Origin of the sequence: Rhodococcus sp. LW-XY12 (assembly GCF_019317345.1) — a bacterium.
Taxonomy (GTDB): domain Bacteria; phylum Actinomycetota; class Actinomycetes; order Mycobacteriales; family Mycobacteriaceae; genus Rhodococcus; species Rhodococcus pyridinivorans.
Map to the genome: position 1 here is coordinate 460,140 of NZ_CP079225.1, position 115,343 is coordinate 575,482.

Annotated in this window: 110 protein-coding genes and 2 pseudogenes (2 of these 112 cut by a window edge); 65 read left to right on the forward strand and 47 right to left on the reverse strand. The window is 67.8% G+C overall.

Features of this window, described 5'->3' with window-relative positions:
• The 7 genes from lysS to KXC42_RS02210 form a co-directional block, all read left to right on the forward strand.
• Positions 1–35, forward strand: partial view of a lysine--tRNA ligase gene (gene lysS, locus KXC42_RS02180; RefSeq protein WP_230826494.1) — the end only. 1,432 nt of this gene lie to the left of the window's left edge; only the last 35 of its 1,467 coding nucleotides appear in the window; its start codon lies beyond the left edge, outside the window; it ends in the stop codon at positions 33–35.
• Between the two features lie 95 nt (positions 36–130).
• A complete protein-coding gene (locus KXC42_RS02185; protein WP_006550504.1) occupies positions 131–490 on the forward strand; it encodes an Lsr2 family protein in 360 nt (119 codons plus the stop codon).
• Between the two features lie 149 nt (positions 491–639).
• On the forward strand, positions 640–2,070 hold the full coding sequence (locus KXC42_RS02190) for a phospholipase D-like domain-containing protein (RefSeq protein WP_219129869.1): 1,431 nt from the start codon (positions 640–642) through the stop codon (positions 2,068–2,070).
• Positions 2,071–2,340: 270 nt separating this feature from the next.
• Positions 2,341–4,884 carry an ATP-dependent Clp protease ATP-binding subunit gene (locus tag KXC42_RS02195; RefSeq protein ID WP_219129870.1) on the forward strand — a complete coding sequence of 848 codons (2,544 nt, stop codon included), beginning with the start codon at positions 2,341–2,343 and terminating at the stop codon, positions 4,882–4,884.
• 180 nt (positions 4,885–5,064) lie between these two features.
• Positions 5,065–5,709, forward strand: a complete 645-nt coding sequence (locus tag KXC42_RS02200; protein ID WP_219129871.1) for an MBL fold metallo-hydrolase — start codon at positions 5,065–5,067, stop codon at positions 5,707–5,709.
• 200 nt (positions 5,710–5,909) lie between these two features.
• Positions 5,910–7,568, forward strand: a complete 1,659-nt coding sequence (istA, locus tag KXC42_RS02205; protein ID WP_257605819.1) for an IS21 family transposase — start codon at positions 5,910–5,912, stop codon at positions 7,566–7,568.
• Positions 7,565–8,323, forward strand: a complete 759-nt coding sequence (locus KXC42_RS02210; RefSeq protein ID WP_007633699.1) for an ATP-binding protein — start codon at positions 7,565–7,567, stop codon at positions 8,321–8,323. The genes istA and KXC42_RS02210 overlap by 4 nt, the downstream gene beginning before the upstream one ends.
• Positions 8,324–8,433: 110 nt before the next feature.
• Here the strand turns inward: KXC42_RS02210 and KXC42_RS02215 are convergent, their stop codons facing one another.
• The gene (locus KXC42_RS02215) at positions 8,434–9,060 is read right to left on the reverse strand and encodes a TetR/AcrR family transcriptional regulator (RefSeq protein WP_024102849.1); all 627 of its coding nucleotides are present in this window, start codon (positions 9,058–9,060) and stop codon (positions 8,434–8,436) included.
• Positions 9,061–9,250: 190 nt separating this feature from the next.
• Here KXC42_RS02215 and KXC42_RS02220 point away from each other — a divergent pair, with 190 nt between their 5' ends.
• From KXC42_RS02220 to KXC42_RS02230, 3 genes are all read left to right on the forward strand, one after another.
• Positions 9,251–9,595: a hypothetical protein gene (locus tag KXC42_RS02220; protein ID WP_219129872.1), complete on the forward strand. Its 345-nt coding sequence runs from the start codon at positions 9,251–9,253 to the stop codon at positions 9,593–9,595.
• Positions 9,596–9,727: 132 nt separating this feature from the next.
• Positions 9,728–10,168, forward strand: coding sequence for an OsmC family protein (locus tag KXC42_RS02225; protein WP_006550498.1), 441 nt, complete (start codon positions 9,728–9,730; stop codon positions 10,166–10,168).
• Positions 10,169–10,227: 59 nt separating this feature from the next.
• Positions 10,228–10,914 carry a DsbA family protein gene (locus KXC42_RS02230; protein WP_024102852.1) on the forward strand — a complete coding sequence of 229 codons (687 nt, stop codon included), beginning with the start codon at positions 10,228–10,230 and terminating at the stop codon, positions 10,912–10,914.
• Here the strand turns inward: KXC42_RS02230 and KXC42_RS02235 are convergent.
• Together KXC42_RS02235 and KXC42_RS02240 are read right to left on the reverse strand one after the other, a co-directional pair.
• The gene (locus tag KXC42_RS02235; protein WP_219129873.1) at positions 10,904–11,434 is read right to left on the reverse strand and encodes a DUF1990 family protein; all 531 of its coding nucleotides are present in this window, start codon (positions 11,432–11,434) and stop codon (positions 10,904–10,906) included. The two genes, KXC42_RS02230 and KXC42_RS02235, sit on opposite strands and share 11 nt — an antisense overlap.
• A 1-nt stretch (position 11,435) precedes the next feature.
• On the reverse strand, positions 11,436–11,741 hold the full coding sequence (locus KXC42_RS02240) for an antibiotic biosynthesis monooxygenase (protein WP_006550495.1): 306 nt from the start codon (positions 11,739–11,741) through the stop codon (positions 11,436–11,438).
• A gap of 33 nt (positions 11,742–11,774) precedes the next feature.
• Between KXC42_RS02240 and KXC42_RS02245 the strand changes: the two genes are divergently transcribed.
• Entirely contained in the window at positions 11,775–12,533 is a 759-nt protein-coding gene (locus KXC42_RS02245) for an alpha/beta fold hydrolase (RefSeq protein ID WP_006550494.1), read from the forward strand.
• A gap of 45 nt (positions 12,534–12,578) precedes the next feature.
• Here the strand turns inward: KXC42_RS02245 and KXC42_RS02250 are convergent, their stop codons facing one another.
• Entirely contained in the window at positions 12,579–13,463 is an 885-nt protein-coding gene (locus tag KXC42_RS02250; RefSeq protein ID WP_019290185.1) for an A/G-specific adenine glycosylase, read from the reverse strand.
• 93 nt (positions 13,464–13,556) lie between these two features.
• Between KXC42_RS02250 and KXC42_RS02255 the strand changes: the two genes are divergently transcribed.
• Together KXC42_RS02255 and KXC42_RS02260 are read left to right on the forward strand one after the other, a co-directional pair.
• Complete coding sequence (locus KXC42_RS02255) at positions 13,557–14,186, forward strand: carbonic anhydrase (RefSeq protein ID WP_019290184.1); 630 nt, start codon at positions 13,557–13,559, stop codon at positions 14,184–14,186.
• 101 nt (positions 14,187–14,287) lie between these two features.
• On the forward strand, positions 14,288–15,034 hold the full coding sequence (locus KXC42_RS02260) for a hypothetical protein (RefSeq protein WP_006550491.1): 747 nt from the start codon (positions 14,288–14,290) through the stop codon (positions 15,032–15,034).
• Between the two features lie 23 nt (positions 15,035–15,057).
• On the opposite strand, the gene disA is transcribed toward KXC42_RS02260, so the two are convergent.
• Positions 15,058–16,140, reverse strand: a complete 1,083-nt coding sequence (disA, locus tag KXC42_RS02265) for a DNA integrity scanning diadenylate cyclase DisA (protein WP_006550490.1) — start codon at positions 16,138–16,140, stop codon at positions 15,058–15,060.
• Positions 16,141–16,233: 93 nt separating this feature from the next.
• Here disA and KXC42_RS02270 point away from each other — a divergent pair, with 93 nt between their 5' ends.
• Entirely contained in the window at positions 16,234–16,797 is a 564-nt protein-coding gene (locus KXC42_RS02270; protein WP_006550489.1) for a PaaI family thioesterase, read from the forward strand.
• A gap of 26 nt (positions 16,798–16,823) precedes the next feature.
• On the opposite strand, the gene dinB is transcribed toward KXC42_RS02270, so the two are convergent.
• The 3 genes from dinB to KXC42_RS02285 form a co-directional block, all read right to left on the reverse strand.
• Entirely contained in the window at positions 16,824–18,080 is a 1,257-nt protein-coding gene (gene dinB / locus KXC42_RS02275; protein ID WP_019290182.1) for a DNA polymerase IV, read from the reverse strand.
• 57 nt (positions 18,081–18,137) lie between these two features.
• Entirely contained in the window at positions 18,138–19,529 is a 1,392-nt protein-coding gene (gene radA / locus KXC42_RS02280) for a DNA repair protein RadA (RefSeq protein WP_006550487.1), read from the reverse strand.
• 91 nt (positions 19,530–19,620) lie between these two features.
• Positions 19,621–20,253, reverse strand: coding sequence for a hypothetical protein (locus KXC42_RS02285; RefSeq protein ID WP_024102857.1), 633 nt, complete (start codon positions 20,251–20,253; stop codon positions 19,621–19,623).
• Between the two features lie 276 nt (positions 20,254–20,529).
• On the opposite strand from KXC42_RS02285, the gene carD reads away from it, so the two are divergent.
• From carD to KXC42_RS02315, 6 genes are read left to right on the forward strand one after another with little or no spacing between them, the layout of a single operon-like run.
• Positions 20,530–21,018, forward strand: a complete 489-nt coding sequence (gene carD / locus KXC42_RS02290) for an RNA polymerase-binding transcription factor CarD (RefSeq protein WP_006550486.1) — start codon at positions 20,530–20,532, stop codon at positions 21,016–21,018.
• A gap of 25 nt (positions 21,019–21,043) precedes the next feature.
• On the forward strand, positions 21,044–21,751 hold the full coding sequence (ispD, locus tag KXC42_RS02295) for a 2-C-methyl-D-erythritol 4-phosphate cytidylyltransferase (protein WP_006550485.1): 708 nt from the start codon (positions 21,044–21,046) through the stop codon (positions 21,749–21,751).
• A 5-nt stretch (positions 21,752–21,756) separates the two neighbouring features.
• On the forward strand, positions 21,757–22,233 hold the full coding sequence (gene ispF / locus KXC42_RS02300) for a 2-C-methyl-D-erythritol 2,4-cyclodiphosphate synthase (RefSeq protein WP_024102859.1): 477 nt from the start codon (positions 21,757–21,759) through the stop codon (positions 22,231–22,233).
• A gap of 11 nt (positions 22,234–22,244) precedes the next feature.
• Positions 22,245–23,639, forward strand: coding sequence for a cysteine--tRNA ligase (gene cysS, locus KXC42_RS02305; RefSeq protein WP_006550483.1), 1,395 nt, complete (start codon positions 22,245–22,247; stop codon positions 23,637–23,639).
• Positions 23,639–24,607 carry a 23S rRNA (guanosine(2251)-2'-O)-methyltransferase RlmB gene (gene rlmB / locus KXC42_RS02310; protein WP_006550482.1) on the forward strand — a complete coding sequence of 323 codons (969 nt, stop codon included), beginning with the start codon at positions 23,639–23,641 and terminating at the stop codon, positions 24,605–24,607. Before cysS ends, rlmB begins: the two co-directional genes overlap by 1 nt.
• A 44-nt stretch (positions 24,608–24,651) precedes the next feature.
• Positions 24,652–25,695 (forward strand): alpha/beta hydrolase, encoded by a 1,044-nt coding sequence (locus tag KXC42_RS02315; protein WP_006550481.1) that lies wholly within the window; start codon positions 24,652–24,654, stop codon positions 25,693–25,695.
• Between the two features lie 17 nt (positions 25,696–25,712).
• Here KXC42_RS02315 and KXC42_RS02320 read toward each other — a convergent pair whose 3' ends face one another.
• The gene (locus KXC42_RS02320) at positions 25,713–26,585 is read right to left on the reverse strand and encodes a biotin-dependent carboxyltransferase family protein (protein WP_039583836.1); all 873 of its coding nucleotides are present in this window, start codon (positions 26,583–26,585) and stop codon (positions 25,713–25,715) included.
• A gap of 86 nt (positions 26,586–26,671) precedes the next feature.
• Here KXC42_RS02320 and mgtE point away from each other — a divergent pair, with 86 nt between their 5' ends.
• Positions 26,672–28,024, forward strand: a complete 1,353-nt coding sequence (gene mgtE, locus KXC42_RS02325; RefSeq protein WP_219129874.1) for a magnesium transporter — start codon at positions 26,672–26,674, stop codon at positions 28,022–28,024.
• Positions 28,025–28,054: 30 nt separating this feature from the next.
• On the opposite strand, the gene KXC42_RS02330 is transcribed toward mgtE, so the two are convergent.
• The 6 genes and pseudogenes from KXC42_RS02330 to KXC42_RS02360 form a co-directional block, all read right to left on the reverse strand.
• The gene (locus KXC42_RS02330; protein ID WP_006550478.1) at positions 28,055–28,663 is read right to left on the reverse strand and encodes an allophanate hydrolase subunit 1; all 609 of its coding nucleotides are present in this window, start codon (positions 28,661–28,663) and stop codon (positions 28,055–28,057) included.
• Between the two features lie 25 nt (positions 28,664–28,688).
• Complete coding sequence (locus KXC42_RS02335; RefSeq protein WP_019290174.1) at positions 28,689–29,447, reverse strand: LamB/YcsF family protein; 759 nt, start codon at positions 29,445–29,447, stop codon at positions 28,689–28,691.
• Between the two features lie 70 nt (positions 29,448–29,517).
• Positions 29,518–30,281 (reverse strand): annotated as a pseudogene (locus KXC42_RS27040) (hypothetical protein); the annotation flags it as partial.
• Between the two features lie 124 nt (positions 30,282–30,405).
• Positions 30,406–31,290: a metal ABC transporter permease gene (locus tag KXC42_RS02350; protein ID WP_006550474.1), complete on the reverse strand. Its 885-nt coding sequence runs from the start codon at positions 31,288–31,290 to the stop codon at positions 30,406–30,408.
• Positions 31,287–32,150: a metal ABC transporter ATP-binding protein gene (locus KXC42_RS02355; protein ID WP_006550472.1), complete on the reverse strand. Its 864-nt coding sequence runs from the start codon at positions 32,148–32,150 to the stop codon at positions 31,287–31,289. The genes KXC42_RS02350 and KXC42_RS02355 overlap by 4 nt, the downstream gene beginning before the upstream one ends.
• A 26-nt stretch (positions 32,151–32,176) precedes the next feature.
• A complete protein-coding gene (locus KXC42_RS02360; protein WP_219129876.1) occupies positions 32,177–33,238 on the reverse strand; it encodes a metal ABC transporter solute-binding protein, Zn/Mn family in 1,062 nt (353 codons plus the stop codon).
• Between the two features lie 169 nt (positions 33,239–33,407).
• On the opposite strand from KXC42_RS02360, the gene KXC42_RS02365 reads away from it, so the two are divergent.
• Positions 33,408–34,514: a LacI family DNA-binding transcriptional regulator gene (locus tag KXC42_RS02365; protein ID WP_071936215.1), complete on the forward strand. Its 1,107-nt coding sequence runs from the start codon at positions 33,408–33,410 to the stop codon at positions 34,512–34,514.
• Positions 34,515–34,535: 21 nt separating this feature from the next.
• Here KXC42_RS02365 and otsB read toward each other — a convergent pair whose 3' ends face one another.
• Positions 34,536–37,112, reverse strand: a complete 2,577-nt coding sequence (gene otsB, locus KXC42_RS02370; protein WP_219129877.1) for a trehalose-phosphatase — start codon at positions 37,110–37,112, stop codon at positions 34,536–34,538.
• A gap of 184 nt (positions 37,113–37,296) precedes the next feature.
• On the reverse strand, positions 37,297–37,956 hold the full coding sequence (gene kstR, locus KXC42_RS02375) for a cholesterol catabolism transcriptional regulator KstR (RefSeq protein WP_006550468.1): 660 nt from the start codon (positions 37,954–37,956) through the stop codon (positions 37,297–37,299).
• A gap of 89 nt (positions 37,957–38,045) precedes the next feature.
• On the opposite strand from kstR, the gene KXC42_RS02380 reads away from it, so the two are divergent.
• The 10 genes from KXC42_RS02380 to KXC42_RS02425 all read left to right on the forward strand — a co-directional run bounded on the left by KXC42_RS02380 (position 38,046) and on the right by KXC42_RS02425 (position 49,366).
• Positions 38,046–40,193 (forward strand): acyl-CoA dehydrogenase, encoded by a 2,148-nt coding sequence (locus tag KXC42_RS02380; protein WP_219129878.1) that lies wholly within the window; start codon positions 38,046–38,048, stop codon positions 40,191–40,193.
• 67 nt (positions 40,194–40,260) lie between these two features.
• The gene (locus KXC42_RS02385) at positions 40,261–41,304 is read left to right on the forward strand and encodes an acyl-CoA dehydrogenase family protein (RefSeq protein WP_112319932.1); all 1,044 of its coding nucleotides are present in this window, start codon (positions 40,261–40,263) and stop codon (positions 41,302–41,304) included.
• A complete protein-coding gene (locus KXC42_RS02390; protein WP_006550465.1) occupies positions 41,289–42,440 on the forward strand; it encodes an acyl-CoA dehydrogenase family protein in 1,152 nt (383 codons plus the stop codon). Before KXC42_RS02385 ends, KXC42_RS02390 begins: the two co-directional genes overlap by 16 nt.
• Before the next feature lie 29 nt (positions 42,441–42,469).
• Positions 42,470–43,489 carry a bifunctional MaoC family dehydratase N-terminal/OB-fold nucleic acid binding domain-containing protein gene (locus KXC42_RS02395; RefSeq protein WP_033096916.1) on the forward strand — a complete coding sequence of 340 codons (1,020 nt, stop codon included), beginning with the start codon at positions 42,470–42,472 and terminating at the stop codon, positions 43,487–43,489.
• Entirely contained in the window at positions 43,486–43,890 is a 405-nt protein-coding gene (locus tag KXC42_RS02400) for a MaoC family dehydratase (RefSeq protein ID WP_033096915.1), read from the forward strand. The genes KXC42_RS02395 and KXC42_RS02400 overlap by 4 nt, the downstream gene beginning before the upstream one ends.
• On the forward strand, positions 43,887–45,056 hold the full coding sequence (locus tag KXC42_RS02405; protein ID WP_019290166.1) for a lipid-transfer protein: 1,170 nt from the start codon (positions 43,887–43,889) through the stop codon (positions 45,054–45,056). Before KXC42_RS02400 ends, KXC42_RS02405 begins: the two co-directional genes overlap by 4 nt.
• A gap of 79 nt (positions 45,057–45,135) precedes the next feature.
• Complete coding sequence (locus tag KXC42_RS02410; RefSeq protein ID WP_006550461.1) at positions 45,136–46,542, forward strand: DUF2252 domain-containing protein; 1,407 nt, start codon at positions 45,136–45,138, stop codon at positions 46,540–46,542.
• Positions 46,543–46,657: 115 nt separating this feature from the next.
• Positions 46,658–47,494, forward strand: coding sequence for a mycofactocin-coupled SDR family oxidoreductase (locus tag KXC42_RS02415; protein WP_219129879.1), 837 nt, complete (start codon positions 46,658–46,660; stop codon positions 47,492–47,494).
• Positions 47,495–47,588: 94 nt separating this feature from the next.
• A complete protein-coding gene (locus KXC42_RS02420) occupies positions 47,589–48,566 on the forward strand; it encodes a daunorubicin resistance protein DrrA family ABC transporter ATP-binding protein (RefSeq protein ID WP_033096913.1) in 978 nt (325 codons plus the stop codon).
• An 11-nt stretch (positions 48,567–48,577) separates the two neighbouring features.
• Positions 48,578–49,366, forward strand: coding sequence for an ABC transporter permease (locus tag KXC42_RS02425; protein ID WP_170318477.1), 789 nt, complete (start codon positions 48,578–48,580; stop codon positions 49,364–49,366).
• Between the two features lie 27 nt (positions 49,367–49,393).
• On the opposite strand, the gene KXC42_RS02430 is transcribed toward KXC42_RS02425, so the two are convergent.
• The 7 genes from KXC42_RS02430 to KXC42_RS02460 all read right to left on the reverse strand — a co-directional run bounded on the left by KXC42_RS02430 (position 49,394) and on the right by KXC42_RS02460 (position 57,264).
• Positions 49,394–50,008, reverse strand: a complete 615-nt coding sequence (locus KXC42_RS02430; protein WP_219129880.1) for a flavodoxin family protein — start codon at positions 50,006–50,008, stop codon at positions 49,394–49,396.
• Between the two features lie 50 nt (positions 50,009–50,058).
• Positions 50,059–51,117: a S9 family peptidase gene (locus KXC42_RS02435; RefSeq protein ID WP_228044839.1), complete on the reverse strand. Its 1,059-nt coding sequence runs from the start codon at positions 51,115–51,117 to the stop codon at positions 50,059–50,061.
• Between the two features lie 61 nt (positions 51,118–51,178).
• Positions 51,179–52,924, reverse strand: coding sequence for a cholesterol oxidase substrate-binding domain-containing protein (locus KXC42_RS02440; RefSeq protein ID WP_024102878.1), 1,746 nt, complete (start codon positions 52,922–52,924; stop codon positions 51,179–51,181).
• A gap of 34 nt (positions 52,925–52,958) precedes the next feature.
• Positions 52,959–53,819, reverse strand: coding sequence for a MaoC/PaaZ C-terminal domain-containing protein (locus KXC42_RS02445; protein ID WP_219129881.1), 861 nt, complete (start codon positions 53,817–53,819; stop codon positions 52,959–52,961).
• Positions 53,820–53,859: 40 nt separating this feature from the next.
• Positions 53,860–55,572, reverse strand: a complete 1,713-nt coding sequence (gene kstD / locus KXC42_RS02450) for a 3-oxosteroid 1-dehydrogenase (RefSeq protein WP_006550453.1) — start codon at positions 55,570–55,572, stop codon at positions 53,860–53,862.
• Between the two features lie 178 nt (positions 55,573–55,750).
• Entirely contained in the window at positions 55,751–56,113 is a 363-nt protein-coding gene (locus KXC42_RS02455; protein ID WP_033096911.1) for a hypothetical protein, read from the reverse strand.
• A gap of 2 nt (positions 56,114–56,115) precedes the next feature.
• Entirely contained in the window at positions 56,116–57,264 is a 1,149-nt protein-coding gene (locus KXC42_RS02460; RefSeq protein ID WP_006550451.1) for a Rieske 2Fe-2S domain-containing protein, read from the reverse strand.
• A gap of 191 nt (positions 57,265–57,455) precedes the next feature.
• Here KXC42_RS02460 and hsaA point away from each other — a divergent pair, with 191 nt between their 5' ends.
• Genes hsaA through hsaB form a run of 4 tightly spaced genes read left to right on the forward strand, consistent with a single transcriptional unit; the run spans position 57,456 to position 61,002 of the window.
• Positions 57,456–58,631, forward strand: coding sequence for a 3-hydroxy-9,10-secoandrosta-1,3,5(10)-triene-9,17-dione monooxygenase oxygenase subunit (gene hsaA, locus KXC42_RS02465; RefSeq protein ID WP_006550450.1), 1,176 nt, complete (start codon positions 57,456–57,458; stop codon positions 58,629–58,631).
• 8 nt (positions 58,632–58,639) lie between these two features.
• Positions 58,640–59,515: a 4,5:9,10-diseco-3-hydroxy-5,9,17-trioxoandrosta-1(10),2-diene-4-oate hydrolase gene (gene hsaD / locus KXC42_RS02470; RefSeq protein ID WP_006550449.1), complete on the forward strand. Its 876-nt coding sequence runs from the start codon at positions 58,640–58,642 to the stop codon at positions 59,513–59,515.
• Complete coding sequence (gene hsaC, locus KXC42_RS02475) at positions 59,516–60,415, forward strand: iron-dependent extradiol dioxygenase HsaC (protein WP_019290158.1); 900 nt, start codon at positions 59,516–59,518, stop codon at positions 60,413–60,415.
• Positions 60,415–61,002 carry a 3-hydroxy-9,10-secoandrosta-1,3,5(10)-triene-9,17-dione monooxygenase reductase subunit gene (hsaB, locus tag KXC42_RS02480; RefSeq protein WP_019290157.1) on the forward strand — a complete coding sequence of 196 codons (588 nt, stop codon included), beginning with the start codon at positions 60,415–60,417 and terminating at the stop codon, positions 61,000–61,002. The genes hsaC and hsaB overlap by 1 nt, the downstream gene beginning before the upstream one ends.
• Before the next feature lie 90 nt (positions 61,003–61,092).
• On the opposite strand, the gene KXC42_RS02485 is transcribed toward hsaB, so the two are convergent.
• Complete coding sequence (locus KXC42_RS02485) at positions 61,093–62,058, reverse strand: PRC-barrel domain-containing protein (protein ID WP_219129882.1); 966 nt, start codon at positions 62,056–62,058, stop codon at positions 61,093–61,095.
• A 181-nt stretch (positions 62,059–62,239) separates the two neighbouring features.
• On the opposite strand from KXC42_RS02485, the gene KXC42_RS02490 reads away from it, so the two are divergent.
• Entirely contained in the window at positions 62,240–63,481 is a 1,242-nt protein-coding gene (locus KXC42_RS02490) for an aspartate aminotransferase family protein (RefSeq protein WP_064851569.1), read from the forward strand.
• Positions 63,482–63,503: 22 nt separating this feature from the next.
• Entirely contained in the window at positions 63,504–63,998 is a 495-nt protein-coding gene (locus KXC42_RS02495; RefSeq protein ID WP_019290153.1) for a DUF3830 family protein, read from the forward strand.
• Positions 63,999–64,063: 65 nt separating this feature from the next.
• Here the strand turns inward: KXC42_RS02495 and KXC42_RS02500 are convergent, their stop codons facing one another.
• Together KXC42_RS02500 and KXC42_RS02505 are read right to left on the reverse strand one after the other, a co-directional pair.
• Entirely contained in the window at positions 64,064–65,434 is a 1,371-nt protein-coding gene (locus KXC42_RS02500; RefSeq protein ID WP_071936229.1) for an amidase, read from the reverse strand.
• A 32-nt stretch (positions 65,435–65,466) separates the two neighbouring features.
• Positions 65,467–66,381 carry a D-2-hydroxyacid dehydrogenase gene (locus tag KXC42_RS02505; RefSeq protein ID WP_373922180.1) on the reverse strand — a complete coding sequence of 305 codons (915 nt, stop codon included), beginning with the start codon at positions 66,379–66,381 and terminating at the stop codon, positions 65,467–65,469.
• Positions 66,382–66,521: 140 nt separating this feature from the next.
• Between KXC42_RS02505 and KXC42_RS02510 the strand changes: the two genes are divergently transcribed.
• From KXC42_RS02510 to KXC42_RS02520, 3 genes are read left to right on the forward strand one after another with little or no spacing between them, the layout of a single operon-like run.
• Positions 66,522–67,262, forward strand: a complete 741-nt coding sequence (locus tag KXC42_RS02510) for a hypothetical protein (protein ID WP_064256769.1) — start codon at positions 66,522–66,524, stop codon at positions 67,260–67,262.
• A complete protein-coding gene (locus tag KXC42_RS02515; RefSeq protein ID WP_219129884.1) occupies positions 67,263–68,003 on the forward strand; it encodes a maleate cis-trans isomerase in 741 nt (246 codons plus the stop codon). It begins immediately after the preceding gene.
• The gene (locus KXC42_RS02520) at positions 67,990–68,685 is read left to right on the forward strand and encodes a GntR family transcriptional regulator (RefSeq protein ID WP_219129885.1); all 696 of its coding nucleotides are present in this window, start codon (positions 67,990–67,992) and stop codon (positions 68,683–68,685) included. Before KXC42_RS02515 ends, KXC42_RS02520 begins: the two co-directional genes overlap by 14 nt.
• A 6-nt stretch (positions 68,686–68,691) precedes the next feature.
• On the opposite strand, the gene KXC42_RS02525 is transcribed toward KXC42_RS02520, so the two are convergent.
• On the reverse strand, positions 68,692–69,297 hold the full coding sequence (locus KXC42_RS02525; protein ID WP_219129886.1) for a TetR/AcrR family transcriptional regulator: 606 nt from the start codon (positions 69,295–69,297) through the stop codon (positions 68,692–68,694).
• 83 nt (positions 69,298–69,380) lie between these two features.
• Between KXC42_RS02525 and KXC42_RS02530 the strand changes: the two genes are divergently transcribed.
• The gene (locus tag KXC42_RS02530) at positions 69,381–70,004 is read left to right on the forward strand and encodes a hypothetical protein (protein ID WP_219129887.1); all 624 of its coding nucleotides are present in this window, start codon (positions 69,381–69,383) and stop codon (positions 70,002–70,004) included.
• Between the two features lie 13 nt (positions 70,005–70,017).
• On the opposite strand, the gene KXC42_RS02535 is transcribed toward KXC42_RS02530, so the two are convergent.
• From KXC42_RS02535 to KXC42_RS02565, 7 genes are all read right to left on the reverse strand, one after another.
• Positions 70,018–70,755 (reverse strand): acetoacetate decarboxylase family protein, encoded by a 738-nt coding sequence (locus KXC42_RS02535; RefSeq protein ID WP_219129888.1) that lies wholly within the window; start codon positions 70,753–70,755, stop codon positions 70,018–70,020.
• Between the two features lie 70 nt (positions 70,756–70,825).
• Positions 70,826–71,701: an aldo/keto reductase gene (locus KXC42_RS02540; protein WP_019290148.1), complete on the reverse strand. Its 876-nt coding sequence runs from the start codon at positions 71,699–71,701 to the stop codon at positions 70,826–70,828.
• Between the two features lie 357 nt (positions 71,702–72,058).
• A complete protein-coding gene (locus tag KXC42_RS02545) occupies positions 72,059–73,108 on the reverse strand; it encodes an acyl-CoA dehydrogenase family protein (protein WP_219129889.1) in 1,050 nt (349 codons plus the stop codon).
• Positions 73,105–74,076 (reverse strand): acyl-CoA dehydrogenase family protein, encoded by a 972-nt coding sequence (locus KXC42_RS02550; protein ID WP_064061674.1) that lies wholly within the window; start codon positions 74,074–74,076, stop codon positions 73,105–73,107. The genes KXC42_RS02545 and KXC42_RS02550 overlap by 4 nt, the downstream gene beginning before the upstream one ends.
• A complete protein-coding gene (locus tag KXC42_RS02555; RefSeq protein WP_219129890.1) occupies positions 74,073–75,233 on the reverse strand; it encodes an acyl-CoA dehydrogenase family protein in 1,161 nt (386 codons plus the stop codon). The genes KXC42_RS02550 and KXC42_RS02555 overlap by 4 nt, the downstream gene beginning before the upstream one ends.
• Positions 75,233–76,102 carry an enoyl-CoA hydratase gene (locus KXC42_RS02560; protein WP_019290144.1) on the reverse strand — a complete coding sequence of 290 codons (870 nt, stop codon included), beginning with the start codon at positions 76,100–76,102 and terminating at the stop codon, positions 75,233–75,235. The genes KXC42_RS02555 and KXC42_RS02560 overlap by 1 nt, the downstream gene beginning before the upstream one ends.
• On the reverse strand, positions 76,099–77,646 hold the full coding sequence (locus KXC42_RS02565) for a FadD3 family acyl-CoA ligase (protein WP_219129891.1): 1,548 nt from the start codon (positions 77,644–77,646) through the stop codon (positions 76,099–76,101). Before KXC42_RS02565 ends, KXC42_RS02560 begins: the two co-directional genes overlap by 4 nt.
• Positions 77,647–77,690: 44 nt before the next feature.
• Here KXC42_RS02565 and KXC42_RS02570 point away from each other — a divergent pair, with 44 nt between their 5' ends.
• The 7 genes from KXC42_RS02570 (at position 77,691) to KXC42_RS02600 (ending at position 84,525) form a co-directional block, all read left to right on the forward strand.
• Entirely contained in the window at positions 77,691–78,899 is a 1,209-nt protein-coding gene (locus KXC42_RS02570; protein ID WP_219129892.1) for an acyl-CoA dehydrogenase family protein, read from the forward strand.
• On the forward strand, positions 78,896–79,711 hold the full coding sequence (locus KXC42_RS02575) for an SDR family oxidoreductase (RefSeq protein ID WP_006550429.1): 816 nt from the start codon (positions 78,896–78,898) through the stop codon (positions 79,709–79,711). Before KXC42_RS02570 ends, KXC42_RS02575 begins: the two co-directional genes overlap by 4 nt.
• Positions 79,712–79,745: 34 nt before the next feature.
• Positions 79,746–80,357 (forward strand): TetR/AcrR family transcriptional regulator, encoded by a 612-nt coding sequence (locus tag KXC42_RS02580; protein ID WP_006550428.1) that lies wholly within the window; start codon positions 79,746–79,748, stop codon positions 80,355–80,357.
• Between the two features lie 9 nt (positions 80,358–80,366).
• Positions 80,367–81,515, forward strand: a complete 1,149-nt coding sequence (locus KXC42_RS02585; RefSeq protein ID WP_033096893.1) for an acetyl-CoA C-acetyltransferase — start codon at positions 80,367–80,369, stop codon at positions 81,513–81,515.
• A gap of 181 nt (positions 81,516–81,696) precedes the next feature.
• Positions 81,697–81,909 carry a DUF2277 domain-containing protein gene (locus tag KXC42_RS02590; protein ID WP_257606148.1) on the forward strand — a complete coding sequence of 71 codons (213 nt, stop codon included), beginning with the start codon at positions 81,697–81,699 and terminating at the stop codon, positions 81,907–81,909.
• Positions 81,910–82,027: 118 nt separating this feature from the next.
• Positions 82,028–84,346 carry a carbon starvation CstA family protein gene (locus KXC42_RS02595; protein WP_039583867.1) on the forward strand — a complete coding sequence of 773 codons (2,319 nt, stop codon included), beginning with the start codon at positions 82,028–82,030 and terminating at the stop codon, positions 84,344–84,346.
• Positions 84,343–84,525, forward strand: a complete 183-nt coding sequence (locus KXC42_RS02600; protein WP_219129893.1) for a YbdD/YjiX family protein — start codon at positions 84,343–84,345, stop codon at positions 84,523–84,525. The genes KXC42_RS02595 and KXC42_RS02600 overlap by 4 nt, the downstream gene beginning before the upstream one ends.
• A gap of 94 nt (positions 84,526–84,619) precedes the next feature.
• Here the strand turns inward: KXC42_RS02600 and KXC42_RS02605 are convergent, their stop codons facing one another.
• Both KXC42_RS02605 and KXC42_RS02610 read right to left on the reverse strand, forming a co-directional pair.
• Positions 84,620–85,246: a response regulator transcription factor gene (locus KXC42_RS02605; RefSeq protein WP_039583869.1), complete on the reverse strand. Its 627-nt coding sequence runs from the start codon at positions 85,244–85,246 to the stop codon at positions 84,620–84,622.
• Positions 85,243–86,457: a sensor histidine kinase gene (locus KXC42_RS02610; RefSeq protein ID WP_200359349.1), complete on the reverse strand. Its 1,215-nt coding sequence runs from the start codon at positions 86,455–86,457 to the stop codon at positions 85,243–85,245. Before KXC42_RS02610 ends, KXC42_RS02605 begins: the two co-directional genes overlap by 4 nt.
• Positions 86,458–86,583: 126 nt before the next feature.
• On the opposite strand from KXC42_RS02610, the gene KXC42_RS02615 reads away from it, so the two are divergent.
• Positions 86,584–87,651, forward strand: coding sequence for an ABC transporter permease (locus KXC42_RS02615; protein WP_200360153.1), 1,068 nt, complete (start codon positions 86,584–86,586; stop codon positions 87,649–87,651).
• Between the two features lie 29 nt (positions 87,652–87,680).
• The gene (locus KXC42_RS02620) at positions 87,681–88,379 is read left to right on the forward strand and encodes an ABC transporter ATP-binding protein (RefSeq protein WP_019290135.1); all 699 of its coding nucleotides are present in this window, start codon (positions 87,681–87,683) and stop codon (positions 88,377–88,379) included.
• A 240-nt stretch (positions 88,380–88,619) separates the two neighbouring features.
• Here the strand turns inward: KXC42_RS02620 and KXC42_RS02625 are convergent, their stop codons facing one another.
• Genes KXC42_RS02625 through echA20 form a run of 4 tightly spaced genes read right to left on the reverse strand, consistent with a single transcriptional unit; the run spans position 88,620 to position 92,121 of the window.
• Positions 88,620–89,699: a nitronate monooxygenase family protein gene (locus KXC42_RS02625; RefSeq protein WP_006550419.1), complete on the reverse strand. Its 1,080-nt coding sequence runs from the start codon at positions 89,697–89,699 to the stop codon at positions 88,620–88,622.
• Positions 89,696–90,454, reverse strand: a complete 759-nt coding sequence (ipdB, locus tag KXC42_RS02630; RefSeq protein ID WP_024102905.1) for a cholesterol ring-cleaving hydrolase subunit IpdB — start codon at positions 90,452–90,454, stop codon at positions 89,696–89,698. The genes KXC42_RS02625 and ipdB overlap by 4 nt, the downstream gene beginning before the upstream one ends.
• Complete coding sequence (locus KXC42_RS02635) at positions 90,451–91,329, reverse strand: CoA transferase subunit A (RefSeq protein ID WP_024102906.1); 879 nt, start codon at positions 91,327–91,329, stop codon at positions 90,451–90,453. Before KXC42_RS02635 ends, ipdB begins: the two co-directional genes overlap by 4 nt.
• 30 nt (positions 91,330–91,359) lie before the next feature.
• Positions 91,360–92,121, reverse strand: a complete 762-nt coding sequence (echA20, locus tag KXC42_RS02640) for a (7aS)-7a-methyl-1,5-dioxo-2,3,5,6,7,7a-hexahydro-1H-indene-carboxyl-CoA hydrolase (RefSeq protein WP_024102907.1) — start codon at positions 92,119–92,121, stop codon at positions 91,360–91,362.
• 124 nt (positions 92,122–92,245) lie between these two features.
• Between echA20 and KXC42_RS02645 the strand changes: the two genes are divergently transcribed.
• Complete coding sequence (locus KXC42_RS02645; protein ID WP_219129894.1) at positions 92,246–93,463, forward strand: acetyl-CoA C-acetyltransferase; 1,218 nt, start codon at positions 92,246–92,248, stop codon at positions 93,461–93,463.
• Positions 93,464–93,465: 2 nt separating this feature from the next.
• Here the strand turns inward: KXC42_RS02645 and KXC42_RS02650 are convergent, their stop codons facing one another.
• Positions 93,466–94,173 carry a hypothetical protein gene (locus KXC42_RS02650; RefSeq protein ID WP_024102908.1) on the reverse strand — a complete coding sequence of 236 codons (708 nt, stop codon included), beginning with the start codon at positions 94,171–94,173 and terminating at the stop codon, positions 93,466–93,468.
• A gap of 52 nt (positions 94,174–94,225) precedes the next feature.
• Between KXC42_RS02650 and KXC42_RS02655 the strand changes: the two genes are divergently transcribed.
• Positions 94,226–94,819: a TetR/AcrR family transcriptional regulator gene (locus KXC42_RS02655; RefSeq protein WP_219129895.1), complete on the forward strand. Its 594-nt coding sequence runs from the start codon at positions 94,226–94,228 to the stop codon at positions 94,817–94,819.
• Between the two features lie 16 nt (positions 94,820–94,835).
• Here the strand turns inward: KXC42_RS02655 and KXC42_RS02660 are convergent, their stop codons facing one another.
• A complete protein-coding gene (locus tag KXC42_RS02660; RefSeq protein WP_219129896.1) occupies positions 94,836–96,515 on the reverse strand; it encodes a class I adenylate-forming enzyme family protein in 1,680 nt (559 codons plus the stop codon).
• 236 nt (positions 96,516–96,751) lie between these two features.
• Between KXC42_RS02660 and KXC42_RS02665 the strand changes: the two genes are divergently transcribed.
• The 4 genes from KXC42_RS02665 to KXC42_RS02680 all read left to right on the forward strand — a co-directional run bounded on the left by KXC42_RS02665 (position 96,752) and on the right by KXC42_RS02680 (position 101,734).
• Positions 96,752–97,561 (forward strand): MaoC/PaaZ C-terminal domain-containing protein, encoded by an 810-nt coding sequence (locus KXC42_RS02665; protein ID WP_024102911.1) that lies wholly within the window; start codon positions 96,752–96,754, stop codon positions 97,559–97,561.
• A gap of 26 nt (positions 97,562–97,587) precedes the next feature.
• Complete coding sequence (locus KXC42_RS02670) at positions 97,588–99,267, forward strand: AMP-binding protein (RefSeq protein WP_257606012.1); 1,680 nt, start codon at positions 97,588–97,590, stop codon at positions 99,265–99,267.
• Positions 99,268–99,434: 167 nt separating this feature from the next.
• Positions 99,435–100,613 (forward strand): Rieske 2Fe-2S domain-containing protein, encoded by a 1,179-nt coding sequence (locus KXC42_RS02675; protein ID WP_219129897.1) that lies wholly within the window; start codon positions 99,435–99,437, stop codon positions 100,611–100,613.
• Between the two features lie 317 nt (positions 100,614–100,930).
• Positions 100,931–101,734 (forward strand): SDR family oxidoreductase, encoded by an 804-nt coding sequence (locus tag KXC42_RS02680; RefSeq protein ID WP_006551944.1) that lies wholly within the window; start codon positions 100,931–100,933, stop codon positions 101,732–101,734.
• Positions 101,735–101,804: 70 nt separating this feature from the next.
• Here KXC42_RS02680 and KXC42_RS02685 read toward each other — a convergent pair whose 3' ends face one another.
• The 3 genes from KXC42_RS02685 to KXC42_RS02695 all read right to left on the reverse strand — a co-directional run bounded on the left by KXC42_RS02685 (position 101,805) and on the right by KXC42_RS02695 (position 105,692).
• Positions 101,805–102,857 (reverse strand): ferredoxin--NADP reductase, encoded by a 1,053-nt coding sequence (locus KXC42_RS02685; protein ID WP_200359359.1) that lies wholly within the window; start codon positions 102,855–102,857, stop codon positions 101,805–101,807.
• Between the two features lie 116 nt (positions 102,858–102,973).
• A complete protein-coding gene (locus KXC42_RS02690) occupies positions 102,974–104,320 on the reverse strand; it encodes an MFS transporter (RefSeq protein WP_219130426.1) in 1,347 nt (448 codons plus the stop codon).
• Between the two features lie 226 nt (positions 104,321–104,546).
• Positions 104,547–105,692 (reverse strand): 12-oxophytodienoate reductase, encoded by a 1,146-nt coding sequence (locus KXC42_RS02695; protein ID WP_019290124.1) that lies wholly within the window; start codon positions 105,690–105,692, stop codon positions 104,547–104,549.
• A gap of 274 nt (positions 105,693–105,966) precedes the next feature.
• Here KXC42_RS02695 and KXC42_RS02700 point away from each other — a divergent pair, with 274 nt between their 5' ends.
• From KXC42_RS02700 to KXC42_RS02735, 8 genes and pseudogenes are all read left to right on the forward strand, one after another.
• Positions 105,967–106,860 carry an IclR family transcriptional regulator gene (locus KXC42_RS02700; protein WP_019290123.1) on the forward strand — a complete coding sequence of 298 codons (894 nt, stop codon included), beginning with the start codon at positions 105,967–105,969 and terminating at the stop codon, positions 106,858–106,860.
• A 105-nt stretch (positions 106,861–106,965) separates the two neighbouring features.
• Positions 106,966–107,832 carry an alpha/beta fold hydrolase gene (locus tag KXC42_RS02705; RefSeq protein WP_019290122.1) on the forward strand — a complete coding sequence of 289 codons (867 nt, stop codon included), beginning with the start codon at positions 106,966–106,968 and terminating at the stop codon, positions 107,830–107,832.
• A 192-nt stretch (positions 107,833–108,024) separates the two neighbouring features.
• Positions 108,025–109,203: an acyl-CoA dehydrogenase family protein gene (locus KXC42_RS02710; protein WP_006551939.1), complete on the forward strand. Its 1,179-nt coding sequence runs from the start codon at positions 108,025–108,027 to the stop codon at positions 109,201–109,203.
• 34 nt (positions 109,204–109,237) lie between these two features.
• Positions 109,238–110,161: a VOC family protein gene (locus tag KXC42_RS02715; protein ID WP_019290121.1), complete on the forward strand. Its 924-nt coding sequence runs from the start codon at positions 109,238–109,240 to the stop codon at positions 110,159–110,161.
• 218 nt (positions 110,162–110,379) lie between these two features.
• Positions 110,380–110,793 carry an MmgE/PrpD family protein gene (locus KXC42_RS02720; protein ID WP_082331794.1) on the forward strand — a complete coding sequence of 138 codons (414 nt, stop codon included), beginning with the start codon at positions 110,380–110,382 and terminating at the stop codon, positions 110,791–110,793.
• 396 nt (positions 110,794–111,189) lie between these two features.
• A complete protein-coding gene (locus KXC42_RS27690; protein WP_367889063.1) occupies positions 111,190–111,441 on the forward strand; it encodes an FAD-binding protein in 252 nt (83 codons plus the stop codon).
• Between the two features lie 681 nt (positions 111,442–112,122).
• The gene (locus KXC42_RS02730) at positions 112,123–114,018 is read left to right on the forward strand and encodes a sensor histidine kinase (RefSeq protein ID WP_257606015.1); all 1,896 of its coding nucleotides are present in this window, start codon (positions 112,123–112,125) and stop codon (positions 114,016–114,018) included.
• 236 nt (positions 114,019–114,254) lie between these two features.
• Positions 114,255–114,941: pseudogene (locus KXC42_RS02735) on the forward strand (MFS transporter); the annotation flags it as partial.
• Between the two features lie 53 nt (positions 114,942–114,994).
• On the opposite strand, the gene KXC42_RS02740 reads toward KXC42_RS02735, so the two are convergent.
• Positions 114,995–115,343, reverse strand: partial view of a flavin reductase family protein gene (locus KXC42_RS02740; protein WP_006551933.1) — the 3' portion only. The gene runs 170 nt beyond the window's last position; the window shows 349 of its 519 coding nt (coding positions 171–519); its start codon lies off the right edge, out of view — the gene reads right to left on this strand; the stop codon is at positions 114,995–114,997.

The window sequence follows — 115,343 nt, forward strand, 5'->3', positions numbered from 1 at the left end:
TCCTGTTCCCGATTGTTCGACCGAACACCCGTTAATCGGATTTCGCCGCTCCATATTGCGATGCGTTAATCGGCGGGTAGTGTGGTGCCCGTCCCGCGGGGGGAAGCGCATTTGAGAGGATTTACACCACATGGCGAAAAAAGTCACTGTCACCCTGATCGACGATGTGGATCAGGAGTCGGCGGCGGACGAATCGGTGGAGTTCGGTCTCGACGGAGTGACGTACGAGATCGACCTTTCCGAGGACAATGCGGCACGGCTGCGCGAGCAGTTGGAATTCTGGATCGAACACGCTCGTAAGGTCGGCGGCCGCAAGCGGAGCAAGACCGCTGCCGGAACTGCGCCGGCTGCGCGCAAGAGCGGATCCGGAAGTGCCGGTCGCGAACAGACGGCCGCTATCCGTGAATGGGCACGGAACAACGATCTGCCGGTGTCGGCCCGTGGCCGAATCTCTGCGGAGATCGTCGAGGCGTACAACAAAGCGCACTGACGAATCCTCGTCCGTGGGGCGTCGTCCATCAGTGGACGGCGCCCCACAGTCGTCGGTGGACGGGTTGGGTTGTGGCACAGTGGCGCCTGTCACACACGTCGATCGTGCGGACGACCCGGCACGATGCGGTCGGGGAGTAGCATCCGCTCATGGCCGAGACCGTGCTCGAACCAGGTTCCACCTGCTGGCGAATTGCGCGAGCGGAGAGGTTGACCTGCATAGTCGACGCCGCCGACTATTTCCGTCACGCCAAGGCGGCGATGCTCCGGGCGGAAAAACGCATCATGCTGATCGGGTGGGATTTCGACACCCGGATCAAGTTCGAACCCGAGGGTGCAACTCTCGAGGGACCGAACAAACTCGGTGAATTCCTCGAATGGCTTCCCGAACGTCGACCCGGTCTCGATATTTATCTGCTCAAGTGGAACATCGGTGCGTTCAGTGCCCTCGCACGCGGAATGACGCCGGTGTTCGTGCTCGATTGGCTCACCGACCCGAGCCTGCACTTCGAAATCGACGGGGCGCATCCCGTGGGCGCTGCGCACCATCAGAAAATTCTCGTCGTCGACGACAGCATCGCTTTCTGTGGCGGTATCGATATGACCGTCGACCGCTGGGACACCCCGGATCATCCGGACCGGAGCAAATACCGGCGGGAGCCGAGCGGTAAACGCTACGGACCGTGGCACGACGTGACGACCGCCGTCGACGGCGACGCCGCGCGGGCCCTCGGTGACCAGGCCCGCGCCCGGTGGAAGGCGGCCACGGGGGAGGAGCTCGATCCCGTGCCGGAGCCGGAGCCGATCTGGCCCGACGATCTCGAGCCGACCCTCCGCGGTGTGGACGTGGGCATCGCGCGCACGCTACCCGCCTACGACGGGAAGGACGGCGTCCACGAGATCGAGGCGCTGTACCTGTCGGTGATCGAGAAGGCGCGGCACACTCTCTACCTCGAGAGCCAGTACCTCGCTTCGCGCAGGATCGCGGAGGCTCTCGCCGAGCGACTGCAGGAACCGGACGGCCCCGAGATCGTGGTGGTGATCCCACGCAACGCCGACGGCTGGCTCGAACGCAAGGCCATGGACGGTGCCCGGCGGGCCCTGCTGCACATGCTGTGGGAGGCCGACGTGCACGGCCGTTTCGCCGCCTACTATCCCGTCACCGCCGGCGGGGAGCCGATCTACGTGCACGCGAAGGTCGTCGTCATGGACGAGACGTTGCTGCGGATCGGGTCGTCGAACCTGAACAACCGTTCGATGGGCTTCGACACCGAATGCGACCTGGCCATCGAGTCCGCCGAACCCGGGGACGCGGTCGGCCGCGCCGCCGTCGAGCTGCGCAACACCCTGGTGGCGGAACATCTCGACGTCGACCCCGAGGTGATCGCGGAGGCCACGAAGGACGGTGGTTCGCTCATCTCCGTCATCGAACGGTTGCGCGGTCCGGGACGTTCGCTGCGGCCGTTCGAACCGGGTACGGTGTCGGACGAGGACAGTGTCCTCGCAGAAAGTGCTCTGGCCGATCCCGAACGCGCCTCGCGGAGCTTCGGACGCAGGATCGAGCGATTCTTCGCCCGTTGATCCCCCACAGCCTCTGTTCGCTTGTGGCGTACAGCTTGCGGAAACGTATCCGCCACGTGCAGCGTTGACTTCTGAAACCGGGTTTTCTCGCCGCCTTCCGAAGGGTAGAGGGAAAGCGAGTCGATACCACGACCACTAGAGTGTGGAGTGGGAGCTTGGAACCTCTGAAAGGTTCCGACGAACGACTCGAGTGCCGGAGCTTAAGAGCGGCAGCAGGGTGCGGGACGATCGGCGTACCGGACCGGCGGCCGGAGAGTGTGAGGGAGTGCGATGTTCGAAAGGTTCACCGATCGCGCGCGGCGCGTCGTTGTCCTGGCTCAAGAAGAGGCCAGGATGCTCAACCACAACTACATCGGCACGGAGCACATCCTCCTCGGCCTCATCCACGAGGGTGAGGGTGTGGCGGCGAAGTCGCTCGAGTCGTTGGGTATCTCCCTCGAAGGTGTGCGCAGCCAGGTCGAAGAGATCATCGGCCAGGGTCAGCAGGCGCCCTCGGGGCACATTCCCTTCACTCCTCGTGCCAAGAAGGTCCTCGAGCTGAGCCTTCGCGAAGCGCTCCAGCTCGGACACAACTACATCGGTACCGAACACATCCTGCTCGGTCTCATCCGCGAGGGTGAGGGCGTGGCGGCGCAGGTGCTCGTCAAGCTCGGCGCCGACCTCAACCGGGTGCGTCAGCAGGTCATCCAGCTGCTGTCCGGTTACCAGGGCAAGGAGCCCGCAGAATCCGGCACGAGCCGTGGCGAGACCGGCACTCCGTCCACGTCGCTCGTCCTGGATCAGTTCGGCCGCAACCTCACGCAGGCAGCTCTCGAGGGCAAGCTCGATCCGGTCATCGGCCGGGCGAAGGAAATCGAGCGCGTCATGCAGGTGCTGTCGCGTCGTACGAAGAACAACCCGGTGCTCATCGGCGAGCCGGGTGTCGGTAAGACCGCCGTCGTCGAGGGTCTCGCGCAGGCCATCGTCAACGGTGAAGTCCCCGAGACCCTCAAGGACAAGCAGCTCTACACGCTCGACCTGGGTTCGCTCGTCGCCGGCAGCCGTTACCGCGGCGATTTCGAGGAACGCCTGAAGAAGGTCCTCAAGGAGATCAACAGCCGCGGCGACATCATCCTGTTCATCGACGAGCTGCACACGCTCGTCGGTGCCGGTGCTGCCGAGGGCGCGATCGACGCCGCATCGATCCTCAAGCCCAAGCTCGCCCGCGGTGAGCTGCAGACCATCGGTGCGACGACCCTCGACGAGTACCGCAAGTACATCGAGAAGGACGCCGCTCTCGAGCGCCGCTTCCAGCCGGTGCAGGTCGGGGAGCCGACGGTGGAGCACACCATCGAGATCCTGAAGGGTCTGCGCGACCGCTACGAGGCGCATCACCGTGTCTCGATCACCGACAAGGCGCTCGTCGCGTCGGCGACTCTCGCCGACCGCTACATCAACGACCGCTTCCTGCCGGACAAGGCGATCGACCTCATCGACGAGGCCGGTGCCCGCATGCGCATCCGTCGCATGACCGCGCCGCCGGACCTGCGCGAGTTCGACGACAAGATCGCCGATGCCCGTCGCGAGAAGGAATCGGCGATCGACGCGCAGGACTTCGAGAAGGCCGCGAGCCTGCGCGACAAGGAGAAGCAGCTCGTCGCGCAGCGTGCCGAGCGCGAGAAGCAGTGGCGTGCGGGCGATCTCGACGTCATCGCCGAGGTCGACGAGGAGCAGATCGCCGAGGTCCTCGCCAACTGGACCGGTATCCCGGTGTTCAAGCTCACCGAGGAGGAGACCACGCGTCTGCTCCGCATGGAGGACGAGCTGCACAAGCGGATCATCGGCCAGGAGGACGCCGTCAAGGCCGTCGCCAAGGCGATCCGTCGTACGCGTGCCGGCCTGAAGGACCCGAAGCGTCCGTCCGGTTCGTTCATCTTCGCCGGTCCGTCCGGTGTGGGTAAGACGGAGCTGTCCAAGGCCCTCGCGAACTTCCTGTTCGGCGAGGACGACGCGCTCATCCAGATCGACATGGGCGAGTTCCACGACCGCTTCACCGCGTCGCGCCTGTTCGGTGCACCTCCCGGCTACGTCGGATACGAAGAGGGCGGCCAGCTCACCGAGAAGGTGCGCCGCAAGCCGTTCTCCGTGGTTCTGTTCGACGAGATCGAGAAGGCCCACCAGGAGATCTACAACACCCTCCTGCAGGTCCTCGAGGACGGTCGCCTCACCGACGGTCAGGGACGCACGGTCGACTTCAAGAACACCGTGCTGATCTTCACGTCGAACCTCGGCACCGCCGACATCTCGAAGGCCGTCGGGCTCGGCTTCTCCGCCGGAACGGGCGAGCAGTCGAACTACGAGCGGATGAAGAACAAGGTCCACGACGAGCTGAAGAAGCACTTCCGGCCCGAGTTCCTCAACCGTATCGACGACATCATCGTCTTCCACCAGCTCACGCAGGAGCAGATCATCCAGATGGTCGACCTCATGGTCGGACGTGTGGAGACGCAGCTGAAGAACAAGGACATGGGTATCGAGCTCACCGAGAAGGCGAAGTCGCTGCTCGCCAAGCGCGGCTTCGACCCGGTGCTCGGCGCACGTCCGCTGCGTCGCACGATCCAGCGCGAGATCGAGGATCAGCTCTCCGAGAAGATCCTGTTCGGCGAGATCGGCGCAGGCCAGATCGTCCTCGTCGACGTCGAGGGCTGGGACGGCGAGGGTGCGGGCGAGAACGCGAAGTTCACGTTCACGCCGAGCGAGAAGCCGGCCGAGGTCCCGGACACCCCGGCGGTCGCGCTGGCGAAGTCCAGCGAGGGTGAGTCCGAAGCCGGATAACCGCTCGACGCGTGTGAATACAGGCACGTGTTGCAGCCTGTGAATGCAGGCACCTGCTGTACCGAGAGGGGCGGCACCCGAGAGGGTGTCGCCCCTCTCGTCGTCCGACGCACTTGACCTTCAGTCGGCTCGAGGTTGCACGGTGGGGTGGTGAACGGACGACGACCAGGAGGTATCGCGATGCGGCAAGTACTGCCCGATCTGTGGGAGACGCAGGAGGACAATCCGTTCCCGGGGCTGAGGACGCATGCCTATCTGTGGACCGGGACGAACAACGTGCTCTTCTACTCGGTCGCGGGTGAGGCCGATTTCGACGAACTGGACCGCCTCGGGGGGATCACCGACCAGTACCTGTCCCACCAGGACGAGGCCGGTCCGATGCTCGGCAGGATCGCCGAGCGCTTCGGGCCGAGACTCCACGTGGCAGCGGCGGAGGCCGACGTGGTCGGCCGGCACGCCCGCATCGACGTCCCGCTGACGGAACGTCATGTGGACGACAACGGGGTGGAGATCGTTCCGACACCCGGGCACACGGTGGGCAGCACCTGCTATCTGGTGCCCGGCGCGGACGGGACCCGCTACCTGTTCACCGGCGACACGCTGTATCGCGGTGCTTCGGGGACGTGGCGGGCCGGCTACATCGAGGGGATGAGCGACGCCCGTGTGCTCGCCGACAGTCTGCGCCTGCTGGCGAAGACGGAACCCGATGTGGTGGTCTCGAGTGCGTTCGCGGGGGAGGCGGGCGTGCATCGGATCGACGCCCGGGAGTGGCCCGCCCACGTCGACCAGGCTCTGAGCGGGTTGTCTGCCGCGGTGCAGGGCTGAGCAGAGATCTTCTTTCCGGCCGATCTGCCCTTCCGCGGGTCGCGGCCGACCTTGCTGTTAGGGACGTGCTTCGGATAGCAGGGTTCTGATGATCGGGTAGCGCGAGTATGAGCATCGGATAGCGGTGCCGGTCCTCGTGTGCTCGTGTCGGTTCTACGCGTGGCAACCAGGCTGCGCGTGGATCCGAACAGGAGGCACGGGTGACTGATTACCGATTGGTGATGTCGCTACTGCTGCAGGACAGGTCCTACCGGGACATCGAGGCGATCGCGGGTTGCTCGCATCGCACGGTCGCGAAGGCGAAGAAGGTCTGCCACGAGCACGGGTTGACCGCCACGAGCCAGGTCGAGGCGCTCAGCGTCGAGGAGATCGACGTCTTGTTCGCCGATGGGCGCAAGACGCCGTCGAAGGAGTTCGTCGCCTTCGACGTGGCGGCTGCCGTGAAGAAGCGCACGGGCAAGAAGAAGCTGCCGCTGCGGGTGCTGTGGGCCAACTACCTCGACACTGACGGCACGCCGGGGCAGCGGCACTACAGCTACCAGCGGTTCTGCCAGATCATCGGCGAGTACGTCGAGGTCAACGAGCTGACGATGCGGATCACGCACGTGCCCGGGCACACGATGCAGGTCGACTGGGCGGGCACGAAGATGGCCATCTTCGATCCCGTCACCGGCACCAAGACCACAGTGTCGGTGTTCGTGGCATCGCTGCCGTACTCGGGGATGGTCTTCGCCTGCGGCTGCCTGGACGAGAAGATGCCGAACTGGCTCGACGCGCACTTGCAGGCGTTCGAGTACTTCGGCGGCGCGGCGCAGGTGATCGTCCCGGACAACGCCTCGACGGCGTCGAACCAGATCGCCCGCGGTGACCGGGCCCGCGAGGTCAACCGTGAGTACCGTGACTTCCTCGAGTATCACCAGACCGCTGCCGTGCCCACTCGGCCGGTGCGCCCGACAGACAAGGGGCACGTCGAGGCTGGGGTGAAGGTGGTGACGAACTGGGTGATCGGACGGCTGGCCGATCGGCGGTTCGCTAGCCTGGATGATGCGAACGAGGCGATCGCCGCCGAGGTCGAGGCGATCAACGACCGGACCCCGTTCCGCGGCCAGAAGACCAGCCGCCGGGAGCTGTTCACCGAGCACGAGCAGTCGGAACTGTTCGACCTTCCCGAGGCCCGCTGGCAGCCAGTCATCTGGAAGAAGTCCAAGGTCAACAGGGATTACCACGTGGAGATCGCCACGGTGAAGTACTCGGTGCCCTACACCTTCGCTGGCCAGCACGTCGATGTGAAGATCACCGGCCCCACGCTCACTGTCATGGCTGGCGGGGAGGTCATCGCCTCCCACGCCGTCTCCGGTAGGCGGCACGCCTTCGTGACCGACCCTGACCATGTTCCCGCGCAGCATCTGCAGTCATCGGACCTGTGGTCGCGGGCGTATTTCGTGCGCCAGGCCCACAAGATCGGACCGCACACCGTGGCCGCGATCAGTGAGGTCCTGGATCGCCAGCGGATCGAGGCTCAGGGCTACCGCTCGTGCCAGAACATCCTCGCCCTGGCCCGCGGGGACAACAAGATGCTGCTCGAGCGGGCCTGCGGGCAGCTGGTCTCCGAGACCTCACGCCGGGCGATCAGCTACACCGCCGTCAAGCAGCAGCTGGCGGCCCTGAGGGCCCAGGCCGCCGCTCGACCCACCACCACGACCGCAGCGACGACGCCGGCGACCGCAACGCCTGTAGCGGTACCGCCGGATCGGCGAGATACCACCGGGGCGCATCTGGCCGGGCCGGAGCAGTTCAGCCTCGCCGTCCTCACCGGAGGCCCGAGCAGCGGCACCGCGGGGCGGGAGGAGCTGCAGTGACTGATCGTCATCTCACCGACGCCGACATGCCACTGTTCACCCAGTTGCGGATGACCGCGTTCGGCCAGACCGTCATCGACTTGGCCAACGATCCCGCCTGCGACGAGTGGACCTTCTCGGAGAAGATCTTCCACGCCCTGGACAAAGAGATCACGGCCAGGCAGGAACGCCGGACCCAGAAACTACTCAAGGCCTCCAGATCGCCAAACCCTGATGCTTGCGTAGAAGAGATCCGCTACCTGCCTGACCGCAACGTCAACCGCGAGCTAATCGCACGACTTTCCAGCTGTCAATGGATCGACGCCACCCGCAATCTCGTCGTGCTCGGCCAGTCCAGCGTGGGCAAGACCTACCTCGCCCAGGCGCTGCTCAATGCCGCGTGCCGAAAGTACTACACCGCGAGGTTCTTCCGGCTCGACGACCTGGCCAACCGGCTCGCCGTGCTGGAGCCGACCTCGCAGCGCAGGCTGGACTTCCTCACTGATCTGCACAACTGCGACCTGCTGGTTCTCGATGACTTCCTGACCACGCCGGTGGCTCCGCACACCGCGGCGGAGCTGCTCAACATCCTTGCCGCTCGGGAAGGGCGGGGCTCGACGCTGGTGACCTCGCAGTTCGATCCGCCAGATTGGTACAAGTCGCTCCAAGACGCGGTCATCGCCGAATCGATCCTCAACCGGATCGTCGCCGGCGCCGAGATCATCGCCCTCGACGGCCCGAACATGAGACGGCACCTCGCCACGGCAACGCCATAGCGGCCCAGCGGTCGGACGGGCAGATGCCGCTATCCGATGCCCGTCCGACCGCTACCCGATCATCAGAACCGCGCTTTCCGAAAGGCGTCCCAAACAACCTTGCCGCCTGCTTATCTGCCGATGGTCGGCATGTGCGCGGTGAGTGTCGACAGGGTGCTGGCGACGATCTCGGTGAGTTCGTCGGGACGGATGTCGAGCGTGCCGTCGAGCCAGCCGCGGACGAGCTCGACGGCGCCGGCCATGACGACCACTGCACGCAGTTCGGCCTGCCGGGAGTCGAGGCGGGTGCCCACCGCGTCGCTCTGCTTGGCGAGTTCGTCGGCGGCGGACCGGATGAACGCGCTCTTCCGCTCGGCGAGCGGGGGCGCGTCGGAGATGAGGAAGCGACCCTGCTGGGGGTTGCGTTCGACGGCGCCGACGATCGCTCCCACCGCGGCGCGTGCCTTGGCGTGCAGCTCGTCGGGGGCCGCCGCGATGGCGTCGACGGCGCGTTCGAGCAGGGTCGCGCCGAGCTCGTCGTAGGCGGTGGTGACGAGGTCGGTCATGTCGGTGAAGCTCTCGTAGAAGAAGCGGGGGCCGACTCCCGCGGTGGCCGCGACCTTCCGTACCGTCGTCGCCGACCAGCCCTCGTCGGCGACGACGTCGATCACCGCGTTCTGGAGACGCTTGCGGCGTTCGGCGCGCCGGTCGGCCGGGGCGACGCCGCGATACGCGCGGGTGGCTTCGGGCTCGGACACATCGTCGAGTGTGGCACAACACGACCAGACTTCCGGAATCGACCAATTCCGGAATTAAGTGTGTACTAATTGTGGAATCTTCGTCATGGTCGGTCCCCGAATCCGGACGAGGAGGAAACGTGACGATCGATGCATCGTCGACTGCCCACCTGCACGACCGAACCGATCGACTCGCACCGAAGCCGATCCTGTGAGCACCCTCATGGCGTTCACCACCGCCATCGCTTTCCCGGCCAGCTACCCTCTGCGTCTGATCTGGCTGGCGGTCTGGTCGGCGGTCGACCCCGACGACTCGTCCGCCGCTCTCACCGAGGCCGCGCTGTACCCGGTGTGGTTCGCGCGCAACCTCCTACGCGACCGCCTGAATGTCCTGGTGCCCGGAGGCGCCGGACGCGCCGCCCGGCGGGGTCACGCCGAGCGTATGCGGGAGATCGCAGAGGTGAAGCGGCGGCTCGAGGTGCGGCCTCACGAACGGGACGGAGCCGTGCAGTCGATCCGTGAGCGCGACCGCGAACTCAGGGCGCGATCGGCCTGATCCGGACATCAGGAACGCTCTGGCGCGAACGGCCCTCGCCAGCACGACGACTCTGCAAGTGTGGTTCGTGAAGCACTGTCTTCGTGAAGCACTGTCGCATGCAGTGCTGTCGCACCCAGAGAAGGAGAGGTCATGCCCACTCGTACCGCACGGACCGCATGGAACGGGGATCTGCAGAAGGGCTCCGGTCAGGTGGAGCTCACCAGCTCGGGCCGTGGCACGTTCGACGTGTCGTTCCCGAAACGCTCGGCGGAGAACGCGGACGGCACCACCAGCCCCGAGGAGCTCATCGCCGCCGCACACTCGTCGTGCTTCGCGATGCAGTTGTCCGCGCTGATCGCGGAGGCGGGCGGCACGCCGCAGAGCCTCGAGGTCACCGCCGACGTCTCGCTGGGGCCCGATCCGGCGGGCGGATTTCGACTCACCGGAATCCGGTTGAAGGTGCGGGGCGAGGTCGACGGCCTCGACGCCGACGGCTTCGTCAAGGCCGCGGAGGACGCGAAGGCCGGATGCCCTGTGAGCAAGGCACTCACCGGCGTCGAGATCTCCCTGGACGCCGCGCTCGAGAGCTGACGGGTTCGTGGACCGATCGGCCGGGAACAGAGCACGTCAGGGCCGGGTTGCAATCGAATATGAGCATGCCTGACGTACTTCTCCCCACCGCTCACATCGAGATCTGGTCCGACATCGCCTGCCCCTGGTGCTACATCGGCAAGCGGCGCTTCGCGGAGGCCCTCGAGTCCTTCGACGACCGCGACCGGATCGAGGTCACCTGGAGGTCGTACCAGCTCTCGCCCGACACGCCGGTCGGGCGACGGGTCCCCGAGGTGGAGGCGCTCGTCGCGATGAAGGGGATGCCGGCCGAGCAGGTCAGACAGATGTTCGCGCAGGTCTCGGACACCGCTGCCGACGTTGGACTCGAGATCGACTTCGACAACGTCGTCGCCGCCAACACCTTCGATGCGCACCGACTCGTGCATCTGGCGGGCGACAAGCGCGACGAGGTGCTCGAAGCGTTGTTCCGTGCGCATTTCGTCGACGGCGAGGTGATCGACGATGTGGATGTCCTCGTGAAGGTCGCCGCCGAGGTCGGGCTCGATCCGGAGTCGACGCGCGCGGCGCTCGACGGCGACGATCCCGCCGGTGAAGCGGCGGCCGACGCCGTGACCGCCGATCTCTTCGACGCGCGACGGATCGGCGTGCAGGGGGTGCCGTTCTTCGTGGCCAACCGCGCCGTCGCGGTGTCGGGTGCGCAGCCTGTGGACGTCTTCCGTCAGTTCCTGCGCAGGGCCGTCGACGATGTGACGGTCAAGCTGTGAGTGCCGCGAGATAACGTCGCGCGATCTGCTGCTGGAGCAGGTGCCCGACGGGACCGGCCAGCTTCGTGTACCAGCGGGCGGGGCGGGAGAACGCGAGCACCGTTCCCCGCACCCGTCCGTCCACGGTGCGCTCGACGACGAAGGTCTCCTCGCCGCTGGCGGGATGACCGGGGAGTGTGCCGTAGGTGAACCCGCGTATGTCCGGGGTGTCGACGATCTCGATCACGCGGCACCGCGCCGACGCGCGCACCGGTCCGAGACCGAAGCCGAGATCCACTTCGACGCCGGGTACTGCGAGGGGCGTGCCGGGCGGGATCCGTATGCCCGCGCCGCGGTGCATGTCCCACGAGAACAACTGGGCAGCGGCGACCTCGAACACGGTGTCGCCGCGGCCCAGTTCGCTCTCGACCCTCAGATGTCGATAACCGGAGGGGAGCGGTGCCTCGTCCCGGAAGGCACGCAGGCTCGCTCCCACCTCCGTATAGGTGAACTCACGCCCGGACCCGCCGGACGCGGACATCTCAGGACTTCTTGACGTCGAGGACGACCTCGAACTCGAGCAGCGATGCGCCGGTCGCGACGGGCTTCTTCGCCTCACCCGCGTGGGCAGCACGTGCGTCGCCGTCGCGCCACGCGGCGAAGTCCTCCTCGGACTCCCACTGAGTCACCACGAAGTACCGGTTCTCGCCCGCGGTGGGGCGGAGCAGCTGGAAGCCCAGGAAGCCGGGGGAGTTGTCGACGGTGTGCGCCCGATTGGCGAATCGCTTCTCCAGCTCGGGGCCGGCGCCTTCGGGAACTTCGATTGCGTTGATCTTCACGACTGCCATGCGCGAGAGCCTACTCCGCTAACTTGGTCGATTGTGTTGCACGACGAGGGCGGAACCGGACGACCCATCCTGCTGTTGCACGGTCTCATGGGCAGCGCCCGCACGTGGCGTCGTCACGTGCCGTGGCTGCGCGAACACGGACACGTGTACACCTTCGACGCCGCTGGTCACGGTCGTCCCGCTCCCGACGAACTCACCACCGAGGCGTTCGTCGCCGATCTCGAAACCCATCTCACCGGGATCACCGAACCGCTCGTCGTGATCGGGCATTCGATGGGTGCCCTGCACGCGTGGTGCTTCGCTGCGACCCATCCCGAGCGGGTCACCGCGCTGGTGCTCGAGGACATGGCGCCCGACTTCCGGGGACGCACGGCCGCGAACTGGGCGGCGATGATCGCGCAGTGGCCGCAACCGTTCCCCACCGGGGATGCGGTGTTCGACTTCTTCGGGCCCGTCGCGGGTCGCTACTTCCTCGACTCGTTCGTCCGCCGCGATGACGGCTGGTATCTGCACGGCGAGGTCGAGACCTTCCGCGACATCTCGGAAGAGTGGGGGTCGCGGCACTTCTGGGACGAGTGGAACTCGATCCGCGTGCCCGCGCTGCTGCTCGAAGGCGAGTTCACCATCACCCCCGAGGGGCAGATGCGGCGGATGGTGACGCGACCCGGCACCGACCACGTCCTCGTCGACGGCGCCGGGCATCTCGTGCACGACGACCGGCCCGACGAGTTCCGCACCGCAGTGGAACACTTCCTCACCGCGCACGCACTGTCGGCGAGCCGACTCGAGTAGCACTGTCGGCGAGCCGACTCGAGTAGCACTGTCGGTAAGCCGGATCTAGGAGGTCGATCCCTCGCCGGCGAGCGCGAAACGGCCGTCGTCGGTCTGCTCGACGAGACCGTCCACGAGCAGTGAGTGCAGGGCGCGGTCGCGCTGGCCCGGATCCGTGGTCCACACGCTGTCGAGGACGGGACGCTCCACCGGGACGCTGCTCTCGCGCAGCACCGCCATCAACCGGCCGCGCACCTGCCGGTCGGTGCCGGCGAACTTCTGCACCTTCCGGGGTGGTCCGTCGTGGGCGGGCCGCCCGGCCTGTACCCATGCGCACTCGGGCAGCGGGCAGCGTCCGCAGTCGGGCGTGCGAGCGGTGCACACGGTCGCACCGAGTTCCATCAGCGCCGCGGAGAAGGTCGCCGCACGTGAACGCTGACGCGGAAGGATAGCCTCGACGTCGGCGAGATCCCTTGTGGTCGAAGGGTTTCCTGGCTCCGCCCGACCGTGGACGGCGCGGGCGACGACACGACGCACGTTCGTGTCCACCACCGGCACACGCTGCCCGTATGCGAAGCACGCCACGGCGCGGGCGGTGTAAGCGCCGACGCCGGGCAGGGTCAGCAGGACGTCGACGTCCTCGGGAACCCGGTCGTCGTGCTCGGCGGCGAGTACGCCGGCGCACTCGTGCAGGCGCAGCGCGCGGCGCGGATAGCCGAGCTTGCCCCACGCCCGCAGCACCTCGGCCTGGCTCGAGGCGGCCATCGCGGACGGCACGGGCCAGCGCCGCACCCACTCCTCCCAGATCGGAGCGACCCGGGCGACCGGCGTCTGCTGCAGCATGACCTCGGACATGAGGATCTGCCAGCCCGTCACCCCGTCGCGGCGCCACGGCAGGTCGCGCGCCTGCGCGGCATACCAGCGCAGCAACGACGGTGCGTCCACGGACATCTCGGGTCTCCTCCGGTCACGGGGTCGGGTGTGGGGATCCGCTGAGGAGATGTCGAACGAAATCGGACATGTGCGCAGGTGAATAATGTACGCATGCCGAACTCCAATCCCATCTCCGCCTGGAAAGCCCTGACCGAGGGTAATCATCGTTTCGTCAGCGACACGCCGCTGCACCCGAGCCAGGGAATCGATCGTCGCGCCGAACTCGTCAACGGCCAGCACCCCACCGCCGTGCTGTTCGGCTGCGGAGACTCCCGCGTCGCCGCAGAGATCATCTTCGACCAGGGGCTCGGCGACATGTTCGTGGTCCGTACCGCGGGTCACGTCATCGACAGTTCCGTCCTCGGTTCCATCGAGTACGCAGTCGACATCCTCAACGTTCCGCTCATCGTCATCCTCGGTCACGACAGCTGTGGTGCCGTGGCGGCGACCATCGATGCCCTCGACAAGGGCACGGTGCCGGGCGGCCACATCCGCAGCCTCGTCGAGCGTGTCGCTCCCTCGATCCTGATGGGCAGGGCCGAGGGTCTGTCCACCGTCGACGAACTCGAGGGGCGCCACGTCGTCGAGACGGGCAAGCTGCTCACGGATCGTTCGCGGATCATCGCCGACCGCATCGCCGACGGCCGCTGCGCCATCGTGGGCGTCACCTACAAGCTCGAGGACGGCAAGGTGAGTCTGCGGGGCCACTTCGGAGACATCGGCGAGGTCTCCGACAACTGAAGACGGGTGCACCTGCGGTCACAACGATGTGACTGCAGGTCACAGCGACACGCCGACGGCGGTGTAGCCGTGCGCAGCCTGTGGCACATACCGTGGGGGGCGTGCTTGAACCGACCGGTCCTCTGCCCCCCGAGATCTACTGGCGACGACGCATTCTCGCGATCGGAGTCTCGGTGGTCGTGCTGGCTCTGGTCATCTGGCTCGTAGTGGCGCTGACCGGCGGCGACGACCCCGATCAGAATCCCGAACCCGCAGCAGCGGAGGTGACGACCTCCGCCACCACGACGGCGGCCGATGCGTCCGCCGACGCGGCGTCCGCGAGCACCACCCGGAGCGGTGGATCCTCGGGTTCGTCCGGGACGCGTAGTGCAGGGGATTCGGCCTCGGAGGACGCGGACGACGAGGACAACACGTCCACGTCCGCCACCACCTCCGCTGCTCCGGTTCCGCCGGGGCAGTGCTCCGATCAGTCGCTCGCCGTGCGGGTGACGGCGGACGAGCCGAACTACAGGGTCGGTTCCGAACCCGATTTCACGATCGTCATCACCAACATCGGCACGTCGCAGTGCGAACGCGACCTCGGTGCGGGCCTTCAGCAGGTGCTCGTCTACAGCCTCGACGGCAACGAGCGACTCTGGGCGAACACCGACTGCTTCCCCGAATCGACCGCCGACATCCGGTCGCTCGCTCCGGGCGACCAGGCCGCCTATTCCGTCAAGTGGTCGGCGACGACCTCCGAGCCCGGCTGCCAGGCGCCGCGCGAACCGGTCGGTCCCGGCGCGTACACCGTGGTCGGGCAGCTCGGCGGCCTGCGCAGCGCGCCCGAGCCGTTCAACATCACGCCCTGACCTGCTGCTCGTCCGGTAGTTGTTCAGTCGTAGTGGTTGATCGCGGCTTCGGCGAGCCGCGACAGTCCCTCGCGGATGTACCGGGCCCACAGGGCGCCGACCCCGTCGACCGCCTGCAGATCGGCAGCGGTGGCCGCGAGCAGGCCCTGCAGTGTGCCGAACGCACCTACGAGCCGGTTGATCTGCCGGGCCTGCAGGCGCGGCACCCGATGGAGCACGCGATAACCGCGGGGACTCATCGAGGTGTCGAGGGCCTCGATGGTGCCCGAATAGCCGAAGGCGCGGGCGAGGCTCGTCAGGTCGAGCAGGTCGACGTCGGTCAGGTGTGCGAGACGCTCGAGCGCCTGCTCGACCTCCTGCTGGGTGGGGACGTGCTCGCCCGCAAGATAGTCCCGCACGATGAGCTGCCGGGCGAGCTGGTTGTCGCCGACGAGTTCTTCGAGCTGGAGGGCCAGCTGGCGACCGTCGGTCCCGAGTTCGAGCACGTCCTGCTCGATCTCCACGGACAGGCGGTGCATCATCTCGAGCCGCTGCGCCACGGTGAGCGCGTCGCGCAGCGTGACGATGTCCTCGATCTCGACCACGGACAACTGCCGGGTCACCTCGTCGAGTCGGGCCTTGTAGCGCTCGAGTGTCGCGACGGCCTGGTTGGCCCGGGACAGGATGGTCGCGGAGTCGTTGATGACGTGGCGGCGACCGTCGACGTACACGCTGACGATGCTCATCGACTGGCTGACCGAAACCACCGGATATCCGGTCTGGATTGCGGTGCGTTCCGCGGCGCGGTGCCGGGTGCCGGACTCCACGGTGGGGATGCTCGGATCGGGCACGAGTTGCACGTTGGCACGCACGATGCGCGAACCGTCGGTGGACACGACCACGGCGCCGTCCATCTTCGACAGCTCCCGAAGTCGGGTGGGGGCGAACTCGACGTCGAGTTCGAAACCGCCGTCGCACAGCTCGGCGACCTTGTCGTCGAAACCGAGGACGATCAGGCCGCCCGTGCGGCCGCGGAGGATGCGTTCGAGACCGTCGCGTAGCGCGGTGCCGGGCGCCAGACGAGCGATGGTGTCGCTCAGCGTCGATGCCGGCGCCGACTCGGTCATCTGGACTTCCTTCCCCTGTGCGGTCTGCGGTCGTCGTCACAATGCGCGGACTCGTGGATCGGCGCCCCGACCGCGCAACTACATTACTTGCTTATGCGCAGCACCTGGACTTTGCCCGACGACCTCGTCGTTCCCGATCTGCCGGAAGATCATCCCGGCCCGGGTGCGCCGGTACCGCAGCATTGGAACAAGTGCTTCGGGTGTGGTGACGACCAGCCCTCCGGCCTCGCGATGGAGTTCACGATCGGCGAGGGCCTCGAGGTGCTCGGCCGTCTCGACGTCGCCACGCGCTACCAGGGCGGACCGGGATTCATCCACGGCGGCATCCTCATGACGGCCTTCGACGAGGTCCAGGGAATGGCGTGCAACGCCGCCCTGCGGACCGCCGTCGTCACCGGGCACTTCGAGACGGACTTCGCCCGTCCCATCCCCCTGGGCTCGGTGCTCGAGTTCCGCGCCCGCGTCGACGGCTTGGTGCGGCGCAAGGTCTACACCAGTGCGGAGGCGCGCATCGTCGCCGGTCCGCCGGCCGATCCGGACGTCGTGGTGGCGTCGTCGGTCGGGTTGTTCGTCGTCGTCGGGCACGAGCACTTCGCGAAGGGCCGCGACTACGCCGACGGCATCCCGCAGAGTGAACACGACATCTCCGCCGTCTGACATCTCCGCCCTCCGGGTTATCGCGTTCAGGTCTCCGGTCCGTCGGGGAGCAGCGGAACACCCGGCCGGTGGTCGCGTCCGAGCAACGCCGCGGAAGTGACCGCGCCCGCGCCGTAGCGGGAGTGCAGATCGTCCAGGACGGCATCGAGGGCATGCCGGTCGACGGCGCGGTGCTGCGTTCGCGTGTCTGCAGTACTGTCCCCGGCGGCCTCGACCGGCTCGTCGAACGGCAGCTCGAGTTGCTCGACGCCTTCACCGACGAGATTCGTCACCGCGATCCCGATGAGCGTGAGACCGCGCTCGGCGATGAGCGGTCGGGTCTGCTCGAGCAGGTCGTGCGCCGCCGCCGACAGCAGATCGGTGCGTGCGGTGGCCCCGGGCAGCGTGTGAGAGCGTGTCGCGCGGGTGTAGTCGGCGAAGCGCATCCGCAGGACCACCGTGCGGCCGAGGCGTCCGGCCCGGCGCATCCGCCGGCCCACGCGGTCGACGAGCAGTTGCAGCGTCTCGCCGACCGACTCGAGGCTGTGGGGTCCGCGGCCGAGCGCGTGCTGCGCGCCCATCGAACTGCGCCGCCGATGCCGGACCGGACGCGGATCGTGACCGATCGCGAGCGCGTGCAGGTGGCGTCCCGCCGTGCGTCCGAGCAGCGAGACGAGATCGGACTCGGAGTGGGCGGCGACATCGGCCACGGTCCGCAGACCGTGCGCGTGCAACTTCGCCGCCGTCACCTTGCCGACGCCCCACAACCGCTCCACCGGCAACGGATGGAGGAACTCGAGTTCGGCGTGCGGAGGGACGAGGAGCAGTCCGTCGGGCTTGGCCACCCCGCTCGCGACCTTGGCGAGGAACTTGGTGCGCGCGACACCGACGGTGATCGGCAGCCCCACCTCCTCGGCGACCGTGCGGCGCAGGCGTGCGGCGATGTCGACGGGTCTGCCTGCGATGCGCCCGAGACCGGAGACGTCGAGGAACGCCTCGTCGATGGAGATCCCCTCCACGATCGGTGTGGTGCGATCGAAGATCGCGAAGACGTCGCGCGAGGCCTGCGCATAGGCCTCCATGCGGGGAGGCACCGAGATCAGTCCCGGGCACAGGGCGCGGGCGGCTCGGCCCGACATCGCGGTGACGATGCCGTGAGCCTTGGCCTCATAGCTCGCCGCGAGTACGACGCCCCCGCCCACGACGATCGGTTTGGCGCGCAGCCACGGATCGTCGCGCTGCTCCACCGACGCGTAGAACGCGTCGAGATCGGCATGCAGCACCGTCGCATCGGACACGAACACATGTTCGCACCGGCCGCCGACACCTCGGCAGATCGGCGCTGCCGACATGTCCGCAGGTCAGCGTGTGAGGGTCGACAGTGCCTGCGCCACGTTGGACACCTCGAACTTCTTCATGCCCTTCGGGACACCCTCGACATCGCGCGGAACCACCCCGCGGTCGAAGCCGAGCCGGTTCGCCTCCGCGAGTCGGCGACCCGCACCGACGACACGACGGACCTCCCCGGCGAGACCGACCTCGCCGAGCAGCACGGTGCCGGCCGGGACGGGCTGGTCGCGTACGGCTGAGGCGACGGCGAGTGCGAGCGCGAGGTCGGCGGACGGATCGGTGATCCGCATACCGCCGACGGTGGAGGCGTAGACGTCGCAGTTACCGAGCCGGCCGAGCCCGCAGCGACGCTCGAGCACCGCGAGCACCATCGCCACCCGCGCCGAGTCGAGACCGCTCACGGCGCGTCGCGGTGAAGGATTGTGCGTGGGCACCACGAGCGCCTGGACCTCACCGAGGAGCGGGCGTTTGCCGTCCATCGTGACCGTGACGGCAGTGCCGGGCACGGCCTCGTCGCGGTGCTGCAGGAACAATCCCGACGGGTCGCTGACGCCGACGATCCCGTCCTCGGCAAGTTCGAAGCAGCCCACCTCGTCGGCGGCTCCGAACCGGTTCTTCACCCCGCGCACCATGCGCAGCGTGGAGTGCTTGTCGCCTTCGAAGTGCAGCACCACGTCGACGAGGTGCTCGAGGGAACGCGGACCGGCGACCGCGCCGTCCTTGGTGACGTGGCCGATGAGCAGCACCGGGATGCCGCTGGACTTCGCGAGGGAGGTCAGGGCGCTGGTGACTGCGCGGACCTGCGTGACACCGCCGGTCACGCCGTCGACGTCGGCGGCGAGCATCGTCTGGACGGAGTCGACGACCAGCAGCGTGGGCTTGACCTGCTCCACGTGCCCGAAGATCGTCGCGAGGTCGTTCTCGGCGGCAAGATAGACCCGGTCGTGCACGGCGCCGGTGCGGTCGGCGCGCAGGCGCACCTGACCGGCCGACTCCTCGCCGGTGACGTAGAGCGCGCGATCGGCTTCGCCGCGCAACGCCCAGCGGTGCACCACCTCGAGGAGCAGCGTGGACTTGCCGACACCGGGTTCGCCGGCGAGCAGGACGACCGAACCGGGTACGACACCGCCGCCGAGGACGCGGTCGAGCTCGGGGATGCCCGTGGGCTTCGCGTGGGTGGCCTTGCCGTCGATCTGCGACAGCGGGGTGGCCGGGGTGCTCGGCAGCACGGCGGCGGCACCGGCGCGGGCGAGCGAGGTACCCGACCGCGAGGCGACCGCGACCGGTTGGACGGGTGCTTCGTCCATCGACCCCCACGTTCCGCATTCGGGACAGCGCCCGACCCACTTCGCGACGGTGTGCGAGCAGTCGGAACAGCGGTAGAGGGTCTTGGTCTTTGCCACGGCCGGAGGATAGTCGGTCGCACCGACACCGGAGCGGATGCGAGGAGGGCCCGGCCGAGCTGTGCTCGACCGGGCCCTTCAGCAGGAAGTCCTAGTGTGCTTCGCCCACGATCGGCGAGAGCTCCGACTCGTCGCGGGGGAGCTCCGGGCCGGCGTCGATCGGCACGGACAGGGTCACGTCGCCGGCCTCGGCGAACGTGAAGGTCACGGGGATGGTCAGGCCCGGGCGGACACCCTCGGAGAGGTTCACGAGCTCGACGTTGTTGACGACGCCTGCCGGGGCCGGGGAGGGGGTCTCCTCGGTGCTGTTCGGACGCGGCGACTCGTCGACCTCCTCGACGAGGGCGGCGTTCTCCTCGGAGACACCGGCGACCACGGAGGACTGCGGCGGAATCTCGAGGCGGGCACCGGTGACCGAGGCTGCGAAATCGGTGGAGATACCGGTGAGCTGATCGCCGACGTACGGGTCGAGGTTGACGATCGTGAAGCCGAGCTGGGCGGTGCCGCCGGGCTCGATGCTGTACTCCTCGGAGTTCGGGTAGATCACGTGCACGTTGCGCAGCGCGAGGCTGCCGGCGTCCACGTTGGAACCGTTGATGGCCGCGACCTGGGTCGAGGTCTGGGTGATCTGACCGGCGCTGCACGCGGACATCGTGAGCGCCGCTCCCGCGGCAAGGGCGAGAGCGGTCACGACTCGGCGAGTCGGCGCTTTGAGAGCAGTCACGGGTTCCTCCACTCGAGTAAGGCTCGCAATCCACTAGGCAGAGTAGTAGTTCCCGTGTGCGCTGTGTACGTCGGGGCCGGATCTCGTGCGGATTCGCGCGCGGAAGACGAGATCGACAGGCGCCCACGGGCGGGTGTGTCGGAGGTCACCCGATACACGGAAGCAACTGCCTGTCAAGCCCTACGCTCAGTGCTCGGTGCCCCTGACCTGCATCGTTGACGGGAGGGTGATGTGGTCACGTGTTAAACTGGGAGAATCGAAAGGGGCACGGGACACATGATTTTCAAGGTCGGAGACACCGTCGTATACCCCCACCACGGTGCGGCGCTGATCGAAGCAATCGAAACACGCACCATCAAGGGTGAGCAGAAGGAATATCTGGTTCTGAAAGTCGCGCAGGGCGACCTGACGGTCCGGGTACCTGCAGAGAACGCGGAGTACGTCGGAGTGCGCGACGTCGTCGGGCAGGAAGGCCTCGACAAGGTTTTCCAGGTGCTGCGCGCACCCCACACGGAAGAACCCACCAACTGGTCACGGCGGTACAAGGCCAACCTCGAGAAGCTGGCCTCCGGCGATGTCAACAAGGTCGCAGAAGTTGTGCGCGACCTGTGGCGCCGGGAGCAGGACCGCGGCCTGTCCGCAGGTGAGAAGCGGATGCTCGCCAAGGCACGTCAGATCCTCGTCGGTGAGCTCGCGCTCGCCGAGGGCACCGACGACGTCAAGGCGGAGACCATGCTCGACGAGGTTCTCGCCGCCGCTTCCTGACGCGCGAGACATCGGCAAACTGCACATGAGCGATCGCAACGGGCCGGTCGTCGGAATCCTTCCGGCGGCCGGCCGCGGTGTTCGCCTGGGAGAACCACTGCCCAAGGCGTTCGTGGAACTGGACGGCCGCACGATGCTCGACCGCTCGGTCGAGGCGATGCTTGCTTCAGCGGTCATCGATCGAGTGGTGATCGTCGCGCCGCCCGAACTGGCTGCGACGCCCGCAGACCGGCTCGTCGGCGGGTCGTTCGCCGACCGGGTCACCGTCGTCGCGGGTGGCGCCGAACGCGCCGACTCGGTGCGCGCCGGTCTTGCGGCGGCATCGGGCGCGCGGTTCGTGCTCGTCCACGACGCCGCGCGTGCGCTCACCCCGGCCGAGCTGTTCGTCCGGGTCGTCGACGCGTTGCGGGCCGGCAGCGACGCGGTGATCCCCGTCCTGCCCGTCGTCGACACCATCAAGAGTGTCGACAAGGACGGAGTCGTCACCGGGACTCCCGACCGGTCGACCCTCCGCGCGGTGCAGACGCCGCAGGGATTCGACGTCGAATTGCTCGAGCGGGCCAACCGCGACGCCGCCGACGCGACCGACGACGCGGGACTCGTCGAGCGGTTGGGGGAGCGGATCACCACCGTCGTGGGAGACCCTCTCGCTTTCAAGATCACCACCCCACTGGACCTGGTGCTGGCACGGACCGTGCTCGCGTCCGGCGTCCGCACCGAGAAGGAGATGTGAGCATCGTGCGTGTCGGCATCGGAACGGACGTGCATCCCGTGGAGGCCGGACGGCCGTGCTGGATGGCCGGTCTGCTGTTCGAGGACGCCGACGGGTGCGCGGGTCACTCCGACGGGGACGTCGCTGCGCACGCGCTGTGCGATGCGGTGCTCTCGGCCGCCGGTCTCGGCGACCTCGGATCGGTCTTCGGCACGGGCCGACCGGAGATGGCCGGCGCCTCCGGTGTCGCGATGCTCGGCGAGGTACGTCGCCTGCTCGACGACGCCGGCTGGGTGGTGGGCAATGCCGCCGTCCAGGTGATCGGGAACCGCCCGAAGATCGGGCCGCGGCGCGAGGAGGCACAGGCGGTGCTGTCCGAGGCGCTCGGCGGTCCGGTCTCCGTGTCGGCGACCACCACGGACGGACTCGGGCTCACCGGCCGGGGAGAAGGTGTGGCGGCGGTTGCGACCGCACTGGTCCTGGCCCAGCAGGACGAGCGGTAGGATAGACGGTCGTGACCTTGCGCTTATACGACACCGAATCGCGGGCCGTGCGGGATTTCGAACCGCTGGTCCCCGGCCAGGCCTCGGTGTACCTGTGTGGGGCCACCGTCCAAGGCGAACCCCATATCGGGCACGTACGCAGCGGCGTTGCGTTCGACGTGCTCCGCCGGTGGCTCGCTACCAAGAGTCTCGATGTCTTGTTTGTGAGAAATGTCACAGACATCGAGGATAAGATCCTCCGCAAGGCGGCAGAGGCAGGTCGGCCGTGGTGGGAGTGGGCCGCGACCTACGAGCGGGCCTTCAACCGCGCCTACGATGCGCTCGGTGTGCTTCCTCCCTCGGTGGAACCTCGCGCGACCGGCCACATCACGCAGATGGTCGAACTCATCCAGCGCCTCATCGACGCCGGGCACGCCTACGCGGCCGACGGCGACGTCTACTTCGACGTGCTGAGCTACCCCGAATACGGTGCCCTCTCCGGACACCGCATCGAGGACGTCCACCAGGGTGAGAGCGCCGGACTCGGCAAGCGCGACCCCCGCGACTTCACGCTGTGGAAGGCCGAGAAGCCCGGTGAGCCGTCCTGGCCCACCCCGTGGGGTCGTGGTCGCCCCGGCTGGCATCTCGAGTGCTCCGCGATGGCCGGCTTCTATCTCGGCGGCACCTTCGACATCCACTGCGGAGGCATGGACCTCGTCTTCCCGCACCACGAGAACGAGATGGCGCAGTCCCGCGCCGCCGGCGACGGCTTCGCCCGCTACTGGTTGCACAACGGCTGGGTGACGATGGGCGGCGAGAAGATGTCGAAGTCGCTCGGTAACGTGCTGTCGATCCCCAACGTGCTCGCCCGCGTCCGGCCACAGGAACTGCGCTACTACCTGGGCAGCGCCCACTACCGTTCGATGCTCGAATACTCCGACGACGCGCTCGCCGAAGCGGCCGCAGCGTACCGGGGACTCGAGTCGTTCGTGCTCAAGACCCGCGACCGCGCGGGCGAGGTGCCCGTGGGCGAGTGGACCGAGGCCTTCGCCGAGGCTCTCGACGACGATCTCGGTGTGCCCAAGGCGCTCGCGGAAATACACCGCAAGCGCAGCAAGGGCAACAAGGCGCTCGACAACGGCGATCTCGACACGGCCGTGCAGATCGCCTCGCAGGTCCGGAGCATGCTCGGCATCCTCGGTGTCGACCCGCTCGACGAGCACTGGTGCTCCACCGACGATTCAGGGTCGGCCGCACTCGCGGCACTCGACGTGCTGGTCGGCGCGGATCTCGAACGCCGCACGACCGCCCGGGCCGAGAAGAACTGGGCGGTGGCCGACGAGGTGCGGGACCGCCTCACAGCCGCGGGGGTCGAAGTGACCGATACGCCCAACGGACCCGAGTGGTCTCTGAAAGCAGGACAGTGATGGCAGGCAATTCCCAGCGTCGCGGCGCTATTCGTAAGGGCGGCACGAAGAAGGGGCAGGTCGTCGGGTCCGGCGGGCAGCGGCGACGCGGGCTCGAAGCGCGTGGCGCCACCCCCAAGGCCGAGGACCGGCCCTACCACCCCGCCGCACGGCGTGCCCGGGCCGCGGCCAAGGCCGCCGACCCGCGCGGTGGCGGTCGTCGTCCCGCGGCCGGTCGCAAGGCCGAGGACGGGCCCGAGATGGTGCTCGGCCGCAATCCGGTCGTCGAGTGCCTACGTGCCGGTGTGCCCGCGACCGCTCTGTACGTCGCCCTCGGCGCCGAGGCCGACGAGCGGCTCAAGGAAGCCGTGCAGCGCTCGGCCGAGATGGGCATCTCGATCCTCGAGGTCTCGCGTTCCGAACTCGACCGTCTGTCGTCGAACGGGATGCACCAGGGCATCGGCCTGCAGGTGCCGCCGTACCGCTACGCGCACCCCGACGACCTGCTGGCCCGCGCCGCGGAGAACCACGAGCGTCCGCTGCTCGTGGCCCTCGACAACATCTCCGATCCGCGCAATCTCGGCGCGGTGATCCGTTCGGTCGCGGCCTTCGGCGGCCACGGTGTGGTCATCCCGCAGCGCCGTTCGGCGTCGGTGACGGCCGTGGCATGGCGCACGAGCGCCGGTGCCGCAGCGCGACTGCCCGTCGCGCGTGCCACCAACCTCACGCGCACGCTCAAGGACTGGCAGTCCCGCGGTGTCCGCGTCGTCGGTCTCGATGCCGGTGGCGACACCAACCTCGACGATTTCGACGGCACCGATCCCGTCGTCGTGGTCGTGGGGTCGGAGGGCAAGGGACTCTCGCGCCTGGTGCGGGAGACCTGCGACGCCGTTCTCTCCATCCCGATGGCCGGAGACGTCGAGTCGCTCAACGCCTCCGTCGCGGCGGGCGTGGTGCTCGCGGACATCGCGCGGCAGCGTCGGGTCTGATCGAGTCTGCCCGAGCTGCGGTCGCGAGGGCCTAGTCTGTCCTCGTGGTCGCATCCCTGCCGTTCCGTACGAAGGTGTTCGCCTTCCTCGAACGCTTCGCCGACAAGTCCATTGCCGACGCGTCCGTCGACGAGATCCCGGCACGTCGTGCTGCGCGCACGAAGCTCCTGTCGTCCCCGGTCGGACGGCTGATCTCGGGCCGGACGCATCCCGGCGTGCGGATCGAGGACCGATGGGTCGATCTCGAGCACGAGGTGATCGACGATCTCGCCCCCGAGGACTCCCCGGTCCGGACCCGTCTGCGGATCTATCGGCCCTCGGCGCGAACGAGCGGTCCGCTGCCGGTCGTGCTGCTGTTCCACGGCGGCGGGTGGGTGCTCGGCAATCCGGAGCAGAACGAGTGGTGGGCGAGCCACACCGCCGCGCGGACCCCGAGCGTCGTGGTGTCGGTGGACTACCGGCTCGCCCCCGAACATCCCTATCCCGCAGCGGTGCTGGACTGCTGGGCGGCGTTCCGGTGGGTCGTCGCACACGCTGCGGAACTCGACGGTGATCCGTCCCGCGTCGTGGTCGCCGGTGACAGTGCCGGAGGCAATCTCGCCGCGGTCGTCGCCGACGTGGCCGGCCGCTCGGGTGGTCCGCTGCCGGCCGGTCAGGTGCTGATCTATCCGGCGACGGAGATGGAGGAGGAGTTCCCGTCGGAGCGGCAGTTCGCGAACGCTCCCGTGCTCACCTCCCGCGGTATGCGGGCGTTCGTGCGCCTGTATCTGGCCGGAGCCGATCCGTATGCGCCGACCGCGGCTCCCCTGCGCGGCACGCTCGCCGGTGCCGCCGTACCGGCCCTCGTCCAGATCGCCGGGCACGACCCGTTGCGCGACAACGCCGTTCGATACGCCGAAGCATTGCGGGCCAAGGGCGGCGACGTCGCGGAGACCGATTATCCCGACACCGTGCACGGCTATCTCAGCCTGCCCGGCATCTCTCCGCCCGCGACACACGCACTCGACGAGGCGATCACCTTCGTACGTCGGGTGACGGCTACCGACCCGACCGACGAGGACGACACCTCCGTGCCGTCACGCGCCTGACGGTCACCCAGCAGCGATCACCGTACCGGCACGAACCGCACCCGCTGTCCGGGACGCAGTTGCGCCGCGACCGGCAGATCGGCGGCGACCGCCACCGCGGCCACCGGATAACCGCCCGTGACGGGATGGTCGACGAGGAACAGCACCGGATGCCCGTCCGGCGGTATCTGCAGCGACCCGGGAACCATGCCCTCGCTGGGCATCTCCTCGTGCCGTGCCCGGTGCAGTCGGCCGGGACCGTGGAACCTGATACCCACCCGGTCGAGTTCCGGTGTCACCGTCCACGTCTCGTGGAACAGCGCCCGCAGTGATCCGGGCGTGAACCAGTCGTCGCGCGGGCCGGGCCGTACCCGGATCTCCACGGGGTCGTCCATCGGCGGTGGTGGTGGGAACTGCTCCTCGTCGGGCAGGTGACCCGACATCGCCCCGACCAGCAGACTGTCGCCGGCGCGAACGGGTGACGGTCCGGTGTGCGACAGGATGTCGGTGGATCTACTGCCGAGCACCTCCCGCACGTCGATGCCGCCGCGTACCGCGAGGTAAATCCGCAGGCCTTCGTTCGAGACGCCGATCCGCAGCACGTCGTCGTTGCGGAGGGTGATGCGCGCCCAGTCGCCGACCGGCCGGTCGCACACGGTCACGTCGGCGCGGGCACCGGTCACGGCCACGATCGTCTCGCCGACGCTGCGGACGGCGAGACCGCCGCCGGTCACCTCGAGTGTCGCCGCGTCCGGCTGGTTCCCCACGAGCCGGTTCGCGGCGTCGTGTGCGCGCCGGTCGGCGGCACCGGACCGGGTGAGGCCCGAGGAACCGTAACCGGGACGTCCGCGATCCTGGACCGTCGTGAGCATTCCGCCGGAGAGCACCTCGAACCACGCCACGATGTTCATTCTCACTCACCGGCTTCGATCGCACGTCCGCACTCCGGCCGAACGATCGCGTTAGGTTGAAGATCATGAGGAAGGAGGTGACGATCATGGATGAAGCAGACGTCCGGGCGGCGACGACGCGACTGATCGAGAAGGCCGTCGAGGCCGACGACCTTCAGGCCGCGCACGACGCTGTCGCGGAACTGAGCGTCGAACAGGTCGTCGACGTGCTCGAACGGCTCGGTCGGACGGATCGCGCAGTGCTCTACCGGTTGCTGCCCAAGGACCGGGCGATCGACGTCTTCGAACAGCTCGACCCGAGCATGCAGAGCGAACTGCTCCGCGGGTTGCGCGACGATCAGGTGGCCGCAATCTTCGCCGACCTCGAACCCGACGACCGGGTGGAACTGCTCGACGAACTGCCCGCGACGGTCGCGTCGACCCTCATGCGCGGCCTGCCGCCCGCCGACCGCGAGATGACCGCCACGATCCTCGGCTATCCGCAGCGGTCGATCGGCCGGCGGATGAGCCCGGCCTTCGTGTCGCTGCGGCAGGACATGACCGTCGAGCAGGCGATGGACGCCGTGCGTCGTCGGCTCGACGACGCGGAGACGGTGTACACGCTGCCGGTGGTGGACGACGGTCGTGTGCTCGTCGGGGTGGTCGGTCTGCGCGAGCTGATGACTGCGGCGCCGGGAACGGTGCTCGCCGACATCATGAACGAGCCCTACTGGGCGCGCGTGACCGACGACGCCGAGGAGTCCGCGCGCCGCTGCGCCGAACTCAAACTGCTGGCGTTGATCGTCGTCGACAGCGAGACCAGGTTGGTGGGCATCCTGACCGTCGACGACGCCCTGCGGATCCTCGAAGCCGCCGACAGCGAGGACCAGGCGCGCATCGGCGGTACCGAGCCGCTGCGCCGGCCCTATCTCGCGACACCCGTCGGGCAGTTGGTGCGCTCGCGGGTGGTGTGGTTGCTCTTCCTGGCACTCGGCGCGACCCTCACGGTCCAGGTCCTCGAGGTGTTCGAGTCGACCCTCGATCAGGTGGTCACCCTGGCGCTGTTCGTGCCGCTGATCATCGGCACCGGGGGCAACACCGGAAACCAGGCCGCCACCACGGTCACCCGCGCATTGGCGCTCGACGACGTGACGCCACGCGACATCGGCGGGGTGATCGCCCGCGAACTCCGGGTGGGTCTGTCCCTCGGTGTCCTGCTGGGCTCGGTCGCGTTCGTCCTGACGTCCCTGGTCTACGACTCGTCGGTGGGCGCGGTGATCGGGCTGACGCTGGTGAGCATCTGCACCCTCGCCGCCACCGTCGGTGGTGCGATGCCGTTGGTGGCCAAATCGATCCGCGCCGACCCCGCGGTCTTCTCCAATCCGTTCATCACGACCTTCGTCGACGCGACCGGCCTGGTGATCTATTTCCTCGTCGCGAAGGCCGTGCTCGGTATCTGAGCGCAGCGGCGCAGTGGATCCGGGGACGGTTCAGATCGCGACGAAGCGCACCGCACATCCCGGTCGCAGCAGCGCCGCAGGAGTCCGGTCCGGTTGCCACAGCGGGGCATCGGAGGTTCCGATGAGTTGCCATCCTCCGGGCGACTTCCGCGGGTAGACGCCCGAGAACTCACCCGCCAGTCCCACGGCGCCGGACGGGACGGAGGTGCGCGGTGAACTGCGACGCGGCACGTGCAATCGAGAATCCCCGCCGGTGAGATACGCGAAGCCGGGCGCGAACCCGCCGAAGGCGACCGTCCAGAGGCTGCCGGTGTGGGCGGCGATCACGCCGTCCGCGCCGAGGCCGGTCAACTCGCCGACCTCTTCGAGATCGACGCCGTCGTACCGGACTTCGAGCGTCACCTCCTCGATGTCGACGTCGTCCCCGGACACCGGTGGGGTGGTGGTGACCCACTTGTGCACGACCTGCGCGCCGGTCTCCGACGGATCGAAGCACACCAGCAGTGTCCGCGCCGCCGGCACGAGATCGACGACGCCACGCGGCCGCTCGCGGTCGAGTGCCCGGAAGTGGGCGAGAACCTCGTCGAGGGAATCGAATTCGGCGAGCAGGGCGCTGTCTCCGGCACGAAGGATTTTCATCGGTGGACCTCGCGGTGTCGGGCGTTCACACGAACGCCCGGATGTCGATCTTCTCGGCGTCGAGGCGGCGGCGCACGGCGACGGCCATCGCCGTGGCGTCGGGGGAGTCGCCGTGGATGCACACCGACTGCGCGTTCACGCGTATGTCGCTGCCGTCGACGGCGGTGACCACCCCCTCGGTGACCATGCGCAGGACCCGCTCGGCGACCTCCTCCGGATCGTGCAGTACCGCACCGGGTTCGCGTCGGGAGACGAGCGTGCCCTCGGGGGTGTAGGCGCGGTCGGCGAACGCCTCGGCGACCACCTTCAGTCCGGCCCGTTCGGCCTCCTCGAGGAAGACGGAGCCGGGCAGTCCGAGGACGGGCAGCGAGGCGTCGTAGGCGCGTACCGCATCCACGACCGCACGGGCCTGTTCGCGGTGATGGACGATCGCGTTGTACAGCGCGCCGTGGGGTTTGACGTAGCTCGCCGACGAACCGGCCGCCCGGGCGAGACCGTCGAGCGCGCCGATCTGGTAGATGATCTCGGCGGTGAGATCCGCCGACGGCACCTCGATGAAGCGGCGGCCGAAACCGCCGATGTCGTTGTAGCCGACCTGGGCACCGATCCTTACCGCGCGCTTCGCGGCGCCGTGGCACGTATGCAGCAGTGTCGCCGGGTCGCCGGCGTGAAATCCGCACGCCACGTTGGCGCTGGTGACGATGTCGAGCATGGTCTCGTCGTCGCCGAGACGCCACCGGCCGTAGCTCTCGCCGAGGTCGCTGTTGAGGTCGATGCGGGTCACGACCCGAGTCTATGCCCGCTCAGAAGACCGTTCCGACGTCGCGGACGACGATGTCGTCGAGGGCGCGTTCGCCGGCGATGCGGCGCACGGTGGGGTCGATGTGACCCGTCTGCAGCACCGCGTCCCCTTCGTGCGGCCAGCGCAGGCCGGCGTCGTCGCGAGCGGCGTCGTAGACGAAGTGCCCGCGACCCTCACTGACGCCGTAGCCCACCAGTACGGTGCTGCGCATGTCGATCCCGTAGAAGCCGGGAATGGAGGCCTGGATGTCGGTGACCTCGTGTTGCGTCGCGACGGTGACCAGACCGGTCGCCTCGGCCTCCGCGATGTAGGTGACGTCGACGGAGTGCTTGCCGCCGTTGTTGACACCCATCGCACCCGAACCGTCGGTGTAGCCGGGGCCATCTCGCCGCGGAGTTCGGCGAGCGCGTAGTCCCAGTCGATCGGCATCGGGATCTTGTCGATCGGGAAGCCGGCCTTCCGCGCACGGTTGGCGAAGATGCGCGAGGTCGCGTAGTTGGGGCTGTCGACGAGTTCGTCGGGCGCCACGGCCAGGTGCAGCATCTGCGCGACGCGCGGGTAGTGGACGCGGTCCATGCGCGCCCAGTCGAGTTCGTTCGGGAAGTGGGCGTTGAACACCGCTTCGTCGGGTTGCAGCGTCATGCCCTGGTAGACGAGCGACCCGCCGCCGACACCGGCGGCGCACAGGGCCGTCATGTTCTCGCCGACGCACGCCTCGACCAGACCGGTGTAGGGCTCGAAGGCGAGGTGACGACCGAACACCTCGGGGTTCGACCGGTGCCACAGGAACCGCTCGTCGGGTTGTCGATGCGAAGGAGCGACGCGTGACGTGCTGCACTCTCCACCCCCGATGTCTGTGACGTCCCGTTACTGGAGCAACCTCGGGAAACTGGGCGGACGTCGAGGAGCGCGTCAAGATCACGTCCCGACGGGCCGTGAATCAGGCAGTTGCGGCGACCCGCCCGGAACCACGTCGGTTGCGGGCGGTGCCGATCACGCGGCAGATCATGTAGATGACGAACGCGATCGTCGTGATGAACGCCGAGACCGGCACGCCCGGCGCCAGCGCGAGCAGGATGCCGCCGACCGCCGAGATCTCCGCGAAGACCACAGACAGCACCGTGGCGGCGAGCGGCCCGCTGACCACCCGGGCCGCCGCGGCGGCCGGGGTGATGAGCAGTGCCATCACCAGCAGCGCGCCGACAATCTGCACACCGAGTGCGGCGGTGACACCGACGAGCACCGCGAACACGATCGACAATGCGCGCACCGGGACGCCGCGTGCAGCCGCGACCTCCGGGTCGGTGCTGGCGAACAATAGCGGACGGTAGATCACCAGCAGCGTGAGGATCACGACGGCAGCGCACGCGGCGAGCAGGGCGATGCCGGTACCGCCGGGCGCCACGATCTGACCGGTGAGCAGCGAGAAGGCGGCGCCGGTGCGTCCGTCGTAGGCCCACAGCAGCAGGACGGCGAGACCGAGTCCGAAGGCCATCACCACGCCGATGACGGAGTCGCGTTCGCGGGCACGTGTCCCCAGGACCCCGAAGAGGATCGCGGCGATCACGGCACCCGCGACCGCACCGATCCCGACGGAGACCCCGATGATGAGCGCCGCCGCGGCACCGGTGAGCGACAGTTCGGAGGTGCCGTGGACGGAGAACGCCATCTGACGGCTGATGATCAGCGGGCCGATCACGCCGGCGAGCAGACCGAGGATCGCACCGGCGACGAGCGCCTGCTGCACGAAGTCGTACTGCAGGAGTTCGACGGTGGTCTCCACGTCGAACATCCGCCCGAGGGCGTCGGTGAACTTGCTGCTCATTCGTGATCCTCGTGATCGTGGTGGACGCCTTCCCCGGGGCGCAGTCCGCCGGCGCTGCCGAGCGCGTCGATGGCGTCGCCGGTGCCGACGACCACCAGGCGGCCGCGCATCTCGAGCACTTCGACGTCGGTGCGGTAGAGCTCGGAAAGCACCTGCGAGGTCATCACCTCGGCGGGGGTGCCGATGCGGAACTGGCCGTCGACGAGGTACAGCACGCGATCCACCAGCGGCAGGATCGGATTGATCTCGTGGGTGACGAACAGGACGGAGGTGTCGTGGTCGCGGCGGCGGCGGTCGATGAGCGCCGACACCAGGTGCTGGTTGGCGAGATCGAGACTGAGCAGCGGCTCGTCGCACAGGAGTACGCGCGGATCTCCCACGAGCGCCTGCGCGATACGCAGCCGCTGCTGCTCACCACCGGAGAGCGTGCCGATCGGGGCTCCGGCATAGGTCTCTGCGCCGACCTGAGCGATCGCGTCGTCGACCGCGACGCGGCGCCGCCGGCGCGTGCGCAGGCCGGTGCCCCAGCGATGTCCGTCCATGCCGAGGCCTACGAGATCGCGTCCCCGCAGCGGGACGCCCTCGTCGAGAGACTTCTGCTGCGGCACGTATCCGACGTGCGAGTTCCCGGTCCGGACGGCCTGCCCGGCGATGGTCGCGGTTCCGGAGGTGAGCGGGAGCTGGCCGAGCAGCACCTTGAGCAGCGACGTCTTGCCGGCACCGTTCGGTCCGAGCACCGCCAGGAACTCGCCGGGTTCGACGACGAGGTCGAGTCCGTCCCAGAGGACCCGATCGCCGAATGCCAGCCGGGCATCGCGGAGTTCGACTGTGGGCGTGCGGTCGGATGGAGGAGGTGTCACCGGAGTCCGTGTTCTCGATCGGATGGTCAGGAGGCGGTCTCGAGCGCGGCGGCGAGGGTCTCGGCGGTCCGGGCCTGCCACTGAATGTAGTCGACACCTTCGGGCAGGGTTTCGAAAACCTCGACCACGGGGACGCCCGACGACTCTGCTGCCGTGCGCATCTCGCGGCTGATCCGGTCCTCGGTCTGCGGGTTGTAGATCAGGACGCGAACCTGCTTGTCGACCAACAACTGCCGTGTCGCCGCGATCGCCGCCGGGGACGGATCGGTGCCGTTCTCGATGGCGTTGGTGAAGTCCGGGGGAGTGATGTCGTCGAGCGTCGCGGCCGAGACGAGGTAGTGGCCGATCGTCTCGGTCTGGGCGACGGGTGCGTCGCCGTGTGTGTCGGCGAGCTTGTCGACAACATCCGCGACGTAGTGCAGGTTCTCGTGGAAGCCCGCGGCGTTGGCCTCGTAGACGGCGGCGCCGTCGGGGTCGAGTTCGGCGAGCTGCTCGGCGACGGCGTGCGCGACGGCGTCGGCGGTCGCGAGATCGTACCAGACGTGCTCGTTGATGCCGCCGTGGTCGTGACTCTCGTGCGAGTGCCCGTCGCCGGCGTCGGACACCTCACCGCTCTCGTGCGAGTGGTCCTCGGAAACGGTTGTCTCCGAGTCGCTCTCGATGGCGTCGTCGGTGCCGTCCTCGTCGCCGTGATCGTGTCCGGCGTGCAGATCCGAGTACGCGCCGGATTCGAACAGGGCGAAGGCCTCCACGACTGCAGGCTTGTCCCCGGTGGCGCCGAGGATGTCGTCGACGAAGTGGTCGTAGCCACCGCCGTTGTAGACGACGAGCGAGGCGTCGGAGATCGCCGCGGCGTCGAGGGGGCTGGCCTCGTAGGAGTGCGGGTCGGCGTTCGGTTCGGTGATGAGCGAGCGGACCTCGATGCGGTCTCCGGCCACCGCCTGCGCGATCGACCCCCACACGTTCGTGGAGGCGACGACGCTGATCTCGTCGTCGTCGGCGCCGGAGGTATCGGTGCCGCACGCGGCGAGGGCGGTCGCGCAGGCTACGGCGGCGGCTGCGAGGGCCGTGCGGGAGGACAGTCGCACAGTTCTTCTCCTGAGGATCGGCGGTCTTCGACGAACGGGGTCCGGAACGACCGAGCGACCGACCCAAACGTTATTGGTAACCGTTACCGTTCCACTTTAGCGGACGACACCGAGCCCTCCTACCATCCCTGGGTGGTCGTGACCATGGACACAGGACTACGGTCCTCTCATGTCCAGGTCTCGTCAGCCGCGCCGACAGGCGACCCTGGCGTCGATTGCCGCCGAGTTGAAGATCTCCCGCACCACGGTCTCGAACGCGTACAACCGCCCCGACCAGTTGTCCGCCGAGCTACGCGAACGTGTCCTCGAAGTCGCCAAACGACGCGGATATGCCGGCCCGGATCCGATGGCGCGGTCGCTGCGCACCCGCAAGGCAGGAGCCGTGGGGGTCCTGCTCACCGAAGCGTTGAGCTATTCCTTCCGGGATCCCGCCGCCATGAGTTTCCTGTCGGGACTGTCCGAGGCCTGCGAAGCGGCCGGACAGGGACTACTGCTCATCCCCGCCGGACCGGGCCGGACCGACGACGAGGCCGCACAGGTCGTGCACCGCTCGTCCGTCGACGGCTTCGTCGTCTACTCGGTCCCCGCCGAGGACCCCTATCTCGCTGCCGTGCTCGAACGGCACCTCCCGATCGTCGCGTGCGACCAGCCGCGCGGGCTCGAGAACACCCCGGTGGTGGGCATCGACGACCGGCGGGCGATGCGCGATCTCGCCGCCCACCTCATCGAACTCGGCCACCGCCAGATCGGCATGTTGTCGATGCGCCTCGGCCGCGAACGGCACGACGGGGTCGTCGACCTGTCGACCCTCGAATCCGGCGCCTTCCACGTGCAGCGCGAACGCATCCGCGGCGTCCAGGACGCCATGAGCGCCGCAGGGCTGGCCCCCGAATCGCTCACCGTCGTCGAGCGCTACACCCACACCGCGGAGGACGGCCTGTCCGCCGCGGCGCAGATCATGCGCATGAACCCGCGGATCACCGCGCTCGTGTGCACCACCGACGTGCTCGCGCTCGGCGCTCTCGCCTGGGCCAATCAGATGGGTCTCGACGTGCCCGGCCACCTGTCGATCACCGGCTTCGACGGCATCGACGAAGCGATCCGCGAAGGCCTCACGACCGTGAGGCAACCGCAGAAGGACAAGGGGCGGCGCGCAGGCGAACTGCTCCTCGCCGCCCCCTCGCACTCCGGTGTACCCGCGCTCGAGACCCTGGGGACCCAGCTGTGGTTCGGTGCCACCTCGGGTCGGGTCGAGAGCGAGTGGTACGCCGAGTGACCGAGCGGCCCCGCTCGTAGCTCAGTGCTGCCGGTCGCCCGTGGCCTTCGCGCCCGACAGCAGCTGGGCGCAGTGCAGCAGACCGATGTGACTGTACGCCTGCGGGTGGTTGCCCAGCGCACGCTCCGCGACGGGGTCGTACTCCTCGCTGAGCAGCCCGGTCGGTCCGGCCGCCGCGACCAGCTGCGCGAACAGCGCCTCGGCGTCGTTGCGCTGCCCGACCAGCAGGTAGGCCGCGACCAGCCACGCCGCGCACAGGTGGAAGCCGCCTTCGGCGCCCGGCAGGCCGTCGTCGCTGTGATAGCGGTAGACGGTCGCGCCGCTGCGCAACTCCCGTTCGGTGGCCTGCACGGTCGCCCGGAACCGCTCGTCCTGCGGGTCGACGAGTCCGGTGAGGCCGATGAACAGGGTGGCCGCGTCGAGATCGGTTCCGTCGTAGGCCGAGGTGAACGACTGGACCTCGTCGTTCCAGCCCTTCTCGGTGACCTCCTCGGCGATCTCGTCGCGCAGCGCCGCCCAGCCCTCGCCGGCGGTCCGGCCGAACTTCTCGGCGAGCGTCAGTGCCCGGTCGACGGTCAGCCACCCCATGACCTTCGAGTACACATGGTGGCGGGGTGCGTGGCGGATCTCCCAGATGCCGTGGTCCGGTTCGAACCAGCGCCGTTCGACCGCGGTGACCATCGAGCAGACGAGTTCCCAGTCCCGGTCGGTGAGGGCACGGTCGTGGGACACGCCGCGCGACTCGCGGCTGTGCGCGAGGTCGGCGATCAGGTCGACGATCGGGCCGAAGACGTCGAGTTGCACCTGCTGGTTCGCCGCGTTGCCGACCCGCACGGGCCGCGAACCGGCGTATCCGGGAAGCGAGTCGATCACGGCCTCGGGCGGCAGCGGTCCGCCGGCGAGCGTGTACAGCGGGTGCAGACGTTCGGGGCCCGGCACGGTCTCGAGGACGCGGTGGACCCAGTCGAGATAGTTCTCGGCCTCCTCGAGGGATCCGACCCGCACGAGCGCCTGCGCCGTGAGCGCGGCGTCGCGCAGCCAGCAGTAGCGGTAGTCCCAGTTGCGGACACCGCCGATCTCCTCGGGGAGCGAGGTGGTCGCCGCGGCGAGGATCGAGCCCGTCGGACCGTGGACCAGCCCCCGCAGGGTGAGCGCCGAACGCTTCATGAGATCGGGCTTGAGCGGCGGCAGCTCGAGCTGGGACGCCCACGTGTGCCAGTAGGCCTCGGACTGTGCCCGACGCTCGACCTCCGGCACCGGGTGCTCATCGAGATCGTCGGTGCCGCAGCGGAGTTCGAGGATGATGTCGTTCTCGGTGGGGTTGACCACGGCGTGGGCCGTCTGGTGCACGCCGTCCGTGGTGATGTCCCACCGCACGCCGGGGGAGCGCAGGACGTAGGGCTCGTTGAAGCCCATGACGCGGATGCCGTCGTCCTCGACCTCGAGGGTGACCTGTCCCTGTCCGAACTCCGGTCGCGGGGCGAAGGTCACCACCGCGCTCGCGCGCCCGGTGATCACGCGCGTGAGGTCGGTACGGCCGGCCTCGACGTCGTGCGGGAGGTAGTCGATCACCGCGAGCGACGCCCACCGGGTCACCACCGTCATCGTCGAGTCGACGTAGCGCTGGCTGAGCGGCAGTGCCTGGCGGGTCGGGCCGATGGTGAAGTGACCGGCTGCGTCACCGCCGAGGAGATGGGCGAACACCGCCGCGGAATCGGGTTCGGGGTGGCACAGCCAGGTGATCGTGCCGTCGGGGGTGACGAGTGCCTTCGAGCGGGGGCTCGCGAGCATGGTCAGGCGTTCGATCGGCGCGACGTGGGCGCCGGACAACCAGGTGCGACGTTCCTCGAGCAGGAACGCGAGTGCGGCGATGACCTCTTCGCTGGTGCGGACGCGGTACTCGGCGGCGGTGTCGCCGTCGCCGATCTTCACCCCGACGTCCGGGCCCTGCAGCGAACGGAAGGCCTTCTCGTCGGTCACGTCGTCGCCGAAGAAGACCGCCGCGCTGGCGGCTTCCTGGTGGCGGATGACGTCGAGCGCCTTGCCCTTGTCGGTGGGCACCACGGACAACTCGATGACTGCCTTGCCCTCGGTGACCTGCACACCGGGCCGGAGCGCGAGGCCGCTGCGCACGAGATCGAGGGCCTGCTCGGCATCGGCGGGAGAGGCGTTGCGCACGTGCAGCGCGGCGCTCGCGGGCTTGGCCTCCACCTGCACGCCGTCGAACCGGGATGCCACCGAGTGCAGTCCCTCGACGATCGTGGCGAGGAGGTCCCTCGCGTCGGGATCGATCTCGTGGACGAATCCGATGTCGAACTCGGAGCCGTGGCTGCCGACGAGTTTGACCTCGACCGGCAGGCGCGACAGGGCGGCGAGATCCTTGAGAGCGCGTCCCGAGATGACGGCAGCGGCCGTCGACGGCAGAGCGGCGAGGCCCCGCAGCGCCCGCACCGCATCGTCGTGCGGGTAGGCCTTCTCGGGATCGCTCACGATGGGGGAGATGGTGCCGTCGTAGTCGGTCGCCACGAGCAGGCGGGGCGTCCGCGCGACAGCCACCAGAGCACGTCGAAGGTCAATCGGAAGATCGTGGGCACTCACCTGCTCCACGTTAGGTCAGAGTGGGGCACGAATCCGACCCGCTGGGTATTGCGACCACGTGTTTCCGGTTACAGGAAGCGGCGGATCGGACGTCGGGCTTCCGGCGCGAGCGCCGCGGGGCTTCCGGCGCGAGCGCCGCGGGGCTTCCGGCGCGAGCGCCGCGGGGCTTCGGACGCGAGCGCCGTCAGGCTTCCGACGCGACCGTCTTCGGCACGCGCGAGCCGTCGCCGAGCAGCAGCTCCACCGTCAGTTCGAGCCGGCGGGCGACATCGGTGGCCGACGAACGGCGCGTGAGCCAGGCGACGAGATTCGACAGCCACACGTCGCTGATGACGCGTGCGATGGCGAGTTCTTCCTCGGTGGGCTCGCCGTCGTTCATGGCCCGTGCGAACAGTCGGTCCATGAGGGTGCCCACCTGGTCGACCTCGGCGGCGGCGGAAGCGTCGGCGAACATGAACGCCCGTGTCATGGCCTCGGTGAGCAGGGGATCGCGCTGCATGGCCTTGGTGATCAGGCCCAGGATGAGGTGCATGCGCTCGAGGGGGCTGTGGCCGGGTGGGATCCGGCCCTTGCCTTCGATGCGGGCGAATTCACGGCCGAGGGCGGAGACCAGCAGGTGGACCTTGGACGGGAAGTATCGGTAGAGGGTGCCGACCGCGACGTCCGCGCGTTCTGCCACCGCCCGCATCTGCACGGCCTCGTAACCACCCTTCGACGCGAGCGCCAGGGTGGCGTCGAGAATCCGCTTGCGCCGTTCCTTCTGGGCATTGGAACTGAGATCGTCCTCGGTGAGGGCGGTCAGAGTTCCGTGTCCGTTGGCACGGGAGCGGGACGGGGTGGCCATAGATTCGTTTCCTCACGCCTTGACTCTGAATCGGTGCCATATTAGAACACGTTCTAGCAATGATGTCATTCGGAAGGGCGGAAACCGCTGTGAGTATCGCCACGACCGAGGAGCAGCGGGCCGTTCAGGCATCTGTCCAGGCCTGGTCACGTGCCGTAGACCCCATGTCGACGATACGTCGCGCAAGCGACGCGACGTGGCGCGACGGCTGGTCCTCCCTCGCAGAACTCGGAGTCTTCGGCGTCGCCGTCCCGGAGGAGGCGGGCGGCCTCGGCGCGACCACCGTGGACCTGGCCGTCATGCTCGAGCAGGCCGCCTACGAACTCGCACCGGGCCCGATCCTGACCACCGTCGTGGCCGCCCTCGTGTTCGGCCGTGCCGGTGAGACCGTCGCCAAGACGACGGAACGGCTCGCCGAGGGTGAGGTCCCCACCGCGCTCGCTCTCGACTCGGCCGTGACCGCGGAGCCGGCGGGTGACGGAGTCCTGCTGCGCGGTGAGGCCGGACCGGCCGTGGGTGCCGAAGCCGGGGTCGCCGTGCTCGTCCGTGTCGCGGGTGAAGGTGATCCGGCCGTCGAGAGCTGGGCGCTCGTCGAGGCCGATGATCCGGGTCTGCACATCGAACCGCTCGAGACCATCGACGCCTCCCGCGCGGTGGCCCGCGTCCGCCTCGACGACGCGACGGTCCCGGCCGATCGGGTCGCGACCGTCCCGGCCGGCTTCGTGCGCGACCTGACCGCCGGCCTCGCCGCCGCGGAGCTGGCCGGTCTCGCCGGCTGGGCGCTGACCACCGCCGTCGAGTACGCGAAGATCCGCGAACAGTTCGGAAAACCGATCGGTTCGTTCCAGGCCGTCAAACACATCTGCGCCGAAATGCTCTGCCGCACCGAGAAGATCCGGGCCGTGGCCTGGGATGCGGCGGTCACCGTCGACGCGCAGCCCGACGAACTGCCGATCGCGGCGGCGGCCGCCGCAGTGATCGCACTCGATGCCGCGGTGCAGACCGCCAAGGACGCGATCCAGGTGCTCGGCGGCATCGGGTTCACATGGGAACACGACGCACACTTCTATCTCCGCCGTGCGGTCGCCACCCGCCAGGTGCTCGGCGGTTCCACCGCGTGGCGCTCGCGGCTGACGACCCTGGTCCGCGACGGCGCGCGCCGTCACCTCGGTATCGACCTGTCCGATCACGAGGAGAAACGCGCGCGGATCCGTGCGGAGGTCGAGAAGATCGCCGCCGCACCCGAATCCGAGCGCCGTGTCGCCCTCGCCGAATCGGGCCTGCTCGCGCCGCACTGGCCGCCGCCCTACGGTCGCGGAGCCGGCGCCGCCGAACAGCTCGTCGTCCAGGAGGAGCTCGCCGCCGCCGGCATCGAACGTCCCGACCTCGTGATCGGCTGGTGGGCGATTCCGACCGTCCTCGCACACGGAACACTCGAGCAGATCGAGCGTTTCGTGATGCCCACCCTGCGCGGCGATGTGGTCTGGTGTCAGCTGTTCTCCGAACCCGGCGCCGGCTCGGACCTCGCGGCGCTGCGCACGAGTGCCGAGAAGGCCGACGGCGGATGGGTACTGCGCGGGCAGAAGGTGTGGACCTCGCTCGCACAGCAGGCGGACTGGGCGATCTGTCTCGCCCGCACCGACCGCGACGTCCCCAAGCACAAGGGCATCACCTACTTCCTCGTCGACATGAAGTCGGCGGGCATCACGATCTCGCCGCTGCGCGAGATCACCGGCGACGCGTTGTTCAACGAGGTCTTCCTCGATTCGGTCTTCGTGCCGGACGACTGCGTGGTGGGCAATCTCGGCGACGGCTGGAAGCTGGCCCGCACGACCCTCGCCAACGAACGCGTCGCAATGGGGGGCAAATCGTCGCTGGGGCCGCGCATCGAGGGACTGCTCGAACTGTCGACCCCCGGCGATCCCGTCGCCGAGGACCGCATCGCGACGCAGATCGGGGAGGCGACGGTCGGTTCGCTCCTCGATCTGCGGGCGACCCTCGCGCAGCTCGAAGGGCAGGATCCGGGCGCCGCGTCCAGCGTCCGCAAGCTCATCGGCGTGCGGCAGCGGCAGGACACCGCCGAGCTCGCCATGGATCTCGCGGGCGAGGCCGGCTGGGTGGAAGGTCCGCTCACCCGGGAGTTCCTCAACACCCGGTGCCTGACGATCGCCGGCGGAACCGAGCAGATCCTGCTCACCATGGCGGCCGAGCGGCTCCTGGGCCTGCCGCGCGATTGAGCGGTCCTTCCGCAGGGCGCCGGGGAGTGCTACAACTAGAACACGTTCTATTCGAAGGTGGGTGACGGTGGACTTCGCACGTGACGAGACACAGGAGGAAATCGCCGGTGTGGCGGCCGGTCTCCTGAAACGCGGCCTCACCGACGACGCGTTGTGGGCCGCGCTGGCCGACGCCGACCTGCTCTCGCTCGCTCTGCCGGAGCGTCTCGGCGGGTCGGGCCTCGGGCTCGGCGAGGTCGCCACCGTGCTCACCGAGATCGGACGCGGAGCCGCGCAGACCCCGGCCCTGGCCACCCTCGGCCTGGGCGTGCTGCCGATCCTCGCGCTCGCCTCCGAACAGCAACAGGACGACCTGCTCGCCGGCGTCGCCGAAGGAGCCGTGCTCACGGCCGCGCTCGGCGAACCGGGGCGCGCCTTCCCGGAGCAACCGGCCGCCACGGCGGTCGCCACCGACGGGGGCCACGCGGTCACCGGTTCGTTCGTCGCCGTGCCCTACGCCGATCGGGCACGCGTGGTGCTGCTGCCCACCGACGCAGGCGTGGTCGCGGTGGCTCCCGACGCCGTGGGCATGACCCTGCGTTCGAGCCCCACCTCGACCGGCTCTCCCGAGTTCTCGGTGCGCGCCGACGGCGCCGTGGGTGTCCTGCTCGCCGAATCCGGCACCGACGCTGTGGCGATGCTCCACCGGATCGCGCTCGCCGCCGTGGCGGCCTTCGCCGACGGACTGCTCTCCGGGGCAACCGAACTCACGGCGAAGCACGTCAGCGAGCGGCACCAGTTCGGCAAGCCGCTCGCGACCTTCCAGGCCGTCGCACAGCAGATCGCCGACGTCTACGTCACCGCCCGCACCCTGCACGTCGCGGCGCTGTCGTCGGTCTGGCGCCTGGCCGAAGGTCTCGACGCCGCGGACGATCTCGACATCACCGCCTACTGGATCGCCGCCGAACTGCCGCCGGCCATGCGGGTGCTGCACCACCTGCACGGCGGCGTGGGTGTGGACGAGACCTATCCGCTGCACAAGTACTCGTCGACCGCCAAGGACCTCGCCCGGTTGCTCGGCGGCGCCTCGTACCGACTCGACCTCGTGGGGGCCCGGTGTTCATCGATCTGACCGACGACCAGCGCGCACTGCAAGCCGAACTGCGGCGCTACTTCAGCAGCCTCGTCTCACCCGAGGAGGCTGCGATCATGCGCACGGAGCGGCACGGCCCCACCTATCGCGAGGTCGTGCGTCGCATGGGCAAGGACGGTTGGCTCGGCGTAGGCTGGCCCGTCGAGTTCGGCGGCCGCGGCTTCGGCGACGTGGAACAGCAGATCTTCGCCAACGAGGCCGTCCGCGCCGACGTGCCGTTGCCGAGCGTCACCCTGCAGACCGTCGGCCCGACCCTGCAGGTCTACGGGACCGACGAACAGAAGCGAAAGTTCCTGCCCGCCATCCTCGCCGGCGAGGTGCACTTCGCCATCGGCTACTCCGAACCCGAGGCCGGTACCGACCTCGCCGCCCTGCGCACCACCGCCGTCCGCGACGGCGACCACTACATCGTCAACGGACAGAAGATCTTCACCACCGGCGGGCACGACGCCGACTACATCTGGCTCGCCGTCCGCACCGGCCCCGCCGACTCGCGTCACCGCGGCATCTCCGTGCTCATCGTCGACACCAAGGATCCCGGCTTCAGCTGGACGCCGATCATCACGTGCGACGGTGCCCACCACGTCAACGCCACCTACTACAGCGACGTACGCGTTCCCGTCGAGATGCTCGTCGGCGAGGAGAACAAGGGCTGGAAGCTCATCACCACCCAACTCAACCACGAACGCGTCATGCTCGGCCCGGCCGGTCGCGTCGCCGGCATCTACGACCGGCTCGTCGAATGGGTCCGCGCCCACGAACTCCGGGACCGCCCCGAGGTGCGACGCGCACTCGGCGAGATCCACGCGACCTGGCGACTCAACGAACTGCTCAACTGGCAGGTCGCGGCGAGCAGCAACGACGCCGTCGACATCGCCGATGCCTCGGCGACCAAGGTGTTCGCCACCGAGCGGATCCAGCGCGTCGGGCGCCTCGCCGAGGAGATCGTCGGTGCCTTCGGCGATCCGGCCGACGACGACACCGCCGATCTGCTCCGCTGGCTCGACATGATGGCCAAACGCAATGTCGTCATCACCTTCGGCGGTGGCGTCAACGAGGTGATGCGCGAACTGATCGCCACCGCCGGTCTGGGCATGCCGCGGGTCCCGCGGTGAGGCAGGAGAATTCGGTGACACAAGGTTCGGTGACACGAGATGCTCGAGGGAGGATCCCCGAGGAGATCCGGCAGGCGGCCGAGAAGGTCCGCGGCGACGGCCCGTCCGCGCCGCGACCCGGCCGCGATCCGGTGAACATGCCGATGATCCGCAACTGGCTCGAGGCGATCGGCGACGACAACCCGATCTACACCGACGAGACCGCGGCGATCGCAGCCGGTCACGGTGGTCTCGTGGCCCCGCCCGCGATGGCGCAGGTGTGGACGATGCGCGGCCTCGGCGCCGAACGCGAGAAGGACGACCCGCTCGGCCGGATGACGCAGATCCTCGACGACGCCGGCTACACCTCGGTGGTCGCCACCAACTGCGACCAGATCTACCACCGCTACCTGCGCCACGGCGAGCAGGTGACGATCGAATCCACCCTCGAGGACGTCGTCGGCCCGAAGCGGACCGGGCTCGGAGAGGGATGGTTCTTCACCACCCGCAACCTGTGGAAGGTCGGCGACGAGGTCGTCGCCGAGATGCTCTTCCGCATCCTGAAGTTCGCACCGCCGTCGAAGGACGAGCGCGCGGAGACGTCGGAAGACCGGCCCACATCCGCGGTACGCGACGATCTCGACCCCACGCGGATGCTCCGCCCGTCCGTCTCCCGCGACACGCAATTCTTCTGGGACGGCGTGGCCACCCACGAACTGCGCATCCAGCAACGCCCCGACGGCACCCTGCAGCACCCACCCGTCCCGGCGCTCTGGCTCGACAAGTCGGAAACCACCGACTACGTCGTATCCTCCGGTCGCGGAACGGTGTTCAGCTTCGTCGTCCACCACGCGCCCAAGGTGCCGGGGCGGCAGGTGCCCTTCGTCGTCGCGCTCGTCGAACTCGACGAGGGTGTCCGGATGCTCGGTGAACTCCGCGACGTCGACCCTGGACAGGTACGCATCGGGATGCCGGTCGAGGTCACCTTCCTCGACTTCCCCGGCGACGACGAGACCGGCGGGCAGCCGTGGACGCTGTACGCCTGGAAGCCCCTCGAGGAGGACGTGTGAGCACCCCGACCGTCACGACGGGCGAGAGCCTGCCCTCCCTCGGGATCCACGCCGATCCCACCTTCATCGTGTCGACGGCCCTGGCCACACGCGACTTCCAGGACGTGCACCACGACCGCGACAAGGCACAGCAGCGCGGATCGAAGGACATCTTCGTCAACATCCTCACCGACACCGGCCTCGTGCAGCGCTACGTCACCGACTGGGCCGGCCCCCGCGCGGTGGTGAAGTCGATCTCGCTGAGACTGGGTGTGCCCTGGTACGCCTACGACACCCTGACCCTCTCGGGTACCGTCGCGTCCGTCGAGGACGGACTGGTCACCGTCGACATCACCGGCACCAACAGTCTGGGCAAACACATCACGGCCACAGCCACTGTCGTGATCGGAGGCACCGCATGAGCGGCCTGTCGGGTGCAGCGGCGATCGTCGGCATCGGCGCGACCGACTTCTCGAAGGACTCCGGCCGCAGCGAACTCCGCCTCGCGGCCGAAGCGGTGTGCGCCGCCCTCGACGACGCGGGACTGACCCCGGCCGACGTCGACGGTCTGGTCTCGTTCACGATGGACACCAACACCGAAGTGGCCGTGGCCCGTTCGGTGGGCATTCCCCACCTGAAGTTCTTCTCCCGCATCCACTACGGCGGCGGTGCGGCGTGCGCGACGGTGCAGCAGGCGGCGATGGCCGTCGCGACCGGCGTGGCCGACGTGGTGGTCGCGTACCGGGCGTTCAACGAGCGGTCCGGCGCGCGGTACGGGCAGGTCAACATTGACCTTGCCGCACAGGTGAATTCGTCGGGAACCGACAACGCGTTCTCCTACCCGCACGGGCTGAGCACACCGGCCTCGTTCGTCGCGATGGTCGCGCAACGCTACATGCACGTCTCCGGTGCGACGAGCGCCGACTTCGGCGCCGTGGCGGTCGCGGATCGGGCGCACGCCGCCACGAACCCGAAGGCGTTCTTCCACGGCAAGCCGATCACGCTCGAGGACCACCAGAACTCGCGGTGGATCGCCGAGCCGCTGCACCTGCTCGACTGCTGCCAGGAATCGGACGGCGGCGTCGCGATCGTCGTCACCAGCGCCGCGCGGGCGAAGGACCTGAAGCAGACCCCAGCGATGATCGCGGCCGCGGCGCAGGGGAGCGGACCCGATCAGTACATCATGACCAGCTACTACCGGGACGGGCTCACAGGCCTGCCGGAGATGGGCATCGTCGGCGACCAGTTGTGGGAGCAGGCGGGCATCGGGCCGCAGGACATCGCCACGGCCGTGCTCTACGACCACTTCACCCCGTACGTGCTCATGCAGCTCGAAGAACTCGGTTTCTGCGGCCGCGGTGAGGCCAAGGACTTCGTCGCCGACGGCATCCAGGTGGGCGGACGGCTACCGATCAACACGCACGGCGGTCAGCTGGGCGAGGCCTACATCCACGGCATGAACGGCATCGCGGAGGGCGTACGGCAGATCCGCGGCACGGCCGTCAACCAGGTCGACGACGTCGACCACGTCCTGGTCACGGCAGGAACAGGAGTTCCGACCTCAGGGCTGGTGCTGTCGCGGTCCTGACGCCGTTTCCCTCCCAGGGGACCGCAGGCCTGCCTACTATGAAGGCCCACACTCCGGTGATATCCCCGTGGGAGGACCCATGTCGGTCACGGACGGACATGTCGTGCATCCGACGCGCGAACAGCGGGTCCAGAACGGTCTCGCCGCTCGGAGGGGCACTCCCGTCGAGTCGCTGGCCGATCTCGGGGAGTCGTCCCGGGATCCGATCGCGCTGCTCGAGAGTCAGGCGCAGTCGCGCGTCCCCCAGCTCGTTCCGGTCCGGTACGGCCGCATGGCGACGTCGGCGTTCGCGTTCTTCCGCGGTGCTGCACTGGTGATGGCCGACGATCTGTCGCGCACATCCGACAGTGGTCTGCACACACAGCTGTGCGGCGACGCCCACGCGAGCAATTTCGGCCTGTTCGCGACTCCGGAACGGAGAACGGCCTTCGACGTCAACGACTTCGACGAAACCTATCCGGGGCCGTTCGAATGGGACGTCAAGCGCCTGGTCGCAAGCCTCGAGATCGCCGGTCGCGACAACGGGTTCACCGCGAAGGAACGCCGGAAGATCACCCGGGCATGTGCCGCAGAGTACCGCGAGACGATCTGTAGGCAAGCGCAACTCGGAAATCTGGCCGTGCGGTACTCCCACCTCGATCCCACGACCGAGATAGCGGGGTTGGGTGGCCTGCTGGATGCGAAGATGGAGAAACGCACGCGGAAAGCGCTCGACAAGGCCTCGCGCCGCGACAGCCTCCAGGCACTGGAGAAGCTGACCACCATCATCGACGGTCACCGCCGGATCATCAGCGATCCGCCGCTCATCGTGCCCGTCGAAGAGGTCTTCGCCGACCTCGACGCCGAGGCGATCTACGACGAGTTGTACGGCCGTGTCCGTTCGTACCGGGCGACACTACAGTGGGACCGCCGAGTCCTCCTCGAACAGTTCGAACTGGTCCAGGCCGCGCGGAAGGTCGTCGGAGTGGGCAGTGTCGGCACGCGGGCGTGGATCCTCCTGCTGCGCGGTGCGGACGACGACGATCCGTTGTTCCTGCAGGCGAAGGAGGCCCAGCGTTCGGTGCTGTCGTACTACGTCGACGGTCCGACCTTCCGGAACGAGGGCGAACGGGTCGTCAACGGTCAGCGGCTGATGCAGTCGGCGAGCGACATCTTCCTCGGCTGGCAGCAGGGCGCCGGGGCCGACGGGGTGAACCGGGATTTCTATATCCGTCAGCTCCGCGACGGCAAGGGTTCGGCGGTGATCGAGGAGATGGTGCCCAAGGGCCTGAAGCTCTACGGCCGACTCTGCGGCCGAGTCCTCGCCTTCGCCCATGCGCGGGCCGGCGACCGGATCGCACTGGCGGCCTATCTCGGCACGGACGAGGAGTTCGACGAGGCGGTCTCGTCGTTCGCGGTGGCCTACGCGGACCGCAACGAACGCGACCTGCAGGCGCTGCACGACGCCATCGAACAGGGACGGGTGAAGGCCCGGACCGGGCTCTGATCCCCGTCTGATTCGTGCCTGCTCCCCGGGCATGTCCGCTGTCCGGGAATCACCCATCCGTCCTTTCGCTCGGCGCGGTACAAGGGAGGTGATCACGCGCCGACGGAAGGACGTCATGATGGGTTTCGAGGGCAAGGTCGCATTCGTGACGGGAGCGGCGCGGGGCCAAGGACGCTCGCACGCCGTCGCATTCGCCGAGGCAGGCGCCGACGTGGTCGTCTGCGACCGGTGTTCCGACTCACCGGTGGTGGGATATCCGCTGGCGACCGAGGAGGACCTCGCGGAGACGGTGCAACTCGTCGAGGCGACCGGTCGCCGCGCCGTCTCTGCGACACTCGACACCGCCGACCGTCCGGCGATGGACGCGCTGGTGGCTCGTGCCCATGCCGAACTCGGGCGGGTCGACATCGCGGTCGCCAATGCCGGGGTGTCGGTCGCGGCACCGGTGTACCGCATGCCGCAGGAGATGTGGGACGAAGCGATCGCGTCCAATCTCACCGGGGTGTTCAACACCGTCGCCGCGGTCACGCCGGGGATGATCGAACGCGGCTACGGTCGTATCGTCACGGTGTCGTCGATGCTCGGCCGAGCGGGCAACACCAACATGGCCGCGTATGCGGCGTCGAAGTGGGGCGTGATCGGCCTGACGAAGAGCGCCGCCCTGGACCTCGCGCAGAACGGCATCACCGTCAACGCCGTCGCCCCGGGCAACATCTCCACGCCGATGATCCACAACGACGCGCTCTACGGGATGCTGCGGCCCGACCTCGAACATCCGACCGCCGACGATGTCGCTCCGGTGTTCACCTCCCTGCACGCACAACCGGTGCCGTGGCTCGACCCGGCCGAGGTCACCCGTGCGGTTCTGTTCTTCGCCGACGAGGCGTCCGCACACATCTCCGGCACCGTGCTGCCGATCGACGCCGGCAACGCCGCCCGGGTGACGGGCTGAGCGATCCTCCCGGCGGAGCGATGAGAAAACCCGTCGAACCGTGTCGGTCTCTTCGTGCACACTGTGCTCACCACCACAGTCAGGGGAGAAACTGATGGCCGACGCCATAGTTGCAGAAGGACTGATCAAGACATACGGGCAGCTCAGAGCGCTCGACGGGGTAGATCTGCGAGTGCCGGAGGGGACGGTCACCGCGCTGCTCGGGCCCAATGGGGCCGGAAAGACCACCACGGTGCGGGTGTTGACGACACTGCTCGTCCCCGATGCCGGTCGCGCCGAAGTGGCGGGATACGACGTCCTCACCGAGGCGCGAAAGCTCCGCTCCAGGATCGGAGCATCGGGGCAGTACGCGGCGGTCGACGAATATCTCACAGGCTTCGAGAACCTCGAGATGGTCGGCCGGCTGTACCACCTCGGCGCCAAACGCAGTCGCCTCCGGGCACGCGAGTTGCTCGAACAGTTCGATCTCGAAGAAGCGGGCGATCGCCCGGTCAAGGGTTATTCGGGCGGTATGCGACGCCGCCTCGACCTCGCCGGTGCGCTCGTCGCCGATCCTCCGGTGCTGTTCCTCGACGAACCCACGACGGGTCTCGATCCGCGGGCCCGCCTCGGGTTGTGGGACGTCATCGACACCCTCGTGCAACGCGGCACGACGCTGCTGCTGACGACGCAGTACATGGACGAGGCCGAACGCCTCGCCGACGACATCGTCGTGATCGATCGGGGCACGGTCATCGCCCGCGGCACGGCCGACGAGCTCAAGAGCCGCGTCGGTGGCGAACGCATCGAACTCGCCGTGACCGACACCGATCAGCGCGACCGCGCGGTTCGCGAGCTCGAATCGGTGGCGTCCGGGGAGGTCAGGGTCGAGCGCAGTACCGGCCGCATCACCGTGCCGGTCAGCGGCGACTCGGGCGGCGGAACCGACGGGCTCGTGATGGCGCTCGGGAAGCTGTCGGCCGCGGGCATCCGGGTCTCCGACGTCGCACTGCGGAAACCGACCCTCGACGACGTGTTCCTCACGCTCACCGGTCGCGGCACGGACGAGAAGGTCGAGGAGGCGGTGTCGTGAACACACTCGAGATGGTCGCATCCGACGGCCTGACCATTGCCAAGCGCAACATGATCAAGATCAAGCGTGTGCCGGATCTGCTGGTCTTCACGACGCTGTCGCCGATCATGTTCGTGCTGCTCTTCGCATACGTCTTCGGCAGCGCGATCGACGTTCCCGGCGTCTCGTACCGGGAGTTCCTCATCGCAGGCATCTTCACCCAGACGGTCATCTTCGGATCCACCTGGACGGGCCTCGGGATGGTCGAAGACCTGCAGAAGGGCATCATCGACCGGTTCCGGTCGCTGCCGATGGCCCCGTCCGCGGTGCTCATCGGACGCACCAGCACCGACGTGCTGATCAATGTGCTCAGCCTCGTGGTGATGTCGTTGACCGGTCTTCTCGTGGGGTGGCGGATCAACACCTCGGTCGGTGAGGCGCTCGCCGGCTACCTGTTGCTGTTGTTGTTCGCCTACGCCCTGTCGTGGGTGATGGCCGTGATCGGCATGTGGATCCGCACACCCGAGGTCTTCAACAACGCGAGCTTCATGGTGATCTTCCCGCTGTCGTTCATCGCCAACACGTTCGTCGACCCGTCGTCGATGCCGACGGTGCTGCGCGTCATCGCCGAATGGAATCCCATCTCGGCCGTCACGCAGGCGGTCCGCGAACTGTTCGGCAACACCAATCCCATGGTGCCGCCCCCCGACGTGTGGCCCCTGCAGAATCCGGTCCTCGCGTCGCTGATGTGGACAGCGTTGATGCTGATCGTGTTCGTGCCGTTCGCGATCCGCAGGTACCAGAAGGCCGTCAGTCGCTGACCGTCGGCGTCCGGCCGGCGGGTGGGTTCATCCCGGGTAGGGCGCGTACTGGCGCTGACGCAACAGCGTCGCCAGGTGCACGGCGTTGCGGGCGACGGATTCGGTGGTCGAGCGCACCGCGTCGGGGATCTCGTCGAGATCCTTGAAGTCGGTGCCCGACATCGCCTCGCCGTTCCAGTAGGTCGAGCCCTGCGCAGGGATCGAGAAACCGATGTCGTTGAGGCTCTGGAACAGGTCGGCGACGATCTTGTGCGCGCCGTCCTCGTTGCCGACGACTGCGGCGATCCCGACCTTGCCCACCATGCGTGGACGGTTCTCGTCGTCGGTGTTCGACAGTTCGGCATCGAGCCGCTCGAGGACGCGCTGGGCGACGCTCGACATGTGTCCCACCCAGGTCGGTGTGGCGACGAGCAGGATGTCGGCCGAGACGATGCGCTCGACGATCTCCGGCCATTGATCCCCATCGCCCATGTCGGCTTCGACACCGGGCTTGACGTCGAAGTCGACGACCCGGACGGTTTCGACGCTGACGTCGTGCTTCGACAGTGCGTCGAACACGTGCGCCACCATCTTGTCGGTGCTGGACTCGGCGGGGGACGGCTTGAGCGTGCAGTTCAGGGCCACGGCGTGCAGTGCTGTCATGTGCCCGGGATACCCGAGTTACACCACGACAATCACCTACAACACGACAGTCAGCGACCGCGTGCGGCCGCCCAACTGTCGATCGCCGCCGAGAACTCGAACGAGGTGGGCAGCAGCGCCACCTGGTCGGCCGGGCCGGGCTGCAGCGGGCCGAGTTCCTCGAGACTGTGGTTGGCGGTGGTGAAGTGCTCGAACTGCAGGTCGGTGTGGGCGAGGGCGTTTCGCAGCGGCTCGACCTGCGCGCAGTTGATGTTCAGGTCCTTGTCGGAACAGGTGAGCAGCACCGGGGTGTCGGCCGCCAGCTCCGCGGCGAGCTCAACCGGGTCGAGCTGGTCGGACTCGAAGAGGAACTTCGCGTTCGCGGGGTTCATGCCGAACTGCGCGAGGATCGGGTGCAGATCGGTGGGGAAGGCCCCGGTCGTCCGCAGCGACTCGACGGCACGCGGCAGGTCGGCCCGGACCGCCTCGCCGTCGGGGCCGAGCTGTCCGGAATCCACCACGGCATTCAGCTGGGCGGTCAGCAGGTCCAGGTAGCGCATCGGCAGCGGAGCGAGAAGTGCGAAGCCGCTTCCGATACCGCGATCGGCGAGTGCGAGCGCGGTCAGTGCACCCTCGCTGTGTCCGAGGACGAGGATCTCCTCGGGGGAGACTCCGGTGTGTTCAGCGAGCAGACGCACCGCGGCTTCGGCGTGGTCGACCTGCTCGGTGAAGCCGTACTCGCCGATGGTCTCGACCGTGTAGGACCCGAGGCCCGTCTCACCGGCCCCGATCTTGTCGAAGCGCAGGCTCGCGATGCCGTGGGCGGCGAGTGCGTCCGCGGTGCGCACCAGGGTGTCGGCCGCCCAGCCGGGCTGGTTGCCGTTGCGATCGGTGGTGCCGCTGCCCGGGAGCAGCAGTGCGGCGGCCACCGCGGCTCCGTCCGGGTTGCGGAGGCTGCCGTGGAAGGTGGTGCCGTCGGCCTCGAAGGTCACCGGGGCGTCGGTGCCGTTCGACACGGCGACCGAACCCGTGTCGGGAAGGGCCACCGCGGTTCCCGCGAGTGTCACACCTCCCGCGAGAACCAGCACGGGCACAGCAGCAGCACCGATCCACCTTCGCACGTTCCGCATGGTGCGAACCCTAGCAAAGGACTGCGCTGTGCCCGTGGTGAGCGAGGACGCCCGTGGGAGATCAGGGGAGCAGGGTGTCGATGAAGGTGTTGCTGAAGACCCGATGCGGATCGAGACGGTTGTAGACCGCGCGAGCCGAATCCCAGTTCTCGTCCGAGGGAACACCTTCCCGGTAGGTGTCGGGCAGGCCCTGCGTCAGGATCTGCTCGTCGGTGTACGGCAGGTCGGGACCGAACGCCCAGCCCTTCGACCATTCCGGCCGGAAGGTCGAGTCGCTTCCGTTGTACCGCTGCCGCATCCACTGCTCCATCTCCCGGTAGAAGGCGAACATGCCGGGAGTTCCCGGGACACCGAGAACGTTGAGCCAGATGGCGGTGTCCCATTCCGGGTGGTCGGGACGCGGGCGGGTCGACGCGATCGTCGGCGGTCCCGCCGATGGGACGAGGACGTCCTCCGGCCGATCCAGTCCGCAGCACCGGATTTCGACCGGACCGTTGAGAGGGAACTGTCCCAGGCTGCGGTAGTGCTCGATGCGCTCGGAGAACCAGTGCGCGAAGTCGTGGATCACGTTGGCGATGTTGGCGCGGTTCGTGAGCACCGCACCGCCACCCTCGGTCAGTCGCAGGGTGGTCGCCTTGATGTAGAACTGCAGATCCTTCGACCAGCCCCAGATGTCGGACGATCCCGTCGCTGCGAGACCGGCCACGGTCACGCCGTAATAGGTCTGACCGAAAGCCGGTGCGATCGAAGTGTTCCCGGCCGTGATGTGCCCCAGCAGGTCGGTGATCGGTTCGGGCACGTTGTCGGAGAACGGGTAGTTGTACGGCCCGGTGACCTCCCGCGAGGTGGCCGGCTTCTCCGGTGCGAGCGACCACACCTTCATCCACGGACGTTCCGTGAACGGATACCAGATCGCCTCGGCCCGCCCCGCCGAATCGACGAACGACTCGAAGGTCCGACCCGGCGAACCGGCGGGGGAGAACAGTTCCTGCCAGGTGATGTCGGTGAAGGACTGGCAGCGCATGCGATAGTTCGGTCCGGCCTGCAACGTGACGGACGTGATGAACGTCCGGCCGAGATGCGTGAGCAGCGGGGTGATCTCGGGATCGGCGCGGGTGAAGGTACGCAGTGCGTAGGCGCTGCCGTCCCACACGACGGCGGTCAGTTCGGTCACGAGATTGCTCAGCGACCCGAAGGTGTGACCGGGGAGGGTGGATTCACCGTTGGCGGGCAGGGCGGCGCCGTGCGCGTTGACGGCGAGCGCCCCGGCGATCGACAACACGCCGGGCGCAGGAAGATTCGCGAGTCCGAGACCGTGGTCCTGCAATGCAGTGGTGATGACGTCGAGCGTCGCGCCGGGACCTGCCGTGACGGTCGCGGGGGAGCCTCCGGGGTTCACCTGGACCCAGTCGAGATGGAGCATGGTGTCGGCGAGGATCACCCGGTCGACGGGTGCGCCGTTGACGATCGTCAGCGGTGTCCAGCCGTGCATGGCCCCGCGCGGACGGATGGTGTATCCGTTCTCGTGCGCCCAGTTCACCAGGCGCACCACGTCGTCGGGGGTGCGAGGCGCGCAGGTCCAGATGGCGTCCAGCATGATCTCCTTGGACCAGTTCTGGTACGCCTGCTGGTAGAGATCGATGCCGTCGGGGAACACCGGGGGAGTGGGGAGCGTCGAGGCCGCGGACCCGGAGGGGACGGCATGTACCGGGGTCCATCCACCGAGGGCGGAGACCGCCAACGCACCGGCGCCGGCCGCGAGGAAACCGCGCCGCGACAGGCGCGGCGACGAATCACGAAGTGTCATGTTCGAATGTCGCTCTTTCGGGAGGGCGTGGCGATCACGCCACGGTGAGTACCACGTCGGCCAGGGCAGGGGCGAGATCGCGTTCGATGACGGAGACGGTCACGAGTTTGCGGTCGCCGTCGTTCCACACGCGCACCCGGAGGGTCTCGCCGGGGAAGACCACACCGGCGAACCGGGCGCGGAATCCCTTCACGCGCGATGCGTCGGCGTCGAGCAGACCGTCGGTCACCGCCTTGCACACGATGCCGTAGGTGCACAGCCCGTGCAGAATCGGTGCCGGGAAGCCCGCCGCGGATGCGAACTCGGGATCGGAGTGGAGGGGATTGCGGTCGCCGCACAGGCGGTAGAGCAGCGCCTGCTGTGGAAGGGTCGGCACGTCGAACTCGGCGTCCGGTTCACGATCGGGATACTCCACCGACTCCGACGGGCCGCGCTCGCCGCCGAAACCACCCTCACCGCGGGCGAAGATCGACGACCGCGCGGTCCACAGGGGATTGCCGTCGAGATCCTCGGTCACCGATTCCTGCACGACGACCGCGGCCTTGCCCTTGTCCCACACCTCGGCGATGCGGGTGACCGTGCGGCCCTTGCCCGAAGCGGGGATGGGCGCGTGCACGGTCACCTCCTGGCTGCCGTGGACGACCTTGGCGAGATCGATCTCGATCCCGGGGAACGAGACCTTCGGCGGCTCGACCTGGTGGAAGGTCGCGGCGACGGTCGCGAAGGTGGGGAGTACCTGGGGACCCCTGTCCCGGAGGTAACGCAGTTCACCCGCGTCGGTGGGATGGGACCCGGCACCGATGCCGAGGTTGTAGAGCTGGACATCGGTGCTGCTCCACTCGAGCTCCTGAGCGGGCAGTTCGGCTCCGACGGCAACCGAGGGATCGATGGGCACGGGTACTTCCTTTCTACGGCTCGAACGCGAGTCGATCGGGTCACACGGTGTCGGCGGATTCTCGCAGCTCTTCGGCACGTTCGTCACGCGTGCGGTCCAGGATGTCCAGGGCCGCGAGATAGCCGAAGGTCATCGCCGGTCCGATGGTGGCGCCGGGCCCGGCGTAGGTGTGACCCATGACCGGGGAGCTGGCGTTACCGGTCGCGTACAGGCCGTCGATCACGCTGCCGTCCTCGCGCACCACCCGGCCATGGACATCGGTGACGAGCCCGCCCTTGGTGCCGAGATCGCCGGGGACCACCTTGAACGCGTAGAACGGGGCCTTGTCGACCACGCCGAGGCTCGGATTCGGCTTGTTGCGCGGATCCCCGTAGTAGTGGTCGTAGTGGGATTCGCCGCGGCCGAAGTCCTCGTCCTTGCCGGCCCGGGCGAAGCCGTTGAACCGCTGCACCGTCTCGGTGAGGGCGTCGGCCGGTACCCCGATCTTCTCGGCGAGTTCGGCGACGGAACCGGCCTTGACGAGCACCCCGGCCTCGAGCCACCGGCGGGGGAAGGGAGTGCGGGGGGTGATGCCGGCGAAGGTGTAGCGGTCGCGGTAGCGCTGATCGAGGATCAGCCAGCTGGGGATGTTCTCGCCCGGTCCCTCGCCGCGGCCGTGCTTGCCGCCGTACATCGCATGCGTCGCTTCGACGTAGGGCGCCGACTCGTTGACGAAACGCTTGCCTGCGGCGTTGACCATGAGGCACCCGGGGAGGCTGCGTTCCGACAGTGCGAACCACGGGCCGCCGGTGAGAGTGAAGGACGGTCCCCACCAGGCATCGTCCATGAAATCGACTGCGGCGCCCAGCTTCTGTCCGGCGCGGATGCCGTCTCCGGTGTTCGCCTTCGCGCCCACGGTCCACTCGGTGCCGATCGGCTGACGCTGGTACTGCGCCCGCATCTCGGCGTTGTGCTCGAAACCGCCGCTTGCGAGGATCACGCCCTTGCGGGCACGGATGACGCACTTCTCGCCGTTCGCGACCACCTCGACGCCGCGCACGACCCCGTCCTCGACGACGAGGTCGGTGAGCGCCGTCTCCAGTAGCAGGGGCACACCGGCGTCGCGCAGACCGATCCGCAGCCCGGCCATGAGCGCCTGGCCTCGGACGAGCAGGTGCTTCTTGGTGATGTTCGCCCAGACGAACCGAGCGCCGACCCGCATGGCGCGAACCGGTCCGCGCGGATTCCGCATGAGCAGGTTCAGCCACTTGTAGTCGGCCTGGGTGATGACGAAGTTCTTGGGAGCTCGGGCGTAGTCGGGTTCGAGGAGAGCGAGATCCTCGCCGAGACGGCGGCCGTCGAAGGGCGTCGGTTCGACCGAACGGCCACTGGGACGTCCGCCCGGCGCCTCGGGGTAGTAGTCGGAATAGCCCGGTACCCATTGCAGTTCGAGGGCGCTGTTCTTCAGGACGAAGGAGAGCATCTCCGGTCCGCGATCGATGTAGGTGTCGATCTTCTCGGCAGGTACGCCGTCGCCGATGATGCTGTGGAGGTACTTCCGGGCTTCTTCGGGGGTGTCGTCCACCCCGGCGGACTTCAGCGCCTCGTTGTTGGGAATCCACACACCGCCGCCCGATCGGGCGCTCGACCCGCCGTAGCGCGACGCCTTCTCGATCAGGACCACGTCGGCGCCCTTGCGGGCTGCGGTGATGGCGGCGGTCATTCCGCCGGCACCGCTGCCGACGACAACGATGTCGTACTCCTGCTTCGTCATGTAGAACACGTTATAGAAATGGCGGTGCCGAGTCCATCCCCGAATGCGAAGAGCCCTGGACGTGAAGCGAAGACGCGGTGACGCCGACACTGGAACGCGATATCGCCGGCCGACGACGAGCGACGGCACCGTCCGATAGGGACGGTGCCGTCGCGGGGTCGATCGGGGTCGGAATCGGTCAGGTGGGTGATCCGTCCGGTACGGGAAGGGTGCCGTCGAGCACGGCCCGGTCGATGCTCTCCCGGAGCCGCGGACACCCTTCGCGCGGTGTGATGGACGAGCCTCGGAGCGAGGCGGTCTCGCGGAAGGTCGGGCACACGGTGTCCGGATCCTCCTGCCACTGCACGCTCGTGTGCGACAGGCTGTTCTTGCGCACCAGCACGCAGGTGCCGCACTCGCGGCACTGCACCTCGTGCTGACCCGAATCCAGATAGTTGATCTTGTCGATCGCGGTCTGGGCGGCGACGGCCTCGGCCCGCTCGGGCCACTGGGAGAAGTCCGGGGACTTCGCCCATCTGCTCCGCCGGGTCGAGGCACTCATCGTCACACCTCCGCTTCCTGCTTGCCCTGTTCTTCCTCGCGCTTCTTACGCTCGAGATTCTCGGCGACCTCCTTCTCCCAGGCCTCGTTGGCCTTGGCGGTGTCGACCTCGAACTCGAAGCGGCCCGTCATCTTCTCCGTCACGTCGGCGACGTCGACGTAGAACTGCTCGTACCAGCGGCGGAGCTGGTAGACCGGACCGTCCTCATCGCACAGCAGGGGATTGTCGATCTTTGTCTTGTTCTTCCAGATCTCGACGTCCTGCAGGAAGCCCTCGCCGACACCCTCGGTGAGCTTGGCGGCCAGCACGTCGGACTGCTCGGGTGACATGCCCTGCGGCTTCTTGACGATGATGCCGTACTGCAGCATGAACGAATCGTGCGTGATCGGGTAGTGGCAGTTGATCAGCACGGATTCGGTCTGGTACCCACCGTAGTTGTTCTTCAGCGGATTGATCATGTAGGAGGGGCCGTAATAGGCCGCGTACGACTCGAGCGTCGACTCCAGCCCGTACTGCGTCGCCATACCCTTGTCCGGCCGGCCGCGGGTGTTGAGGTACTGCTCCGCGATGTGCCCCTCGAAGACGTTCTTGAAGAACGTGGGGAAGGCGTAGTGGATGTAGAAGAAGTGCGCCATGTCGACGACGTTGTCGATGATCTCGCGACAGTTGGAACCTTCGATCCGGATCTGGTTCCAGGTCCAGTCCGTCCACTCGTCCGAGCCGTACTGCTCGATCTCGGGGATGGTGACCTCCGGAGGCGGGGTGTTGCCCTCGGGGTCGTTCCACACGAACAGCTGGCCGTGCTTCTCCATCGTGATCCACGAACGGGTGCGGGCCAGCGGGGGAACACGCTTGGCGTACGGGATGTCCGTGCACTTGCCGTTGCCGCCCCAGCGCCAGTCGTGGAACGGGCACGCAACCGAATCGCCCTTGATCTCGCCCTGTGACAGGTCGCCGCCCATGTGGCGGCAGTACGCGTCGAGCACCTTCGCGTCGCCGTTGCTGTCGGCCCACACCACGAGTTTCGTGCCGAAGGCCTCGACGGCGTGAGGCTTGCCGTCCTTGAACGTGCGACTGAGGCCGAGGCAGTGCCAGCCTCGCGCGAAACGCGTCCGGACCTCTCCGACGTCGATCTCGCGAATCTGTGCCATGTCCGCTCACTTCCCTCCGGAAATCTCTTCTAGAACACGTTATAGAATTCGCGTCCCGAGGGGAAGGGTTCGGGGACTTTGGTCCCGCCACAGAGATTGTCTACCTGCGGGTGCGGCGCGTCTCGACACGAATAAGAACATGTTCTAGTCTCGGTACAAGCGAACAATTCCTGAACAGACGGGAGCGTCCAGTGGGTGACCACGACAGCCACGAGGTACTGCAGCGGATCGACGCTCTGCTGCCCACGCTGCGAGAACGTGCGCAGGAGGCCGAGAATCTGCGCCGGGTGCCCGACGACTCGATCAAGGAACTCCAGGAGGCCGGCTTCTTCAAACTTCTGCAACCGGCCCAGTGGGGTGGATACGAGGCCGATCCCGTCACCTTCTTCACCGCGGTGCGCAACATCGCGAGCGCGTGCGGCTCGACCGGATGGGTCTCCGGCATCATCGGCGTCCACAACTGGCACCTCGCACTCTTCGACCAGCAGGCCCAGGAAGAGGTCTGGGGCGACGACACCGACGTCCGCATCTCCTCGTCCTACGCGCCCATGGGTGCCGGTGAGGTCGTCGACGGCGGATACAAGGTCAACGGTGCGTGGGCCTGGTCGTCCGGATGCGACCACGCGAGCTGGGTCGTCGTCGGTGGCCCGGTCATCAAGGACGGCCGCCCCGTCGACTTCGGCAGCTTCCTGATCCCTCGTTCCGAGTACGAGATCGACGACGTGTGGCACGTGGTCGGCCTGCGCGGCACCGGATCCAACACGATCAAGGTCAAGGACGTCTTCGTCCCGCGCCACCGCTTCCTCAGCTTCAAGGCCATGAACGACCTCGCCTCGCCCGGGCTCGAGCGCAACACCGCACCCGTCTACAAGATGCCGTGGGGCACCATCCATCCCACGACCATCTCGACGCCCATCGTCGGCATGGCCTACGGCGCGTACGAGGCGCACGTCGAACACCAGGGCAAGCGTGTCCGTGCGGCGTACGCCGGCGAGAAGGCCAAGGACGATCCGTTCGCCAAGGTGCGCATCGCCGAGGCCTCCAGCGACATCGACGCGGCCTGGCGTCAGCTGTCGGGCAACGTCGCCGACGAGTACGCCCACCTCCTCGCCGGCGAGGAGGTTCCGATGGAACTGCGGCTGCGGGCGCGTCGCGACCAGGTCCGCGCGACCGGCCGTGCCATCACGTCGATCGACCGTCTCTTCGAGAACTCGGGTGCCACCGCACTCGCGGACGGCACACCCATCCAGCGTTTCTGGCGCGACGCGCACGCCGGTCGTGTGCACGCCGCCAACGACGCCGAACGCGCCTACGTGATGTTCGGTGCCGCCGAATTCGGCCTGCCGATCACCGACACGATGGTCTAGGGGTGGATGTGACCGCAATCGACGAGATCACCTACGAGTCGACCTCCCGTTTCGCGCAGGTCCGCGACGACCTGCGCCTGCACTACCACGAGGCCGGTGTCGGCAACGACACCACGATCGTCCTGCTCCACGGCGGTGGCCCGGGCGCGTCGTCGTGGTCGAACTTCGCCAGGAACATTCCGGTGCTGGCACAACGGTTCCACGTGCTCGCCGTCGACCAGCCCGGCTACGGCAGGTCCGACAAGCCGACCGAGCATCCGCAGTACTTCGTGCACAGCGCGTCCGCGCTGAAGGACCTGCTCGACACGCTCGGGATCACCGACCGCGTCCACCTCCTCGGCAACTCGCTCGGTGGTGGTGCCGCCGTGCGGTTCGCGCTCGACTACCCCGAGCGCGCAGGGCGACTCGTCCTCATGGGGCCGGGTGGGCTGAGCGTCAACCTGTTCGCACCCGACCCCACCGAGGGGGTCAAGAATCTCGGCCGGTTCTCGTACGAGCCCACCCGCGAAAATCTCGAGGCGTTCCTGCGGATCATGGTCTTCGACCAGTCGCTGATCACCCCCGAGCTCGTCGAGGAGCGGTTCGCGTCGGCGAGCACCCCCGAGTCGCTCGCTGCGGCGAAGGCGATGGGGAAGTCGTTCTCCAGCGCCGAATTCGAGAAGGGGATGCTCTGGCGCGACGCCTACAAACTCCGTCAGCGGGTACTGCTGATCTGGGGTCGCGAGGACCGCGTCAACCCGCTCGACGGTGCACTCGTCGCACTGAAGATGATCCCGCGTGCACAGTTGCACGTGTTCGGTGGATGCGGCCACTGGGCCCAGCTCGAGAAGTTCGACGAATTCAACCGCCTGACAGCGGATTTCCTCACGGATGGAGTCGAATAGATGAGTATCCGGTCGCTGGCATATCTCCGGATCGGCGCCACCGACGTCCCGGCCTGGCGCGAGTACGGACTCAAGGTCCTCGGCATGATCGAGGGCAAGGGCACCCACGCCGACGCGTTGTACCTGCGGATGGACGACTTTCCGGCCCGGCTCGTCATCGAGCCGCACGAGTCCGACACGCTGCTCGTCTCGGGCTGGGAGACCGCGAACGCCGCCGATCTCCAGTCGGTTCGCGACAGTCTCTCCGCGGCAGGCGTCCCGTTCAAGGAGGGCACCGCCGAGCAACTCGCCGATCGTCGCGTCGACGAACTGATCGTCTTCCAGGATCCGTCGGGCAACACCCTCGAGGCGTTCCACGGTGCCGCCCTCGAACACCGCCGCGTCGTCAGCCCGTACGGGCACAAGTTCGTCACCGGCGAGCAGGGTCTCGGGCACGTGGTGCTCTCGACCCGCGACGACGAGGAATCGCTGCGCTTCTACCGCGACGTGCTCGGTTTCCGCCTGCGCGACTCCATGCGGATGCCTCCGCAGATGGTCGGCCGGCCCGCCGACGGAAAACCGGCCTGGCTGAGGTTCTTCGGATGCAACCCGCGCCACCACAGCCTCGCCTTCCTGCCCATGCCCACCCCGTCGGGCATCGTGCACCTGATGATCGAGGTGGAGAACTCCGACGACGTCGGTCTCGCCCTCGACCGCGCACTGCGGAAGAAGGTCAAGATGTCGGCGACGCTCGGACGCCACGTCAACGACAAGATGCTGTCCTTCTACATGAAGACCCCCGGCGGATTCGACGTCGAATTCGGTTGCGAGGGGCTGCAGGTCGAGGACGACGACTGGATCGCCCGTGAATCCACGGCCGTGAGCCTGTGGGGCCACGACTTCTCGGTGGGAATGCAGTAATGACCGCGCCGGAGGCCGGAGAGAACGGTGCGATCGACCCACAGGCCTTCCGCACCGTGCTCGGGCAGTTCTGCACCGGCGTCACCGTCATCACCACCACCGAGGACGACGGAACGCCTGTAGGATTCGCGTGCCAGTCGTTCGCAGCGTTGTCGCTCGACCCGCCGCTGGTGTTGTTCTGCCCCACGAAGCAGTCGCGGTCGTGGGCGGCCATCGAACGAGCGGGCCGCTTCTGCGTCAACGTCCTTGCCGAGGAACAGCAGGAGACCTGCGCGCGGTTCGGTTCTCGCGAACCCGACAAGTTCGCCGGACTCGACTGGACGCCCTCCCCGTTGGGCTCACCCGTCCTGACGGGATCGCTTGCGCACATCGATTGCACGGTCGAGACGGTGCACGACGGGGGAGACCACTGGGTGGTCTTCGGTCGCGTGTCGTCGCTGAGCGAGGTGCGCGACGAGAAGGAACGCCCGCTGCTCTTCTACCGCGGGCAGTACACCGGGATCGAACCGGAGAAGACGACGCCGGCGCCCTGGCGCGACGACCTCGAAGCGTTCCTCACCTCTGTCACGGAGGACACCTGGTTGTAGATCGCAGGACCGTACCGCGCGACACGTGGTACCGCACGACGAAGCCGGGACGACCACATCGATTGTGGTCGTCCCGGCTTCGTGTGTGGATCAGGAACGGTCGGCGCCGGTCGCGTCGTCCGGTTCCTCCTCGTAGTACTCCGTGGTCACGACGCGGCGCACCAGGCGCGGCTTGCGCGGCCGGTCGGCGTCCTCGCCGCCTGCCGTGTCCGTCTTCGCATCGGCCGTGCTCGTGTCGGCCGACGGCGGCGGCGTGAAGTGCGCCGGCCCCGTCGGTCCCGGACCGACGATCTCCTGATCGCTGCCGCTGCCGCTGCCGCTGCCGCTGTCGCTGCCGGGAGCTGCGTGGCGGGCGGTGTCCGCCGCCGAGTCCGCGGTCCCGGACGGTGTGGACGAGTCCGCGGTCCCGGACGGTGTGGACGGCGTCGACGCGGTATGCCCCGGCATCGAGTGCTCGAGCGATTCGTCCCGCTGGCCCTCGCTCGGCCGGTAGTTGCCGGCGATCTCCTCACGCGCGACGTCGGGCGGTGTCGGTGAGGGCCCGGTTCCCGCCGATGTGGTGGTGCCGTACGTCTCGCCGGTGTGCGGCGTCCCGGTGCCTCCCGGTCCGCCGGCCGCGCCACCGACGAGGCCACCACCGGCTGCGCTCCGCTCGCCGAGGCCGCTGCGGTCGTCGGTGAACCTGGCCCGATCGTCCGTGAATCCGCCCTGATCGCCGGTTGATCCACCCCCTGCAGGGGTGTCCCCGAACCGGCGGTAGTAGCGGTACAGCTCGTCCTCCTCGAGCGGGGTCAGCTCACCGTTCTCGTCGATGTTCGGGGCGCCGGTGATCGTGTCCTTGTCGAAGGGCAGGCGCACTCCGGTGCTGTCGAGCACGGCTTCGTCGATCGGGGCGAAGTGCCGGCGCGTTCCGAACAGACCCGTGACGACGGTGATCCAGGCGGGTCGGCCCGTGTCGTTGTCCAGGTAGACCTCTCCGACGCGTCCGAGCTTGTCACCGTCCGGCCCGTACGCGGTGGCGCGAGCGAGGGTGTCGATGTCGTCGTTGCTGATCATGATGTCCTCATCCGTGGGCGATGCGGCTTCCTGCTGTGCGGATGCCCTCCGGTGCGAGTGACGAAACGCTGCCGTTACACCGCTCGCCGTTGCGTCGACCATCCCCGCGTGTTATCCATATTGTCAACAATCCGACAACCGGCACGAGGGTTCGCGCCCTCGGCTGTTCGGAGGGATCGTCATGACCCGTCTTTCACCCCGCCTGCTGCAGGCAACGCCCGTCACCGTCGACCACGCCGAGGGGTGCTACATCCACGGCACCGACGGACGTCGGTATCTCGACTTCACCGCCGGCATCGGCGTCACGAGTACCGGCCACTGTCACCCGCACGTCGTCGAGGCCGCCCGCCGGCAGATCGGCTCGCTGATCCACGGGCAGTACACGACCGTGATGCACCGGCCCCTGCTCGAACTCACCGAACGCCTGGGCACGGTGCTCCCCGAAGGACTCGACTCGCTGTTCTTCGCCAATTCGGGCAGCGAGGCAGTCGAGGCGGCGCTGCGTCTGGCCCGCCAGGCGACAGGACGACCCGGAATCGTCGTCTTCCACGGCGGTTTCCACGGCCGTACCGTCGCCGCCGCCACGATGACCACCTCCGGAACCCGTTTCTCCGCAGGGTTCTCGCCGCTCATGGGCGGTGTACACGTCGCTCCCTTCCCCACGGCCTATCGCTACGGCTGGTCGGAGGAGGAAGCGACCGATTTCGCCCTGCAGGAACTGGACTACCTGTTCGCGACCCTCGTGGCGCCGGACGAGATCGCAGCCTTCGTCGTCGAACCGGTCCTGGGCGAGGGCGGTTACGTCCCCGGCAACACCAGGTTCTTCCAGGGACTGCGGCAGCGGGCCGACGAACACGGCATCCTGCTCGTCTTCGACGAGATCCAGACCGGATTCGGGCGGACCGGAAAGTTCTTCGGGCATCAGCACTTCGACGTGCGACCCGACATCATCACCATCGCCAAGGGCCTCGCGAGCGGTTTCCCGCTGTCGGGTATCGCCGCCTCCGAGGAACTCATGGAGCGCGCCCGTCCGGGATCGCAGGGCGGCACGTACGGAGCTAATGCGGTCTCCTGCGCGGCGGCCGTGGCCACTCTCGACGTGATCGAGAAGGAGGGGCTCGTCGACAACGCCGCCGCACGTGGACGTGAACTGCTCTCCGGTGCACGGGAGAACACGATCGACGCCATCGGCGACGTGCGCGGCCTCGGCCTCATGGTGGGCCTCGAGTTCACCACCGACGGAGCACCCGACCGGGAGCGGGCGTCCGCAGCGCAGCAGCTCGCCGCGCAGAAGGGGTTGCTGCTGTTGACCTGCGGTGCGCACATGAACGTGGTGCGCATGATCCCGCCGCTGATCGTCACCACCCGGCAGATCGAGGATGCGCTCGGGATCTGGTCCGAGGTCCTCGCCGAGGTCCGATAATCCGTCGAACGAGGGAGTCCGCGTGGCCCGATACATCACGATCACTCTCGACAAGCGCGACATCACGTGCAGAGCACGGCTTCTCGACGACGAGGCGCCGCTCACCTGCGCGGCGGTGTGGGACGCCCTGCCGCAGAGCGGTTCGGCGTTCCACGCCAAGTACGCCCGCAACGAGCTCTACACCCTCGTCCCGAGGATCACCGCGGCACCGCACCGGGAGAACCCGACGGTGACACCGATCCCGGGGGATGTGTGCCTGTTCGACTTCGAACCGTGGGAGATCGGTAATCCCGCATACGGTTACGAACCCGGCTCGCAGGCCCATGCGCAGCAGGGAGCGACCGATCTCGCGTTGTTCTACGGCCGGAACAATCTGTTGCTCAACGGCGATGTGGGCTGGGTGCCGGGCAACGTCTTCGCGACGATCGAGGATGGCCTGCCCGAACTCGCCGTCGCGTGCAACGACCTGTGGATCCAGGGGGTCGTGGGGGAGACGCTGAGCTTCGCACGCGCATAGACGGGCACCGCACGGGAACGGCACCGCACAGTCTGTGCGGTGCCGTTCCCGTGCAGACCTTTTCTTCAGCTCAACGCGTACTCGGCGAATCGCGCGACAGCGAGCAGCAGGTCGTCCGAGTGCCGCGGCCCGACGATCTGCAGACCCACGGGCAGACCCGCCGAGGTGGTGCCCACAGGGATGCTGATGGCCGGCTGCTGCGTGAGATTGAAGGGATAGGTGAACGGGGTCCACTGCGGCCACGAGGTCAGCGACGAATCCGGAGGCACGTCGTGGCCGGCCTCGAAGGCGGGGATCGGCATCGTCGGGGTGATCAGCACGTTGTACCTCTGGTGGAAGATCCCCATCGTGATGCCGACCGCCGCCGCGACCGCGCGGGCCTCGAGATAGTCCACGGCACCGAGTTGTTCGCCGTGGGACCACACGCGTCCGAGACCGGGGTCCACCTTGTCGCGCGTGCCCTCGGGGAAGGTCTTCAGCATCGTCGCTGCGCCTGCCGCCCAAAGGTTCTCGAAGGCATCGAGCGGATCGGGGAAACCGGGATCGGCGGCGGTCACGCGCAGCCCGGCTTCGTCGAGGACGCGGACCGCCCGGTCGACGATCTCACCGACCTCGGGGTCCACGTCGACGTAGCCGAGGGTCTTGGAATAGGCGACGTCCATCCCCACCACCTCGCGGTTGAGGCCACCGCGGAAGGTCGTCAGCGGCGGCGCAAGGGCCGTCGGGTCCCGGGGATCGGGCAGCGCGAGGATGTCGGTGAGCAGCGCCGCGTCCTCGACCGTCCGGGTGATCGGCCCGGCGTGCGCGAGCGGCCCGAACGGGCTGGCGGGGAAGATCGGGATCCGGCCGTGAGTGGGCTTGAAACCCACCACGCCGCAGAACGATGCGGGGATGCGGATACTGCCCCCACCGTCGGTGCCGACGGAGCACGGACCGAAGCCGGCCGCGACAGCCGCCGCGCTGCCACCGGACGAGCCACCGGCGGTCTTCGTCGTATCGACGGGATTCGTGGTCACCCCGTACAGGGCCGAATCGGTCACCGCCTTCCACGCGATCTCCGGGGTGGTGGTCTTGCCCACCAGCACCATTCCGTCCTCGCGCAGCCGGGCCGCGACCGGGCTGTCGACGTTCCAGTCCTGGTTCTCGTCGATGGCCTGCGAGCCCCGCAGGGTCGGCCATCCGTCGGTGAGGAAGACGTCCTTGATCGAGATGGGGACCCCGTCGAGCAGACCCTTCGAATAGCCGGTCCGCCACCGCTCCTCGGAGCGGCGTGCCTGGTCGAGGGCCTTCTCCTCGTCGACGAGGCAGAACGAGTTGATCTCGCGATCGTGCGCCGCGATCCGATCGAGCACGGCCCGTGTCACCTCGACGGGAGACAACTCGCCCGAGGAGAACGCCGACACGAGTTCGACGGCGGTCATGTCTGTGGGCTCCATCGTGCCTCCTTCTCGTCGGACGATGCCGACTCTCACGCGCCGGGCACGTAACCCAGCTTCTTGTCCACCACGTTCCGAAGAGGTTCGCCACTGCGGTGACGGTGGAAATTGTCGATGAAGACGTCCACCAGCGCATCGCGCCAGCCCACGAAATCCCCCGAATTGTGCGGGGTGATCGAGACGTTCGGCATGTCCCAGAGCAGATGGTCCTTGGGGAGCGGCTCGACGTCGAGCACATCCAGTGCGGCACCGGCGATGGCGCCCGACCGCAGTGCCTCGACGAGGTCGTCGGTGCGCACGAGTTCGCCCCGCCCGACGTTGACGAAGCGGGCCTGCGACTTCATCGCGGCGAACATCCGGGCGTCGAACAGGTGCCGGGTCTGCTCGGTGAGAGGCGCGGCCACGACGACGAAATCGGCGTCGGCGAGGGCGCCGGGAAGATCCGCGGTCGTGGTGACGGTGCCGAAATCGGGGTCGTCGTCGCGAGGGCGCCGGCCCGAGCCTCGGACCGTCATCCCCACGGCCGAGAGCAGGCGTGCGATCGCGCGGCCGATCGGACCGGTGCCGACGACGAGCACGGAGCGACCGGCGATGCGTTCGGACTCGCGGTGCTTCCAGATGTGCTCGCGCTGGAGCCGCAGGGATTCGGGGATGTCCTTGGCGAAGGAAAGTATCTGGGCGAGTATGTATTCGGCGATCGCCCCGTCGAAGACTCCGCGGGAGTTGGTGACGACCACGTCGCTGTCGCGCAGGTCGGGGAACATGAGGGCGTCGACCCCGGCCGCGGCGACATGGATCCACTTCAAGGAGGTCGCGGCGTGCCAGGCCGCGGGCAGGGCGTCGGTGAGGAAGTCGTACGCGAAGAGGATGTCGGCGCCGTCGAGTGCGTCCGCCAGACCGGCGGCGTCGGTGTAGCGCACCGTGGCGTGTTCGGCCACCGGGGCCATCCACGCACGATCCGGCACGGCTTCGGCATGAAGCACTGTAACGACCGGCTGGGCATCCACGTTGACACCGTAAGAGCGCCTCGTATTATTGTCAACAATCCTCAAGGCTGAGGGAACTGTTGACGAAGCCGAGGGACCGTATGGAACTGAACATTCCCGAATTCGAAGGTCCTCTGGCTCAGCGGGGCATCGGTGTGATCGCACCCTTCGATCTCGCCCTGGAACGAGAACTGTGGCGATGGGCGCCGCTCGAGGTCAGTCTGCACCTCGCTCGAACCCCCTACGAGCCGGTGCCGGTCAGCCGTGCCATGGCCGAGCTGGTGTCCGACCGACGGCACCTGATGGTCGCGACCCGCGACGTGCTGTCGGTGGAACCGGAAGTCGTTGCCTATCTGTGTACGTCGGGCAGTTTCGTCAACGGGGTGGCCTACGAGAAGGCCCTGTGCGACGCGATCTGCGAGGCGGGCGCACCGTGCGCGGTCACGACCTCCGGAGCGCTGCTCGAAGCCCTCCACAAACTCGACCTCACCCGCATCTCGGTGATCACCCCCTACGACCGGGAACTCACCGACCTGCTGCACGACTTCCTGAAGGAGGCCGGAACCGAGGTCGTCCGGTCGTCACATCTCGGGCTCGGCGGCGGCATCTGGAAGGTCAACTACCGCACCATCGCCGAACACATCATCGGGGCCGACACCCCCGAGTCGCAGGCGATCTTCGTCAGTTGCACCAACCTGCCGACCTACGACCTGATCGCGCCGCTCGAACGGGAACTCGGCAAGCCGGTCCTCACGGCCAACCAGCTCACCATCTGGGCGTGCCTGGGACGGATGAAGCTGCCCATGACCGGACCGGGGAAGTGGTTGAGAGGAGTGTTCTGAATGCATCGTGACCGTCCGACCATCGGGATCGTCTACCCGGATCATGCCGCCGAGGACGACTACCCGTTCGCCGCCGAACTCCTGGGGGTGAATCTGCCCGTCGCCCACATCTACGGAACAGATCTGCACGCCGTTCCCGAACTCCTCGACCTCGGGAGCCCGGCCAAGCTCGCCGGGGGAGCGGCGCAGTTCGCGGACGAGCCCCTCGACGCCCTTGTGTGGGCGTGCACGTCGGGCAGCTTCGTGTACGGACCCGAGGGGGCACGCACCCAGGTCGAGCAGCTCTCCCGGGACGCGGGAGGCGTGCCCACGACCAGCACGAGCATCGCGTTCGTCGCCGCACTACGGGCGTTCGGAGTCGGCCGGGTGGCCGTGGCGGCGAGTTATCCGCGGGACGTCGCCGAACTGTTCGTCGCCTTCCTAGCGGACGCCGATGTCGAGGTCGTCTCGCTCGCCGACGCCGGCATCGACACCGCCGCCGAGGTCGGCACCCTGACCGACGAGGCCGTCCTCGAATTCGTGAGGACCAACGATCATCCCGACGCACAGGCGGTCCTGGTGCCCGACACCGCGATGCACACGCTGCGGATCATGCGGGAACTCGGGAAGGAGACCGGCAAGCCGGTGCTGACCGCCAACCAGGTCACCGTGTGGCACGGCCTGGAACTCGCCGGATATACAGTGGAATGCCCGGAGCTGGGCTCACTGTTCGAGGAGGATACCGATCATGGTGCTCGGTGATCTGGAAGATCTACGTCCTGTCACCCGGCCGTCCACGGCCGAGCTTATCGCCGAACAGATCCGGTCGGCCATCGTCCGGGGTGCGCTCGGTCCCGGCGAACAACTGGGGGAGGCCGAACTCGCGGCGCACTTCCAGGTCTCCCGGGGCCCGCTGCGAGAAGCCATGCAGCGGTTGCTGTCCGAAGGTCTGCTCTACAGCATCCGCAACCGGGGCATCTTCGTCACCGAGCTCACCTTCGACGACGTCGTCGACATCTACCGCAGCCGCTGGATCATCGAGGGCGGTGCCCTCGACCTGGTGCTGGACGGCCGTCGCGAACAGACGTGGAAGGCCCTCGAACCGGCGATCGAGGAGATGCGCACCGCCGCCGAACGCGAGGACGCCACCGGTGTCTCGGACGGCGACCGACGTTTCCACGAGATCCTCGTGGCCAGTGCCGACAGTCCGCGGCTCGTGCGGGCAGCCCGCACGCTGCTCGTCGAGACGCGGATGTGCCTCGGCGCCTTGCAGACCACCTATCCCGACCTGCACGTGCAGGTGGACGAGCACGTCGTGCTGCGGGAGGCGATCCGCACCGCCGACCGGGAGGAGGTGCGGCGTCTGCTCGACGAGCACCTGCACGACACGGTCACCCGGCTCCGCGAGCGTCAGAACGTCGACGGCGTGATCGCGTCCGGCTGATACCGCTCAGCCGGGCGGGGTGAACGACGACAGGGCCGTTGCGGCGATGTAGTCGGCGGCGTCCTCCGCCGACAACCGTCCTGCCGCGACTTCGGTTGCGGCACAATGGACCAGGCTGTGCAGGACCGACGCCAGCCAGGACGACGCCAGGTCGGTGCGGAACGCCCCTTCGGCGCGACCGCGCTCGATGAGGGCGGTCGCGCGGGCGAGCAGGCCGTCGTGTGCGGCGCGGACGTCCTCGGCGGGAAGTGCTTGTTCGGCCGCCGCGAGCAGTGCCCCCGCGTCGGCGGTCAGCGACCACGAACCCGCGATGTGGCGGTGCAGGGCGTCGCGGGGGTCGCCCGTGAGGTCGATCCGGTCCATGGTCTCCTCCGCCTCGGCGAGCGCGCGCTGCACCACGGCGGTGACGAGTTCTGCGCGCGTGGGGAAGTGGCCGTAGAGCGTGACACGTCCGACGCCGGCGGCCTTGGCGATCTCCCCGATGCTCGCATCGGGATCACGACCCAGTGCGATGCGCGCGGCGTGGAGGATCGCCTCGATGTTCCGCTCGGCGTCCGCACGTTTCCTGGTTCGAAGCGATACGGGACGGCGGGATGTCTCGTGGGTGGTCACGGATCCTCCTCTTGTCGAACACTGATGTTCAGGTTACGCTGATCACCAACTCGAACGTCTCTGTTCAACTTAGGCGGATCCTCATGACGAGCTCCGGCATCACCACCCTTCCCATCGATCGACCTGCGACCGGCATCGACCCGAAGGCGCTGCTACGAGGGGTGCTGCGCCGGTGGCCGAGCCTCGTCGCAGTCGCCCTCGCCGCGTTCGTCCTCGCGGACGGGGGCACCGACTTCCCGGCGATCCTCACCGGCGCGGCACTGGTCTATCTCGGTGCCGCCGTGCTGGGTCGTCGCAGCGCGGCCTGGCCGCTGTTCCTCGGCGCCGTCGCGCTGATCGGCATCGGCAAGGTCGCCGTCGTCGCGTTCGGGGTACCGGTCGAGATCACCGTGGTGATGGTCGCGCTCGGTGCCGCCGGCGCCGTCTACGGACTCGCGCGCACCCCGGCCGGCCGGGCGATGCTCGTCGGGCCGTCGACCGTGGCCATGCTGGGTTTCGGTGCCGTCGCGGTGGCCGCGGTGACGGTCACCCCCGTCCCGGCGGGCGTGATCGTCGGGCTCGGACTGCTCGGTCACGCCGCGTGGGACTACTTTCATTTCCGCCGGAACACCGTGGTCGCCCGCTCGCTTGCGGAGTTCTGCGGTGTGCTCGACACCCTGCTGGGTGTCGCGGTGATCGTCCTCGCCGTCTCGGGCGCGCTCTCCTGAGTCCGGGAGAGTCTCAGACGACGGTCGCGTTGCCGAAGATCATCCGCAGATCGGCGATCGACGACGAGGTCAGTGCGCGTCGGGGCAGACCGAGCGACCGCAGTTCGTCGGCGATCGGATGCGTCCCCAACCGTAGGGTCGCGCCGCCGAACCGGGTGCGCACGCCGCTCGGATTCATCTCCCAGGTCGTGCAGCGGGTGACGTCGTCGATGTGCGAGTAGGCGGCGAGCGAGGCTGCAAGGCCGTTGCCCGGCACCGGAAATCCGGGCGCCACCGCCAGTTCGGCGATCAGCACTCCGTCGGCGGAGACCGAACCGCGCTTGGTGCTGCTGTCGTGGTCGGTGTCGAAGTCGGCGAGGGTCTTCGGGAAACCCCAAATGCCGCGTCCCGCCGCAAGAGTGAAGTCGCCGTCGACGGGCAGATGGTGGATGAGCGCACCGGCCTGCCCGCCGACCAGGCTCCGCCAGTCGCCGACGATGCCGTCGCCGCGGTTGTGATGGTTGCGGACGAGGAAGCACACCCCGAACTCGTTGTACGGGCCGAGGTCCCCGTCGACGTAGTCCACGAAGACGAGCGTGCAGATCCCGTGGCCCGGGCGGTACTGCAGGATCTCGAGCCCGGTGCGGGCGACGAGTTCCTGCGCGGGGCGCACGGGAACCGAGAACATCCCCAGGAACGCCGTGGCCGTTCGGACCTGCACGGGCATGGTGACCGGCTTGCCCAGCACCACATGCGTGGTCGTCTCGCTCATCGCTGCCTTCCGGAAGTCGGACGTGCGTACCCCGACAATGAGAACACGTTCCAGTTCCGGGGGGAAGGGACTAGGAAGGAGCGCCGATGTTCATCTCGTCGGGATGCGCGCCCACCCGCGTGCCGTCGTCGAGCGTGTCGAGTTCGCTGAGGTCGAGCTCGTCGAGTTCGAAGTCGAAGACGTCGATGTTCTGGGAGATGCGCTGCTCGTGCACCGACTTCGGGATGACGATCAGCCCGTTCTGCAGATGCCAGCGGATCAGCACCTGCGCGGCCGACTTGCTGTGACGATCGGCGATGCGGGTGACGATCGGGTCGACGAGCAGGGTGTTCGGCTTCGAGTTCGGACCCCACCCCGAGTTGCTCGTGCCACCGAGCGGGCTCCACGACTCGACGGCGATGCCGTGCTCGGACGCGAACCGGCGGATCTCCTGCTGCGGCAGGTGCGGATGCAACTCCACCTGATCCACCGCAGGCAACAACCCGCCACGATCGACGAGCAACTGCAGGTGGTGCGGTTCGAAGTTGCATACCCCGACCGCCTTCGCGCGCCCGGACTCGGCGATCTTCTCGAGGGCGTCCCAAGTGCGCAGGATCCGTTCGCGGTCCTGCAGCGGCCAGTGGATCAGGTAGAGGTCGACGTACTCGGTGCCCAGCTTCTTCAGGCTCGTGTCGAATGCCTTCAGTGCCGGCTCGTAACCCTGATCGGCGTTCCACAGCTTGGTGGTGACGAAGATGTCCTCGCGCGGCACCGACGACGCGGCGAGCGCGCGACCGACGCCTTCCTCGTTGCCGTAGGCCGCGGCCGTGTCGATGTGCCGGTAACCGGCCTCGTCGATCGCGTATCGGACCGCGTGTTCGGTCTCGTCGTTGGTGGCCTGCCAGACTCCCAGGCCCAGCTGCGGGATCGTCGTTCCGGAATTCAGCGTGATCGTGGGAGGTGTCATCTCTCCGACGTTAGCGAGCCGCCGCGGCGGGCGCGAGTGATCCCGGACGATCGGGTGCTCTCCGGCCCGCGGGCTCCGAGGACGGGTGTCGAGTTCATCCGCCGGACGCCGGGGGACGGCAGGCGAACAGCGCCGCCCACGTATCGACCTCCCGTCGGCCCGTCAGCCGCACGACCGGCAGATCGGGACATTGTGCGAGCGCGGTGAGGACGCGGTCGCGGTACCCACCGTGGGTGCGCGGTGAACTCCTCGACGTCCCCGCCACGAGGACGCGGCGGGGACGCACGGGGAGTGGAACCGAGGAATCGAGGAGGCGCATCACCGATCTTTCGCAGGGATCGCCGCCGACGATATTGCTCAGGCCGATATTGCGCTCAGGTACTCGCGCGGTTGCCCGAACAACTGGGCGCTGCCGTGCGCCCGCTTGAAGAACAACTGCGCGTCGTGCTCCCAGGTGATCGCGATCCCGCCGTGCAGCTGCACGGCCTCCGAGGCGACCTGCTGGAAGGCCTCCGAACAGTAGATCTTCGCTGCGTACGCGTCCTGCGGATCCTGCGACAACGCAGCCGCATACGACATCGACCGCGCCGTCTCCACGAGCGCGTACATGTCGGCCATGCGGTGCTTGAGCGCCTGGAACGACCCGATCGCGCGACCGAACTGCTTGCGGTTCTTCGCATAGTCGACGGTCAGGTCGAGCACGGCCTGCGCGGCGCCCACCTGCTCGGCCGACAGGGCGATCGCCGCGGACGCCCGCAACCGGTCGACGAGATCGTCGGACGACGCCAGGCGACGACCGGTCACCGCCGAGAACGACACCTCCGCGAGGGAACGCGTGGGATCCATCGTGGGCACGCGGCGTCGCGACACCCCGTCGGTCTCCGGGTCGATTTCGAACAGGCCGACCGTGTCGCCGTCGGTGGCGAGCACGAGCAGGGTGGACGCGATGTCGCCGCCGAGCACGTAGTGCGCGGTTCCGGTCAGCACGTCGCCCTCGGCGCTCACGCCGGGACGCTGCCAGCCGGCGGCCGACGCCCAGCACACTGCGACGACCTCGCCGGCCGCGATGCCGGGGAGCAGACGCGCCGCCGCGTCGGCATCACCGGACAGCAGCACGGTCTGCGCCGCGAGCACCGCCGACCCCAGGAACGGCGACGGCGTGAGGGTGCGGCCGAGTTCCTCAAGGACCACGTGGGTCTCGACCCACGAGGCGCCCACACCGTCGTACTCCTCCGGAACGGCGAGGGCCGCGACCCCGACCTGTTCGACGAGCATCGTCCACAGTTCGTCGTCGTACCCGCTGCCGGTGGTGATCGCCCGCCTCACGGCAGCCGAATCGGAGTGCTTGGCGAGCAGGGTGCGTACCGAGTCCCGCAGTGCGGCACGATCTTCCGTCTCGAACGTCATGACGCCTCGCTCTCGAGTGCCGCGACCACGCGTGCCCGGTGCTCGTCGGGGGTGCCCCACGCGGTGACGAGCGCGCGGACCTTCGTGATCCACAGCGACAGATCGTATTCCTGGGTGTAGCCGATCGCGCCGTGCACCTGCAGTGCCGTGCGCGCGGCGAGATAGGCGGCGTCGCCGCACGCGACCTTGGCCGCCGAGACGTCCCGGGACGCGGTGGACAGCTCGTCGCGGACGGCGATGGCCGCACCGTGCAGCAGCGGACGTGCCATCTCCAGCGCAACCGCCACCTCGGCGAGATGGTGCTTGACCGCCTGGAAGGAGCCGATCGCGCGGCCGAACTGCTTGCGCTGCTGCGCGTACTCGACGGTGGTGTCGAGCAGAGTCCGGCCCAGGCCTTGGAGCTGAGCTGCAGACGCGAGGACACCGATGTCGAAAGCCGCAGCGGTATCTGTGGATCCGAGCGACTCGCCGACGGTGAGCGAGGCAAGCGTGCGCGACCGGTCGACCGACTCGCGCGTGTCCCCGGCGGTGCCCATCGAGACGGTGCCGTCGGCGACGTGCAGCGCGAGGTCGGCGACGTGCGCGTCGACCGCGTACGGCGCGTGGGGGAGCATCGCGACGGTGGCGAGCGATCCGGCGGCAAGCGGGCCGAGACGCTCGGGTGCCACGGCGGCGAGCAGAACCGGTGCCACCGCGACGGTTTCGACCACCGGACCGGGCACAGCGTGGCGACCGAGCTGTTCGACGGCGACGACGAGATCGACCGCGTCGGCCCCGAGGCCGTCGTGCTCCTCGGCAACGAGCAGACCGTTGACGCCGGTCTCGGCCAGTCGCTCCCACACCTGCAGACCCGGTGCCGTGTCGCCGCTGTTCCACGCACGGATCACCTGCGGCATATCCGACTTGGTGAGCAGGGCGTCGATACTGGACGCGAAGTCCTCATGGGACTCGTCGAGTGCGAATCTCATCGATCACCCCTCGGAAGGCCGAGCAGCCGCTCGGCAATGACGTTCTTCTGGATTTCGTTGGTACCGGCGTAGATCGGGCCCGACAGCGAGAACAGGTAACCCTCGGTCCAGCCGTCGACGAGTTCGGCGTCCGCACCCTGCAGGTCGAGCGCCGTCTCATGCGCGGCGATGTCCCACTCGGACCAGAACACCTTGTTGATCGACGATTCGGCGCCGAGCTGTCCGCCCGCGGTCAGGCGCGTGACGGTCGCCCAGGTCGACAGCTCGTAGGCGCGCGCCCCGATCCACGCGTCGGCGACGCGGTTGCGCAGCGCGGTGTCGCCGTGGAGATCGGACTCGCCGTAGGCGCGCAGCAGCCGGTCGGTGGCCGCCAGGAATCGGCCCGGCGCACGCAGCGACAGACCGCGCTCGTTGGAGGCGGTGCTCATCGCGACCCGCCATCCTTCGTTCACCGCACCGATCACACCGGACTCACCGGGACGCTCCGGGTCGTCGGGGACGAAGACGTCCTCGAGGAAGATCTCTGCGAAGCCCGGCTCACCGTCGAGCTGCGGGATCGGTCGCACGGTGACGCCCTCGGCCCGCAGGTCGAACATGAAGTAGGTGATGCCCTTGTGCCGCTGGGCCTCCGGGTCGGAGCGAAACAGACCGAAACCCATGTCGGCATAGGACGCCCGCGAGCTCCAGGTCTTCTGGCCGTTGAGCAGCCAGCCGCCGTCGACCTTCGTGGCGGTCGAGCGCAGCGACGCGAGGTCGGAGCCGGACTCGGGTTCCGACCAGGCCTGGGCCCAGATGTCGTCGGCCCGGGCCATGCGCGGCATGATGCGGGCGAGCTGTTCGGGGTGGGCATGCTCGAACAGGGTGGGTGCGAGCAGGAAGATACCGTTCTGGCTCACCCGGCCGGGCGCACCGGCGCGGTAGTACTCCTCCTCGAACACGACCCACTGCTCGAGGGTCGCGTCGCGGCCGCCGAGTTCCTCGGGCCAGGAGACGACCGACAGGCGTGCATCGGCGAGGGTCCGTTCCCACTGCCGGTGTTCCTCGAAGCCCTCGGCCGTGTCCATCGACTCGAGCGGCGTCGTGGGGACGTTCTCGGCGAGGAAGGCGCGTACCTCGTCGCGGAACGCGAGGGTGGCGTCGTCGAGCTGCAGATCCACTACTTCGCTCCTTCCACCGGACGAGCGCTCGCGGCCATCGACTTGGCGTTCATGCCGCCGAGCGAGTCGGCGCCGACCTCGGCGTTGTGCGCGTGCGCGAAGTGGTGCAGGCCGAAGACCGAGTCCATGCCGTTGCGCATGCCCATCTGGTCCTCGCACTGGTTGACGGCGCGCTTGGTGAGCGCGAGCCCGAAGCGGGGCATCTCCGCGATGCGGGCGGCGAGGGCGAGGGTCTCGTTCTCGAGTTCCTCACGCGGCACGACGCGGCTGACCATGCCCACCTCGTAGGCGCGCTGGGCACTGAAACGATCACCGGTGTAGAGGATCTCCTTCGCGAAGCGCGTTCCGAGGATCCACGGGTGCGCGAAGTACTCGACACCCGGGATGCCCATGCGGACCACGGGATCGGAGAAGAAGGCATCCTCGGACGCGACGATCAGGTCGCACACCCACGCCAGCATGAGACCACCGGCGATGCAGGCGCCCTGCACCGACGCGATGGTGGGCTTGGGGATCTCGCGCCAGCGGCGGCACATCCCCAGGTAGACCTCCATCTCACGGGCGTAGCGCTGGTCGCCGCCGGGCTTGTCGACGTGATCCCACCACATCACGGCCTTGTTGTCGTAGTGGACGTGGTGGTCGCGGCCCGGGGTGCCCAGATCGTGGCCGGCGGAGAAGTGCTTGCCGTTGCCGGCCAGCACGATCACCTTGACCTCGTCGTCCTCGACGGCCCTCTCGAAGGCGGCGTCGAGCGCGTAGGTCATGACCGAGTTCTGGGCGTTGCGGTAATCGGGTCGGTTGAGAGTGACGATCGCGACGCCGTCGCGCACCTCGTAGGTGACGACATCGGGCTCGAACGGGACGGTCATGACTTCTCCTCACGCAGAACGTTCTTCAGTACCTTGCCGGACGGGTTTCGGGGCAGCGCATCGATGAACCGAACCGATCGCGGCGCTTTGAAGTTGGCGAGTTTCTCTCGGGCGTACGCGATCACGTCGTCCTCGGTGAGCGGATGTCCGTCCAGCGGGACCACGAACGCCCGGCCGACCTCACCCATGCGCTCGTCGGGGACACCGATCACCCCGACCTCGTGGACTCCAGGCAGGCGCAGCAGTGCCGCTTCGACCTCCGCCGGATAGACGTTGAATCCGCCGCTGATGTACATGTCCTTGAGACGATCGGTGATGTCGAGATAGCCGCGTTCGTCGACGGTCCCGACATCGCCGGTGTGCAGCCACCCGTCCTCGTCGATCGTCTTGGCCGTGGCCTCGGGATCGTCGAGATAACCGAGCATGACGTTCGGGCCGCGCAGCAGGATCTCGCCCTTGTCGCCGATGCGCACCTCGAACTCCGCGGTGGCGCGTCCGGACGAGGTGGAGACGGTGACGGGATCGTCGTCGGTGCGGCACATCGTCGCGACGACCGCCTCGGTCTGCCCGTAGGCGGTGAGCACCGCGTCGAAGCTCAGTTCGTTCTGCATGCGCTCGACGAGGGAGACGGGCACGGGTGCGGCGCCGGTGACGGCGATGCGCAGGTTGCTCAGGTCGTACTCGCCGCGCCGCGGGTGGTCGAGGATGGACTGGTAGATCGTCGGGGCGCCCGGGAGGACGCTGATGCGCTCGGCCGCGACCATCGCCATGACCTTCTCTACGTCGAAGGTCGCGAGGGGGATGACGGTGGAGCCCTCGAGCAGTGCGGCGACGAAGCCGGCCTTGTACCCGAAGCTGTGGAAGAACGGGTTGATGATCAGGTAGTTGTCGTCGATCGTCAGTTCGGCGCACTCGGCCCACGCCTGCGCGACACCGATGCACTGACGGTGGGCGCTGAGCACGCCCTTGCTGCGGCCGGTCGTGCCCGAGGTGAACAGGATGTCGGAGACGTCGTCGGGGGTCACGGCCGCGGCGCGCGCGTCGGCCTCGGTGCGGGCGGCGTCGGTGGCGGAGGACAGGAAGTCCGCCCACTCGACGACCCCGTCGATCGGCGCGTCGTTCCCGCCCAGCGGGACCCGCACGGTCGTCGGGATCGACAGTTCCGGAGCGACCTTGCACAGTTCGGTGTAGCGGTCGGTACCGAGGAAGTCGCCGACCACGACGAGGGCCTCGGGGCGGACGCGCTCGACGACGTCGGCGGCCTCGTTTCCGGTGTAGCGGGTGTTGAGGGGTACGACGACCCCGCCGGCCCAATGTGTACCCAGGGCAGCGATCACCCAGTGGAACGTGTTGGGCGACCAGATGACGACGCGCGCACCGCGTTCGACGCCGCGGGAGACGAGCGCCGCGGCGACATCGCGGACGTGGTCGCGCAGTTGTGCGAAGGTCAGCCGGGTGTCGCCATCGGCGATCGCGAGCAGGTCCGGCCAGGTGTCGGCGGCACGTACGAGTGCGGCCGGAGTGGTTCTCGGTCGTGTGTTCACAGAGCTCCCTACCTAGCAATTGCTTGGTAGGTTATCGTACGGATGTGCACGAGAGCGAGAGCCAGGAAAATGCGGAGTTCGCAGCCACCGTCCGACAGTGGCTCGGAGACAACCTGACCGGCGAATTCGCCGAGCTCAGAGGCAAGGGCGGACCCGGAAGCGAACACGAGTTCTTCGAACAGCGACTCGCGTGGGACCGGCATCTGGCCGCTGCCGGATGGACCTGCATCGGCTGGCCCACCGAGTACGGCGGGCGCGGCGCGAGCATGGATCAGCGCGTGATCTTCCACGAGGAGTACGCGAAGGCGAACGCGCCCGCGCGCGTCAACCACCTCGGTGAGGAACTGCTCGGCCCCACCCTCATCGCGTTCGGGACCGAGGAACAGAAGCAGCGCTTCCTGCCCGGGATCCGTAACGTCACCGAACTGTGGGCGCAGGGCTACTCGGAACCGGGAGCCGGCTCCGACCTCGCCAACGTCTCCACCACCGCCCGCCTCGAGGGCGACAAGTGGGTGATCAACGGTCAGAAGGTCTGGACGTCGCTCGCACACGTCGCACAATGGGCCTTCGTCGTCGCGCGGACGGAACCCGGTTCGACCCGCCATCACGGCCTGAGCTTCCTGCTCGTGCCCCTCGACCAGCCCGGCGTCACGGTGCGGCCCATTCAGCAGCTCACGGGCACCTCCGAGTTCAACGAGGTCTTCTTCGACGACGCCGTCACCGACGCCGACCTCGTCGTCGGTGCCCCCGGCGACGGGTGGAAGGTCGCGATGGGTCTGCTGACCTTCGAACGCGGCGTCTCCACCCTCGGGCAGCAGATCGGCTTCGCCCGCGAACTCGACGGCATCGTCTCCGTCGCCGAGAGCAACGGTGCGATCGACGATCCGCACCTCCGCGAACGCATCGCCCGCGCGCGGATCGAACTGCGGGTCATGCGTGCCCACGCCCTGCGCACCCTCGGCGACGCCGACCCGGGTCAGGCCTCGGTCGCGAAACTGCTGTGGGCGAACTGGCATCGCGACCTGGGGCAACTCGCCATGGACGTGCAGGGATCGTCATCGCTCGTCGGCCCCGAGCACGACCATGCCGGAAATCCCTCCGACATCACCGATCCCGAACATCTCGAGCTCGCGGAATGGCAGCGGCTGTTCCTGTTCACCCGCGCCGACACCATCTACGGCGGATCCAACGAGATCCAGCGCAACATCATCGCCGAGCGCGTGCTCGGCCTTCCCCGGGAGGCACGTCCGTGACCGCAACACCCCGTCCCGCATCCCCGCTCGCGACCCCGCCGGTCGAGACCCCCGGCCACGGACTGCTCCGCGACAAGAAGGTCGTGGTCACCGCCGCCGCCGGTACCGGCATCGGATTCGCCACCGCGCGTCGCGCGCTGCTCGAGGGCGCCGACGTGCTCGTCTCCGACTTCCACGAGCGCCGGCTCGGCGAGTCCGCGGAGAAGCTCGCGGCCGAGTTCCCCGAACAGCAGGTCGCGACGATCGTGTGCGACGTGTCGTCCACCGAACAGGTCGACGCCCTCATCACCGGCGCCGCCGACCGGCTAGGGCGCATCGACGTGCTCGTCAACAATGCCGGACTCGGTGGGGAGACGCCCGTCGTCGAGATGACCGACGAGGAATGGGATCGCGTCCTCGACATCACCCTCACCAGCACCTTCCGCGCGACCCGCGCGGCACTGCGCTACTTCCGCTCGGTCGACCACAACGGCGTGCTCGTCAACAACGCGTCGGTACTCGGCTGGCGCGCCCAGCACTCGCAGGCGCACTACGCGGCGGCGAAGGCCGGCGTCATGGCCCTGACCCGCTGCTCCGCGATCGAGGCCGCCGAATACGGCGTGCGCATCAACGCCGTCGCCCCGTCCATCGCCCGACACCCCTTCCTCGCGAAGGTCACCAGCGAGGAACTGCTCGACAACCTCGCCGCCGGTGAGGCCTACGGCCGCGCCGCCGAGGTCTGGGAGGTCGCGGCGACCATCGCGATGCTCGCGAGCGACTACACGACCTATCTGACCGGCGAGGTCGTGTCGGTCTCCTCCCAGCGCGCATGAACCCGCTCTCGGTCGGCTTGAAAGGATGTCCGTCATGACTCCCTCACGCGACGACACCTCCAGCAAGTCCGGACGCCGCGCGGAACTGCTCGACATCGCAGCCGACCTGTTCGCGTCGCGCGGTGTGCGGGCCACGACCGTGCGCGACATCGCCGACGCGGCTGGAATCCTCTCCGGCAGCCTCTACCACCACTTCGATTCCAAGGAGTCGATGGTGGACGAGATCCTGCGGGCCTTCCTCGACGACCTGTTCGACCGGTACCGCAAGATCGTCGCGTCGGGTCTGCCGTCCCGCAAAACCCTCGCGGCACTCGTCACCACCTCCTACGAGGCGATCGACCGGTCGCACGCCGCGGTGGCGATCTACCAGGGTGAGGCCAAGCATCTCGAGGGCGACCGCTTCGCCTACATCGGCGAACTCAACACCGAGTTCCGCGACCTGTGGGTGGGCGTGATCGAACGCGGCGTCGCGGACGGTTCGTTCCGGCCCGACGTCGACGTCGAACTGGTCTTCCGGTTCCTGCGCGACACCGTGTGGGTGGCCGTGCGCTGGTACCGGCCCGGAGGCTCCCTCAGTATCGATCAGGTTGCCCAGCAATACCTTTCCATCGTTCTCGACGGACTGTCGAACCAGAATTCTTCGTAAGGAGACATCATGACCGAGGCCTACATCGTCGACGCGGTGCGCACCCCCATCGGCAAGAAGAAGGGTGGGCTCGCGGACGTGCACCCGGCCGACCTGGGCGCGCACGTGATCAAGGCGCTCGTCGAGCGCACGGGCATCGACCCCGCCGACGTCGACGACGTGGTGTTCGGTTGCGTCGACGCCATCGGCGGCCAGGCCGGCAACATCGCCCGCACCGCGTGGCTGGCCGCCGGCTACCCGCAGCACGTGCCCGGCGTGACCGTCGACCGTCAGTGCGGGTCGAGCCAGCAGGCCCTGCACTTCGGTGCCCAGGCGATCCTCAGCGACACCGCGGATCTCATCGTCGCCGGTGGCGTGCAGAACATGACGCAGATCCCGATCTCCGCGGCCATGATCGTCGGGCAGCAGTACGGCTTCGACACCCCCTTCGGTGGGTCGAAGGGCTGGACGGAGCGCTACGGCAGCGACGAGGTGTCGCAGTTCAAGGGTGCCGAGATGATCGCCGAGAAGTGGGACCTCAGCCGCGAGGAACTCGAGAAGTGGGCGCTGCAGAGCCACGAGCGCGCCAAGGCCGCCATCGCCGAGGGACGCTTCGAGAACGAGATCGTCCCCTTCGGTGACGCCACCGTCGACGAAGGCCCGCGCGAGACCAGCCTCGAGAAGATGGCGTCGCTGCAGACCCTCGTCGAGGGCGGACGCCTGACCGCCGCCGTCGCCAGCCAGATCTCCGACGGCGCATCCGCGGTGCTGCTCGCCTCCGACGAGGCCGTGAAGAAGTACGGCCTGAAGCCCCGCGCGCGCATCCACCACCTCAGCGCCCGCGGCGACGACCCGATCTTCATGCTCACCGCCCCGATCCCCGCCACGCAGTACGCCCTCGAGAAGGCCGGCCTGACGATCGACGACATCGACCTCATCGAGATCAACGAGGCCTTCGCGCCCGTCGTCCTGGCGTGGATCAAGGAGATCGGCGCAGACCCGTCGAAGGTCAACGTCAACGGCGGCGCGATCGCCCTCGGCCACCCGCTCGGCGCGACCGGCACCAAGCTGATGGCGACGCTGCTCAACGAGCTCGAGCGCACCGGTGGTCGCTACGGCCTGCTCACCATCTGCGAGGGTGGCGGGACCGCCAACGCGACCATCATCGAACGCGTCTGACCCACCCCCTTCACATCCGCGCGCCCGTTCGTCATCCGCTGCTGCGATCGCCGCAGCGGACGGACAGCGGGCGCGCGGAAGCGAACGTATGGTCCGGTCCGGAGGTGACGTCTACCCTCGAAGCATGTGCCGGAACATCACGGAGCTGCGGGGGCTCGAGCCGGCTGCGACCGCCTAGGAGATCGAAGCGGCCGCACGGCAGTACGTCCGTAAGGTCAGCGGGATCCACAAACTCTCCGACGCCACCCGGGAGCCGTTCGAACAGGCCGTCGCCGAAGTGACCGCGACGACGACGAGATTGCTCGCGGCCCTTCCCGAGCGGCGGCAACCACCGCCGTCGGTGCCGCCGCTACGTCGGCCCGAGGTGCAAGCCAGGATCGCCGCACGCGGCTGATCGATTCCGGTTCGTTCGTCGACGCGCGCGGGTAGCGTGACGCTGGTCGAGATTCGAGCACGTTCGAGGCCCGTCGCGACCTCCGCGGGTCTGCGGGCGAGCCTGGTGAGGAGCCGATATGGCTGTGGACCCGGCGCCGCCGACCAGCAGCGAGGTGGAATATCTCCGGACCGACCCCGATCTTCCACCGGTCGGTGTCGTCGACCGGACACCGATATCACCCACCGCGAGGATCGTCTTTTTCGTGCTCGCGATTCTGGGGGCGGTCGCCTGGTCGATCATCGCGCTGGTCCGCGGCGAGGAGATCAACGCGGTCTGGTTCGTCATCGCCGCCGTGTGCACCTATCTCGTCGCCTATCGCTTCTACGCGAAGTTCATCGAACGCAAGATCGTGCAGCCACGCGACGACCGTGCGACACCTGCCGAGGAACTCGAGAACGGCAAGGACTACATGCCGACGGACCGTCGGGTGTTGTTCGGCCACCACTTCGCCGCCATTGCCGGCGCGGGCCCGCTCGTCGGCCCGGTGCTCGCCGCCCAGATGGGTTATCTGCCCGGCACGATCTGGATCATCGTCGGCGTCGTCTTCGCCGGTGCGGTCCAGGACTTCCTCGTCCTGTGGATCTCCTCGCGCCGCCGCGGACGCAGCCTCGGCCAGATGGCCCGCGAGGAACTCGGGCCGATCGGCGGCGTCGCGGCGCTCATCGCGGTCTTCGTCATCATGATCATCCTGATCGCGGTGCTGGCATTGGTGGTCGTGAACGCGCTCGCCGACAGCCCGTGGGGCCTGTTCTCCATCGCGATGACCATTCCCATCGCACTGTTCATGGGCGTCTATCTGCGCTACCTGCGACCCGGCAGGGTCGCGGAGGTGTCGCTGATCGGCGTCGTTCTGCTGCTCGTCGCGATCATCGCGGGTGGCTGGGTCGCCGAGACCGACTGGGGAACGAACTGGTTCACCCTGTCCCCGGTGACGATTTCGTGGCTGATGATCGCCTACGGATTCGCGGCGTCGGTGCTGCCGGTGTGGTTGCTGCTCGCCCCGCGCGACTATCTGTCGACCTTCATGAAGGTCGGCACGATCGTCCTGCTCGCGATCGGGATCCTCGTCGCACGACCGAACCTGGAGATGCCCGACATCACGTCGTTCGCCATCGACGGTGACGGCCCGGCCTTCGCGGGGTCGCTGTTCCCGTTCCTGTTCATCACCATCGCATGTGGCGCACTGTCTGGATTCCACGCGCTCATCTCCTCGGGCACCACCCCGAAACTGCTCGAGAAGGAGAAACAGATCCGGCTGATCGGCTACGGCGGCATGCTCACCGAGTCGTTCGTCGCGATCATGGCGCTGGTCACCGCCTGCATCATCGACCAGCACCTGTACTTCACGCTCAACGCTCCGGCCGCCCTCACCGGCGGCACCCCGGAGACCGCCGCCGCCTACGTCAACGGTCTCGGGCTGGGGTCGCCCGACATCACCCCCGAACAGATCTCGGCGGCAGCCGAATCCGTCGGGGAGGAGTCGATCATCTCCCGTACCGGTGGTGCCCCGACGCTCGCGTTCGGCATGTCCCAGGTGCTCAGCGACCTGTTCGGCGGCGACAGCCTCAAATCGTTCTGGTACCACTTCGCGATCATGTTCGAGGCGCTGTTCATCCTCACCACCGTCGACGCGGGAACGCGTGTCGCGCGGTTCATGCTTTCGGACTCGCTCGGCAACTTCGGCGGTCCCGCTCGTCGCTTCAAGGATCCGTCCTGGCGTCCCGGCGCCTGGTTGTGCTCCGCGGTCGTCGTCGGCCTGTGGGGTGCGATCCTGCTGATGGGCGTCACCGACCCGCTGGGCGGCATCAACACGCTCTTCCCACTGTTCGGCATCGCCAACCAGTTGCTCGCCGCGATCGCCCTGACCGTCGTGCTCACCGTCGTCGTGAAGAAGGGACTGGTGAAGTGGGCGTGGATCCCCGGCGTGCCGTTGGTGTGGGATCTGATCGTGACCATGACGGCGTCGTGGCAGAAGATCTTCTCCGGCGACCGCGCGGTGGGGTACTGGGCCCAGCACCGAGCTTTCGTCGACGCGAAGAACTCCGGCGCAACCACATTCGGTTCGGCGAAGACTGCCGACGAGATCGATGCCGTCATCCGCAACACATTCATCCAGGGCACGTTGTCGATCGTGTTCGCAGTGCTCGTGCTCATCGTGGTCGCCGCAGGAGTAGTGGTGTGTACCAGATCGGTCCGGGCCGGAGGTATGCCCACCACCGAAACACCCGACGTGCCGTCGAAGATATTCGCGCCCGCGGGCTTCGTGCCGACCCCGGCCGAGAGGGAACTGCAGAAGGAGTGGGACGAACTGATCGCATCGGGCAAGGTCCGCGCCCCGGGCGCCGCACACACCCATGCCTCGCGGCATCGCGACGGGGACGGAGGTGGGTCGTGATCACAGCACTGCGTCGGGCGTGGTGGTGGATCGGTGCCGTCATGGGCGACCACGACTACGCGAGGTACGTCGAACTGCACCGCCGGCAGCATCCGGATCGACCACCGCTGAGCGAACGCGACTACTGGCGTGAGCGGCACGCTGCAACGGATGCGAACCCGGGAAGCCGATGCTGTTGAGCGGGGAGATCGGGCATGACGCCGTACGAATCGATCCGCGTCGAGACGCGCGATCGGGTAACGACTGTGATCATGGCCCGATCCTCGACACCGATCACGCGATCAGGCCCCGCTCGCGCGCCGCGACCACTGCGGCGGTGCGATTGTCCACGTCCAATTTGGTGAAAGCGTGCACCAGATGGGATTTCACGGTTGCCTCGCTGACGAAGAGCTGTTTGGCGATCGCGCGATTGGACAACCCTTCGGCGACCAGCGACAGCACTTCGATTTCGCGGGCGCTGAGGTCGGTGCGGGGCTGCTGCATGCGGCGGTAAAGGCGCTGGGCCACGTCCGGGTCCAGGACGGTCTCCCCACGGGCCGCCGCGAACACCGATTCGATCAGCACTTTCGGGTCGGTGTCCTTGAGGAGGTAGCCTGCCGCACCGGCTTCGACCGCGCGCAGAATGTCCGCGTCCGTGTCGTAGGTGGTGAGTACGACGACCCTCGGCGGATCGGCCGCCGTCAGGATCCGGGCGGTCGCCTGCGCCCCGTCGATCCCCGATCCCAGACGCAGATCCATCAGCACCACATCGGGTTTCGCGGCCGCCGCCGAAGCCACGGCTTCCTCACCCGACGATGCTTCGGCCACCACCACGATGTCATCGTGCGACGCCAGCAACGCGCGTAGTCCCGCCCGTACCACCGGGTGATCGTCGACGAGCAGTACACGTACCGCACTCATGCGACCCGCCCGACCGGAAGGGTTGCGGCAACCGCGGTTCCGTCTCCGGGTGCCGATTCCACGACGAGTGTGCCACCCAGTTCGGCCAGTCGTTCCCTCATCGACCGTAAGCCGAATCCACCGTCCTGACGTTGATCGAAGCCGATACCGTCGTCGACGATATCGAGCCGTACTTCGTCGGATGCGTAGCTCAATGTCACCCGTACCCGACGCGCCCGCGAATGCAACCGCACGTTGGCGAGAGCACTCTGGGCGACGCGGAGCAAGGCGACGTCGCAGTCCGTCACCAGCGGGATCGGATCGCTGTCGGTGAGCAGGTCACCGGTGATCCCGGTCTGCTGTTCGAGTTGGTCGAGCAGGCGCCGCAACGCGGATTCGAGCGGTGCGGACTCGAGCGCAACCGGCGCGAGCGCGTCGACCACCCGGCGGGCCTCGATCAGATTCTGCTGCGCGGTGTCCGCGATCTGCGCGAAGATCGCCGCGGAATTGTCGGGAGCGCGCTGCCCGGCTCGAGAGAGCAGCAGAATGGACGAAAATCCTTGCGCCAGAGTGTCGTGGATGTCACGCGCGAGGCGGGAACGTTCGGTCAGTGCGCCCGCTTCCCGTTGCAGCGCGACCAATTCGTCCTGCGCCCCGAGCAACTCTCGGTGCGCCTCGGTGAGTTCGTCCACCAACTGCTGTCGCTGCGCGGACTGCCGCACCAACTGTTGATAGACGACGGCCATTCCGGCGGCAGCTGCCGCCCCGAACACCGGTCCGAGAATCGAGGCAACCGTGTTCGTGGTGCCGTGCCACAGCGTCGCTGCGATCGCTATCGCGGTCAGCATGATCGTCACCGTCAACGCGACCGGAGTGGAGAACAGGGGAAAGCACAAGAAAAACAGGGCGAACGCTAACCAGACGAAGTTGACATCCGCCACCACGAGAGCCAGCCAGCCCAGCCCGAGCGCCGCGAACCAGATCTGCCCCGATCGGCGCTGTACCGGCTCCCCGTTCTCGAAGCCCTCACGCCGCGCGAACCAGATCCCGAAGAGATACCACCCGGCTACCACGACAGCGAACGCGACGATCGGAACGGGATGAGCACTGTCGGTAACCGTGCGCACGACACCCACCGCGAGGAGCAGGAAGAACAGCAGATGGGCGCCGAATTGCATGGCGCGTAGCACCGGCACGGCCCCGCCCGAGTGAGACCCATCGGAATTCCGCATTTCGCCCACTCTAATACCGCACTATGCCGTCGACCGCACCGATCGAAGATCTCCAACTTTCGATGGATCAGCGAACCCAACCAATGCGCGATGCCGGGAATGCTCCCTTGCACGACGCTGAGATGCATGTTCCTCGCTTTCCGTGATCTCCGATTCGCCAAAGGTCGCTTTACGCTGATGACCTCGGCCCTGTTCCTCATTTCGCTGATGGTGGTCATGCTGTCGGGGCTGACCTCCGGACTGGGTAATCGGTCCATCGCTGCGATCGAGAACATCGGCGCCGACCACTTCGCATTCGGTGCTCCCCCCGATGGCCGCTCGGTCTCGTTCGCCGAGTCGACCGTGACGACGCGGCAGTATGCGGAACTTGCGGAGGCCGACGGTGTCGATGCTGCGTCGATCATCGGGGTGGCGCCCGCTCGGATCAGCGTCGACGGTCGAGAAGTCGCCGCTTCTGCGTTCGGCGTCGACGGGCATTCTTTCGCCGCTCCGGTCGTGCTCGGTGCCGGCTCGGTAGCCGTGGACGCCGACCTCGCCAATGACAACGGATGGACGAACGGAACCCGGATTTCGATGAGCGGAAAGGTATTCACCATCACCGCTCTGGTCGACGACTCGTTCTACAGTCATCAGCCCGTGGTCTGGATGGACCACGACGCATGGATGTCACTGCCGTCGGCCGGTGGCAGTGACGGCACCGTCGTTGCATTGCGTACCTCCGCAGGGTTCGACGCCGATTCTGTCGGTGAGGCGACCGGGACGGCCGTCACCGACGGCCGCGGCGCGCTGAACGCGATCGGGTCGTACACCTCCGAGCGTGGATCGCTGCTGTTGATGCAGACGATGCTGATGATCGTCAGCGCCTTGGTCGTCGGGGCCTTCTTCACGGTATGGACCATCCAGCGCGGCCAGGACCTCGCTGTGCTCAAGGCTGTCGGTGCCTCCACCCGCTATCTGCTCCAGGACGCACTCGGGCAGAGCTCGATCGTGCTGGTACTCGGATCCGGACTTGGAACCCTGGCCGCAGCCGGTCTCGGAACGGCAGCCTCGCAGTCGGTTCCGTTCTCGCTCACGATGTCCACCACCGTGGTTCCGTTCCTCGCCCTCGTTGCGACGGGCATGATCGGCGCGGCTGCTTCCCTGGTCCGTATCGCCAAGGTCGACCCGCTCGCTGCCCTTGCAGCCGCTCGATGAGTCATCTACCGAGAACGAAGGACTTCGACATGAGTATCTGCTTACGCAACATCGTCCTCAGCTATCCCGACGGTGACGGGCATCGACGCGTCCTCGACGACGTGGATTTCGAGGTCAGACGCGGCGAATTCGTGGCTGTGACCGGTCCGTCCGGGTCCGGCAAATCGAGCCTGCTCGCTGTCGCCGGCCTTCTCATCACCCCCGATTCGGGTCGTGTCGTTATCGACGGCAGCGACATGACGGGACTGGACCGTGACGAGCGCACGACCGTGCGACGCGAGAAGCTCGGATTCGTGTTCCAGCAGTCGAACCTGCTGCCCTCGTTGACCGCAGTCGAACAACTGCAGATGATGTCCCATCTCGCGGGCGACTCGGTCCGCGAGAGTCGTGCCCGTGCCACGGACCTGTTGTGTTCATTGGGTCTCGACGGGCACCTGGACCGGCGTCCCCACCAACTGTCGGGAGGGCAACGGCAACGGGTTGCGATCGCGCGAGGACTGATGAACGACCCCTCGGTGTTGCTCGTCGACGAGCCCACCTCGGCCCTCGACGAGAACCGCAGCCGCGAGGTCGTGGCCCTGCTCGCCGATCTGAGCCGGGATCGGGATGTGGCGATCGTGATGGTCACTCACGACCTGAGCCGGCTGACTCTCGTCGACCGCGCCTGTGCCGTGCGCAACGGGACACTGATACCCCTGCCTGGCTCCGTGCCGAGCGCAATTCACTGAAACAGCGGCGAACTGTTGTCACGCGGTATCGGGAATCTTCCTGACCGGGCCATGGCTTGGGCTTCGGCGGAGTGGGGTCGATTTTCCGGACCGCGGGAGGCATCGTGAACGACCCAGCGCCTGTGTCCGGCGACGCGCGGCGGAGTCTGCGCACGTCGGAACCGATCGAGACCGGTGTTGTTGTCGATTTCTCGCGGAAACTCGACAACAACACCGGTCTCGATCTGCTGGGAATCGGAATCAGGCGGCGGGACGCCCCTGATCGCGCAGGGCGGAGAGGGCGTCGATGCGCTCGACTGCCTCGGCGACGATGCGGTCGATCAGTTCCTGGCAGCTCGGCAGGTCGTCGAGCATGCCGACGACCTGGCCCGAGGCGAGCACACCGGCTTCGGTGTTGCCTTCCACGAGACCGGCCTTGAGGAGCATGGGGGTGTTGGCGGCCATGATGATCTGCTGCCAGGTGCGGTCGCTCGCCTTCTTCATGGCGAGGCCGTCCTTGACGATGGTCGACCACTTCATGCCCGTCATCGACTTGAACTTCGTCGCGTTCCGCGCGGCCGCGAGCAGTCCCTTCGCGTAGGTGGACTTCTCGAGGCTGTTCACCAGGTCGGTGTTCAGGACCCGGTGCGGCATGCCGTCGACCTTGAGTGACACCGTGGTGTCCTGCAGTCCCCGCGAAAGGTACTGCTGCTTCACCGAATCGGGAACAGCACTGTCGCTCGTGAGCAGGAACCGAGTGCCCATCGCGATGCCGGCCGCGCCGTAGGACAGCGCGGCCGCGAGCCCACGACCGTCGAAGAAGCCACCGGCGGCGACGACGGGGATGTCGACGGCGTCGAGGACGCTCGGCAGCAGCAGGGTTGTCGCGACGGGACCGGTGTGGCCACCGCCCTCGCCGCCCTGCACGATCACCGCGTCGGCGCCCCACGAGGCGACCTTCACGGCGTGCTTGGCAGCACCGATCGACGGCACGACGACGATGCCGTGATCCTTGAGCTTGGCGATCAGCTCCTTCTTCGGTGCGAGGGCGAACGACGCGACCTTGACCTTCTCGCGGATCAGCAGGTCGATGCGCTCACCGGCGTCCGAGGCGTCGGCGCGGATGTTGACGCCGAACGGCTTGCCGGTCAGCGACTTGGTCTTCGCGACCGCCGCTTCGAGTTCGGCGTAGGTCATCGTCGCCGAGGCGAGGATGCCGAGACCACCGGCGTTCGACGTCGCGGCGGTCAGGCGGGGACCGGAGACCCAGCCCATGCCCGTCTGAACGATCGGGTGCTCGATCCCCACCAGGTCGGTCAGGGCGGTGCGCAGGACGGTCACAGCGAGACCTCGCGGTCGCGCAGACCCTTGGGGTCGATCACCTCGCGGATCAGACGCAGTTCCTCGAAGGTCGGCTCGCGGGTCACGCCCGCCTCGTCCAGGCCGGCGACCTCGAAGGAGGTGTTCTCCGCGACGGTGGACGCCTCGACACCCGGGTGCAACGAGAGCGCCCGGAAGGTGTGGTCGGGACCGCCGAAGTCGAAGACACCGAGGTTGGTGACGACCCGCGCGATGTCCAGGAAGCGGTACGCCGGGTTCTCGGGATCGACCTTGTCGTATCCGACACCCGAGACGATATCGACCGTGTCGACGAAGACGCGCGAGGAGTGCTTGCCGACCCAGTAGCTGGTCGCGTGGTTGATCGTGTTGCCGGGAGCGCCGCGCACACCGAACATCTGGCGTGTCGGCTGCTGGAGTGGACCGAAGGCCGAAAGGTTCTGGTTGCCGTACCGGTCGATCTGGTTGGCGCCCATCACCACGTGGCGGCGGCCCGACGCGACGACGTCGAACACCTTGCGGAAGGGCATCCAGCCTTCGATCGGTGCCTTCGCGCCGAGGGCCGGGACGTCGGCGAGGATGAGTGCTTCACCGTCGGTGATCAGCAGGTCGGGCTCGGTGGTGAGCTTGGCCAGGCGTGCACCGATCTGCGGCAGTGTCGCCATCGGGCTCGCCATGATCTCGCCGGCACCCGAGAAGATGTCGGCGCATGCGATGGCGCAGTACTCGGCGCGGGTCACGGTCTCGGTGGTGGTCATGCCTGCTCCTGTGCGAACTTCTGGACTGCGGCCTGGTAGTCGTCCTCGCTGCCCGAGAGGAAGCGGTCGACGAATGCCTGCCATGCCTCGGGGTCCTTGGCGGACTCGGCGTAGTGGCGCTGGAACTTCTCGTCGCGGCCGTAGCTGTCGCCCGCGAGGGTGAAGTGCGCCCCGTTCGGTGCTTCGACGATTCCGTCGACCATCATGCGGTTGAGCAGGAGCTGCTGCAGCGGAACCTCTTTCACGAGCTGCTCGGTCTCGACGATCTTCTCGACGGAGACGTAGCGACGTTCGGCGGCCATGCAGTAGAGGTCGTCGAAGTAGGGGTCCACGCCCTGGTAACCGGAGTTGCCGTGCTTGTCGCCGATGTTGAGGTGCACGAACGACGCGTCGAGGTTCAGCGCCGGCATGGCGATGAGGGTCTCGGTGCCGTCCGGTCCGGGATACGGCGAGGTGACGGTCTTCAGTTCACCCTCCCAGAAGTCGACCACGGCCGAACCCAGGCCCGCGCGGAGGGGCAGGAACGGCAGGCGCGCGGCGGCGGCTTCCAGGCCGCACTTGATCATGCCCTCGTCCATCTCACGGGCGATGATCTCGCCGCCCGTGCGGGCCTTGGAGAACCACGGGTCGTAGAACGGTGCCGAGTCGAGCGAGACGAATCCGTAGTACGCCTTCTTCACCTTGCCCGCCGAACACAGCAGGCCCAGATCGGGACCGCCGTAGGTGACGACGGTCAGATCCTTCACGTCCGAACGGAGGATGGCCCGCACGAGGGCCATGGGCTTGCGGCGCGATCCCCAGCCGCCGAGGCCGATGGTCATTCCGCTGCGCAGCTCGCCGACCACGTCGTCGAGCGACATTCTCTTGTCACGCATGGTGTTCCGAACTCCTGGTGGTGTGAGGCGTCAGCTGTTGCTGCGCGGCTTTCCTGTTGCGACGAACTCGTCGCGGTGCTCGTCGGCGATGCCGGCGAGATTCAACTCGAAGGTGAAGCCCTGCTCGAGGCGGTAGCTCGTCTTCACGTCGACGGGGTCGATGCGGTTGATGGCTTCCTTCGCACGGCGGATGACGCGGGTGTCCTTCGCGGCGATCATCTCGGCGACCTCGCGTGCGGCGGCGTCGAGTTCGCTGCGCGGCACGACCTTGTACACCGAGCCGAAGTGCTCGAGCTGCTGCGCGGTGACGTTCTGCGCCGTGTAGTAGAGGGTGCGCATCATGTGCTGGGGGACGAGGCGCGCGAGATGCGTTGCGGCGCCCAGTGCACCGCGGTCGACCTCGGGCAGGCCGAAGACGGCGTCGTCGGAGGCGACGATGACGTCCGCGTTGCCGACGAGGCCGATGCCGCCTCCGACGCAGAAGCCGTTGACGGCGACGATGACCGGTACCTCGCAGTCGTAGACGGCGGCGAATGCCGCGGCACACCCGTGGTTGGCGGCGATCAGGGCGTCGAACCCTTCGGTGGCCTGCATTTCCTTGATGTCCACACCCGCGTTGAAGCCTCTGCCCTCGGCGCGCAGGATCACCGCGTGGGTGTCGAGACTGCGCCCGGCCGTGGTCACGGCCTCGGCCAGGTCGAACCAGGCCTGTGAGGGGAGAGCGTTCACGGGCGGGAAGTCGACGGTGACCGTGGTGATACCGGCGCTGTCGGAGGTCGAGGTGATGCCCATGGCATGTTCCTAACGTCTGTACCGAACCAAGCGATTGCTTGGTAAGTTAGCACAGGATAGCCGCCGGACCCAGAGGGTCGAAGGGCCGTAGGGTTGAAGTACGACCGATCATCGAGGAGAGAAGATGCCCGAAGCAGTAATCGTGTCCGCAGTACGGTCGCCGATCGGGCGAGCACGCAAGGGCTCGCTCGCGTCGATCCGCCCGGACGACCTGGCGACCCAGATGGTCGCTGCAGCGCTCGCGAAGGTCCCCGATCTCGATCCCACCGAGATCGACGACCTCATGCTCGGCTGCGGCCAGCCCGCCGGACAGTCCGGCTTCAACATCGCCCGCGTGGTCGCGGTGCAACTCGGCTACGACTTCCTTCCCGGCGTGACCGTCAACCGGTACTGCTCGTCGTCGCTGCAGACCACCCGCATGGCGCTGCACGCCATCAAGGCCGGCGAGGGCGACGTGTTCGTCTCCGCCGGCGTCGAATCGGTGTCGAGCTTCGTGACCGGCAACGCCGACGGTCTGCCCGACACCAAGAACCCGCTGTTCGACGACGCCCAGGCGCGTACCGCCAAGCTCGCCGAAGGCGGAGTGTCGTGGACCGACCCGCGCACCGAGGGTCTGCTCCCCGACGTCTACGTCGCGATGGGACAGACCGCCGAGAACGTCGCGTCCCACACCGGCATCTCGCGCGAGGACCAGGACCGCTGGGGCGTGCGCTCGCACAACCGCGCCGAGGAAGCCATCAAGAGCGGCTTCTTCGAGCGGGAGATCACTCCGGTGACCCTCGCCGACGGCACGGTCGTCAGCACCGACGACGGTCCGCGTCCGGGCACCAACTACGAGGCCGTCAGTCAGCTCAAGCCGGTCTTCCGCCCGGACGGCACGGTGACCGCCGGCAACGCGTGCCCGCTCAACGACGGTGCGGCCGCTCTGGTGATCATGTCCGACACGAAGGCGAAGGAACTCGGACTGACCCCGCTCGCGCGCATCGTCTCCACCGGTGTCTCGGGCTTGTCGCCGGAGATCATGGGTCTCGGACCGATCGACGCGACCCGCAAGGCTCTCGCCAACGCGAACATGGGCATCGACGACATCGACCTGTTCGAGATCAACGAGGCGTTCGCCGTGCAGGTGCTCGGTTCGGCGCGTGAGCTGAAGATCGACGAGGACAAGCTCAACGTCTCGGGCGGTGCGATCGCGCTCGGTCACCCCTTCGGGATGACCGGTGCCCGCATCACCGCGACACTCATCAACAACCTGCAGACCCACGACAAGCAGTTCGGCGTCGAGACGATGTGCGTCGGTGGGGGTCAGGGCATGGCGATGGTGCTCGAACGCCTCAGCTGAGCTCAGTCCTCCGAGTCGGTCGGGGGGTCGTCGGTCTGCCGCTTGCGCTCGTCCTGGCGCCGGCGGCGCGCGACCTCCCGGTTCGCGAGGACGGCCGCGAGCACGACCGGCCAGACGTACTTCGCCTTGTCTGCGACGGCCTTCACCCACTCGGGCACGGTGAAGTCGAACAGGGAGAATTCCGGCAGGGAGATGGTCGGCCACGGAATGTCGGGCCACGGAATGTCCGGCCAGGGAATGTTGATATCCCAGTCTGGCCAATCGATTTCGGGGATCGGGATCTGTGCGAGCAGCCAGAGCACGATCAGCGGCACGGCGACCCCGGCTACGGCGACCGCCGTGCGCTGGGCGGCGTATTTCCGGGGGTGCGCCCGGATCCATTCCTCGCGAACAGCCGCCTTGGATCCGGGCTCGGGGTCGAGGTCGACCCCGCCGATGCCGGTGAGGGCGGCTGCTGCCGCACCGAGTTCGGTGTCGCCGTCCCACCAGGTGACTCGTCGGGCCGGTCCGATGAAGGTGGGGAGCCTGACGGCGATCGCGCCGCGTTCGTGCCCGTCGAGGACGACCTTGTCGTCGGAGGTCTTCTTCGTGGCGATCTCCTCGCCGTCGATCGTCCAGGTGATCCTGCGGCCCAGCCCGGCATCGTCGATTTCCACGGCGTGCTCGGCGCTCTCCCAGGTGAGCAGCCAGCGCTCCGGAGTCTTCGGCATACAGTAATAATAGAGCGGACACTCCATCAATGGCATCCAGGGAGCCGGGGACATGGCACGTACGGTCGATCCGGTCCGGCACGAGGCGCGCCGCCTCGGGATCATCGACGCAGCTCTGACCTGCTTCGCCCGACACGGCTACGACGGCACGACCACGGCCGCGATCTGCCGCGAGGCCCGCATCGGGTCCGGAACCTTCTTCCACTACTTCCCCACGAAACTGTCGCTGATGGTGGCCGTTCTCGAACTGGGCACAGCCGAAAGCGTGGCGTGGTTCGAGGCGCAGAGCGGGCGAACCGACGCCACCCGTGTACTCGACGAATACGCCGTTCGGGCAGCAGAGGATGCGTCGGATCCCCGTACGGCCGGCTTCGTCCGAGCGGTCGGGGCTGTGATGACCCGGCCGGAGATCGCGGCTGCTCTCGACCGCGACGCCCGCGCGCTGCGCGACGGATTGTTTCCCTGGGTGCGGCTCGCGCAGCAGACCGGAGAGATCCGGACCGACCTGCCCGCGGATCGGCTCGTCACCTGGCTACAGGCTTTGCTCGACGGCTACCTCGGCGTCGTCGCCGCCGAGACGTCCTTCGACCCCGTGCTCGAACAGGAAACGCTCCGCGACGCCCTGCAGCGCCTGCTCCGGCCGTAGACGTGCAGATCCGTCGTCACCAGTGGCCGTGGGTGTCGCGCCAGCCCTTGCGGATGATCTTCCCGGTGGCGTTGCGCGGCAACAGGTTGCACGTCAGCGTCCATTGCGTCGGCACCTTGAAGTAGGCGAGACGCTCGGATGCGAAGGTCGTCAATTCCTCGACGGTGACCGTGGAGCCTTCGACGAGCACGACCACCGCAGCCACCTCCTGGCCCCATTCCGGGTGGGGCGCGCCGGTCACCATGCATTCGCGGACCGCCGGGTGCAGGGCCAGGACGCGCTCGACCTCCGACGGGTAGACGTTCTCGCCGTTCTGGTGGATGAGGTCGGCGCGCCGGCCCACCAGACGCAGACGGCCGTTCTCGACCATGCCGAAATCACCTGTGCGCAACCAGCGGTCGGGAGTGATCGCCTCGGCGGTCGCCGCCTCGTCGTCCCAGTAGCCGAGCATGACGAAGGGGCTGCGCACACACACCTCGCCCACGCGGCCGTCGGGCAGCCAGGCGCCGCTCTGATCCCGGATCTCGAGGCTCACCGTGATGATCGGCGCGCCCACCGTGCCGGGGAACTCCTCGAGTTCGGCGGCGGAGGCCACAGCGATCGACGTGCTGCACTCGGTGATGGTGTAACTGTCGACCATGGCGTGCTTGCCGAACGGAAGCCCTTCGCGCAGAAGTTGTTTGAATTCCGGCGTCGAAGGTTCCGAGGACAGGGTGAACCGGCTCAGCGAGGTGAGGTCGTATCTGTCGAGATCTTCGTCCTCGAGCATCCGCGCGGCCATCGACGGCACGGCCATCCAGTGGGTGACCTGTTCCGCCTCGATGAGTTCGAGCACGGGACGCACGCCGTACCAGCCCTGGTTCATCACCACGGTGCTGCCGGTGGCCAGGCGCGGCACGATCGTGTTGTGCAGGCTCGTGATGTGGAACAGTGAGGACGTCAGCAGATAGCGGGAGTCCGATGGTGCGGACCGGTCGTATGTGCCGCCGGTCCAGATCGTCGCGATCGCGTCGAGGTACCGGTGGTAGTCGACCACTGCCAGCAGATTCCGCTGCGAGTGCAACGCACCCTTCGGATCCCCGCTCGTGCCCGAGGTGTACAGGAGGACGGCCGGATCGTCCTCGGCGACTCTCGGGGGCGGCGGCTGCGCGCCGTCGAATTCGGCGATGAGGCGCGGTAGATCCTCCTCGATCGACAGCACCACCGTCTGCGCACGGTCGATGCCGGCCACGGCCGCAGCACGCGGACCGTCGACGAAGAGCACCCGGGGTCGCGAATGACGGATACCGAATTCGAGTTCCGGTTGCACCCACCACGCGTTCAGGCCCACCGAGATCGCACCGAGGGCCTGCGTCGCCCAGAAAGCGGTGACCCACTCGGGCCGGTTCGCCGACAGGATCGCGACCCGGTCGCCCACGCCCACCCCGTACCGCTCGTGGAGCGCCGCGGCGAGGGCGTACGACATGCGCGCGTTCCGGGCGAAGGTGATCCGCTGATCGGTCGTGACCAGATACTCGCGGTCGCCCCAGGCGAGGGACTGCGAGAGCAGATCCGCCACGGCGACGTCGCGTCTGCGCATGACGGGTATCTCGGTGCCCAGAACGTCCTGCACGACGATCTCGAACTCGCCACCCGGACCGGTGAGTCGCGATACCAGCTGATCGAGGAAATGGGAGGGATCGGAGGGGATGGTCATCGCCTGTATCCCACCGGTGCCCCTGCACGCTTCACGGACGTCCCCTCCTCCATCGAGTGCGTACCGCCAGAATCTCACGACGGGTCACCCCGACTTCGAATGTACCGGTGAGTGGGACGGGCGGTGACGGTCACCATCGCTCTCCCTAGCCTGTGACCTGGGCGTCTGTGGAAAAGCGAGGTCCCGTCTCCGTCGGGTCGCCGCCCGGCGCCCCTGTGAGAAAGGACCGAAGACGAATGACCGCAACGACGCCGACGCCCGCGCAGTGGCGAGGCCACGACCTGGGCGCCCGCACGATCCGCTACGACGAGCGGGACGCGATCCTGTACGCGCTCGCGGTGGGCGCCGGCGCGGCGGACCTCGATCTCGTGTTCGAGGACCGGCTGCGGGTGTTGCCGACGTTCGCCCTGACGCTGGCCCAGTGGGCACCGGATGCGCTCGGTGCGCTCGGTGCCTTCGACACGGCCACCGCGCTCCACGGTTCCCAGAGCCTCGAGGTGCTCGCACCGTTGCCACGCTCCGGGGAGATCGCGATGTCGGCGCGCGTCGGTGAGGTCTGGGACAAGGGCCGGGCAGCGGTGTTCGAGGTCGTCGTCGAGAGCGAGTTCTTCATCGCGACGTGGTCGTTGTTCGCACCGGGAGCGGGAGGTTTCGGCGGCGAGCGCGGACCGTCGGCGCCGTCCGCACCGGAGGGGGATGCCGACGTGGTCGGCACGCTCGCCACACGCGCCGACCAGGCGGCGCTTTACCGGCTGACCGGCGACCGGCACCACATCCACATCGATCCCGAGGCTGCGGCGCGCATCGGACAACCCCGCCCCATCCTGCACGGCCTGTGCACGCTGGCGGCCGCGACCCTGCCTCTGGCCGACATGCTCGGAGGGCACCCCGCCGACCTGAAGACGCTGTTCGGGCGCTTCGCGGCCCCCGTCTTCCCCGGCGATGCGGCACAGGTCCGCGCCTGGGGTGACGCAGCGGATGTTCGGTTCGACGTCGTCACGGAGACCGGCGCCGTCCTGTCCGGCGGTCGCGCCGTTTTCGCTTGATCGCCACAACCGTCTGGAGGAAAGACTTGGACACGTTCGCAGATATAGTGCGCGCTCGTCACGGTGACCCGAAGGTGGGGTTGCGTTTCGAGGACCAGCAGTGGACCTGGGGCGAGGTGGTTCAGGAAAGCGCCGATCGTGCCGCCGCGATCGTCGCGACCGTGCCTGCTCCCGCAGATCGGCAGCGCCACATCGGGGTGCTGCTCGAGAACGTCCCGGACTTCGTCTTCTGGATCGGCGCCGGTGCCCTGGCCGGAGCAGCCGTCGTGGGCATCAACGCCAGCCGCAGCGGCCCCGAGATCGCCCGCGACATCGCGCACGCGGACATCGACCTCGTCGTCACCGAATCCCGCCTCGCCCATCTGCTCGAGGACACCGGCCACGGACTGACGGCCGACCGCATCCTCGATATCGACGACGATCGCTACGCGGAGTTCCTCGCGCCGTTCCGCGGTGCGGATCTGCCGGAGACGATCCCGTCCACCGACGACATCGCATTGTTGCTGTTCAGTTCCGGTTCCACCGGCGCTCCGAAGGCCGTGATCGTCGGCCAGGGCCGGCTCGCGCGCCTCCTCGGTCCACTCACCGAACGTGTTGGCATGCGCGAGGATTCGATCGCCTATCTGTGCATGCCGCTCTTCCACGGAAACGCACTCATGCTCAACCTCGGCACGGCCATGCGGGCCGGCGCGACCGTCTGCATGATCCGGAGGTTCTCCGCGAGCCGGTTCTCCGACGACATCCACCGCTACGGCGCCACTTTCGTCAACTACGTGGGCCGGGCCCTGTCGTACATCCTCAGCCGGCCGGAAGACCCCCGCGACCGCGCGAGCACCCTCGAACTCGCGTTCGGCACCGAGGCATCCGAAGCCGACGTGGCCCGCTTTTCCGAACGCTTCGGCTGCACGGTCGTCGAAGGCTACGGGATGAGCGAAGGCGTCTTCCGCATCAACCGCACCCCCGACACCCCGACCGGATCGCTCGGGGTCGCCGTCGGAGGCGTCGATGTCCGGATCTTCGACGAGGACACCGGGCAGGAGTGCCCCCGCGCCCGTTTCGACGAGACCGGTCGCCTCCTCAACAGTGACGCCGTCGGACAGATCGTCGCGTGCGGTGCCGCCCACACCTTCGAGGGCTACTACAAGAATCCCGAGGCGATGGCCGATCGGGTCAAGGGCGACGACTTCTGGTCGGGGGACCTCGGGTACCGCGACGAGAACGGCTTCTTCTACTTCGCCGGAAGATCCTCCGACTGGCTTCGCGTCGACAGCGAGAACTTCTCCGCCACTCCCGTCGAGCGCATCATCCTGCGGGTGCCGGGCATCCTGTCCGCCCCGGTCTTCGCCGTGCCCGATCCCACGACCGGGGATCAGGTCATGTGCGCCGTCGAACTCGAGCCCGGCGCGGAGTTCGACCCGGCGGTGTTCGGGGCGACCCTCGCCGAGCAGCCCGACATGGGAGACAAGTGGTGGCCGCGATTCGTGCGCGTCACCGCGCAGATCCCGCTGACGGGCAGCAACAAGGTGAACAAAGCCCCGCTGCGGGCGGTCGCGTGGAACACGCCAGACACGGTCTACGTGCGTGTCCGACGGACCTCCGAGTACGTCCTGCTCGGCGACGCGGAACGCACACGCATCGAGCGGGAGTTCGTGGCCAACGGCCGGGCGGCCCTGTTGCCGACCCCCGAACCTGCGCCGGTCGCATGATCGCGGTCCGGCCCGGTCTCACGACATCGGAAGGTCTCGACCAGTGAGATGACCTCATCAGGGGTGATACCGATCACCTAGCGTTTCGGTCGTATCGCGACGGAATGCTCCAGCGGACTCCGCCGCCTGACCTCCTCAACGCTTCCCTCCCGAAAGGACGGACGACCGTGAGCATCGGCACTTCCGAACAATCCGAGATCCGCGAGATCGTCGCCGGGTCGGCTCCCGCCCGCTTCGCCCGGGGCTGGCACTGCCTCGGCCTGTCGAAGGACTTCAAGGACGGCAAGCCGCACTCGATCGAGGCATTCGGGACCAAGCTCGTGGTGTGGGCCGACAGCAACGACGAGATCAAGATCCTCGACGCGTACTGCCGGCACATGGGTGGGGATCTCAGCCAGGGCACGGTCAAGGGCGACGAGATCGCGTGTCCGTTCCACGACTGGCGCTGGGGCGGCAACGGGCGCTGCAAGAACATCCCGTACGCGCGGCGTGTTCCTCCGATCGCCAAGACCCGCGCGTGGCACACTCTCGACCAGGACGGCATGCTCTTCGTGTGGCACGACCCCCAGGGGAACCCGCCGCCCGCGGACGTGACCATCCCGCACATCGAGGGCGCCACGAGCGACGAGTGGACCGACTGGGTCTGGTACACCACCGAGGTCGATACGAACTGCCGCGAGATCATCGACAACATCGTCGACATGGCGCACTTCTTCTACGTGCACTACTCCTTCCCGGTCTACTTCAAGAACGTCTTCGAAGGCCACGTGGCCAGCCAGTTCATGCGGGGTCAGGCTCGTATGGACGCTCGTCCGCACGCGGACGGACAGCCGAAGATGCTCGGAAGCCGCTCCGACGCGAGCTACTTCGGACCGTCCTTCATGATCGACGATCTCGTTTACCAGTACGAGGGTTACGACGTCGAGTCGGTCCTCATCAACTGCCACTACCCGGTGTCCCAGGACAAGTTCGTCCTGATGTACGGCATGATCGTCAAGAAGTCCGACCGCCTCGAGGGGGAGGAGGCGCTGCAGACCGCCCAGCAGTTCGGGAACTTCATCGCGAAGGGCTTCGAGCAGGACATCGAGATCTGGCGGAACAAGACCCGCATCGACAACCCGCTCCTGTGCGAGGAGGACGGCCCCGTCTACCAGCTGCGACGCTGGTACGAGCAGTTCTACGTCGACGTCGAGGACGTCGAGCCGGCGATGACCGACCGCTTCGAGTTCGAGATGGACACCACCCGTCCGGTGGCCGCGTGGATGAAGGAGGTCGAGGAGAACCTTGCCCGCAAGGCAGCCCTCGACGAGCAGGCAGGCGCGCAGCAGTCCACCACGACGGGCTAGGAGCCAAAGACATGCAGAACCGGATGGAACCGTTGCGCTGCGGCGAATGCGCCGCGCAGGTGCTCGTCCAGAAGAACAGCTGGGAGCATACGTCCATCCAGTGGAACACCGATGCGCGCCGTCGTTGCCCTGTCGTGCAGGACGACGACGGGCGCGACGGGCGACCCGGCGCGCCCTGGATGTCGTGTTCGCATCTCGACGCCGCGATCGCCAAGGCGGCTGTTTCCGGGGTCATCGAGGTCTTCGACGACACTCCGATCCGAGCCCCATCGTGCAGTGACCTCTTCAGCTTCCGACTACCTCCCGAAGGACCAGTGATGGCCGAAACCCTCGATCTCGACCGCTCGTACTATGGCCCGTGGGCCGTCATCGCCGGTGGCTCCGAAGGCGTCGGCGCGGCATTCGCCGACGAATTGAGCCGCGCGGGTTTCGATCTCGTGCTCATCGCGCGTAAGCCGGGCCCACTGCAGGAGACGGCGGACAAGGCACGGAGCAACGGGGTGCAGGTGCGCACCCTCGCGCTGGATCTGCTCGACGACGATGCCGTGGAAGAGATCCGCAAGGCGACCGAGGACATCGAGGTCGGCCTGTTCATCTTCAACGCCGGCGCGAACAGCTACGGCCACGAGTTCGTCACCGGCGACCTCGATGGGTTCCGCGGCGTGATCGAACTCAACGTCCACCGGCAGATCGAGTTGTCGCACCTGTTCGGTGGACCGATGAAAGAGCGCGGGCGCGGTGGCATCATGCTGCTCGGGTCGCTCTCCGGCTACATGGGTGCCGAACACCAGAGCATCTACGCGGCCTCGAAGGCGTTCAGCCGCGTCTTCGCCGAAAGTCTGTGGCTCGAGCTCGCACCGCACGGCGTGCACGTGGTCGAACTGGTACTCGGTGTCACCCGCACCCCGGCGATGGTGCGCGCGGGCCTGAACTTCGACATCCCGGGGATGCTCGTCGCCGAGCCGGAAGACGTTGCGCGTGAAGGTCTCGAACGCCTCCAGGACGGTCCCGTGTGGGTCGCCGGCGGCAACTACGAGGCTGCGGTCAAGCGCAGCGGATTCCCGCGCGACAAGCTCGTCCGAGGCGCGGCTGCCGCGATGCGAGCGCTCCTGAACCGCTGAGCTCTGCCGCTTCCTCTACGACTCGTCCCCGGCTGCGGAACGGCAGCCGGGGACGCTTCATTGTCGGGGGTCAGAAGTCGATGCGCACGTGCTTGCTTTTCGGCTTGGCCTGGCACGCGAGGACGTATCCGTTGGCGACGTCCTCCTCGTCGAGGATCGCGGACGGCGGGGTGTCGACGTCGCCTTCGACGACGGTGCACGCGCACGACCCGCACTCGCCTTCCCGGCACGAGTAGGGCACGTCCAGGCCCTTCGAGAGCATGATGTCCACGAGAGTCGCGCTGCGCGGCCAGACGAGGTCGTGTTCCTCGCCGTCGAGCTGCACCGTCACGGAGGCGGCGTCGGTGTCCGACTCGTCGATCTCGACGGCAGGTACGTCGGCGAACGGATCGCCGGACAGGGAGGTGAAGACCTCGGCGTGGATGCGGTCCTTCGGGACGCCGGCCAGCAGCAGGCCTTCGCGGACGGTATCCATGAACGGCCCGGGTCCGCACATGTACGCGCGGTGATCGGCGAAGGCAGAGACCAGGGTCGCGAGCTGCTGCGGCGTCGGCAGGCCCTGCACGCTCTCGAGCCAGTGCACGACGGTGAGGGCAGTGGCGTGCCGGGCGGCGAGTTCGCGCAGCCTCTCGGCGAAGATGACGGACTTCTCGTCGCGGTTGCCGTAGACGAGCACCACGTTGCGATTGCCGCTGTGGAGAGCCGACTCGAGGATGGACAACACCGGCGTGATACCGCTGCCTCCGGCGAACAGTGCGAGTTTCTCGGTGAGATCGACCGGAGTGAACACGCCCGCCGGGGGCAGCACCTCGAGGGTTTGCCCTGCAGTGATGTTGTCGCACAGCCAGTTCGATCCGTATCCGTCGGCGGTGCGCTTGACGGTGACCTTGAGAGGCTCGCCGGTGTGGGGGGAGCTCGCGAGCGAGTAGCACCGTGCCACGGAACCGGTCCGATCGCTCGGGATGCGCAGGGTGAGGAACTGTCCCGGTTTGTAGGCGAAGCCCGCGCGGCGCTCTTCTGGCACGTCGAAAACCAGCGAAACGGCGTCGGCGGTTTCCTGGACGACTGCACCGACGGTCAGTACGACGGAGCGTGAACCGACCGGTGTCTCAACGGCTGTCATCGCAGTGGTTCCCTTCGATACGAATACTTCTCGATCGGATCACCGTAGAACGCCGACGGACGCCGACGCCCGTCTCCTCCCGGTAATCGGGACACGGGAGGAGACGGGCGTTCGGATCAGGCGGTGCGCACACTGCGTGGGATCAGCAAGGTGATCCCGATGGTCACCACGGAGAGCGCGATGAGCATGCCGCCGACCATGTTGATTCCCGCGAGTGGGGTCGCAGCGAACGCGAGCAGCATGGTCGCGATCGACGTTCCGACACCCTGACCCGCGGTACGCAGCACGGCGTTCGTGCCGGTCGTCTCGCTGGTGTTGTGCTCGGGCACGGACTCGACGATCAGGTTCGGAATCGCCGTGTAGGCGAAGGCGGTCGCGACCGACACCACGACGACCATCGCGGTCATGGCCACCACGGAGTGGTGCGCGGTGAGCATGACGACGACGCCGACGATGAACAGGGCGGTACCGAGCAGCATCGACGCGCGTGAACCCACCGCGGCGGAGATCCGGCCGCTCAGCGGAGTGCAGACGAATCCGAACAGGGAGCCGATGAACGAGAGCCAACCCGCGTGCGTCGCGCTCAGGCCCAGGCCGAAGTCGCCGGTGGACGGCGTCTGCATGATGATCGGAATGATCATGGTGACCACGCCCAGCGGTCCCACCGCGATCGCGACGGTGGCCAGCATCGTGAGCGAGAACTTGCGGTCGGCGAACAGGCGCACGTTGATGATGGGGGAGGGTGTGCGCAGTTCCCACCGCACGAGCAGGACCAGAGCGACGGCCCCGCCCAGGATGAGACCGAGGGTCGGCGGGTCCGACCAGCCCCATGACTGGGACTTGTTGACGCCGAGCAGGATCGCGGCGACCGCGCCGGCGAAGGTGACCGCACCGATGTAGTCGATCTTCTCGGAGGTCCCGGTGGGCCGGCGCCACGGGAGGACGAACCAGACGAGCAGCAGGGCGAAGATCGCGTACACGGCGGCGACGACGAAGATCATGTGCCAGCTGGCGTTGTCGATCAGCAGACCGGCGACGAGCAGCGACGCCGAACCGGCGGCGACCGCCGAGCCGGAGATCAGTGCGACGGCAACGGGAACGCGGGAAGCGGGAAGATGCTCGCGCGCCAGCCCGATGCACAGCGGCAGGATCGCACCGGCCACACCTTGGATCGCGCGGCCGATGATGATGCTGGTGAGGCTGTCACCGAGGGCGCTGACCATCGAGCCGAGCGCCGCGACGGCGAGCAGGACCATCAGGATCCGTTCCCGGCCGTACATGTCGCCGAGCCGGCCGCACACGGCGGCCGAGGCGGCCGAGACGAGGAGGAAGGCCGTCACCGCCCATCCGACCGTCGATGCGTTGCTGTCGAATTCGACGATCAACGTCGGGATCGCGGCGAACATCATCGATGTTTCGAACGCACTGATGATCTCGACGGCGATCAGGACCGACACGATCACCCATACCGGCTGCTGCCGGTCGAACCGGCTCCGCCCCTTCGGCGTTGCGGATTCCGGCTGGGAGAGGTCATTGGCGTAGGACGTCAAAGCGCATTCCAGACTCTCGGCGGCCCGATCGCGGGCCGTGTTTCCTGCCCCACGAATGGGAGTGGCTCGGATCACTTGGTATCGCAGGTGAGGGCTGTCACGCTGTTCTATCTCGCTGAGCGAGAACGATTTCGGTGCGTCAGATGAGCGCGGCCTCGTGTACTGCGCGGTCGAACTCGGGCAGTTCCGCGCCGTTGCGAAGGGTCGTCGCGAGCGACGGGTCGGCGAGATGGAGCCGACCGATGGCGATCAGATCGAATTCGTCGTCGCCCAGGCGTCGTTCGAGTTCGGGAACGTTGTTGCGCACAGGTGCGCTGCCCTGGAGGCGGCTCTCCCGCAACGTCGTTGCGATTCCGACGCTGCCTACGGCCATCGAATGTGCGCCGGTGACCTTCTTGGCCCAGCCTGCGAGTGTCAGGTCGCTGTCTTCGAAGGCCGGCATGTCGAACCGGCGGATGCTCGCGTCGAAGACGTCGACGCCGGCTTCCTTCAATGGGGTGAGGACGGCTTTCAGTTCGTCCGGGGTGTGGGCGATCCGGGCTTCGTAGTTCTGTTGCTTGTGCTGCGAGAACCGGTAGAAGATCGGCAGGTCGTCGCCGATGCGCGCGCGGATGGCGGCGACCACCGCGGCGGGGAAACGGGTGCGGCGCTCGAGGTCGCCGCCCCATTCGTCGTCGCGGAGATTCGTTCCCTCCCAGAGGAACGCGTCGAGCAGATAGCCGTGCCCACCGTGCAGTGCGATGCCGTCGAATCCGACTCGGGCAGCGGCGGCCGCCGCGTCGGTATAGGCCGCGACGACCTGCTCGATGTCCTCCACGGTCATGGCCCGCGTGGGCGCTGAGGCCCGGGAGATGTAGTCCTCGCCGTAGGACGTCACGCCGAGCTCGCCCCAGACTCCCGACGGCCGCATGGGGACGAGGTCGGGGTCGACATCTGCGGTCATCGCGCCCCAGAGGGGGCCGACGTGCCAGAGCTGGGGGACGATGCGTCCACCCTCGGCGTGAACCGCGTCGACGACGCGACGCCAGCCGTCGAGGGCTTCTTCGCCGTGCATGTGTGGCACGCGGGGATTGTCGACTGCTGTCGGGTGATCGATCGCGACGCCCTCGGTGAGGATCAGGGCCGTGCCGCCCGCGGCGCGTCGCCGGTAGTACTCCACGACATCCGGGCCGGGCACGCCACCCGGCGAGTGCGAGCGGGTCATCGGCGACATCACGATGCGGTTGCGGAGCTCGAGGGAACGGACCGTCAGGGGACGGAAGAGGGGGGACTCGGTATCCGGCATCGTGGTCTCGACTCTTTCGGCTCGTGCGGGCGACGGGTGCAGGCGGGTTCGGCCCACATCCGAGGTTGTACCCACCGCCCGGTCCGCGGGACAGGGACCTCCTGCTCAGTGAGACGTGCCGGCGGAAGCGCGAGGGGAGGGACGTAGATCGCGGGAGCATCGAGTCCGCTGATCGGGAATTGTGCGACAGGTCACTCGCCTTGTACTCTGGGCATCGCTCACAAGAATCAATTTCAATTCTTGCTTTCGTGGGTGATCGGATTCCGGAGAAAGGGTGACGATGTCCGAGGCGCAACGTACGCAGGTCTCCCAGGCACCGAAGCGCGAACTGCCTGCATCGATGGTCGAGCGAATGACCCTCATCCTCGATGCCTTCGACGATCTCTCGTCGCGGCTCACCCTGGAAGAAGTCGCGTGCCGCACCCGGCTTCCGCGCTCGACGGTCCACCGCATCCTCGACCAGATGGTGCGACTCGACTGGATCGACCACGCGTCGTTCGGGTATTGCCTCGGCCGTCGTGCGAAGTCCATGGGAGAGGGCGACAGTGGGCACATCCGCGTCCGTGAGGCCGCGGCGCCGCTCCTCCACGAACTGCACATGACCACCGGGATGGTCGCGCACCTGTCCGTGCTCGACGGGCCCGACTGCGTCTACCTCGACAAGATCGGCGGCCAGCTCGCCGCGGCACTGCCGTCGCGGGTCGGCGGACGTGTCCCCGCCTACGCCACCGCCGGCGGCAAGGCGCTGCTCGCCGGACTAGAGCCGGAGCAGGTCGATGCCCTCTACCCCGGCCCGCAACTGCCGCGTCGCACCGAGCGGACCATCACCGATCTGTCGACCCTGCACCTCGAACTCAACCGCATCCGCCGTCGCCACGGTCTGGCCTTCGAGACCGGAGAGGCCACCGCCGGTATGTCCTGTGCGGGCGCCGCGATCCGCAGCCCTGCATCGTCGGTCGCCGCGATCTCCCTGTGCGGTCCCACCCGCCCCGGCCACCTCGAACGCATCGCGCCGCTGGTCGCCGATGCGGTCCGCACGATCTCGCGCACGCTCTATCCCGAACTCGACACCCCTCGACGCAATCGCGCCGCACGCACGTCCGGAGCGTCGTGGTCGCCGCAGGTCATGGAGCGAATGCTCGCCACGCAGTCGAACGGCTGGATCTGACGACCGGAGCCGGCAGCATCACGCACCGCCCCCTGGCGGGCGGAACATCCCGGTGATCGGGAACGTTCGAGCCGCGTGAGGTGGATCACTGGAAACCTTCTCGTCATGACGACGGAATCGACTTTCGAGAACACGGCGAGAGAACTCGCGACCGACCGCGGCACCCTCCGCTACCACGAAGCCGGTCAGGGTGAACCACTCCTGCTGCTCCACGGCTCCGGACCGGGCGTCACCGGCTGGCGGAACTACCGCGGTGTGCTCGCCGATCTCGCCGAGCACTACCGGTGCCTCGTCCTGGAGTTCCCCGGCTTCGGCGTGAGCGACCCGTGCGAAGGACACCCGATGGCGATGGCCTCGGTCGCGGTGACCGACTTCCTCGACGGACTCGGCCTCGACCGCGTGTCGATCATCGGGAACTCGATGGGCGGCATCGTCGGGACGCAGTTCGCGATCGCGCAGCCCGAGCGGGTGAAGAAGCTCGTCACCATCGGAGGCGCCGGCCGTTCGGTCTTCGCGCCGTCGCCGGGCGAGGGCATCCGGCTGCTCATGGAGTTCACGGACGACCCCACGCGCGACAAGCTCGTCCGTTGGCTGCGGTCGATGGTCTACGACCCCGCGATCGTCACCGAGGAACTCATCGAAGAGCGGTGGGCACTGGCCACCGAACCGAAGACCCTCGAGATCGCCCGACGCATGTACAGCACCGCGGCCTTCGCTGCGGGCGCGAAGGCCGCTGCCGCCTCCGACGCCACCCCGTACTGGGCGCAGCTCCACAAGATCACCGCACCGGTGCTGCTGACCTGGGGTCGCGACGACCGTGTCAGCCCCGTCGACATGGCGATGCTTCCCATGCGCGAACTGCGCCGCGGCGAGCTCCACGTCTTCCCCAACTGCGGCCACTGGACGATGATCGAGGCGCGCGAGGCGTGGCTGTCGGCGGTGCTCGCGTTCCTTCGCCGCGACGACGCGTAGGCCCCGTCCGCGCGGACTCGTAACCTGCTCCCGCTCAGCCCCATCGACCGCTCCCGCTCAGCCCCATCGACCGCTCCCGCTCAGTGGAAAAACGACGATACGGGAGCGGTCCACCTGAGACCGTAGGCGTCAACGGAACCGACGCTCACCACGCCGTATCGGGGGCGTCACCCTCACAGAGCTGGAGAGATCATGGGACAGGTGCTCGACTCCGTTTCGGAGTTCGCAGACGAGATCCGCGCGGACGGCGCCGAAGGCGACACGCTGATGCGGCTGACCGACCGCAGCGCGAAGAGGCTCCGCGACGCCGGCGTCATCCGTCTCCTGCAACCGAAGGAATTCGGGGGCCTCGAGGCGCACCCGCGCGAGTTCGCGGAGACCGCCATGGCCATCGGCGCCATGGACGGCGCGACCGGCTGGGTCAGCGGCATCGTCGGTGTCCACCCGTGGGAGATGGCCTTCTTCGACCCGAAGGCCCAGGAGGAGGTGTGGGGCGAGAACCCCGACACCTGGATCGCCTCCCCGTACGCACCGATGGGTGTGGCGACCCCCGTCGACGGCGGATACATCCTCAACGGCCGCTGGTCGTTCTCGTCGGGCACCGACCACTGCGACTGGGTGATGATCGGTGCGGCCGTGGGCGACAAGGACGGCAACCGCCTGAACCCGCCACAGAGCCTGCACGTGTTGCTGCCGCGGTCGGACTACCGGATCGACCACGACAGCTGGAACGTCGTCGGCCTGCGCGGCACGGGTTCGAAGGATCTCATCGTCGAGAACGCCTTCCTCCCCGAGTACCGGACCCTGCGCGCCGAGCGCGTCATGGGCGGGGTGGCGTGGCAGGACGCCGGACGCGACGAGACGCTCTACAAGTTCCCCTTCTCGTGCATCTTCCCGCTCGGCATCACCTCGTCGCTCATCGGCATCGCCGAGGGTGCGCTGAACTGCTACATCGAGTCCCAGCGCGAGCGGGTCACGGTGTCCGGCACCGCGATCAAGCAGGACCCGTACGTGCTGTCGAACCTCGGTGACGCCGCAGCGGAGATCGCCGCGTCGCGCGCCGCCCTGCTCGAAACCGTCGACCGCTTCTGGGATCTGACCGAGCGGGGCATCGAGGTCACCTTCGAGCAACGCGCGATCGGACGCCGGACCCAGGTCGCCGCGGCATGGCGGGCCGTGCGCGCCGTCGACGAGATCTTCTCGCGGGCCGGCGGCGGCGCGCTGCAGCTGAGCAATCCGCTGCAGCGCTTCTGGCGCGACGCCCACGCCGGTCTGAGCCACGCCATCCACGTCCCCGGTTCGATCTTCCACGCCGCGACGCTCACCCAGCTCGGCGAAGAGCCGCAGGGCATGATGCGGTCGATGATCTGACATCACATCCATTACGGCGAAGGAACATTCGGATATGACGGATATTCGGGGCCTGGGTTATCTCAGGATCCAGACCACAGACATCGCACGATGGCGCGAACTCGTCGTCGACGGACTCGGCATGGCGATCGGTACCGGCCCGGAACCCGACGGCCTGTACCTGCGTGTCGACGAGCGGCGGGCACGCCTGATCGTGCTGCCCGGTGAGGTCGACAAGGCACTCGCCGTGGGCTGGGAGGTGCGCGACGAGTTCGCGCTGCGTAGCGTGCGCGAAGCGGTCGAGAAGGCCGGCATCGCCGTCGAGGTCCTCTCCGAGGAGGAGTCGACCTACCGCGACGCCGAGCAGGTCATCGCATTCGACGATCCGGGCGGCACCCGCACCGAGGTGTTCTTCGGTCCGGTGCTCGACCACAGCCCCCTCGTGACGCCGTTCGCCGGTGTCTTCCACACCGGTGAGGAGGGACTCGGCCACGTCGTCCTGCCCACCGCCGCGTTCGCGGAGTCCTACGAGTTCTACACCGAGGTACTCGGGTTCCTGCCGCGCGGAGCGACGCGGCTCGGTGGCCTGTCGGCACCGCCGCCCGTGCGACGCGTGCGGTTCCTGGGCGTCAACCGCCGCCACCACAGCCTCGCGTTGTGCCCGGCTCCCCCCACCGCCGAACCCGGCCTCGTGCACCTGATGCTCGAGGTCGAGACGCTCGACGCGGTCGGTCAGGCCCTGGACCGGGTGAACAAGTTGGGCTTCTCGATCTCGTCGACCCTGGGCCGGCACACCAACGACAAGATGGTCTCCTTCTACGTGCGTGCCCCCGGCGGATGGGACCTCGAGTTCGGTACCGAAGGCATGCTCGTCGACGAAACCTTCTACACCGCAGAAGAAATCACCGCGGACAGTTACTGGGGTCACGACTGGTCGGGCTCCGAGCCGCTCGCGGCGTTCTCGCCTCCGGTGGGCTGATCGAGTTCGTCCACCCGGATGCCTTCCGACGATGCCACGGCGTACGACGCCGTGGCATCGTCGCGTCGGTGGCCCTGTCCGATCGCCTCGGTACACCCGGGAGGGCGGCTCCCGGTGAGCGGGACCGGAAGGCGGTGCGTCACAGGCTTCGGGGAGAGTGATGTGGATTACAGATCGTGCCGGATCCTCACGCATCTCGACGCGGGCCGTCCCTACGCATGGAACGTACTCGCATGGCACACAAGGTGATCAACCGCCTCGGTGGGGTCGAGGAGGCCACGGTGTTCGGCCGTTCGACCAAAGCGCCTGCTGCCGTTGCTGCTGCGTTCAACTCCGATATCACCTACGCGCTCGACGCGGACGACACACTCTTCGACTCGGCGCACTTCGCGACGATCGTGGTCTCCTCGGCCCGCGCCGAGGCCGAACGCGTCGATGCGTCCGGCGACAGCCTGCTCCGTGCCGTCGCTGTCGGCTACGACATGACCGCGCGGCTCAACCTCGCATGCTCGTTCATGGAGGTCGTCGACGGAAAGATGAAGTGGTGGATACTCGACAGTGCCGTGAAGTACTGCCCGGCCTTGCTGCTACACGGGTGCCTCCATCGATGCGTTGCGCGCGCTCGTCCGTGAACACGGCCGGGGGCCGGACGATATCGAACACATCGAGGTTCGGCTCAACCCCGGCGCCTACAGCCAGCGGGTGTTCCACACGCCGGCAACGAGTATCGAACCCGACCATCGTGCCGCGATCCACGGAGCCTTCAACCTCCCGGGCGGACCGGCCAGCTCACCATGTACCAGAACGACAATCAGGCGTTCCTGGTCATCGACGAACAGGCCTACGAGGAAGGAATGGCCACACCAACTTCGAGTCCGCAACTCCGTCACCAGCCGACCTGGGTGTGAGACGGTGTCGGAGCTCGAGTCCGAAATGGGTCTTCCCGCAGGAACTCTCGGATCGACGGTGGGGCTCTACAATCGGCACGCCGAATCGGGGACGGATCCGGTCCTCGGAATGAAGGCGGAGTGGGTGCGGCCCCTCCGATCGCCGATCGCCGCGATCGATCTGCGTGGCATGACCGAAGGTTTCACCCTGGGGGACTGCAGACCTCGGTGGACTCGGAAGTTCTTCACGTGGGCGGAGATCCGATTCCCGGTCTGTATGCGGCGGGCCGTTGTACGTCCGGCCTCTCGGCGTGGGGCTACTGCAGCGGCATCTCCCTCGGTGACGGTAGCTTCTTCGGCCGGCGCGCGGGAATGCGTGCGGCGGCGAAGTGAGTGGCACCGGGATGTCCCCTCGGATGCGATGAGCGGAGCATTCCGGATCCGGGTCCAGGAGGGCTCCGCGTCTCGTGTCGTGCGAGCGTGCCACGGGGCGATGCCGGGTTCGCGACCCCTGCCGTGCGCCGGCTCTGCAATTCGCGCCGGCGGTCGGCGACCGGACCTCGGTGCCGGGTGCGCGGCCTGATCGGGTATTCGAGCACGCGAGGAGCGTTGTCGCCGTAGGCGAAAAGGGCGGACCTCCTCACCGTCCTCCGCACGCATTGTGTATGTTCGACGCCGCGAACAGGGGGCATCGATGAACGAACACAGGACTGGGCACGGTTGTCGGGGGCCGGCGGGGGCGGGCTGCCGCCGGGATTCCTCGTCGTCTCCGGTGCGGAAGTGTGCGGTCCAGCCCTCGACGGCGGTGTTCGTCCTGCGGCGATCGACGGTTCGGCCGACCGGTTCGTAGGGAGCCGGTCCTCGGGCGAGGACGACCGGCACGGAATTCGTCTCCGTGCCCGGGACGAAGTATGTGCCCGAACGAGGATCTGGTGTAGAACGTTTCGGAAAGATGAAACTTATGTCCGAAAAGCACGTTCTCTTCACCGTGAAAGGGAGATCCGAGAATTGGAGCCGAGCCGAACAGGTGCGCTGCAGATCGGTCGCTGGCGTCTCAAATACAGACTCGCGGCCGTGCTGTCGATTCCCCTCGTCCTCGCTGTCGCTCTCGGTGCCGTGCGCGTCACGACTCAGCTCGACGAGGCGCAGCGGTCGGCCGCATTGTCCGAGCAGACCGTTGTCGCGCCGGCGCTGCTCGACTTCTCCATCGCTGTGATCAGCATTACCGCCGCCACGAGCCTCGGATTCACGCCCAAGAGCGTGGCCGCGGACGATGTGACGCAGTCCATGGACACTCTGAGGGAACTCGCCGCAGGAAGCGATCTCAGCTCCGATGTCGCCGTAGAACTCGATGCGCTGCTCGCGCAGGGCGACCAGCTCTACGCCGCGGTCATGAACTCCTCCCTCGGAGCCGAGGAGTTCGGTCGCATGACCACCGACTTCCTGGTGCGGTGCAGGGATATCTTCCGAGATCTGTTCGATCAGTTCGAGAACCACGACGCTCTCGTCGACGCCACGAACCTGCTCCTGATGTGGGACGCGCAGCTCAACCTCCTCGACCAGATGGAGTCCTTCCGGCTGCTGGCCACCAACCCCGAAGCCGCCCGGATCCTGGCGACCGGCGCCATGAACACCGAAGAGTCGACGCTGCGGCTCCTTCGAGGATCGGGGCTCGATACCGGGCAGATCGACGGGATGCTCGGCGGTATCGAAGCGCGCCGTAGGTTGATCGAGAACTTCACGCCGAGCAGGCAATTCGGGGAAGACCTTCGCAACGCTGTACTTTCGGCGTCCCGGTCTTATGCGGAAGGGATCGACAGCGCCAGCGCGCGTATCATCGGGACGCTCGAAGAACTGGCGGACGAGACACGTACCGCGGCCACCCGCGACGCGCTCTTCGTCACGGCAGCACTCGTACTCGCCCTGCTCCTCGCGATAGCAGTCATCCGTTCCCTGTCGGTGCCCCTGGGACGTCTGCGAGACAACACTCTCGCAGCGGCGAACACCGAGCTTCCCGCCGCCATCGCGGCGGTCAAGGACGGGGCCGACATCGACACCGTCCGTCTCGCTCCCGTCGGCACCGATACGGACGAGGAGATCGGCGAACTCTCCCGAGCGGTGGATTCGATGAACACGCAGGCGCTGCGTCTCGCCGGCGAGCAGGCCCACCTGAGGAAACAGGTGAACGTGATGCTCGAGACGCTGGCACGCCGCAACAAGACTCTCGTCGAACAGCAACTCTCGCTGATCGAATCTCTCGAATACGAGGAGAAGGATTCCGCCCGGTTGCAGAGCATGTTCGCTCTCGATCATCTGGCGACGCGCATGCGGCGTACCGGCGAATCCCTGTTGGTTCTCGCGGGCACGCGCCCGCGTACTCGCAGCGGGCCCGCACCGCTCGGCGACGTGCTCCGCGGTGCGGTGTCCCAGGTGGAGAACTACCAGCGGGTGCAGATCGGGAACACCCCGCGCGGATATCTCGTCGGTAAGGTGGTGAACGACGTGGTGCATCTGGTGGCCGAACTCGTCGACAACGCGCTGCGGGCTTCCCCGCCCACCACTCCCGTCAGGTTCGAGTTCTCCTCCGCCGTGGAGGGTGGCCTGCTTCTCGATATCGCCGATCGCGGAATCGGTATTCCCCGAGATACCATGGAGGAGATCAATATCCGTCTCGCGGCGGGTGAGAATGCCGATGTCGACGCCCCGCGTCAACTGGGATTGTTCGTGATCGGGCGTCTGGCGGCCCGCAACGGCATGAGCGTGCGTCTGAGGCCGACCTTCGACACCGAGACGAACGCCGGTGTCACGGCGTCGGTCTACTTCCCGGCCGCTCTCCTCAGCGAGGTGCACACGGTCCAGCCCACCGTGATGACGGAACGCCCCCGCCGGCTCAGGACCGAGGAACTTCCGTCCTTGGTGCCGTCGACGACGCCTGCCGGAGGTATTGCCCCCGGAAAGCATCGTGGTTGACGTGTGACCGGAAGTGATGCCACCGCCGTCTCGACGGCGGTGGCATCACTCGTACCGCGGGTGTTCCGGTCTGCCGGTGGTCTCGGCCGGCCACCGAACCGTGTTCGCACGGTACCCCCGGCTCACATCCCCCCGACGGACCCGTCGGGAAGATGCACTGCGGACCCGGGGGCGCGGCCACGGATGCCCCGTCAAGCGTTCGATGTCGTTGTTGAAGCGTTCGAGCCGGGGTTCGCGATCCGTTGGTGGATCTGCGCGTCACCGCCCGCCGGCCCGTGCTGCTCACCAACAGTGCTTCGATCGTGGTGGGTTTCGCGATGTACGCCCAGTCGCTGATTCTTCCGCAGATCCTGCAGCTGCCGGAAGAGACCGGTCACGGACTCGGCCAGTCCATGATCATGATGGGTCTGTGCATGGCACCGGGTGGTCTGATGATGATGGCGGTCTCTCCCATCGGAGGAAAGCTCTCGGCTGGCCACGGCCCGAAGACCACGCTGCTGGTGGGCTGCTTGATCATCGCTCTGGGGTACACGGCAGGGCTGCTGTTGATGGGATCGGTCCTGGGCCTGGCAGTCGTCGCCACGATCTGCAGAACGGGAGTCGGGTTCGCATACGGTGCGATGCCCGCCCTGATCATGGGGGAGGTCCCTGCCACGGAGACGGCATCCGCCAAAAGCGTGAACAGTCTCATGCGGTCGGTCGGCACGTCCTCCGCTTCCGCCGTCGTCGGTGTCGTCCTCGCACAGATGAGCGTGCCGTTCGCCGGTCATACCATTCCCACGGAGTCCGGCTTCCGGGTCGTCCTGCTGACGGGCGCAGGCGTCGCGCTTCTCGCGGCTGTCCTCACCGTCGCCGGTCCGCAGTCGCGCCGGGCCCGTCTCGCGAAGGTTGCCGCCGGCGCGACGCCCTCCGTGAGGGTGTGACGACGACTTCCTCCGCCCGTCGGTAGCGGCGGACGGAGGAAGTATCCGCGGAGTTACCGCGCGTCGAGCCCGAACGCCCCGCGGTAGAACACCATCGGACTCCGGTCGCCGACGCACTCCAGTTCGGCGACCCGGCCGATGACGACGTCGTGATCACCCGCGACGTGCACGTCCTCCACCGATGCGTGCACCCGCAGCAGGACATCCGGCAGCGACGGAGTGTCCCAGCGGGACAATTCCCAGTGGAGACCGTCGAACTTCGGACCGCGGCTCGACCCGAAACGCGCGCACAGATCACTCTGGTCGGCACCGAGCACGTTGACGGTGAACCGGCCGACGCGGCGGATCCGCGGCCACGCGCGCCCGCGGTGATCCGCGCAGAACAACACGAGGGGCGGTTCG

Coding starts and splice junctions, on each gene's coding strand:
- KXC42_RS02185 (WP_006550504.1), top strand. CDS start 131: ATGGCGAAAAAAGTCACTGTCACCCTGATCGACGATGTGGATCAGGAG.
- KXC42_RS02190 (WP_219129869.1), top strand. CDS start 640: ATGGCCGAGACCGTGCTCGAACCAGGTTCCACCTGCTGGCGAATTGCG.
- KXC42_RS02195 (WP_219129870.1), top strand. CDS start 2,341: ATGTTCGAAAGGTTCACCGATCGCGCGCGGCGCGTCGTTGTCCTGGCT.
- KXC42_RS02200 (WP_219129871.1), top strand. CDS start 5,065: ATGCGGCAAGTACTGCCCGATCTGTGGGAGACGCAGGAGGACAATCCG.
- KXC42_RS02225 (WP_006550498.1), top strand. CDS start 9,728: ATGCCCACTCGTACCGCACGGACCGCATGGAACGGGGATCTGCAGAAG.
- KXC42_RS02230 (WP_024102852.1), top strand. CDS start 10,228: ATGAGCATGCCTGACGTACTTCTCCCCACCGCTCACATCGAGATCTGG.
- KXC42_RS02235 (WP_219129873.1), bottom strand. CDS start 11,434: ATGTCCGCGTCCGGCGGGTCCGGGCGTGAGTTCACCTATACGGAGGTG.
- KXC42_RS02240 (WP_006550495.1), bottom strand. CDS start 11,741: ATGGCAGTCGTGAAGATCAACGCAATCGAAGTTCCCGAAGGCGCCGGC.
- KXC42_RS02250 (WP_019290185.1), bottom strand. CDS start 13,463: ATGTCCGTGGACGCACCGTCGTTGCTGCGCTGGTATGCCGCGCAGGCG.
- KXC42_RS02255 (WP_019290184.1), top strand. CDS start 13,557: ATGCCGAACTCCAATCCCATCTCCGCCTGGAAAGCCCTGACCGAGGGT.
- disA (WP_006550490.1), bottom strand. CDS start 16,140: ATGACCGAGTCGGCGCCGGCATCGACGCTGAGCGACACCATCGCTCGT.
- KXC42_RS02270 (WP_006550489.1), top strand. CDS start 16,234: ATGCGCAGCACCTGGACTTTGCCCGACGACCTCGTCGTTCCCGATCTG.
- carD (WP_006550486.1), top strand. CDS start 20,530: ATGATTTTCAAGGTCGGAGACACCGTCGTATACCCCCACCACGGTGCG.
- ispD (WP_006550485.1), top strand. CDS start 21,044: ATGAGCGATCGCAACGGGCCGGTCGTCGGAATCCTTCCGGCGGCCGGC.
- rlmB (WP_006550482.1), top strand. CDS start 23,639: ATGGCAGGCAATTCCCAGCGTCGCGGCGCTATTCGTAAGGGCGGCACG.
- KXC42_RS02320 (WP_039583836.1), bottom strand. CDS start 26,585: ATGAACATCGTGGCGTGGTTCGAGGTGCTCTCCGGCGGAATGCTCACG.
- mgtE (WP_219129874.1), top strand. CDS start 26,672: ATGGATGAAGCAGACGTCCGGGCGGCGACGACGCGACTGATCGAGAAG.
- KXC42_RS02330 (WP_006550478.1), bottom strand. CDS start 28,663: ATGAAAATCCTTCGTGCCGGAGACAGCGCCCTGCTCGCCGAATTCGAT.
- KXC42_RS02350 (WP_006550474.1), bottom strand. CDS start 31,290: ATGAGCAGCAAGTTCACCGACGCCCTCGGGCGGATGTTCGACGTGGAG.
- KXC42_RS02365 (WP_071936215.1), top strand. CDS start 33,408: ATGTCCAGGTCTCGTCAGCCGCGCCGACAGGCGACCCTGGCGTCGATT.
- kstR (WP_006550468.1), bottom strand. CDS start 37,956: ATGGCCACCCCGTCCCGCTCCCGTGCCAACGGACACGGAACTCTGACC.
- KXC42_RS02405 (WP_019290166.1), top strand. CDS start 43,887: ATGAGCGGCCTGTCGGGTGCAGCGGCGATCGTCGGCATCGGCGCGACC.
- KXC42_RS02410 (WP_006550461.1), top strand. CDS start 45,136: ATGTCGGTCACGGACGGACATGTCGTGCATCCGACGCGCGAACAGCGG.
- KXC42_RS02415 (WP_219129879.1), top strand. CDS start 46,658: ATGATGGGTTTCGAGGGCAAGGTCGCATTCGTGACGGGAGCGGCGCGG.
- KXC42_RS02420 (WP_033096913.1), top strand. CDS start 47,589: ATGGCCGACGCCATAGTTGCAGAAGGACTGATCAAGACATACGGGCAG.
- KXC42_RS02425 (WP_170318477.1), top strand. CDS start 48,578: ATGGTCGCATCCGACGGCCTGACCATTGCCAAGCGCAACATGATCAAG.
- KXC42_RS02430 (WP_219129880.1), bottom strand. CDS start 50,008: ATGACAGCACTGCACGCCGTGGCCCTGAACTGCACGCTCAAGCCGTCC.
- KXC42_RS02435 (WP_228044839.1), bottom strand. CDS start 51,117: ATGCGGAACGTGCGAAGGTGGATCGGTGCTGCTGCTGTGCCCGTGCTG.
- KXC42_RS02440 (WP_024102878.1), bottom strand. CDS start 52,924: ATGACACTTCGTGATTCGTCGCCGCGCCTGTCGCGGCGCGGTTTCCTC.
- kstD (WP_006550453.1), bottom strand. CDS start 55,572: ATGACGAAGCAGGAGTACGACATCGTTGTCGTCGGCAGCGGTGCCGGC.
- KXC42_RS02455 (WP_033096911.1), bottom strand. CDS start 56,113: ATGAGTGCCTCGACCCGGCGGAGCAGATGGGCGAAGTCCCCGGACTTC.
- KXC42_RS02460 (WP_006550451.1), bottom strand. CDS start 57,264: ATGGCACAGATTCGCGAGATCGACGTCGGAGAGGTCCGGACGCGTTTC.
- hsaC (WP_019290158.1), top strand. CDS start 59,516: ATGAGTATCCGGTCGCTGGCATATCTCCGGATCGGCGCCACCGACGTC.
- hsaB (WP_019290157.1), top strand. CDS start 60,415: ATGACCGCGCCGGAGGCCGGAGAGAACGGTGCGATCGACCCACAGGCC.
- KXC42_RS02485 (WP_219129882.1), bottom strand. CDS start 62,058: ATGATCAGCAACGACGACATCGACACCCTCGCTCGCGCCACCGCGTAC.
- KXC42_RS02490 (WP_064851569.1), top strand. CDS start 62,240: ATGACCCGTCTTTCACCCCGCCTGCTGCAGGCAACGCCCGTCACCGTC.
- KXC42_RS02500 (WP_071936229.1), bottom strand. CDS start 65,434: ATGGAGCCCACAGACATGACCGCCGTCGAACTCGTGTCGGCGTTCTCC.
- KXC42_RS02505 (WP_373922180.1), bottom strand. CDS start 66,381: ATGGCCCCGGTGGCCGAACACGCCACGGTGCGCTACACCGACGCCGCC.
- KXC42_RS02510 (WP_064256769.1), top strand. CDS start 66,522: ATGGAACTGAACATTCCCGAATTCGAAGGTCCTCTGGCTCAGCGGGGC.
- KXC42_RS02515 (WP_219129884.1), top strand. CDS start 67,263: ATGCATCGTGACCGTCCGACCATCGGGATCGTCTACCCGGATCATGCC.
- KXC42_RS02520 (WP_219129885.1), top strand. CDS start 67,990: ATGGTGCTCGGTGATCTGGAAGATCTACGTCCTGTCACCCGGCCGTCC.
- KXC42_RS02530 (WP_219129887.1), top strand. CDS start 69,381: ATGACGAGCTCCGGCATCACCACCCTTCCCATCGATCGACCTGCGACC.
- KXC42_RS02535 (WP_219129888.1), bottom strand. CDS start 70,755: ATGAGCGAGACGACCACGCATGTGGTGCTGGGCAAGCCGGTCACCATG.
- KXC42_RS02540 (WP_019290148.1), bottom strand. CDS start 71,701: ATGACACCTCCCACGATCACGCTGAATTCCGGAACGACGATCCCGCAG.
- KXC42_RS02545 (WP_219129889.1), bottom strand. CDS start 73,108: ATGACGTTCGAGACGGAAGATCGTGCCGCACTGCGGGACTCGGTACGC.
- KXC42_RS02550 (WP_064061674.1), bottom strand. CDS start 74,076: ATGAGATTCGCACTCGACGAGTCCCATGAGGACTTCGCGTCCAGTATC.
- KXC42_RS02560 (WP_019290144.1), bottom strand. CDS start 76,102: ATGACCGTCCCGTTCGAGCCCGATGTCGTCACCTACGAGGTGCGCGAC.
- KXC42_RS02580 (WP_006550428.1), top strand. CDS start 79,746: ATGACTCCCTCACGCGACGACACCTCCAGCAAGTCCGGACGCCGCGCG.
- KXC42_RS02585 (WP_033096893.1), top strand. CDS start 80,367: ATGACCGAGGCCTACATCGTCGACGCGGTGCGCACCCCCATCGGCAAG.
- KXC42_RS02595 (WP_039583867.1), top strand. CDS start 82,028: ATGGCTGTGGACCCGGCGCCGCCGACCAGCAGCGAGGTGGAATATCTC.
- KXC42_RS02605 (WP_039583869.1), bottom strand. CDS start 85,246: ATGAGTGCGGTACGTGTACTGCTCGTCGACGATCACCCGGTGGTACGG.
- KXC42_RS02610 (WP_200359349.1), bottom strand. CDS start 86,457: ATGCGGAATTCCGATGGGTCTCACTCGGGCGGGGCCGTGCCGGTGCTA.
- KXC42_RS02615 (WP_200360153.1), top strand. CDS start 86,584: ATGTTCCTCGCTTTCCGTGATCTCCGATTCGCCAAAGGTCGCTTTACG.
- KXC42_RS02620 (WP_019290135.1), top strand. CDS start 87,681: ATGAGTATCTGCTTACGCAACATCGTCCTCAGCTATCCCGACGGTGAC.
- ipdB (WP_024102905.1), bottom strand. CDS start 90,454: ATGACCACCACCGAGACCGTGACCCGCGCCGAGTACTGCGCCATCGCA.
- KXC42_RS02635 (WP_024102906.1), bottom strand. CDS start 91,329: ATGCGTGACAAGAGAATGTCGCTCGACGACGTGGTCGGCGAGCTGCGC.
- echA20 (WP_024102907.1), bottom strand. CDS start 92,121: ATGGGCATCACCTCGACCTCCGACAGCGCCGGTATCACCACGGTCACC.
- KXC42_RS02645 (WP_219129894.1), top strand. CDS start 92,246: ATGCCCGAAGCAGTAATCGTGTCCGCAGTACGGTCGCCGATCGGGCGA.
- KXC42_RS02650 (WP_024102908.1), bottom strand. CDS start 94,173: ATGCCGAAGACTCCGGAGCGCTGGCTGCTCACCTGGGAGAGCGCCGAG.
- KXC42_RS02655 (WP_219129895.1), top strand. CDS start 94,226: ATGGCACGTACGGTCGATCCGGTCCGGCACGAGGCGCGCCGCCTCGGG.
- KXC42_RS02660 (WP_219129896.1), bottom strand. CDS start 96,515: ATGACCATCCCCTCCGATCCCTCCCATTTCCTCGATCAGCTGGTATCG.
- KXC42_RS02665 (WP_024102911.1), top strand. CDS start 96,752: ATGACCGCAACGACGCCGACGCCCGCGCAGTGGCGAGGCCACGACCTG.
- KXC42_RS02680 (WP_006551944.1), top strand. CDS start 100,931: ATGGCCGAAACCCTCGATCTCGACCGCTCGTACTATGGCCCGTGGGCC.
- KXC42_RS02685 (WP_200359359.1), bottom strand. CDS start 102,857: ATGACAGCCGTTGAGACACCGGTCGGTTCACGCTCCGTCGTACTGACC.
- KXC42_RS02695 (WP_019290124.1), bottom strand. CDS start 105,692: ATGCCGGATACCGAGTCCCCCCTCTTCCGTCCCCTGACGGTCCGTTCC.
- KXC42_RS02705 (WP_019290122.1), top strand. CDS start 106,966: ATGACGACGGAATCGACTTTCGAGAACACGGCGAGAGAACTCGCGACC.
- KXC42_RS02710 (WP_006551939.1), top strand. CDS start 108,025: ATGGGACAGGTGCTCGACTCCGTTTCGGAGTTCGCAGACGAGATCCGC.
- KXC42_RS02715 (WP_019290121.1), top strand. CDS start 109,238: ATGACGGATATTCGGGGCCTGGGTTATCTCAGGATCCAGACCACAGAC.
- KXC42_RS02720 (WP_082331794.1), top strand. CDS start 110,380: ATGGAACGTACTCGCATGGCACACAAGGTGATCAACCGCCTCGGTGGG.